The organism is Micromonospora sp. NPDC007271 (assembly GCF_040634005.1).
In the GTDB taxonomy this organism is placed as follows: domain Bacteria; phylum Actinomycetota; class Actinomycetes; order Mycobacteriales; family Micromonosporaceae; genus Micromonospora.
This window is the reverse complement of the sequence record NZ_JBEYER010000004.1, coordinates 1-114,673: the sequence shown is the minus strand read 5'-3', so window position 1 is coordinate 114,673 and position 114,673 is coordinate 1. Positions and strand designations below refer to the sequence as shown.

The following is a 114,673-nucleotide window of genomic DNA, read 5'->3' as shown; positions in this document are numbered from 1 at the left end:
TGGCCGCGCTCGGGGTGGACGCCGTCCTGCTGTCGCCGACCTGCGCGGACCCGCTCTACCGGCGCAGCGTACGGGTCAGCATGGGCGAGGTCTTCGCCGTCCCGTACGCGAAGCTGGAGCCCTGGCCGGACGCGCTCGCCCAGGTCCGGGCCGCCGGCTTCACGGTGCTGGCGATGACGCCCGCGCCGGACGCGGTGCCGATCCAGCGGCTGGACGCGACCCAGCGGGCCCGGGCGGCGCTGCTGATGGGCGCCGAGGGGGCCGGCCTGACCCGGGCGGCGATGGACGCCAGCGACGTGCGGGTGGTGATCCCGATGCGGCGCGGGGTGGACTCGCTCAACGTCGCCGCCGCCACCGCCGTGGCCTGCTGGGAGCTGGGCCGCGACGACCCCCGCTGAGCCCCCACCGGCCGCCCGGCGACCGACCGGGCCCCCGCGGGTAGTCGAGTTTCCAGATCACCGACGGTAACGTGTCGCCCGTGTTCCCTACCGTGCGTGAGGTGCTGGCCCTGGTGCCCGTACGCCACGGCGCCCCGCGCCTGGTGGCCGGCGACGCGGGCCTGGACCGGCCGGTCCGCTGGGTGCACGTCGCCGAGGTGCCGGACATCGCCACCCTGCTCGGTGGCGGTGAACTGGTGCTCACCACCGGCATCGGGCTGCCGGCCGATGACGCCGGGCTGCGCGCGTTCGTCGGCGACCTGGCCGACGTGGGGGTCTCCGGGCTGGTGGTGGAGCTGGGGCGCCGCTACGTCAGCGGGGTGCCGCGGGTGATGGCCGCCGCCGCCGAGCGACGCGGGCTGCCCCTGGTCGAGCTGCGCCGGACCACCCCGTTCGTGCGGATCACCGAGGCGGTGCACGCGCTGATCGTGGACGCCCAGCTCACCGAACTGCGGGCCACCGAGGAGATCCACCAGCGGTTCACCGAGCTCTCCGTGGAGGGCGCCGGCGCCGCCGAGGTGGTGCGGCAGGCCGCCGAGCTGTCCGGGTGCCCGGTGGTGCTGGAGAACCTCTCCCGGCAGGTGCTCGCGTACGACCCGGCGGGGGAGAGCGCCGAGCTGCTGCTGGACCGCTGGGAGCAGCACTCCCGGGGGATCCGCCCCGATGGACGCACCGCGTACGACCCGGACAGCGGGTGGCTGGTGACCATCGTCGGCGCGCGCGGCCAGGACTGGGGGCGGTTGCTGCTGCGCTGGCCCGCCCGCGGGGAACTGACCACCAGCCGGGCGTTGCCGGCCGACGACGGCGGCGCGGAGCCGCCGGATGCCCCGGCCGATCCCGTGCCGGCCGAACCGAGCGGTGGCGGGACGCCGCCGCGGGGACCGGGTGCCGACGTGGTGGCCGGCCCGCACGCCACCGCTCCGGGCACCCCGCCCACCCGGCTCACCATCCTGATCGAGCGGGCCGCCTCCACCCTCGCCCTGAACCGGCTGATCCGCCGCGACGCCGAGGGGCTGGAACGGCAGATCCACCGCACCCTGCTCACCGCCCTGCTCAACCACTCCCGTCCGGTGGACGAGGTGGCGCTGCGGGCCAAGGCGCTCGGCGTGCCGCTGGACCGCCGGCACCTGGTCGGCGTGGTGGTCCGCTACCGGGCCGACGACCCGGCCGGGGAGGGCGGGGCGCCGGGCGTCGACGCCGAGCCGGAGGCCGGCCCGGCCCGGCTGCGGGATCTCGCGGAGGCGGTCGGCCAGGCGCTGCGGGAGGCCCGGCTCACCGCCCTGACCAGCGCCGTCGACGACCATGCGGTGGGCGCGCTGCTCGCGCTGCCCGATCCGGCCGCCGAGGAGAAGGCGCTCGCCGCGTTCGCCACGGCACTGCGTCGGGTACGCCTCGACGCCGCTCCGGCCCGCCCGCCGGCCCCCCGCTCCGCCCCGCCCGTAGGGCCGGCCGACGGATCGGCCCGGGCCCCGCTGGCCTCGGCCCGGGCCGTCAACGGGGTGGTCCGGCCGGGCCAGGTCCCTGCCGGTGCGCTCCGGGTGGCCGGTCCCGCAGCCGTGATCGTCGCGGCCGGGTCCGGGGTGGGCAGCCTGCGGGAGGCGAGACGGTCGCTGGTCGAGGCGCGGCAGATCGCCGAGGCGGCCCGCCGGGACCGGCGGGATCTGCCGATCTTCCGGCTGCCGCACGTCGGGCTCGCCGGGCTGCTGCACCTGCTGCGGGACGAGCCGCGGTTGCAGACCTTCGTCGAGCGGGAACTCGGCGCGCTGCTGACCTACGACGCCCAGCACCCCCGCGAGCAGCTGCTCGACACCCTGCGGGCGTACCTGGAGCAGGGCCGGAACAAGTCGGCGGCGGCGGCAGCGGCGCACCTGTCCCGGCCGGCGTTCTACGAGCGGCTGGCCCGCATCGGCCGGATCCTCGACGTGGATCTCGACTCGGTCGAGGTCTGCCTCTCCCTGCACGTCGCCCTGGTCGCGCTGGACGCCGTGCGGGTGCCGTAGCCGTCGGTCAGCCGTGGCGGGCCGACCCGGACAGGAGGGCGCGGGCGACCGTCAGGCCAGCGCCGCCAGCGCCTTGGCGTACGCCGGGGGGACGAAGGTGGGGCCGGCGGGGGTGAAGACGTCGGAGGCGGCCGCCGCCGACCACGCCGTGTCCGGCAGCGCGTCCACCAGGGCGCGCACCACCGGGGCGTCGCGCCACTGCTCCTGCTGGGCGAGCAGGCTCAGCGCCACCACCGACTCCTCCACCTCGCCGACGCACTCGAACGGCTTGTGCCCGTCGATGCCGAGCAGCTCCCGGTAGCCGGGGATCTGGGTGGTGTCGGCGAGCAGGTCACCGCCGAAGATGCGGGTGATCCGCTCCCGGGTCATGAACGGCGCCATGGCCAGGAAGACGAACCGGCACTTGGGGCAGTCCCGGCACCATCGTTCGCTCGCGTCGCGCAGCTTGAACGCGGCGTTGCAGCTGGTCACCACCGGGTCGTACCGGTCGATCTCGGCGAAGAGCCGGGCGATGTGCAGCTCGGACAGCGACCGCAGCAGGGAGAAGTACGGTTCGGTGAGCCCGGCGTGCTCCGCCAGGGCCGCCCGCAGCAGCCCCTCCGCCTCGACGCCCTTGGACCACTGGTGGTTGATCTCGTGGCCGTGCCAGACCAGGTTCGGGTCGGACGCCGAGCGCTCGTTGGACATCACCACCGGGCCGAGCCCGTGCAGCACGGCGGTGGCGACCGCGATCAGCGAGTTGATCGCGGTGACCGGGATGTGCCCGTTGAGCGCGCCGGCCGCGTTGAGGTCGAACAGCACCGGGTCGATCCGGCGCCGGGCTGCGAGGGGCACCAGGTCGGACGCCTGGTTGACCGAGACGATGACGTGGTTGGGGTTGACCGAGAAGGGCACCGGGTCGAAGCCGGCCCGGCGCAGCGCCTCCAGGCTGACGATGGAGTCCTTGCCGCCGCCGACGGCGGAGAGCGGGCGGCGGTCCGAGCCGTCGTACACCCGGGGTGGGCTGACCTCGCCGGCCGGCACCTCCGGGCGCAGCTCCAGCACGTGCGGCAGCTGGTTGCGGTACGCGTACTCGGCGAGGCCCTTGGTGTAGACGGCGGTGACCAGCTCGACGGCGGCGGCGCCCAGCGGCGCCGGCAGCACCAGCCGGCGCGGCGCGGCGGCCTTGTAGTAGCTGACCCCGGCGACGACGTGCAGCAGTTCGAGGACCCGGGAGAGGCTGGCCGCGGTCTCGTCGGAGATCGGCTCGGCCGGCAGCGGGAGGGTGATCGCCTCGGTGAACCGCTGCTCGCCGTCCGGCCCCGTGAGGGCGTAGTCGAACAACGCCTCGCCGGTGGCGAAGTCGATCGAGTAGGACGGGAAGGTGAAGGCGTCCATCCGCCGGAGCTGCTCGTTGGGCACACGCCATACTAGGCCCTGGTTCGTCCGGCCGTGTCCGGCTGTGTCGGACCGCGCCCGCCGACCGCCCGTCGCAACCCCCGAGGAGAGCCTGTGCGCCTGTCTGATCTGCGCGGACGTCATGTCGCCGTCTGGGGTGCCGGTCGGGAGGGCCGGGCCGCGGTGACCGCGATCGCCGCGCACGGCCCGGCCGGCCTGGTCGCCGTCGACGACAGCACGAACTTCCTCAGCCTGCCCTGGGAGGGGCCGGTCGCCGCCGCCGCGCCGCTGGTGACCGGGGAGGAGGGTTTCGCCCGGCTGGCCGCCGCCGACGTGGTGGTCCGGTCGCCGGGGGTGCCGAGCGTCCATCCGTGGATGGTCGAGCTGCGCCGCCGGGCCGTCCCCGTCACCCAGGGCAGTGCGCTCTGGATGGCCGACCACGGGGACCGGACGGTGGGGGTCACCGGCAGCAAGGGCAAGAGCACCACGTCCAGCCTGATCAGCCACCTGCTCACCGCGATGGACCGGCCGAACGTCTTCGGCGGCAACATCGGCGTGCCGCTGCTGGACCTGCCCGAGGCGCCGCTGTACGTGCTGGAGCTGTCCAGCTACCAGTGCGCCGACCTGACCGAGTCGCCCCGGGTGGCGGTGGTCACCGCCCTGTTCCCCGAGCACCTCGACGCGCACGGCGGCGAGCGGGAGTACTACCGGGACAAGCTCAACCTGATCGCGCACGGCCCGCACACGGTGGTGGTCAACGGCGCCGATCCGCGGCTCGCCCTGGAGCTGGGCGACCGGGCCGCGGTGCGGGCCGGCCTGCCGAGCGCCACCCACGTCGCCTCCGGCCCGGACGGTGCCCCCTGGTTCCACCTGCGGGACACGCCGCTCTTTCCGCGCGGGGTGCTGCCCCTGGTCGGCCGGCACAACGAGAGCAACCTCTGCGTGGCCCTGGCCGTGCTGGACGCGCTCGGCGTCGACGTGGTGGGCCGCAAGGACAGCCTGGCCGTGGCGGTCGCCGGGTTCCAGGGGCTGGCCCACCGGCTCACCGAGATCCCCGACCCGTCGGGGGTCACCTTCGTCGACGACACCCTGGCCACCAGCCCGTACGCGGCGATGCACGCGATCGACGCGTACGAGGGCCGGCCGCTGACGGTGATCGTCGGTGGCACCGACCGGGGCCTGGACTACACCCCGCTGCGCGACCACCTGGCCGAGCGGGAGATCACCGTGATCGGCATTCCGGACAGCGGCCCGCGGATCGTCGAGGCGCTCGCCGGGCTGTCGGGGGTGCGGACCGAACTCGCCGAGGACCTGGTGGCGGCGGTGGGGCTGTCCCGCAAGCTCACCCCGGCCGGCGGCGTGGTGCTGCTCTCCCCGGCCGCGCCGAGCTACGGCCGGTTCCGCAACTTCGAGCACCGGTCGGAGGTGTTCGCGCAGGCGGTCGCCGACACCGTTCGCTGAGGCCCGGGGCGGAGCTGGTGCCCGGCGCGGGCCGGGCACCGAACCCTCGGTCAGCGCCGCGGTGCGAGGGCGGCGACCAGGTCGGCCGCGTCGAGCGGGGTGACCCGCGCGGCGTCCAGGTCGGCCCGGTGCAGCGCGTACGCCTGCGCCCCGGCGGGGAGCGGGAGGTCGCCCCGCACCAGCGCGGCGAAGCGCGGCTCCGCGTCGGGCGGCACCCCGTCGGCCGGCCCCAGTGCGGCCAGCCGCGCCGCGAAGGACGCCGCCGACTCGCCGGTGGCACGGCGGTAGCCGGTGAGCACGCCGTCGCGGCCCCGGACCAGCACGGTGTCGGCCCGTCCGGCGGCGTGCCAGCAGGCCAGCTCCCACAGGCTCACCCGGCGCCCGGCGGCGAAGTGCTGGTCGGCGGCCACGGTGAGCCGCGCGAGGGTGCGCGAGTAGCGGGCCACCGAATGCTGGCCACCGGTGCCGCTCATGGTGGCGTCGATCCAGCGCAGGGTCCGGGAGCGGAGGTCCACCAGGAGCGGGGTGGCGATCTTGACCCGGCCGGTGAGGTCGAACCGCTGCTCGACCGCCTTCGGCTCAAACGGCGCCCCGTTGCCCGGGTCGCCCATGAACCCGGCGAAGGCGTCGGTCATCTCCTCGAACGGCACGTCGTTGTAGCTGAACACCACCATCGCCACGTATCGGATCCCGCGCCGGGTCAGGGCGGGGATGTCGAGGTCGACGAACTCGCTCGCGCCCAGCGGGGCCGGCGCCGAGGTCAGGTCTCCGGAGTGGACCGCCGCCGTCTCGCCGAATCGCAGCCGGGTGTAGTCGCACCAGCCGACGAAACCACCGTCGTCGGCGATCATCGCGACCGAGAGGTCCAGGTCGACGCGGGTGCCGGCCGGTTCGGTCCAGTGCAGGAAGAGTCGCACCCGCCGGCCGTCCGGCAGCGGTCGCGCGCTGCCGCGGGGCAGCCGGACCAGTGCGTCCGAGGCGGTCCGCTCGGCGAAGGGCGCCACCAGGTCGGCCAGCGCCGCGTCCAGCAGCGCCACCTCGACGCGGGGCAGCCGGGCCGCCCGGGCCCGCAGCTCCGTGACCAGCAGCTCCTCCAGATTGCCCCCGACGGCGGCGGGCAGCCGCGGCCGGCGGTCCGGCTCGGCCCAGAGCCGCGCGCGGCCCCCACGCGGGAAGAAGAGCCGGGTGCCGGCGGGCCAGCTCGCGGCGCGTACCGCACCGAGGGCGGCGATCAGCACGCCGGGTGACACGGTACGGGCGGCCGCGGCCACCGCTGCGGGCAGCCGCTCCGGATCGCCCCCGCGGGCCGCCAGCGCGACCGTGCGGCGCAGCAGCTCACCGGGCCGGCGAGCGAGCAGTTCGACGGCGGTGCCGACGTCGCCGTCGGCGAGGGCTGCCTCGACCCGGGCGGCCGGGGAGGCGGCGACCAGCCGCCCCGCCGCCGGCCGGACCAGCGGAGCGTACGCGGCCACCACCTCGGCGACCACCCGCCCGAGCCGGCTGTCCGGCGTCACCGTGGTACGGCGCAGCACGGCGAAGGCGGTGGCCGCCTGCGGGTGCCGGGCCGGCTGCTCGAACGGGTGCAGGTTCTCGGCGGCGGCGAGCCAGCGGTCCCGGTGCCGGGGCAGGTCCGCCAGCAGGGCGGGCAGGCCCAGCGCGTCCAGCCGGGCCAGCAGCGCCCGGCGCAGCGGCCGGGGCAGCGAGCCGCGCCGCTTCGGCGGCTCCACCAGCCCCGGGTCGCCGCCGTCGCGGACGGCGAGCAGCCGGAGCACGTCGGTGGCGGTGTCCACGTGGCGGCCCAGCAGGGCCGCGGCCCGGGCCGGGTCGACGGGCCCGGTGAGCAGCCGGTCCAGCAGCAGCGCCCGGGTCTCCCGGACCGGCACCTCGTCGGGCAGCCAGGTCGGCTCCGCCGGGCCGGCGTGGTCGATCAGGGCCAGCAGATCGCGCCGGTCGGCGGGGGAGAGCGGGGTACGCCGGGCCAGCAGCGCGCCGAGCGCGTGGTGCACCGCGTGGTCGACATCGTCGGCGAGTTCCAGCACCTCGGCCCGGCGGGGCAGGGGCAGGGTACGACCGCCGCTCGGCGGCGCGACGACCGGCAGGAAGGGCCCGTCGGTGATCCGACGGTGGCAGATCGGGCAGGCCGAGTAGCCCTCGTCCCAGCAGGCGACGCAGGTCAGGTGGGCGCAGGGCGACACCGGGTGGACGGTGCGGACCCGGCCGCAGAGCACGCAGGGCTGGTCCGGCTGCTGGAGGAGCAGCGTGAACATGCGCCGGACGTACAGCTCCTGCGTGTCGGCGGGCACCCGGCGCGGGAAGTCCTTGAACAGCGGGACGTGTGGAGCGTGCGCGCCGACCGCCGTCTCGAGGGTGGCCAGCAGGCCGTGGCCGACCGCGGCGAGCCGCTCGGCGGGCAGCGCGGCCAGCGCGGCGCGCAGCCGGCGGCCGATCAGCCAGCCGAGCGCGAGGACGTCCGCCTCCAGCGCGGTCACCCCTTCGGCGGTGCCGGCCGGCCGACGGCCGGCACGGCGGATCTTGCGCCCGCCGTGCAGCAGGCCGGGGGCGACCAGGCCGGCGCGGCGGACCAACGCCACGGCGACCGGGTGTACGCCGGAGGTCTTGGTCGGAACCGTCAGTCGCATCTTCACCCCCGTAGCGGAAGCGGCGAGGACGGAGATCGGGCGCGCTAGGTCTCTGCCAAAGGATTCGAGAAGGAAGCGCGCTCGGAGCCGCCCTCGCCGTGCCGGAAGGCTACCGGGGCCGGGCCGCCGGACGCAGCCCGGTTTCCGAGCCGCCCGGGGCAGCGGCGGGCATCGTCATCGGCTTACATTGGATCGCCTCGCCCGACGATCGGAGTGAACGTGTCGAGCATCCCGATGTTGGCCCGCCTCACCGTGGTGCTCGTCCTCGGCGGGCTCGGCGCCGGGGCGACCGGGTGGCTGGCCGGGTGGTGGCCCGGGGACGATCCGCGCGCCACCGTGGACCACTGCTACGTCACCTACGACCGGCAGGAGCAGCGGCACAGCCGGTGCGTCGGCAACTGGACCCGCGGCTCGCACGGCTACGCGGGGCCGGTCCACGGCGTCGCGGTGGGCGAGTCCTGGCAGGTCCTCACCGCCGAACCGAACTCGGCGTACGAGTGGGAGGTGGCCGTCCCCGACGGGGCGCGCCGACTGCGGGTGCTCGCCGACACCAACCAGGCGTGGGCGTTCTCCCCGGCCGCGGTGCGGTCCGCCCTGGTCCCGATGGCCGCCGGCGCGCTGCTCGTCGCCCTGGCCTGGGCGGTCGTCTCGGTGGTCACCGCCCGCCCGCGGTCCCGGGCGGTGGAGCCGGTCCCGCTGGACGACGTCCCGGCCGGCTGAGGACCGGTCCGGCCGGTCCCGCCGCAGGGGCAGTGAGCCCTTCCCGGGCGATGCCGACCCACGGGTCGGCCAGCGGCGGCCCGTTCGGAACTCAGCCGGCCGGCAGGACGGCGTGCAGGGCGCGCATCGACCGGATCGCCGAGCGGATCTCCTGGAGGTAGCGGCCCGGGGTCAGCGTCGGTTCCGGCACCCCGGCCAGCGCGGCCAGCCCCGGGTCGACGCCGACCGTGTCGATCCCGCAGCCGTACGGCACGGCGAGGGTGCGCAGCGCGTCGCAGTGCTGGAACGGCACGTAGATCTGCGCGGTCACCATCAGCACCGGATCGCCGGCCCGCAGCCGGACGTGCTCGGCCCAGAACCGCTGGGTGTCGGCGGTGTGCGCCCGGCGCCGGTCCGGCTCGCTGGACGGGGCGGCGAGGACGCGGACCGGGGGCCGGCCGGCCGGGCGGTAGGTGCGTGAGGACCACGCCCGGTGCGGGTGGTCCGCCTCCTCGCCGGTCTCCTCGCTCGGCGCGCTCACCCCGAACGCGGCCCGCACGCCCGCGTCGAGGGCGTCCACCTCGGTCACGCAGCCGCGTGTCCCGGCGTCGGCGAGCAGCCGCGACTCGGCCGGGGAGAGCGTCCGGCAGCTGCCCAGCACCGCCACCTCGCCGGAGACCTCCGCGACCGTACGCACCAGATGCGCGGCGTACGCGGTGCGCCGCAGGCAGGCGTGCGCCAGCCCGCCGAGCACCAGCAGGTGGGCGTACCGGGGCAGGGCCGGCGGGACGGCCCGGACCAGACCCAGCGCCGCCGCCGCGTCGAGCACCAGCCGGACCGTGGCCGGGTCGAAGGCCGGCTCGCGGGCCTCGGGGCGTTCCCGCCCCTGGCGGAAGTCCCAGTGCCGGGCGGAGAAGTCGTCCAGCGCGGCCAGCACCGCCGACAGGTCGCCGGCCGGCCACTCGCCGCCGAACCATCCGACCAGGCCGCGCAGCGGTGCGGACTCGACCCAGGCCCGTACCCCCGCCGCGAGCTGCCCGTCGGTCGTTCCCGCCGCGCCGGCCGGCAGCGCCACCTCCCTCGTCCGCACCCGGCGGATGCTACCGCCCGTCGGTAGCCGGACACCGGCCGTTGTGGATCGTGGCCAGCCCGGTCCACCCAGGCCGCCGTCGCCGCTGCTGTCCGGCCGGTCCGGCGGCGGGCGCTGCGGATCGAGTGGCTGACCGATCCGGCGGCCAGCGGAAAGGCGGGCAGGTGGCACGTCCGGCTCCGGAAACCGCATCCGGCGGTTGACGTCATGTCAGGTGGCGACGGGCTGTGCGCTACACAGTGACAGTTGTTCCGGTGTTCCGGGCGATGAGAGCGTGCGAGGACCAACCGCCGCTGAAGGGTGCGACGATGACTGCCGACGACCTGCTGGCCCGGCACCGGGCCGTGCTCCCGTCCTGGATGCCGCTCTACTACGCCGAACCGATCGAGCTGGTCTCCGGCTCCGGCCGCCGGGTGACCGACGCGCAGGGCCGCAGCTACCTGGACTTCTTCGGTGGCGTGCTGACCAACATGATCGGTTACGACATCCCGGAGATCCGGGAGGCGGTCGAGCGGCAGCTGCGGACCGGCATCGTGCACAGCTCCACGCTCTACCTGATCCGGCAGCAGGTGGAGTTGGCCGAGAAGATCGCTCGGGTCTCCGGCATCCCCGACGCGCGGGTCTTCTTCACCAACTCCGGCACCGAGGCGAACGAGGCGGCGCTGCTGGTCGCCACCAACTACCGCCGTTCGCACCAGATCCTGGCGGTGCGCAACAGCTACCACGGCCGGTCGTACGCGGCGATGGGCGTCACCGGCAACCGGAGCTGGTCGGCCAGCGCCCTCAACCCGCTGCAGGTGGCCTGGCTGCACTCCGGCGAGCGGCTGCGCGGCCTGCTGGCCCGGCTCGACGAGTCCGACCGGATCGACGCCGCGGTGGAGGACCTGCGGGAGGTGCTCGCCACCCAGACCTCCGGCGACGTCGCCTGCCTGATCGCCGAGCCGATCCAGGGCGTCGGCGGGTTCGTACACGGCCCGGACGGGCTCTTCGCGGGCTGGAAGAAGGTGCTCGACGAGCACGGCATCCTGCTGATCAGCGACGAGGTGCAGACCGGCTGGGGACGGACGGGCGAGCACTTCTGGGGCTACCAGGCGCACGGCGTCACCCCGGACCTGCTCACCTTCGCCAAGGGCATCGGCAACGGCTTCGCGCTGGCCGGCGTCGTCGGCCGGGCCGAGGTGCTGGAGTCGGTGCCGGCGATCAGCTTCTCCACCTTCGGTGGCAACCCGATCTCCACCGCGGCCGGCAACGCCGTCCTCGACTATCTGCTGGAGCACGACCTGCAGGCCAATGCCGAGCGGGTCGGCGCGATCCTCGGCGACGGCCTGCGCGCCGCGGTGGCCGACCTGGACTGCGTCGCCGAGGTACGCGGCAAGGGCCTCATGCTCGGCATCGAGTTCGTCCGCCCGGGCACCACCGAACCCGACTCGGCGCTCACCACCCGGGTCTTCGAGGCGTGCCGGGCCGGTGGCCTGCTGGTCGGCAAGGGCGGCCTCTACGGCAACGTGGTGCGGATGGGCCCGCCGCTGACGCTGACCGAGGACGAGGCCCGGGAGGGCCTGGCCATCCTGGTCGACGCCATCCGCTCCGGCGCGGACTCGGCGGTGGCGGCGTGAGCACCGCGGACAGCGCGACGGTCGTCGGGCACTTCATCGACGGCAAGCGGGTCGGCGGCGACTCCGAGCGGCGTGGCGACGTCTTCGACCCGGCCACCGGCCGGCGTACCGCGCTGGTCGAGCTGGCCTCCGCCTCGGACGTGGCGGGTGCGGTGGAGTCCGCCGAGCGGGCCGCGCGGGCCTGGCGGGACGCGTCGCTGTCGAAGCGGACGGCCGTGCTGTTCGCCTTCCGGGAGCTGGTCAACGCGCGGCGGGACCGGCTCGCCGAGGCGATCACCGCCGAGCACGGCAAGGTGCTGGCGGACGCCGCCGGCGAGGTGCAGCGCGGCATGGAGGTCATCGAGTACGCCTGCGGCATCCCGTCGGCGCTGCGCGGCGGGTTCAGCGAGAACGTCTCCACCGAGGTCGACTCGTACAGCCTGCGGCAGCCGCTGGGCGTGGTGGCGGTGATCTCGCCGTTCAACTTTCCGGCGATGGTGCCGCTCTGGTTCGTGCCGGTCGCCGTGGCCTGCGGCAACGCCGTGGTGCTCAAGCCCAGCGAGAAGGACCCGAGCGCGGCGCTGCTGCTGGCCGAGTGGTTCGCCGAGGCGGGCCTGCCCGCCGGGGTGCTCAACGTGGTCAACGGCGACAAGGAGGCGGTCGACGCGCTGCTCGACCACCCGGGGGTGAAGGCGGTGTCCTTCGTCGGCTCCACCCCGGTCGCCCGGTACGTGCACCAGCGCGCCTCGATGGCGGGCAAGCGGGTGCAGGCGCTGGGTGGGGCGAAGAACCACATGGTGGTGCTCCCCGACGCCGACCTGGACCTGGCCGCCGACGCGGCGGTCAACGCCGGTTTCGGCTCGGCGGGGGAGCGGTGCATGGCGATCTCCGCGCTGGTGGCGGTGGAGCCGGTCGCCGACGCGCTGGTCGCGAAGATCGCCGAGCGGATGGCCCGGCTGCGTACCGGCGACGGGCGGCGCGGCTGCGACATGGGCCCGCTGGTCACCGCCGCGCACGCCGAACGGGTCCGCTCCTACGTCGAGTCGGGCGTCGCGGCCGGCGCGATCCCGGTGGTGGACGGGCGGCAGGTCACCCCGGACGGGGACGCCGACGGTTTCTGGCTCGGCCCGACCCTCTTCGACCACGTCACCCCGGAGATGTCGATCTACACCGACGAGATCTTCGGCCCGGTGCTGAGCGTGGTCCGGGTCGGCTCGTACGACGAGGCGGTCGAGCTGGTCAACGCCAACCCGTACGGCAACGGCACGGCGATCTTCACCAACGACGGCGGGGCGGCCCGGCGGTACCAGCACGAGGTGGAGGTCGGCATGGTCGGCGTCAACGTGCCGATCCCGGTGCCGATGGCGTACTACTCGTTCGGCGGCTGGAAGGCGTCGCTCTTCGGCGACCTGCACGCGCACGGCGCCGACGGGGTCGCCTTCTACACCCGGGGCAAGGTGGTCACCAGCCGCTGGCTCGACCCGCGTCACGGCGGGGTCAACCTCGGCTTCCCCACCCAGTCCTGAGCAGCCGCAGCACGCCCGCCCCGGCCAGGTACGCCACCAGCGCCGGGGCGGGCAGCCCCAGCGGTTCGGGCGTGGTCTTGCCGGTCATGCTGTTCACCAGCAGCCCGGTGGCCACGCCCGCGTACCCGATCGCCACCAGGGCGGTCCGGACCGGGCCACCGGCGCTCGCCCTGCCGTGCCGGCGGGTGCGGGCCTCGATCGGGCCGAACACGGCGACCAGACCGGCCAGCACCACCGCCAGGGCGAGCAGCCAGGGCACCCGCCACGCCCACCAGGCCGCCGAGCCGACCTGCGGGGTGGGCAGTACGCCCAGGGCGTTCAGCAGGCTGACCAGCAGGACGGCGGCGGTCAGGTGCCAGAGGAAGACGGTCAGCACCACGGCGTTCACCGCGATCACCGCCTGCCAGGGGCCGCTGCGGTGCAGCCACCGCCGGGCGGGGTTCTGCAGCAGCAGGATCAGCCCGAGCTGCGCGGTGGCCGCCGCGAGCAGCGCCACGCTCGGCGGGGCGGTGTTGTTCAGGCGCTCGCCCGGCACGTTCAGCATCGCCACCGGATACGGTCCGACGCGGGTCAACAGCACCAGCGCGACCAGCCCGGTCAGCAGCAGCGCCGCCCCGGCGCGCCGCGAGGTGGGCAGCCGCCGCCGGCGCAGGCCGGGACGGTCCGCGACGCGCTGATCCGGCTCCGCCGGGCTCCGACGCCGGGCGTCGTACCAGGCGAAGCCGAGCTGGTGGATGGCCAGCCAGCCGAAGAGGTAGTTCCCGGTGGCCAGGCCGGCCGGGCCGAGGATCCGGCCCACATCGCCGAGCGCGACCAGCCCGACCAGCACCAGTGGTGCGACCAGTCCGACGCGGCGGTGCAGCGCGTACATGGCCGGGGTCAGCGGGACCATCACCAGGTAGGCGACGAGGAACCAGAGCGGGATGGTGGCGAACCAGACCACCGTGCGGATCTCGGCGGGGTCGGCGCCGCTCAGCCAGGCGATCGCCCCGCCGAGCGCGAGGATCACCAGCAGCGCGGTGGTCGGTCGGATCAGCCGGCTGCTGCGGTCGATCAACCAGCCGGTGGCGTATCGGCCGCGGGACCGCCAGGCGGTCAGCGCGGCGGCGTTGGCGTATCCACCGACCAGGAAGAAGACCGGCATCACCTGGGCCACCCAGGTCACCGGCCAGGCCCAGGGGAGATCGCCCAGCGCGGAGTGCCCGGTGGGCCGGTCGGCGCGGTCGTACCCGATCACGGTGATGGCCCAGTGGCCGAGGACGACCATGGTGATGGCGAGGGCCCGCAGCAGATCGGCGTAGCGCTCCCGCCCGGCCGGCGTGCGCTCGGCGAGCTGCCGCAGGCGGCGCATGGGCTCAGGCTATGCCAGCCGTCGCGGGCGTGCGGTGATAACGGTTCGGTTGTCGGGTCTTGTGGTCCGCGCCCGGCTGTCGTAGAAATTCTTCAGCAAGATCTGAAAAAGTGAAGACAAGCAACACGCACACCCCCGTGCCTCGACGCCGCGGCCGCCGTACCCCCACCCTCGGCGGGCCGCCCCGTACCCGAACCGAGGAGATGCGATGAACAGGCGTGACATCCTGCGGCGTACCGCCGCCGCCGGCCTGCTGGCCACCCCCGCCGCCGGTCTGCTGGCCGGCTGCGCCACCTCCGGCGGCGACGACAAGAAGGACGCCGAGACCTACAAGGGCACCAAGAGCGAGCAGAACCCGCTCGGCGTCAAGGAGGACGCCCCGCTCGAGGTGGTGATCTTCAACGGCGGCTTCGGTGAGGAGTACGCCAAGGCCCACGAGGCCATGTACAAGGAGAAGTACCCCAAGGCCGAGATCAAGCACGCGGCCACTCAGGAGATCAACAAGACCCTGCAGCCGCGCTTCGTCGACGGCAACCCGCCGGACGTGGTGAACAACTCCGGCGCCGGGCAGATCGACTTCAACGGCCTGGTCAGCCAGAACGCCATCGCCGACCTGGGTGAGCTGCTCGACGCGCCGAGCCTCGACATCCCCGGCAAGACGGTGCGCGACACGCTGCTGCCCGGCACCGTCGAGGTCGGCTCGTACGACGGGAAGTTCCTCGTCCTCAACTACACGTACACCGCGTACGGCATCTGGTACTCGACCAAGCTCTTCACCGAGCGTAACTGGCAGTACGCGAAGACCTGGGACGAGCACATCGCGCTCTGCAAGCAGATCAAGGCCGCCGGCATCGCCCCGTGGACGTACGCGGGCAAGCACCCCCGTTACATGAGCTGGCCGGTGATCGCCACGGCGATCAAGTTCGGCGGGCCGTCGGTGGCGCTGGCGATCGACAACCTCGAGCCGAACGCGTGGAAGTCCGACGCGATGAAGGCGGCGGCCGACGCGTGGCACCAGATCGTCAAGGACAAGTACATCCTGGACGGCTCGCCGGGCCTGGACCACATCCAGTCGCAGACGGCCTGGTGCCAGGGCAAGGCCGCCTTCATCTCCTGCGGCTCCTGGCTGGAGAACGAGCAGGCGAAGGTCACCCCGGCCGGCTTCAACATGTCCATCGCGCCCACGCCCAGCCTGGGCAGCGGCGACAAGCTGCCGTTCGAGGCGATCCGGGGCACCGCGGGCGAGCCGTTCATGGTCCCGGCCAAGGCCAAGAACGTCGCCGGCGGCCTGGAGTACATGCGGGTGATGCTCTCCAAGAAGGGCGCCCAGGACTTCACCAAGAAGGTCTCCAGCCTGCCCGTTATCGCCGGCGCCACCGAGGGCGTCGAGCTGCCGTTCGGCCTGAGCACCGTGTCGAAGGCGCTGGACGCGTCCGGCTCCAACGGCTTCAACTGGGTCTACAACAACTACTACCGCAAGCTGGAACGCGAGCTCGTGGACGCCGCCTGTGGCGAGTTCTTCAGCGGGCGGATCGGCCCGGACGAGTTCCTCGACCAGTGCCAGAAGGGCGCCGACTCGATCGCCCAGGACAGCTCGATCAAGAAGTACAAGCGGGCCGCCTAGCCCTCTGGTGGGGGTGGGCGCCCCGCCCGCCCCCACCCCGGCCGGTTGAAGAAGGATCCCCTCGTGCGACATGGCAAGTACCCGCTGATCATCACGTTCCTGCTGCCGCCGCTGGCGCTCTACGTCCTGTTCGTGATCTCGCCGTACCTGCAGGCGTTCCAGATCTCGACGACGAACTGGCTGGGCTACTCGGCCAAGGCGGACCCGGTCGGCCTGGCCAACTTCCGGGCCATGCTGCACGACGATCGGGTGTGGAACGCGATCGGCAACAACGCCATCCTGCTCGCCGTGGTGCCGGTGCTGACCATCGGCCTCGGCCTGTTCTTCGCCACCATGCTGTCGATGGGCGGCCGTGGGGACCGGGCCGGGGTGACCGGGGCGCGCGGCAGCGCCTTCTACCGGCTGGTGTACTTCTTCCCGCAGGTGCTCTCGGTGGTGATCATCGCGCTGCTCTGGCGGGAGATCTACCACCCGAACAACGGCCTGCTCAACGGCGCGCTGAGCGCCGTCGGCCTGCCCACGCCGACCTGGCTCGGTGATCCGCGGACCGCCTTCTGGTGCGTGCTGGCGGTGATGGTGTGGAGCAACGTCGGCTTCTACGTGGTGCTCTTCGGCGCCGCGATGTCCGCCATCCCGCGGGACATCTACGAGGCGGTCCTGCTCGACGGCGCGTCCCGTTGGGTCACGCTGCGCCGGATCACCGTGCCGCTGCTCTGGGACACCGTGCAGGTCGCCTGGATCTACCTGGCCATCGCCGCGCTGGACGGCTTCATCCTCGTCCAGCAGATGACGAACGGCGGGCCGAACTTCTCCTCCGACGTCATCGGGCTGCGGATGTACGAGACCGCGTTCGGCAGCGAGAGCAAGTTCGGGTACGCCTCGGCGATCGGCGTGGTGATGTTCTTCCTGACCCTCACGGTGGCGGTGCTGGCGCTGCGGGCCGCCCGACGCGAGAGGATCGAGTTCTCATGACCACGCTGGACAGGCCCGCCGCGACGGGCGCCGAGCCGGGCCGGGCGCGCCGTGACCGCGGGCCGGCCCGCGAGTTGGGCGTGGTGAACGTCGCGTCGCACGCCTTCCTGCTGGTCTGGGGTGCGCTGACCGTGCTGCCGCTGCTGTGGATGTTCCTCAGTTCGTTCAAGAGCGACGGCGAGATCCTCTCCGACCCGTGGGGCCTGCCCGGCGCGCTGCGACTGGAGAACTGGGCCCGGGCGTGGACCGAGGCGCACATCGGCCAGTACTTCCTCAACAGCGCCATCGTGGTGGCCGGTTCGCTCACGCTGACGATGCTGCTCGGCGCGACCGCGGCGTACGTCTTCGCACGCTACGAGTTCCGCGGCCGTCAGCTGGCCTACTACCTGTTCGTCGGCGGCATGATGTTCCCGGTCTTCCTCGCCCTCGTGCCGCTCTTCTTCGTGGTCCGCAACTCCGGCCTGCTCGGCACCTGGACCGGCCTCATGCTGGTGTACGCGGCGTACTCGCTGCCGTTCACGGTCTTCTTCCTGACCGCGTTCTTCCGCACCCTGCCGACCGCGGTCGCGGAGGCGGCCCTGATCGACGGCTGCGGCCACTTCCGGCTCTTCTTCCGGGTGATGCTTCCGATGGCGCGTCCGGGACTGATCAGTGTGGCGATCTTCAACTTCCTCAGTCACTGGAACCAGTTCATCCTGCCGCAGGTGCTCATGCAGGGCGACGACTCGAAGTACGTCCTGGCCCAGGGCCTCACGGCGCTCGCGGTGAGCCAGGGCTACCAGGGCGACTTCAGCGGCCTGTTCGCCGGCCTGACCATCGCCACGCTGCCGGTGCTGGTGGTCTACGTGGCGTTCCAGCGGCAGATCCAGACCGGCCTCACCGCCGGCCAGCTCAAATGAGGTGGCGGTTGCCACAGGCAACGGGGCAGCGCGGCCGAACGCGGCTCCTCTATCGTGGGCCGGCACATCCATCGAATTGACAGGAATCACATGTTCTTTCTCATCTACGCGCTGCTGCTGCTGCTCGGCGGCATCGCGATGGTCGTCACCGGTCTGGCGATCAAAGAGCAGGGCACTCTCGCCCGAGTCCTGAACGTCGTCGTCGGCGTGGCCTTCTTCTGCTACGGCTTCTACCTGACGTTCCTCTTCGAGGGCGGCGAGTACCGGATCTTCATCTACGTCTTCGTGCTGCCGATCCTGCTGATCATCCGGGCGATCAAGGCGCGCAAGCAGGCCCGGGAGGAGGCGGCGGCGCAGCCGGTCGCCGGGCCGGCCCAGCCGGGCCAGTTCGGCTACGGCCAGCCGGCCCCGCAGGGCCAGCCCGGCTACGGCCAGCAGCCGGGCCAGCCGACCGCCTGACGGGGCGCACGCGGCAGGTGGGCCGGTCGACGGTGGTCGGCCGGCCCACCTTCGATTTGACTGGTAGGAAATCTCCTACCTATCGTGGTGGCATGACCGTGACCCACGTGCAACTCGTCTCCGTACCCGTCAGTGACCAGGACCGGGCCCGCGACTTCTACGTCGACCTGCTCGGCTTCGACCTGGTCTGGGACAACCCGATGGGCCCCGGCGGCCGCTGGGTCCAGGTCGCGCCGAAGGGCGCGGCGACCGCATTGACCCTGGTCACCTGGTTTCCGAGCATGCCGCCCGGGTCGCTGAAGGGGCTGGTGTTGGAGACCGACGACCTCGACGGTGACGTGGCCCGGCTGCGCGAACGGGGCGTGGTCTTCGCCGACGACGGCATCCAGACCGCCCCCTGGGGCCGGTACGTCACCTTCGACGACCCGGACGGCAACGGCATCGTGCTCCAGGCGACCCGTGTCTGAGGGGGACGTCTTCGCGGCGCTGGCCAACCCCACCCGGCGGGAGGTGCTCCGGCTCCTGCTGGAGCGGGGTGAGCAGCCGGTGCAGCAGCTCGCGGACCATTTCGACATGCGCCGACCCAGCCTCTCCGAGCACCTGCGGGTGCTCAAGGATGCCGGGCTGGTGACCGAGCAGCCGGTCGGCCGGCAGCGGTTCTACGCGCTGCGGCCCGAGCCGTTGCGCCAGGTGGCCGACTGGCTCGGCCCGTACGAGCGGTTCTGGCGGGCTCGCCTGGCCGACCTGCGGGAGGTGCTGGACGGGCTGCCCGATGAGTGAGCCGGCAGCCATCGCGGTGGACCAGTTCCTGGCCCACCCGCCGGCCAAGGTCTGGCGAGCGCTGACCGATTCTGATCTGCTTGCTCGCTGGCTGATGCCGAACGACTTCCGCCCCGTACCGGGGCACCGATTCACCTTCCGCACCACCCCGCGCCCAGGACAGGGCTTCGACGGCGTGGTCCACTGCGAGGTGCTGGAGCTGGACGAGCCGCGCCGGTTGCGGTGGGCCTGGCGGGGCGGCCAGCTGGACACCGTGGTCACCTGGACGCTGGTGCCCGAGGGGCGCGGCACCCGACTCTTCCTCGAGCACGCCGGCTTCGATCCGGAGGACCCGGTGCAGCGGCGCACCTTCACCCTGCTCGACGGCGGCTGGCGCAGCCACGTCTGGCGCCGCCTGGAGCAGGCGCTCACCCACCTGGCCTGACCCTGGCGCCGCCACCGCAAGCGATTCATCCGGTTCGCGGGGCGCGGGGCGCGGGGCGCGGGGGTCAGGCGGCCGGCGGGACCAGCACGGCGTGCAGGGCGGCCGGGTCGGTGACCTCGGGCAGGTGGCGGGCGGCGAGCCAGGCGGCCGCCGCGGCCCCGTCCCCGGCGCTGTGCAGCGCCGCGTCCGGCCAGCGGCGGGCCAGCTCGGCGCGGACCGCGTCGGCGAGCGGGGTGTCCCCGGTGAGCAGCCCGCCGCCGAGCACGACCGGATCGGCCACTCCGGCCGGGCGGATCCGGGTGACGCTCTCGGCGAGCAGCGCGGCGGCCTCCCGGATGAGCGCCAGGGCGGCCGGTTCGCCTTCCCGGGCCGCGGTCACCACCAGCGGCGCGAGCCGGGCCAGCTCGACCGGGGGGCGCCGGGTGACCACCTGCACCACCGCCTCGGCCGTCGCCCGCGGACGGGCCGCCACCTCCTCGGAGCCGGTCAGCTCGGCGAGCACCCGACGGGCCAGTTCGCCGGGCGGGTCGGCGCGGTCCAGGTCGGACAGCAGCCGGCGGACCGCCTCCCGGCCCAGCCAGAATCCGGAGCCGGCGTCGCCGAGCAGCCAGCCGTGCCCGTCGGCGGTACGGTCCAGGCGCAGGTCGCGGACCTGGGCGGCGATCGCGCCGGTGCCGGCGATGAGCACGGTGCCGTCCGGGGCCGCGGTGCCCGAGGCGTACGCGACCAGGGCGTCGCCGTGCACCGTGTACGGGCAGCGCAGGCCGGCGTCGGCCCAGGCGCGGTCGAAGGCGGCGCGGCCCTGCGGGTCGGCGAGCAGCCGGCCGGCTCCGGCGAGGCCGATGGTGCCGGCGCGTACCCGGGTCGGGTCGACGTCGGCGAGCGCGGCGCGCAGCGCGGCGAGCAGTTCGACGGCGGCCCGTTCGGCGCCGTGACTGGTCGGGTTGCCGCCACCGGCCCGGCCGACGCCGAGGCGTTCGCCGTCGAGGCTGAGGGCGGCGGCGCGGGTGGACGTACCCCCGACGTCGAGGCCGACCACGACGTTGTCGGACATCCGGTGGGCCTCTCTGTGCTCGGGCCTGGTGGCCCTTCATGCTGGCTGGCCCGGCGGGTCGAAGCAAGATCCACGGGCCGGCGGCCGGCTGTGCGCCAGGTAACAGTTTGAAAACTTCGCCCACGGTCTTGACACGGAGGGCCATTCAGTAAGAACTTTTACCACTAACAGTTAACACTCTTTTCCGAAAGGCCTCCCATGGTTGATCACGAGGTGGACACCTCCGCGGGGACCGCGGTGGTCGACGCCGAAGCGGTCGACCGGCGGGGTGCGGCGGTCTCCTCCGACGGCGTGCTGGCCAGGGTCCGGGCCGGGGCGGGGGAGCTGACGGGGGCGCTGCGCCGGGTCGCCGAGCACGTGCTCAGCGACCCGGAGGCGGCGGCCCGGGCCACCATCGTGGAGCTGGCCGAGCGCAGCGGCACCTCACCGGCGACCATCACCCGGTTCTGCCGGGCGATGGGCTTCGAGGGCTACGCCGACCTGCGGCTGGGGATCGCGGCGGAGACCGGCCGGGCCCGCTCCGCCGGCTGGACCGTCGACATCGGCCGGGAGATCCAGCCCAGCGATCCGCTGTCCCGGGTCCTCGACCAGATCATGGCCGCCGACACCCGGGCCATGCACGACACCGCCGCGCTGCTCGATCTCGCGGAGGTGGAGCGGGCCGCGGTGGCCATCGCCGGCGCGAGCCGGGTGAACATCTTCGGCGCCAGCGGCAGCGCTCTGGTCGGCGAGGAGATGCAGTTCAGCCTGCACCGCATCGGGGTGGCCGCCTGGGCCTGGAGCGACGTGCACGAAGGGCTGGCGAGCGCCGCGCTGCTCGGCACCGGCGACGTGGCGCTCGGCATCTCGCACACCGGGCAGACCCGGGAGACCATCGAGCTGCTCGCCGAGGCGGGCAGCCGGGGAGCCACCACCGTCGCGCTGACCGGTTTCCCCCGCTCGCCGCTGGCCGAGCTGGCCGACATCGTGCTGGTCACCGCCAGCCAGGCCACCACCTTCCGGCCCGACGCGCTCTCCGCCCGGCACCCGCAGCTCGTCGTGCTCGACCTGCTCTACATCGCGGTGGCGCAGCGTACCCACGACCGTGCCCACGCGGCCTTCCGGCGTACCGCCCAGGCCGTCGACGGGCACAAGGCCGCGAAGGGGGCCGCGCCATGATCAGTGCCCGACGGTACGCGGAGGCGGTCCGGCCGGTGCTCGACCGGGTGGTCGACACCCAGACCGACGCGGTCGACCGGGCGGCCGACCTGATCGCCGCCGGGCTGCGCGCCGGCGGGGTGCTCCAGGCCTTCGGCGCCGGCCACTCGGCGGCGTTCGCGGCCGAGCTGGTGGCTCGGGCCGGCGGCCTGGTCCCCACCAACCGACTCTCCCTGCACGATCTCGTGCTGCACGGCGACGCGCCCCGCGACGTGCTCGCCGACCCGAAGCTGGAACGCGACCCGGCGGTGGCGCAGCAGCTCTACGCCCTCGCGGCACCGCAGCCCGAGGACGTGTTCGTGGTCGCCTCCCAGTCCGGCATCAACGGCTCGGTGGTCGAGTTGGCGGCGCTGGTCCGGGAACACGGCCACCCGCTGATCGCGGTCACCTCGGTCGAGCACACCGCCCGGGTCGCCCCTCGGCACCCGTCCGGGCACCGGCTCGCCGACCTCGCCGACGTCGTGCTGGACAACGGCGCGCCGTACGGCGACGCACTGCTGCCGCTCGAGGGCGGCGGCGCGGTCTGTGCGGTTTCGTCGGTCACCGCGGCGCTGCTGGCGCAGCTGCTGACCGCCGAGGTCGTACGACGGTTCCACCAGGCCGGGGAGGTACCCCCTATCTACCTCTCCGCCAACGTCCCCGGTGGGGACGAGCACAACCTCGCCCTCGAGTCGCGGTACGCCGGGCGCCTCCGGCGCACCGCCTGACCCGACACCACAAGGAGAGACGAAGATGTCGGTTACTCCCGAGAACCTCGGCGATCTCAGCCGCCGGACCCTGCTGCGGCGGGCCGCCGCGGCCGGCCTGCTCGCCACCCCGGCGATGGGCCTGCTCAGCGCCTGCGCCGGCAGCGAGCCGGGCAAGTCCGACGACTCCGGCGGCGCGAAGAGCAAGGACAACCCGTTCGGTGTCAAGGACGGCAGCGCGGTCAAGGTGGTCATCTTCAACGGTGGCCTCGGTGACCAGTGGGCGAAGGAGGACAAGGTCGTCTTCAACGCCAAGCACCCGAACATCACGGTCAACATGAGCTCCACCCAGAAGATCAAGACCGAAGAGCAGCCGAAGATGGCGACGCAGCCGAGCGACCTGGTCATGAACTCGGGTGCGGACATGATGGACCGCAGCACGCTGATCAACGAGGGCGCCATCGAGCCGCTCGACGACCTGCTCACCGCCCCCGCCTGGGACGGCGAGGGCACGGTGGCCGACACGCTGCTGCCCGGCACGGTCAACGACGGCAGCCAGAACGGAAAGTTCTACGTCGTGAACGTGGCGTTCACGGTCTGGGGCAACTGGTACAACGCCGCGCTGTTCAAGAAGGAGGGTTGGCAGGCGCCGACGACCTGGGAGGAGTTCTTCGCGCTCGCCCCCAAGATCAAGGCGAAGGGCATGGCGCCGTACGTCCACGACGCGGTCCACGGCTACTACCCCCGCTGGGCGCTCATGGCGAGCATCTGGAAGACCGCGGGCAAGCAGGTCATCATCGACATCGACAACCTCAAGGACAACGCCTGGAAGGCCGACGGGGTGCTCAAGGCGCTGGAGCCGTGGGAGAAGCTGGTCAAGGACAAGCTGCTCCTGCCGGGCAAGCTCGACCACACCCAGTCGCAGCAGGCGTGGCTCGACGGCAAGGCGGCGTTCATCCAGGTCGGCACCTGGCTGAAGAACGAGATGGCGGCGACCATCCCGCCGGGGTTCGAGATGACCCTCTCCGACTACTGGTCCAACTCGGACGACAAGGCACCGAAGGACGTCTTCGCCGCCTCCGGCGAGGGCTTCGTCGTGCCGAGCAAGGCCCCCAACAAGGCGGCCGCCAAGGAGTTCCTGCGGGCGATCCTGTCGAAGGAGGGCTCGGCCAAGTTCGCCGAGCTGACAAAGTCGCTGGCCTCCACCAAGGGCTCCGGCGACAACGTGCAGGACTCGGCGCTCTCCAGCGCCAACGAGCTGATGAAGAACGGCGGCAGCGAGCTCATCTCGGTCAAGTTCCAGGACTTCTACGCCGACCTGGACAAGGAGAGCCAGAACCTGTCCGAGGAGCTGATGGCCGGCCGCCTCACCGCTCAGCAGTTCGTCGACAAGATGCAGGCGGCCGCCGACAAGGTCGCCAAGGACTCGTCGATCAAGAAGCAGACCCGCACCGCCTGATCCGATCGAGAGAGTGGTTCTCATGCGGCACGGAGTCGCACGTTTCGTCACGGGCTTCCTGGCCCTGCCCGTCGCGCTGTACCTGTTCTACGTGGTGTGGCCGTTCGCGCAGGCGGCGGGATACTCGCTGACCGACTGGGGTGGGTACTCGGATTCCCAGCGCTTCGTCGGGCTGGAGAACTACGTCCGGCTGTTCTCCGACGAGCTGATCAGGAAGGCGTTCTGGCACAACGTCTTCTTCCTGGTCACCGTGCCGCTGTTCACCATCGCGCTGGCCCTGTTCCTCGCGTTCCTGCTCAACGTGGGCGGACGCGAGGACAGGGCCGGCATCCGCGGGGTGTTCGGCTCCTCGGTGTACAAAATCATCTTCTTCTTCCCGCAGGTGCTGTCGCTGGTGGTCATCGCCGTGATGTGGCAGCAGATCTACCGGACCGACGGCCAGGGTCTGATCAACGGGATGCTGATCAAGATCGGGCTGGTCGACCCGGACAATCCGATTGCGTTCACCGCCGATCCGGAGCCCTTCCTCGGCGTACCGGCGGTGCTGTGGTGGCTGCTGCTCATCGCGGTGTGGAGCGGGGCCGGCTTCTACATGGTGCTCTTCTCCGCGGCGATGCAGTCGATCCCGAAGGACATCTACGAGGCGGCCATCCTCGACGGGGCGAGCAGGTTGCACACCTTCTTCCGGATCACCCTGCCGCTGCTGCGGGACACCATCTCGGTCGCCTGGGTCTACCTGGGCTTCATCGCGCTGGACATGTACGCCCTGGTCTTCGTCATGACGCCGAGCCAGGGCGGCCCGAACCACGCCAGCGAGATCTTCGCGTCGGTGCTCAACTTCACCGCGTTCCAGAAGGGCCAGTTCGGCTACGCCTGCGCGATGGGTGTCGCGCTGGCCGTCTTCACGATTCTGCTCGCCGCGCTGCAGCTGAGGATCACCCGTCGTGAACGTATCGAGTTCTGAAGGAGGCGCGACGATGAGCACGGCGACGCACGGCCTCAGCCAGGCCGACCAGGCCCGGCCGTCCCGCCCGGCACCCGTACGGCGGGGGGAGGCCCACCGCGCCGGGGTGGGCGCCAAGATCTTCAACGGCTTCTCCCACCTGTTCCTGGTGGTCTGGGCCCTGATGGTGATCTACCCGCTGCTGTGGGTGGTGATGTCGGCCCTCAAGGGCGACTCGGAGGTCATCCGCGAGCCGCTCTCCCTGATCCCGAGCGAGCTGCACTGGGACAACTTCGCCCGCGCGTGGACCGACGGGCACCTCGGGTCGTTCTTCCTCAACGCGGTGCTGGTGCTGGCCGGCAGCGTCACCCTGACCATGCTGCTCGGCTCGATGGCCGCCTACGCACTGGCCCGCTACGAGTTCCCCGGGAACCGGCTGATCTACTACATGTTCCTCTCCGGCCTCACCCTGCCGATCTACCTGGCCGCGGTGCCGCTGTTCAAGGGCGTCTACAACCTGGGGATCAGCTTCCCGCTGCTCGGCCCGAACAAGCACCTCATGCTGATCCTGGTCTACGTGGCCTGGTCGCTGGCCTTCACGGTCTTCTTCATGCACTCGTTCTTCCGGACGCTGCCCGACTCGATCGCCGAGGCGGCCATGGTCGACGGGGCCTCGCACACCCGGACCTTCTTCAGCGTGATGCTGCCGATGGCCAAGCCCGGCCTGATCAGCATCGGCATCTTCAACGTGCTCGGCCAGTGGAACCAGTGGTACCTGCCGACCCTGCTCATGCAGTCGCTCAGCGGCGAGCCGAAGAACCAGGTGATCTCCCAGGGGCTGATCGAGCTGTCGGTCAATCAGGGCTACAAGTCCGACTGGTCCGGTCTGTTCGCCGGCGTCACCATGGCCATGCTGCCGGTACTGATCGTGTACATCGTCTTCCAACGCCAGGTCCAGTCCGGCCTCACCGCCGGAGTCGGCAAGTAACCCCCGCCGCCGGCTCCGCGGTTAGGAAGGGCCCCTTCTTATGCATTAGGCGTTAACAAGGGGCCCCTCCTTCCGTCGGGAGTGTCGGAGGGGCGAGGCAGAATCGCGTTCGTGCTGGTGGCGGTGGTGTCGGACGAGCGGGGCGGGGGCGTGCTGCAAACCCTCGACCCGGCCGGCCGGCCCGCCGGCCCGCCCGAGCCGGTCGCCGACCTGGCCGCCGCGGTGGCCGCCCGGGAGGCCGCCGAGCACCCCCGCTGGGTCTGGGCCACCGGCGCTCCGCTCTACCCGGCGCTGCTGCGCGCCGGCGTACGGCTCGACCGCTGCCACGACGTCGAGCTCACCGAGGCGCTGCTACTGGGGTACGCGGGCCGCTGGGGCGAGCCCCGCTCGCTCGCCGCCGCCTGGGCCCGGCTGACCGGCGCGCCGGTGCCGCCGGACCCGGCACCCCGCCCGCCGGAGCCGCCCGGCCACGGCCAGGGCGCGCTCTTCGACGCGCCGTCCGGCCCGCCCGGTCCGGGCATCGAGGCGTTGACCCAGGTGTACGCGGACCAGCTCACCCGGATCGCGGTGACCGCCCACCCCGGCCGGTTCCGGCTGCTGGTCGCCGCCGAGTCGGCCGGCGCACTGATCGCCGCCGAGATGGGCGCGGCGGGCCTGCCGTGGCGGGCCGACGTGCACGACGAGATCCTCGCCGAGCTGCTCGGTGAGGCGTCCCCGCTCGGCGGGCCGCCGCGCCGGCTGGCCGAGTTGGCCGCCCGGATCGCCGAGGCGTTCGGCGTACGCCAGTTGCACGCCGACTCTCCGGCCGAGCTGCTGAAGGCGTTCGCCCGGGCCGGCGTGGAGTTGCCGAACACCCGGGCCTGGGCGCTGCGCGGGGTGGAGCATCCCGCGGTGCCGCTGGTCCTGGAATACAAGGAGCTCTACCGGATCTGGACGGCGCACGGCTGGGCCTGGCGGGACGCCTGGGTCTCCGGCGGCCGGTTCCATCCGGAGTACGTGCCGGGTGGGGTGGTCTCCGGCCGCTGGGCCACCCGCGGCGGCGGGGCGCTGCAGATCCCGAAGGTGATCCGGCGGGCGGTGGTGGCCGATCCCGGCTGGACGTTCGTGGTGGCCGACGCGGGGCAGCTCGAACCGCGGGTGCTCGCCGCGGTCTCCGGGGACGAGCGGCTGGCCGCCGCCGGCGGCAGCGGCGACCTGTACGCCGCGCTGGCGCGGGACGCCTTCGGTGGTGACCGGGCCCGCGCCAAGGTGGCCCTGCTCGGTGCGATGTACGGGCAGACCGGCGGCGCGGCGGTGCCCGCCCTCGCCGTGCTCAAGCGGAACTACCCGACGGCGTTCGGGTACGTGGAGGCGGCGGCCCGCACCGGTGAGGCGGGCGGGCTGGTGCGGTCGTGGCTGGGGCGGACCTGCCCGCCGGGGTCGGTGGGCCTCGGCGGTGGGGAGGAGGCGGATCCGGACGCCGGGGCGGATCCGCAGAGCCCACGGGTCCGGGCGGCCCGCTCCCGCGGCCGGTTCACCCGCAACTTCGTCATCCAGGCCACCGCCGCCGAGTGGGCCTCCACGCTGTTGGCCACGCTCCGGCCGGCTCTCGCGGGCACCGGGGCCGAGCTGGTCTTCTTCCAGCACGACGAGGTGATCGCGCACTGCCCGGCCGAGCGGGCCGAGGCCGTCGTGGCGGCGGTGACCGCCGCGGGCGCCCAGGCCACCCGGCTGCTCTTCGGCGACACCCCGGTCCGCTTCCCGCTCGACCTGTCCACCGTCGACTGCTACGCCGACGCGGCATAGTCCCACAAATTCCCGTTTTGCCCCGCTACCCGTTCGTGGGGGCGCTCGTTGGTCCGGTGTGCGTACGACGGGACGGACCGGATGCTGCAGCGCCGGCCCGTCCCCCTGGCCGAGGGGGCTCAGCTGAACCGGATCGCAGGAATGATCATCGCCGCTGGTGGGGGCCGCCGCATCGGCGGACCTGAGGCGTTGCTGCACCAGGGGGAGAAGCCTCTGATCAGCCGGATGATCGACACGATGGGCGAGGCGGGCTGCGAGCAGGTCGTGGTCGTGCTGGGCGCGGCGGCCGACCAGGTTCGGGAGACAACGAACCTGGCCGGGGCCACCGTGGTGGTCAACCGGGCGTGGGGGACCGGGGTGGGCTCGTCGATCCGGGCCGGTCTGGCCGCGTTGACCGACGAGGGGATCGAGGCGGTCGTCGTGGTGCCCGTCGACATGCCCGGGCTCACCGCCGCCGCGATCCGGCGGGTGGCCGCCCTGCCGTACCCGGACGTGCTGGTCTGCGCCACCTACGACGGGCTGCGCGGCTACCCGATGCTCTTCGGCCGCCGGCACTGGTCGGGTATCGCCACCCTGGCCAGCGCGGACGTCGGCGCCCGGCCGTACCTGCTGGCGCACAAGGACCAGATCGTCGACATCGCCTGCGACGCGGTTGCCGACGGCAGCCGGATCGACAGCCCCGAGCTGATGGCCCTCTACGGCCTCTCCATTCCGGAGCAGCGGGTCGGCGTCTGAGGCTGGGGACCTGAGTATCCGTACGGATGCGACGGACCGGGCAGCGGCAATACTCATTCCCATGCGTCGACTCGCCACCGCCCTGCTGTGCCTGGCCGCGCTCGTCGGCTGCGCCGTGCCGGGCACCGCGCCCAGTTCCAGCGAGGACACCGGCTGGGGGACCTTCCAGGCCGATGTCACCGCCGTACGGCTCAGCGACGATCCGCGCTCGCTCGTGCTGACCGTGGCGCTGCTCGGTGACGCCGAGGGTTGCTCCCGCGATCCGCGCGTCGAGTACTTCGTCGAGGAGAGCAACCGCATCTACGCCAACGTGGTGCAGGACTCGCGCCTGTCGGGGGTGGTCGGCGCCTGCCCCACCCACACGCCCGGCGAGGTGACACTGACCGCGCCCGGGCCGATCGACGGCCGGCTCGTCGTGCTCAACCAGGAGCCGTGGAAACGCGACGGCGCGGGCTACCGGCGCTGCGACCCGACGTTCGGCTGCGACCCGATGCCGGCGGACCACTGTGCCCGTGCCTGGATCGACGTCGCGGTGCGGGGCATGGACGTGTCCCGGCACTCCGTCGGCTCGCCGGAGGGCTGCGACGGCACCTGGCTGGTCATGACGGTGCCGTTCGATCCGATGCCGTGCGGCGTCGAGGCGCGGCCCGGCTGCACCCCGTCGGTCAACGTGCGCCGCTACTTCCTCCGGTGGTCCGGTGAGCAGGGGTGGGCCACGATCGCCGGCTCGACGGAGGCCGGCTGCGGGAAGGTCCTCACCGTGGAGCCGGCCTTCCCGAGGAAGCTCTGCGCCGACCTGCCCAGGCCGTGATGCCAGGCCGTGACCGCCGGCCCGCTCCGCGTTCTTCTCGCTGGGTTGTCTACGGTAGCGTCCCGTGCGCTCGAGGATCATCCGTCGATGTCGCCGGAGATCGCGTATCACCCCGAGAAGGGGCGGGCGGATGTCACGCCAGGTCCAGGAAGGATGACTTTCCACCCGGCAACTGGCATCCTGGAGTCCCGACGGCTGCTTCGAAAGGGGCGCGGTGGCCAGGGGTCGTACGATCAATGACTGGTACCTCGGTCGCGGCTCCTCCTCTCTGGATGACGGGACCGACGAGGACGTTCCCGATCGCGGGCCCGACGCGTGGCTGAATCGGGCCGTGGCCGGACCCGACCGTTCTGCGGTACCGCCGGTCATCAAATCCAAGCCTCCCGCACGGCGACGAGGCAAGGCGGAGGCGCCCCCGGCGTCGTCAGCCATTCGTCACGCACCGAAGCCATCGGTCCGTGAGCTCGAGAGCGAGATTGCCGCCATTCTGCATTCGCGGACGCAGGGATCCGTGCAGAAGATCCTTCACCGCAAGGGCGACGGCTGGGCTCGACTGACGCCAAAGGAGATTTCCCTCGCGGTACGCCGGGTGCAGTCCCAGCTCCGGCGCGTGCCGAAGCCCCGCAAGGAGGTAGTGGCTGCTGCGGCACCCAGACCTGTCGAGGTACGCCCTCCCATCGAGGAAATCCGCCGAGCGGTTCTTGATATTCATGTCCGTCGACCCTTGTGGGCCACCTGGGAGATCTCGCGTCACCTCCGTGACCTGGGCTGGTCGAACGTGTCGACCGACCTGGTGAGAAGCATTCTGCCGCCGCCCGGTATGCGCATACCAGGTACCGAGAGCCCGGCTGTCAAGCGGCGCCGGGCCAGGACCAAGAAAGAGTGGATCGGTCCGAAAACCCGGAGAGCACTACAGCAAGCGGCTTCGGACCGTAAGGCCAAAGCCGACGCGGCTCCGCCACCCGTGAAGCACCAAGCACCACCCGAGATCGCCGCACGAGCGGCGGAGTTCTGTCCCTCGTGCGGCGTGCGGATCTCGGTGCTCGGGTCGTGCCGCTGCTCGTGAATGTCGTTCTGCTGTGAACATCCCACCACCACCGCCGGCATCGCCCGTGCACCCCTCGAACGTTGGCAGCTGAGCAAGTCGACACGCCGGGGCGAGAACAGCTGAGCTGCCACGGATCACCGTCCCGTTGCCTGCAGGCCGAGGCGGGCGGCCAGGCCGTCCACCAGCGCCGCCAGGGCGGACGGCGCGGGTCGCCGGGTGACCAGGAAGAGGGTGAAGCGACCCGGTACCGGCGCTGCCGAGATCTGCTCGTCCGGGGCCGCGTAGGCGAGGGCGAGCCCGCGCGGCAGGACGACTGGGCAGCCGAGCAGCCGGCCCATCCGTAGCGCGGTCTCGCCCGTGGCCGCCGGCCTGCCTCCTCGCTCGTGCTGATCGCCGCGCTGGCCGCCCTCGGCGGGTTCGCCATGCCGCTCGGCATCGCCGCCCTCAACCGCCTGATCACCACCCGCACCGCAGGGGCGGAACGGCGTGCCGCCTTCGCCGCGGAGAGCCTCGTGCACGACGGGGCCGTCTCGGTCGGGCTGCTCGCCGGCGGGGCCGTCATCGGCCTGGCCGGCGCCGGTCCCACGCTCGTCGTCGCGGGTGCCGCCCAGGTCGCCGTCGGACTCCTCGCCGGTCCCTGGCTGCTTCCGGTCGCCTCCGGTCGACCAACCGGCCGCGCATCGAGACCGGAAGCGGCTGGGCCGTCGAAGATGGAGGCATGCGAGCCGCGTACATCGAGCACACCGGGTCCGCCGCCGACATCCGGTACGGCGGCCTGCCGGCACCTCGACCGGGTCCCACCGACGTCCTGGTCGACGTCATCGCCACCACCGTGAACCACGTCGACACGTTCGTGCGCTCCGGGGCGTTCCCCACGCCGCTGCCGTTCCCGTTCGTGGTCGGCCGCGATCTGGTCGGCCGGGTCGCCGAAGCGGGTCCCGGTGCCGCCGGCTTTCGCTCCGGCGACCTGGTGTGGTGCAACAGCCTGGGCTACGACGGCCGGCAGGGCGCCGCCGCCGAGCAGGCCGTCGTGCCGGTGGACCGGCTCTACCGGCTACCGGCCGAGGTCGAGCCGGAGACCGCGGTGACCGTGCTGCACCCGGCGGCGACGGCCTACCTGGCCCTGTTCGTCCACGGTCGGCTGCGGCTGGGAGAGACCGTGGTGGTGGCGGGCGGTGCCGGCAACGTCGGCGCGGCGCTCGTGGCGTTCGCCGCGGCGGCCGGCGCCCGCGTCGTGGCCACCGCGTCGGCCGGCGACGCCGAGTTCTGCCGGCGGACCGGGGCCGCCGAGGTGCTCGACCATCGGGACCCCGACCTGATCGACCGGCTGAGGTCGGCCTGCCCGGACGGCATCGCCGTGTACCTCGACACGGCGGGACGCAACGAGCTCGAGCCGGTCATCGATCTGCTGGCGCGTCGCGGGCGGATCGTGTTGCTCGCCGGCGCCGGTGCCCGGCCGGTGCTGCCGGTCGGGCCGCTCTACGTGAACGACCGCACTGTGACCGGCTTTGTCATCTCCCACGCCACCACCGCGGAACTGGCGGAGGCCGCCGGCGCGGTGAACCGGATGCTCGCCGCCGGACGCCTGGCCCCGCGCGAGGTCGTGCCGCTGGCGCTGGCACAGGTCGCCGAGGCGCACCGCATGATCGAGCAGGGCGAGCTTCGGGGACGGCGTGCCGTGATCACCCCATAGCGGCGGGATCAGCTGGCCACGGACGTTTACCCGGCCAGCGTGCCGGCGGTTGCCGGCGTGGCCGGGTTCGCCGTGCTCCCGCCGGTCGTCGGGTACACGCTCACCGCCCGGGGCGTCGGGTTCGCCGCCCGGCTGCTGGCCGGCCGAGCGGCCAAGACCATCCGTGTGGGTCGGTTGGGCCTGCCCATCGCTGACAAACCGTGACTCGCGTACGGCGAGTCAGCACTGTCTGTCAGATCCCCTCCACGATCCCGGGAGGCAGCAGGGATGACTTTGCTCTGCAGCCATCCACGCAGCGGTTACTCCGCGTCGACCGATGCGTCGGTGGCTGCAGAGCAAAGGGGGGTGGGGGAGAGGGGCGGCGGATCGGGCGGTGTGGGCAACATCGATGGTCAGCGAGCCGGTGATGTCGACGGCCCCTCGCGAGATGAGTCGAGCCGGGTCACGCGGAGTGAAGGTGCCCCAGTGGGCTGTCGGGCTGGATCGCTAGTTACCTACTGTGATGGTCGGTCGGGTGCCCGGCACCCGACGGGGCGGTTCAGGACAGGTGGAACAGCTTCGCCGCGTTGCCCCAGCACACGGCCCGCAGCCAGTCGTCGCCGAGGTCGAGCCGGGCCAGCCCGGTGAGCTGCTCCGCGTACGGGTGGGGGATGTTCGGGAAGTCGCTGCCGAGCAGCACCTTGCCGGCCAGTCCCAGCTCGCGCAACCGGGGCAGTTCGGCCGCCGGGAACGGGTCGAACCGGTCGAAGAACGAGGTGAAGGCCATGGTGGTGTCCAGCCGGACCCGCTCGTGGCGCTCGGCCAGCTCGAGGAACGCCGCATAGTCGGGGGCGCCCAGGTGCGCAACGATCGCGTTCAGCCGGGGGTGCCGGGCCAGCAGCGCGGCGAACGGCGCCGGCCCGGTGTGGACAGTGCCGGCCGGCGCGTGGCCGGCATGCACCACCACCGGCACACCCGCGTCGGCCAGCAGCCCCCAGACCTCGCCCAGCAGCGGATCGGTGGGTGGGAAGCCGCCCACCTGGATGTGCACCTTGAACACCCGCGCCCCGGCGTGCAGGGCCTCGCCGACGTACCGGACGGCCCCGGGCTCCGGGAAGAACGTCGCCGAGGGGAGACAGCCGGGGGTGCGCGCGGCGAAATCCAGCGTCCACTGGTTCAGCGACTCGGCCATCCCGGGCCGGTGCGGGTACGCCAACGCGCTGAACGCGCGGACCCCGAGCCGGCGCAGGTGGGCCACCCGCTGCGCGTCGTCCCACCGGTACCGGATCGGCCACTCTGTGCCGACCAGTGGGCCGGCCGCGTCGAAGTACGCCCACACCCGTCGCAGCAGCCGGGGCGGCAGGAAATGGGTGTGCACGTCGGCCAGCCCGGGCAGCCCCAGCCGCCGCCAGAAGCCGGGCACCGCCTCGTCCTCGGCCGGCGACAGTGCCCAACCGGCCGACGCATCGGATGGGGCCGTCACACCCCGTTGTTGAACCGCTGAAGCACCGACGGCGCGACCAGCCCCACCGCGGCGAGCACCGCGAGGACGGTCATCGCCGTGCGCAGCACGACCGTCTCGGCCTTGCTGCCGGTGCGCAGCGCGATGCTGTTGGGCACTCCGATCATCGTCCACATCCGCCGTTTGATCGGGATCGGCCAGAGGATCGGCACCCCCGCCCGGGTGATCATGTCGCCGAGGACGTGGACGATGCAGCCCACCCCGACGGCGGTGCCGATGAGCGGGTAGCCCCGGTCGCCGGGGAGGTTGGCGAAGGTGAACCAGGCGGCGGCCGCCGAGACGAGGGTGACCACCACCCAGCCGGCCCGCTCGGCCCACTTGTCGAAGAGCCCGCGCAGCGCCAGCCCGATCATGAAGAAGAGGATGCTGACCACGGCCCACTTGCCGTAGTGGGCGCAGAGGGCGGTGGTGCCCCAGCCGACCAGGGCCGCGAACGGGACGGTGTGGGTCAGCGTCCGGTGCCCGTTGTTGCGGCGCGGGTCCTTGCTCAGCTTGGTGGCGTAGTAGACGCCGAGTGAGACCTTCTCCATCACCTCGGCGAGGAAGAGGCTGACCACGCCGAAGGTGCGCGCGACGGTGGCGCCGCCCTGGTTGCGGGTCACCTTGCCGGAGAGGTCGAGGTCGGGGAAGAGCGCCCCGCCCGCGCAGACCGCGGTGCCCACCGCCAGCGCCAGCGGCGTCTGATGGTAGTCGGCGAACTGGTCCAACGCCCAGGAGCCGGTCAGCCACACCGCCGCGCCGGACAGCGCGTGGGACGGTCCCATCATCTCGACTCGCCCTCCCCAGAGATCTTGATCGACAAACTACGTCACTCTAGTCAGGCCGTCGGGTCGAGGGGATCACCCGGACGGTCCACTGGGGAGACAGCCGGAATCGGGCCGCCTGACCACCGGGCGGCCCCGGGCCTCAGCTCGCGGCGCCGGTGAGCAGGTTTCCGTCGGGGATGGTGATGGCGGCCCGGCCATCGGCCAGCTGGGCGGCGGCCCGGCGGGCCTGGAAGGCGCCGTGTTCCCGGCGGGCGCGGGCGTAGCTGCCGGCGGTGCGGGCGGCGACGGTGGCCCAGCCGTACCGCCGGGTGACCATGGTGCGGGCGCGGCGAGCGACCCGGCGGGCGAAGACCTCGTCGCCGAGGAGTTGGTCCACCGCGCCGGCCAGGGCGTCCGGGTCGCTGTGCGGAAAGGTCACCCCGGTGATCCCGGGCTCGACGATCTCGGCGAGCCCGCCGGTGTGTGCCACGGCGAGCGGCGCCCCGGCGGCCGCCGCCTCCAGGGCGATCATGCCGAACGGTTCGTAGAGGCTGGGGACGACGGTCGCGTCGGTCGCGGCGAGGACCGCCGGCAGTTGCGTGGCGTCCATGAAGCCGGCGAACCGGACGGTGTCGCCGAGGTGCAGCCGCCGGGCCTGGTCGACCAGTTCCTCCTGGTACGGCCCGTCCCCGGCGATCACCACGCGCAGTCCGGGGTGCCGGTCCCGCAGGTACGGCACGGCGTGCACCAGGTGCTGCACACCCTTCTCGTAGACCAGCCGACCCGCGTACCCGACGAGGGGGCCGTCCCCGGCGAAGCGGGCGCGGGCGGCGGCGACCGCGCGGGGGCGGGGCTGCCAGGCCCGGTCGTCCACCCCGTTGGGAACCACGTCGACGCGTGCGGTGGGCACGTCGAACAGCCGGGCCACCTGCTCGCGCATGTAGCCGGAGCAGGCGATCACCCGGGTGGAGGCGTTGCTGAGCCAGTGTTCGACGCCGTGGATGGTGCGGTTCATCTCCGCGGGCAGCCAGCCCTGGTGCCGGCCGGCCTCGGTGGCGTGGATGGTGGTGACCAGTGGCCGGGCGAGGTGCTCGGCCAGGGTGACCGCGGTGTGCGCGACCAGCCAGTCGTGGGCGTGGATCACGTCGTACCCGGCGGCCTCGGCGGCCCGCAGCGCGGCCCGGGTGAGGGTGTGGTTGAACGCCATCGTCCAGGCCAGCAGGGAGTCCGTGGTGAGGGGGAAGCGCACCGGGTCCTCGGCGGCCCGCAGGATCCGTACCCCGTCGGCGTACTCCTCCAGGGGCGCCCCCTCGGCGTGCCGGGTGACGACGGTGACCTCGTGGCCGGCGGCGGCCAGGGCGACGGAGAGGGCGTGCACGTGGCGGCCGAGGCCACCGACGAGCACGGGCGGGTATTCCCAGGAGAGCATCAGCACCCGCTGGTGCCGGGCGGGCTGGATGTCGATCACGTCGGCGTCGGCTGACATGCGGCCCCCTCTGAGTTGTGGCTCCCGTCCCCAGGCGGGGACCGGCACCGCGCCGGGTGCCGGTCGTCGCGCCGGGATCGCTGCCCATCCTGCCGAGTGGTCGATAACCAGCGGAGACGTGGTGATTGCCGGGGTGTAACAGCCGCCCGTCAGCGGGCCCGGCGTACGCGCAGCAGCTCGGCGACCGACCACGCCTGGAAGGGGCAGCCGGTGGCGGCGTGCGGGGCGAGGCCGTCGGCCGTCTCGCTCACCGAACCCAGGCCGAACTCCACCAGATGCGCCTCAAGCCCCACCAACAGGTCATCGGTGGGCAACCCGGCCCGGCGGTACGCGTCGACGAACGGCCCGATCAGCCACGGCCAGACGGTGCCCTGGTGGTAGGCGGCGTCCCGCTCGGCCGGCCCGCCCCGGTGCCGGCCCACGAAGCCGGGGCAGTCCGGGGCGAGGCTGCGCGGCCCGAGCGGGGTCAACAGGCCCTCGGCGACCCGGCGCAGCGCCACCTCGTCCGGTTCCAGCGGGGCGTACGGCAGCGACCAGGCGAGCAGCTGGTTGGGGCGGAGCAGGTCGTCGTCGTGCCGCGGGGTGCCACCGAGGGGGTACGCCGGGGCGGGCGCGTCCACCACGTCGTGCAGCCACCCCGCCGGCGCCGGGAACCGTTCCCGGAACGCGGTGGCCGCCCGGGTGTGCAGCCCCCACAGCGCGGTGGCGTCCCGGCCGACCAGCTCGGTCAGCTCAGCGAGCCCGGCCAGCCCGTTGACCCAGAGCGCGTTCACCTCCACCGGCTTGCCGGTACGCGGGGTCACCGGCACGCCGTGCACCCGGGCGTCCATCCAGGTGAGCGCGGTGCCCGGGGTGCCGCCCTGGGCGATCAGCCCGTCGGCCGGGTCGACCCGGATGCCGTACCGGGTCCCGGCCAGGTGCGCCTGCACCACGGCGTGCAGCGCGGGCAGCAGCTCGTCGGCGAGGTCGGTGTCGCCGGTGAGCGTGACGTGCCGGCTGACCGCGTGCAGGAACCACAGCGTCGCGTCGACGGTGTTGTACTCCACCCGCCCGGTGTCGGCGGTGTTGGCCAGCATCCCCTCCGACAGCGTCGCCGCGTACGCGCGCAGCAGCTCGCGCCCCTCGTCGGCGCGGTTGGTGCACAGGAACAGCCCCTCGTAGGAGGTCATGGTGTCCCGCGACCAGGCGCCGAACCACGGGTAGCCGGCCACCACGTCCGGTCCGGCGCCGGTGCGGACCACGAACGCGTCGGCGGCCAGGGCCAGGGTGGTCGCCACCGGGTCGGCCGGTCTCGCCGCGGCCACCACCGCCCGGTTGCGGCGCCGGGCCGCCTCGACCAGCACGGTCGCCGGCGGCGGCTCCTCGGCCAGGTCGCCGGCCCAGGCCAGCACCGACACCGTGGCGCCCGGCTCGTCGAGCGCGCCGGAGAACCCGCCCGCGTACCAGAGGTCCTCGTCCGGGTTGAGGCCGCGCGCCGCCTCCTCGCGGTGGTGCACGCCCAGCCACCACTGCCCCTCGGGCACCCAGTCCGGCCCGGCGAGCCGGAACGCGCCCTCGACGACCGCGCCGTCTGCCGTCGGCTCCAGGCGTGGGGCCGGCCCGTCCGCACGGCGCTCGCCGTGCGCGTCGCGCCAGGTGCAGGTCGCCGCCAGGTCCAGCCGGACCGGCCCGCCGGAGATCAGCCGGTGCACCACCGCGACGCAGGACCGGCCGTACGCCATGGCGATCTCCCGCTCGATCACCACCTCGCCGATCCGCCACCGCCAGCGCGGCACCCCGTCGGCCAGGTCGAAGCGCTCCAGCAGTTCGTAGCCGCGCGGGTCGACCACGCCCGAGGCCCACTCGTGGGCGCCGAGCCGGATCCGCGCGCCGGAGGGCAGGGTCAGCGCCGGGTCGAGGCTGACCAGTCCCACCCGGCGGGACGCGGCGGTCTCCCCGGCCACCACGAGCAGCCCGTGGTAGCGGCGGGTGCGCAGCCCACTGACCGTGCCCATGGCGTAGCCACCCAGGCCGTCGGTGACCAGCCACTCCCTGGTCGAGGAGGCGGACAGCTCCCCGCAGACCTGCGGGCCGAAACGAATGTCGATCAACTTTCCTCCACCGGCGGCGAGGTGTGACGCGCCACGACGACAATGGCCGCTGTGGAGATGTACCCCGGCGGCGTCGAAGATGTGCAGGTGATCGCTGACCGCCCGACCTCCGCGGCCCCTGACCCCGAGCGGCACCGGCTGGCCCAGGCCGACGCCGGGGCGCAGGACTGGCGCGCATGGGGTCCCTATCTGTCCGAACGGGCATGGGGGACGGTACGGGAGGATTACAGCGAACACGGTACGGCGTGGGACTACTTCCCCCACGATCACGCGCGGTCCCGAGCCTACCGGTGGAACGAGGACGGCATGGCCGGCGTCTGCGACGACCGGCAGACGTTCTGCTTCGCCCTGGCGCTGTGGAACGGGCGGGACCCGATCCTCAAGGAGCGGATGTTCGGCCTCGGCGGCGACGGCGGCAACCACGGGGAGGACGTCAAGGAGTACTGGTGGTACGAGGACTCCACCCCCACCCACTCGTACATGCGCTGGCGCTACCACTACCCGCAGGCCGCCTTCCCGTACGACGAGCTGGTCGCGGTGAACGCGCTGCGCGGCCGGGAGGACACCGAGTACGAGCTGGTCGACACCGGGATCTTCGACGACGACCGGTACTGGGCGGTGACCGTCGACTACGCCAAGGCGTCCCCGACCGACCTGTGCGTCCTGGTGACGGTCGCCAACCGGGGCGACCGGGACGAGACCCTGCACGTGCTGCCCACCCTGTGGTTCCGCAACACCTGGGCGTGGGGGCTGCCGGGCGGCGACCGGGTGCCGCGGCTGGTCGGCGAGGGTTCGCGGCTGGTCGGCGAGCACTGGGTGCTCGGGCAGCTGCTGCTGGAGGGCGACGGGGAGCCCACGCCACTGCTGTGCGACAACGACTCCAACGCCGAGCGGCTGTGGGGGCTGCCCGGGCGGTCGCCGTACCCGAAGGACGGGATCAACGACCATGTGGTGGCCGGCGCGGCCACGGTCAACCCGGACCGGGAGGGCACCAAGGGGGCGCTGCACTACGTGCTGGAGGTGCCGGCCGGCGGGCAGCGACAGATCCGGCTGCGGCTGACCCGGACCGCCCCGCCGCCGGCGAGCGCGCCGCCGCCCCCGGCCGACCTCGGCGACGACTTCGACAGCGTGCTCTGGGCGCGGCGCGCCGAGGCCAACCACTTCTTCGACGGGGTCATCCCGGCCGGTGCGAGCGCCGACGAGGCCCTGGTGGCCCGGCAGGCCATCGCCGGGCTGATGTGGGGCAAGCAGTTCTACCACTTCGACGTCAAGCGGTGGCTGGAGGGCGACCCGGGCTCCACGCCGCCCCCCGCCGGGCGCCGGCACGGGCGCAACAGCCACTGGTGGCACATGACCAGCTTCGACGTGATCTCCATGCCCGACCCCTGGGAGTATCCCTGGTACGCGGCCTGGGACCTGGCCTTCCACTGCGTGACCATCGCCCGGGTCGACCCCGGCTTCGCCAAGGAACAGCTGCTGCTCCTGCTGCGCGAGTGGTATCTGCACCCCAACGGGCAGATCCCGGCGTACGAGTGGGCGTTCGGGGACGTCAACCCGCCGGTGCACGCCTGGGCCGCGCTGAAGGTCTTCGAGATCGACGGCTCCCGGGACCACGAGTTCCTCGCCCGGGTGATGCACAAGCTGCTGCTCAACTTCACCTGGTGGGTCAACCGGAAGGACACCGGCGGCAACAACGTCTTCGAGGGCGGCTTCCTCGGGCTGGACAACGTCGGCCCGTTCGACCGCTCGGCCGCGCTGCCGGTCGCCGGGGTGCTCGAGCAGTCCGACGGCACCGGCTGGATGGCCATGTACGCGCTGAACCTGCTCGACATGGCGATCGTCCTCGCCGAGCACGACCGGGCGTACGTGGACGTCGCCACGAAGTTCTTCGAGCACTTCACGTACATCGCCGCCGCCGCGTACGACCAGGGGCTCTGGGACGACGAGGACGGCTTCTTCTACGACGTGCTGCGGCTGACCGACGGCACGAAGGTGCCGCTGAAGGTCCGCTCGGTGGTGGGGCTGCTGCCGCTCGCGGCGACCACCCGGCTCACCGCGCGTACCCTGCACCGGCTGCCCGAGCTGGGCGCCCGGCTGCGCTGGTTCCTCACCAACCGCCCCGAGTACGCCGACGTGATCGGTGCCCGCCGGATCGGCCCGGACGGCCGCCAGCAGCGGCTGCTGTCCATGGTCGGGCCCGAGGAGGTGGTCCGGCTGCTCGCCCGGATGCTCGACACCGACGAGTTCCTCTCCGAGTACGGCCTGCGTACGCTCTCCCGCGCCCACCTGGACAAGCCGTTCACCGTGACCCTCGGCGGGCAGGAGTTCAGCGTCGGCTACGAGCCGGCCGAGTCGACCAGCGGGCTGTTCGGCGGCAACTCCAACTGGCGCGGCCCAATCTGGCTGCCGACCAACTTCCTGCTGATCAGCGCGTTGCGCGACTACGCCGCCTTCTTCGGCGACGACCTGCAGGTGGAGTACCCGACCCGCGCCGGCCGGAAGCGGACCCTCGACGAGATCGCCGACGACCTGTCCGCGCGGCTGATCTCGCTGTTCACCCGGGACGGCTGGGGCCGGCGGCCCATCTACGGCGCCTGCCAGCTCTTCCAGACCCACCCCGACTGGCGGGACCTGATCGCCTTCCCCGAGTACTTCCACGGCGACAACGGCGCCGGGCTCGGGGCGTGGCACCAGACCGGGTGGACCGCGCTGGTCGCCGACCTGATCCTCACCCTGCGCCGCTGACCTCCCGCCCTTTCGGGTGGCCGCCGCGTTAACCTGAGCGCCCTCCCGGCGCGTTCACCAGTCGGGAGGTACACATTTCCATGCGACGACACCAGGAACCGGCACCGCCGGACGGCTTCGCCGAGTTCGTCGCGGCGCGCTCCGACGCGCTGCTGCGCTCCGCCTGGCTGCTCACCGGGGACGCCGGACGAGCCGAGGACCTGTTGCAGACGGTTCTCGCGGCCGCCTGGCGGCGCTGGGCCTCGATCACGACCGGCGGGCATCCCGAGGCGTACCTGCGCAGGGCGTTGTTCACGACGTACGTGTCCTGGTGGCGCCGGCGCTGGCGCGGCGAGGTCCCCGGCCCGTCGCCGGAGGAGCCCGAGTACGGCGACCTGGCCGGCGAGTCCGCCAACCGGGACGCGGTGCGCCGCGCCCTGGCCCGGCTCAGCCGGCAGCAGCGGGCCGTGGTGGTGCTCCGCTACGTCGAGGACCTGTCGGTGGAGCGGACGGCGGAACTGCTCGGCTGCTCGCCCAACACGGTCAAGGTGCAGGCCTCCCGCGCCCTACGGGCCCTGCGTACCGATCCGAACCTTGAGCTGTTCGCCGCCTGGAGGTCATGAGATGAGGCACGAGGACGAGGACATCAGGTCGCTGTTGACCGAGGCGGTTCCCCCGCTGTCGCCGCCGGCGGACCGGCTGGGCGCGGTGGCGCGGCGGGTCCGCCGGCACCGACGGCGCCTGGTCGGTGGCAGCGCGCTCGCCGTGGTCCTGGCCGTCGGGTTGGCCGTCGGGGGCGTCCAGGGGTTCACCGGCGGCAGGGCCGACCCGGCGCCGCCGGCGGCGACCCGACCCGCCGTCGAGGAACCGCGTTGTCCGACCCACCTTGGGCAGTTCCCGGACCTTCGGTCGGCCCCGTACGGCGGCAGCGAGCCGCTGGTGCCCGAGGGCGCCGTGGAGGTCACGGCGTGCGAGGTGCCCGCCACCGGGTCGGCGCGGGCCGGGCTGAGCGGTCCCCGGGTGCTCACCGTCGGGGTCAGCGACGTCGTCCGGGTCATCAACTCCCTACCGCCGTACCCGACCAGCCCAGGCTCCCCATCACCCCAGCGATCCGGCGACGACCAGGAACTCCGCTGCAGCTTCGTGCACCGCGACCACGAGCTCGCCTTCGTCCTGCGATACCCGGATCGGCAGCCGGTCACCGTCTACACCAGTGCCAACTGCGGGGTGGCCGTCAGCGGCGGGCGCGGACGGGGACTCGACTTCGCCCTGTTCACCACCTTCTTCGACCGGTACCGGGCGCAGCTCGTCGCCCGGACGCCACCCGAGACGATTCCCACCCCGACCTGCGCCCCGAGCATCCCGACCAGCCGGCTCCGCCTGACTCCGGACCGGAGCGGCCTGGACGACCGGATCTCCACCGACAACCCGGGCCGTTCCCCGCAACTGCCGACCAGGCTGGTCGCGGTGACGGCGTGCCGGTACGAGGTGGGCGACTCGCTGGCCCGGCTGACCGGGCAGCGAAGCGAGCGGCTGGACGCCGCCGACGCGCTGCGCCCAACCGTCAACGCCGCCTTCGACCGGGCCAGGACCACCACCTGCGGCGGCTATCCCGGCTATCCGCCGCCGACGGCGTTCGACTCCCTGCTCGTGGCGGACGCCACGGGCGCGACCGCCGAGTTCTGGCTGCGCCGGGCGCCCTGCCCGGCGCTGGTCAGCGGGAAGAGCAGCGGCGTCCGACCCAGTGCGGCCCTGGTGGCCGCGATCGACGGGCTGCTCGGGCCACCCGGGAGGTGACCGCGGGCGCGTCGGCGAAACCGGCGTGCCCGCGCTCCGGCGCAGGCAGTACCGTGTCCCGGGTTGCCTGGGAGGAATTCGATGGAGCAGGTTACGGGGCGGCGCCGCGACGCCGAGGTGCTCGTCTTCGACGCCGACGACACGCTCTGGGAGAACAACATTCTCTTCGAGCGGGTGATCGACGACTTCCTCGACTGGCTGGACCATCCGACGCTGGACCGGGTGGAGATCCGGTCGGTGCTCGACGACATCGAGCGGGCCAACGCCGTCGCGCACGGCTACGGCAGCAAGGTGTTCCTGCGTAGCCTGGGGGAGTGCCTGGCGAAGCTGCGGCAGCGCCCGGCGACCGAGCGGGAGCGCACGGAGATCGAGGACCTGGCGGCGGCGCTGGTCGGCCACCAGGTCGAGCTGATGCCCGGGGTCGCGGAGACGCTGGACGACCTCGCCACCCGGCACGAGTTGCTGCTGCTCACCAAGGGGGAGCGCGAGGAGCAGCAGCGCAAGCTCGACGCGTGCGGGCTGCTGCACCATTTCCGGGCCGCGCACATCGTGCCGGAGAAGGACGTCGACACCTACCGCTGGCTGGCCCGCGAGCACGGGTTCGACCCGGCCGGCGCGTGGATGATCGGCAACTCGCCGCGGTCGGACATCCTGCCCGCCCGGGCGGCCGGCATGAACGCGGTCTTCATCCCGAACGAGAACACCTGGGTGCTGGAGCACGACGAACTCGACCCGAGCGACGCCGGGGTGATTCGGCTGGCCGCGTTTCCCGACCTGCGTCAGCACTTCTGACCGGGCGGGTAAGGTCCGGTTCGTGCCGCTGACCTTCCCTTCGCACCTGGCGCCGGTGCTGCCGCTGAAGCTGTGGCGACCGCGCTGGTTCGACGGGGTGGCACTGGCCACCGGAGCGGTGGCGCCGGACGTCGGTTACCTGTTCACCGGCACCCGGCTCGACGTCGGCCTGCGCACCCACACCCTCGGCGGGCTGCTCTGGTGGTGCCTGCCGGTCGCGCTCGCGTACGCCTGGATCGTGCGCCGGGTGATCGCCGGCATCGCGGTGCACCTACCCGGCGAGCGGCTGTTCGCCTGGCGGGACCACGCCGCGCTGGCCGGCGTCCGGCACCCCTGGCAGGTCACGGTCTGCTCGGCGCTCATCGGCGCGTTCAGCCACGTCGCCTGGGACCGGGTCACCCACACCGAGCGGTGGCTGCGGCTGCTGGGAATCCAGGACTTCCACGCCGCGACCGGAATCCATTGGTGGCTGCTCTCGGACGTGCTCAGCACGCTGGCGGGGGCCGCCGTGGTGGTCGCCCTGGCGCTGCGGGCCGCCCGCCGGCGGGAGATCTTCGAAGGGGTACGGCCGCCCGCGCCGCCGGCCCGGCCCGCCGTCTTCTGGGCGGTCGCGCTGCCGGTCACCGCGGCCGGCGTACTGGTGCTGCCGGGCCTGCCCGCCGCCGACGTCCCGGCGCCGGCCGGGGTGCGGCTGCTCCACCTCTCGGCACTCGCGTTGGTCGCCGGTGCCGCCGCGGCCGGTGGTCTGACCCCGGCCCGGTCGAACGCCTGGCGTGGCGATCGCCTCGACGAGGAACAGCGTCCGGCCGGCTGACCCTGTTACACCGACATGCCGGATTTCTTCATTGACATCAATCACATTCCGTCGGCCCCGCCAGAGCTTGTTCGGCCTGCGACAACCTGCCTAACCTGAGCCCGCGTTCACGGCTTGTCGGGGTGAGCCGGGGGCGCGCCGAGTCCGGTAGTGGGGCACCGTGGAGCTGAGTGCAGGCGGGCCGGCTCGCCGTGTGCGGCCCGGGGTGGGCGACGTGCCACGCCCCCCGGCGCCTGAGACGGCGAAATCCGCTGCCACTCCGGACGGCCAGGGTCAGGACCGGGGAGTTGCGGACCCGGTCCTGACCCGCCCCGAGCGTCCGAGCCGCTGGTGCCACCGGTCGCGAGCGGCTGCGCTCGCCGGACACATGCGAGGATCTTCCGCGTGAACCCGACCGGCACCGTCCAGCTGACCACCCTGCCGCCGCAGACCCGGCAGGCCGTCGTCGTCACCGGGGACGGCTGCCGCACCACCCGCGCCACCCTCCAGGCGTACGCGAGGGTCGACCACCGCTGGAGCCCGGCCCTTCCACCGCTGCCGGCCCGGATCGGCGCCGACGGGTTCAGCGACCAGCACGTCGAGGGCGTGCCGACCACGCCGACCGGCGTCTACGCCATCGGCCCGACGATGTACGGCATCGCCGCGGACCCGGGCGTCCGCTACCCCTACCACCGGGTGGCCGCCGACGACTGGTGGAACGCGGACCCCGACTCCCCGCACTACAACAGCTTCCAGCGGTCGGCCACGAACCCCGGTGGACACAGCGAGGCGCTCTGGCGGGAGGACCCGGCCTACACGCACCTTGCCGTGATCACCTACAACATGCCGCCCACGGTGGAGACGCCGGTGCCCCACGCCGGCAGCGGCATCTTCCTGCACGAGTTCACCCGGGCCGAGGGGAACGCCACGGCCGGGTGCGTGAGCCTGGCCCACGACCACCTCGTCGCGGTGTTGACCTGGTTGGACCCGGCGGCGTCGCCGCGCGTCGTGCTGTGCCCGGCGCAGCACCTCGACCGGTACTGAGCAGCCCCCCGAGCACCCGAGGACCGCACACCCCATGGACCCGATCAGCACCGGCGAGCCGCCGCACGGCGACACCGCGACCACCTGCTACCGGCACCCCCGGCGGGAGACCCTGCTGCGCTGCACCCGCTGCGACCGGCACATCTGCCCGGACTGCATGCGCGAGGCGCCGGTCGGGCACCGCTGCCCCGACTGCGTACGCGACGACAACCGGACGGTCCGCCAGGCCCGTACCGTGTTCGGCGCCCGGCTGGTCGACCGGCCGCAGGTGACGTACCTGCTGATGGCGCTCAACGTGCTGGCCTACCTGGTCACGTTGGTGCACCCGGCGATCATGGGCCAGTTCGACGGCCTGGGCGCCGGGCTGGTCGACGCCAGCGGCCAGCGGTACGTCGACGACGGCGCCGTCCACCCCGGGCTCACGCCGATCGGGATCGCGCACGGCGAGTGGTACCGGCTGGTCACCTCCGCGTTCCTGCACTTGCTGCCGACCCAGGGCGCGCTCGGCATCCTGCACATCCTGTTCAACATGTACTGGCTCTGGCTGCTCGGCCGGGTGGTCGAGGAGCGGCTGGGTCACCTGCGCTTCCTCGCGGTCTATCTGCTCGCCGCGGTCGGCGGGTCGGTCCTGGCGTTCCTCGTCGCCCCGCACCAGGCGGTGGTCGGCGCCTCCGGCGCCGTGTACGGGCTGGCCGGCTGCTACGTCGTGCTCACCCGGCGCCTGCACCACCAGCCGATCGACCGCAACCGGGTGCTCATCCCGTTCCTGCTCTGGATGGTGCTCTCCGCCGGCTGGACGTCGTGGGAGGGGCACCTGGGCGGCCTGCTCACCGGCGCCGCAGCCGCGATCGGGATGGCGTACGCGCCGGCGAAGCGGAGAACCGCCGTGCAGGTGGCGGTCACCGCCGGGCTGGCGGTGCTGCTCGTCGCGCTGGTCGTGGCGTGGTCGCTCGACCTCGCCACCTGACCGCCAGGTCCGACCCGGGGCGCTCGGCCGGCTGACTCAGGCGACCTCGCCCCGGACGATCGCCACGGCCACCCGGCAGAACTCCTCCATGTCGGGCTGGAAGCCGGCGGCGATGTCGGGGTGCAGGCCCGACCGGGTCTCGTCGAGCAGCCGGCGGCAGACCTCCTCGACCGGCTCGCCCGCGTAGCTGGCACGGACCCGTTCGGTGGCCGCCTGCAGGGCCGAGGTCAGCTGCTCCTCCAGTGGGCCGCGCAGCTTCCGCTGCACCGGGTCCAGCCCGCTCGGGTCGAGCGTGACATGTGGCTCCGACACTGGCGCTCCCTTCGTCGGCGTCCGCGGTACCCCACCGCGATCGTCGGTCAAACCACCGCCGGCACGGCGGCCACCCGGACCTGGTACGAGAAGTTCTCCGCCGGCTCCTCGACGTACGACAGCCGGCGGATCTGCCGGTCGTCGCCGTAGAGGGCGACGTCGACCAGCACCCCGAGGTGGGCCAGGCCGATGTTCGCCACCCGCTTCTTGTCCTGGAGCACCGCGCAGATCCCGCCCAGCAGGGTGCTGGCGTCGGAGGTGCGGTGCCCGGGCGGGCAGCGCAGCGTCAGGTCCACCTCGACCGGACCGTCGAGCGGGGTCCAGCCGGTGCGCTGGGCCGCCGCGCAAGCGGCCTCCAGCAGGGCGCGGACCCTCGCCGCCTGCCGGTGCCCGGCGGCGAAGATGGACAGGGCCTCGGTCTTGACCGGGGGCAGGCCGCTCACCTCGAACGTCAGGGCGAGAGCGCGGGTGTCCTGCACGACGGAAACCTCCTCGTTGGGACGATCCTGCCCAACCCGTGGTACGGCGGAGGCGGGTTCACGCGAGAACCAACCGAACGGGCGGGCTGGGGTCGGCCGGAGGCGTATCGACTTCGACGGCGACGCGCTGGCTGCTTGAGCTACCCAAACGGTAGTCGACCGGGTCGCCGCCGCACAGCCTCGCCGCTCACCGGTCGGGACGCGGCGGGAAGGCGCAGAACTCGTTGCCCTCCGGGTCGGCCAGCACCCACCAGCCGGTCGTGTCGGTGGGCTCACGCAGCAGGGTGGCGCCGGCGGTGATCAGTGCGGTGACGTCGACGCCGGCCAGGGTGACGTCCCAGTGCCACCGGTTCTTCACCCGCTTACGCTCCGGCACCGGGTCGAAGACCCAGTGGTCCCAGGGGAAGCCGTCCGCGCCCACCACCGCAACGGCACCCTCCTCGGTGGTCTCCACCCGGCCGCCGACCACCCCGGCCCACCAGGAGGCCTGGGCCGCCGGGTCGGCGCTGTCGACGACCAGCTCGAAGACGCCGGGCAGCGCGCCTGCGCGGGGGCGGAACGCGCAGAACTGGTTGCCCTCCGGGTCGGCCAGCACCCACCAGCTGATCTCCGCGTCCGGCTCGCGGACCAGCCGCGCGCCGGCGGCCAGCAGCGCGGTCGGTGCCGGGTCGGCGAGGCGCAGGTCGAGGTGGACCCGGGTCTTGCCGGTGCGCGGCTCGGGCACGGTGTTGACCCAGATCGACTCGGCCGGGGAGTCGGCCGCGCGGGGATCGATCCTGGTGTCGCCGTCACCGGTGTCGACCAACCTCCCGTCGAGGATGCCGGCCCAGAAGGCGCCGAGCCGGTGGGCGTCAACGGCGTCCATGCAGAGGTCCTTGAAACGCGCGATCATGTGTCCCACTATGCCGGCCGCCCCCGATACGCGCGGTCCCGGTACCTGTCGACCGGCTGGGGTGACCCGTCTCACACTGCGGTCCTGTTGTGTTCGTCTCGTGACCGTCAGGTTTCGCAGCGTCCCAGGTCGGGCACTGTTGGGCCCACGAAACGCCCGGGGCGCCGGACGATTTTTCGCCATCCGCGTCCCGACCGTCTCGCCGTGCGCCGGGGCACGGGTGGTCCCCCGGCTCTCGCCGAAGAAAGAGGGGGAGGGCGATGAGGACAGACCCCGACGCGGCCAGGCGTCGACGGCGGCCGGCCAGACGTGCGGCGGCGACCGCCGCCGCGCTGGCGCTGGTGGCCCCGTTGGCCGCCTGCGGCTCCGGCGCTGACGGCGGCCCGCCGACGATCAACCTGTACTACCCGCCCGAGCAGAACCTGCAGAAGGTCGTCGACGACTGCAACGCCCAGGCCCAGGGCCGCTACCGGATCGTCAACCGGGTGCTGCCGAGGCAGGCCGACGACCAGCGGGTGCAGCTGGTTCGGCGGCTCGCGGCGCAGGACAGCGGGATGGACGTGCTCGGCCTCGACGTCACCTGGACCCAGGAGTTCGCCAGTGCGAAGTGGATCCGGGAATGGACCGGCCAGGACAAGGCCGAGGCGGAGCGGGGCACCCTCGCAGGCCCCCTGGACACCGCCCGCTACCAGGGCAAGCTGTACGCGGCGCCGAAGCACACCAACGTCCAGCTCCTGTGGTACCGCACCGATCTGGTGCCGCAGCCGCCGAAGACCTGGAGTGAGATGATCTCGGCGGCGCAGGGGCTGAAGCGGGCGGGCAAGCCGTACCAGGTGCTCACCATGGGCGCCCAGTACGAGGGCCTGGTCGTCCTCTACAACACCCTGACCGAGAGCGCCGGCGGAAAGATCCTCAGCGACGACGGCAGGACGGCGGCCATGGACGCCGGCGCCGTCCGGGCGCTCGACCAGCTCAAGAAGTTCGCCACGTCGGGCGTGACGTCGCCGTCGTTCAGCAACGCCACCGAGGACCCGGTCCGGCTGGAGTTCCAGTCCGGCGCCGGCGCCTTCCAGGTGAACTGGCCGTTCGTGTATCCGGCGATGCAGGAGGCCAACCCGGACCTGGCGAAGAAGGTGAAGTGGGCGCGGGTGCCGGGCATCGACGCGAGCACCCCGAGCCGGGTCACCATCGGCGGCATCAACCTGGCGGTCAGCGCGTACTCGAAGCACCCGGCCGAGTCCTTCGACGCGGCGAAGTGCCTCCGCAACGCCGAGAACCAGAAGTTCTCCGCGGTCAACGACGGCGTGCCGCCCACCATCGAGCAGGTCTACGCCGACCCGGAGATGGACAAGGCGTACCCGATGAAGGAGACCATCCTGGAGGAGCTGAAGGAACCGGCGGTGCGGCCGCTGACCCCGGCGTACCAGAGCATCTCCACGGTGATGTCGGCGATCCTGTCGCCGCCGTCGGGCATCCGGCCCGAGCAGACGGCGAACGAGCTCCGCAAGGCCATCGCCGACGCCCTCGAGTCGAAGGGGGTCCTGCCGTGAGCGAGCGCAGCGAGCGAACCATCCGGCTCAGTGCCGTGGTGCCTCATCGCGGCGCCGACCGCAGGGAGGTGACACGATGAGTGTCAACGCCACTCCGACCGGTGCTCAGGTCGCCGGCGAGGCGGAGCGCACCAGCGGGCGGCACGCCGCCGTGCCGGCGCAGCGGGCCCGGCGCGGCTCGAAGCCGCCGCTGAGCGAGAACAAACGGGCCGAGCGACGCCTCGGTTGGCTGCTCTGCGCGCCGGCCGCGCTGGTCATGCTGCTGGTCACCGCCTACCCGATCCTCTACTCGGTCTGGCTGTCCCTGCAGCGGTTCGACCTGCGCTTCCCCGACCAGCGGGAGTTCGTCGGGCTGGAGAACTACGCCACCGTGCTGACCAACCAGTTCTGGTGGACGGCGTTCGGGGTCACCGCGCTGATCACCGTGGTCACCGTCGCGGTGGAGCTGGTGCTCGGCATGGGCCTCGCGCTGATCATGCACCGGACGCTGGTCGGGCGGGGCATCGTCCGGACCGCGGCGCTGATCCCGTACGGCATCGTCACGGTCGTCGCCGCCTTCTCCTGGCGGTACGCCTGGACGCCCGGCACCGGCTACCTGGCGAACCTCTTCGACGGCAGCGCGCCGCTGACCGAGCGGGCCAGTTCGCTGGCGATCATCATGCTGGCGGAGATCTGGAAGACCACGCCGTTCATGGCGCTGCTGCTGATGGCCGGCCTGGCGCTGGTGCCGGAGGACCTGCTCAAGGCGGCCGCCACCGACGGCGCGACGGCCTGGCAGCGGTTCACCAGGGTGATGCTGCCGGTGATGAAGCCGGCGATCCTGGTCGCCCTGCTGTTCCGCACGCTGGACGCGTTCAGGGTCTTCGACAACATCTTCATCCTGACCGCGGGTGGCAACGAGACCTCGTCGGTGTCGATGCTCGCCTACAACAACCTGATCCGGGGTCTGAACCTCGGCATCGGCTCCACGATGTCGGTGCTGATCTTCCTCACCGTGGCGGTCATCGCGTTCGTCTTCGTGAAACTGTTCGGCACCGCTGCCCCGGGCAGCGACGACGGAGAGAGGCGCTGACATGGCCACCGAAACCACCACGCGGGCGAAGCTGCGCTGGGGGCTGCTGGACGTCATCGTCGTCGTCTTCGCGCTGATCCCGGTGCTCTGGATCGCCTCGCTGTCGGTCAAGACCCCGGCCACGCTCACCGACGGGAAGTTCATCCCCCGGGAGTGGACGCTGGACAACTACCGGACGATCTTCGCCACCGACCAGTTCGTCCGGGCCCTGGCCAACTCGATCGGCATCGCGCTGATCGCCACCCTGGTCGCGGTGGTGCTGGGCGCGATGGCCGCGTACGCGATCTCCCGGCTGGACTTCCCCGGCAAGCGGCTGCTGGTCGGGGTGTCCCTGCTGATCGCGATGTTCCCCCAGGTGTCGCTGGTGTCGCCGCTGTTCGAGATCGAACGGCAGCTCGGCCTCTTCGACACCTGGCCGGGGCTGATCCTGCCGTACATCACCTTCGCGCTGCCGCTGGCGATCTACACGCTGTCGGCGTTCTTCAAGCAGATCCCGTGGGACCTGGAGAAGGCCGCGAAGATGGACGGCGCCACCCAGGGCCAGGCGTTCCGGCGGGTCATCGCCCCCCTCGCCGCTCCGGGGCTGTTCACCACGGCCATCCTGGTCTTCATCTTCTGCTGGAACGACTTCCTGTTCGCGATCTCGCTGACCTCCACCGAGCGGTCCCGCACGGTGCCGGCCGCGCTGTCGTTCTTCACCGGCGCGTCGCAGTTCGAGGACCCCACCGGGGCGATCTGCGCCGCCGCCGTGGTGATCACCGTACCGATCATCCTCTTCGTGCTCTTCTTCCAGCGCCGCATCGTCTCCGGCCTGACCTCCGGCGCCGTCAAGGGATAGTTAGGTGATAGTCGTGGCTGACATCGTGCTCGACAAGGTGAGCAAGCGGTTCCCGGACGGGACCATGGCGGTGCGGGACGTCGACCTGGAGATCGCCGACGGCGAGTTCGTCATCCTGGTCGGCCCGTCCGGCTGCGGGAAGTCCACCACCCTGAACATGATCGCGGGGCTGGAGGACATCAGCTCCGGTGAGCTGCGCATCGCGGGGGAGCGGGTCAACGACAAGGCCCCGCGGGACCGGGACATCGCGATGGTGTTCCAGTCGTACGCGCTCTACCCGAACATGACGGTGCGGGAGAACATGGCGTTCCCGCTGCGGCTGGCGAAGCTGGACAAGGAGACGATCAACACCAAGGTCGAGGAGGCGGCGAAGGTCCTGGAGCTGACCCCGCTGCTGGACCGCAAACCGGCCAACCTCTCCGGTGGGCAGCGGCAGCGGGTGGCGATGGGCCGGGCGATCGTACGCCAGCCCAAGGCGTTCCTGATGGACGAGCCGCTGTCCAACCTGGACGCGAAGCTGCGGGTGCAGATGCGTACCGTGGTGTCCCGGCTGCAGAAGCAGCTCGGCACCACCACCGTCTACGTCACCCACGACCAGACCGAGGCGATGACCCTCGGCGACCGGGTGGTGATCATGCGAGGCGGTGCGGTGCAGCAGGTCGGCCCGCCGCAGGAGCTCTACGACCACCCGCGCAACCTCTTCGTCGCCGGTTTCATCGGCTCGCCGTCGATGAACTTCCTGCACGCGGCGGTCGAGGAGGGCAGGTTGCGGACCGCGCTCGGGGACCTGCCGATCGGGGAGCGGATCCGCCGGCAGCTGTCCGGGGCCGACGCGCCGCGCGAGCTGATCCTCGGCGTCCGGCCCGAGCACTTCGAGGACGCCGCGCTGATCGACGACGAGACCCGCCGCCGTGGCCTGGAGTTCGAGGCGCCGGTCGAGATCGTCGAGTCGATGGGCTCCGACAAGTACGTCTACCTCACCGTCGAGGGGGAACGGGCCAGCGCGGCCGAGCTGGAGGAGCTGGCCGCCGACGCGGGCGCCGCCGACTTCACCGGCGCCGGTGCCAGCCTGGTCACCCGGCTGTCGGCGGAGTCGCCGGTGCGGGAGGGGGAGAACCGGCGGGTCTGGTTCAACCTGGAGAAGATCCACCTGTTCGACCCGGCGACCGGGCGGAACCTGACCCTGCACGAGGGCCGGGCGGCCGGCGCGCTCGCGGACTGAACCGCGCGGGCCCGCTGAGGGGCCGGTGGCGCACCCGCCGACCCCTCAGCGTGCCGGCAGCCGCTCCAGCAGCTTGTCCAGCCGGACGGGCAGGTCGCGGATCCGGATGCCGGTCGCGTGGTGCACCGCGTTGGTGACGGCCGCGGCGCTGCCCACGATGCCGATCTCACCGATCCCCTTCACTCCGGCCGGGTTCAGGTCGGCGTCCTCCTCCGGCAGCCAGTACGCCTCGATCCGGTCGACATCGGCGCAGGTGCTGATGTGGTAGGTGGCGAGGTCGTGGTTGACCCAGTCGCCGTACCGCTCGTCGAGCAGGCCCTCCTCGTGCAGCGCCATCGACACGCCCATGGTCATGCCGCCGATGAACTGGCTGCGGGCGGTGGTCGGGTTCACGATCCGGCCGGCGGCGAAGACCCCGAGCATCCGGTCGAGGCGGATCTCGCCGGTGTCGACGTCGATCCGCACCTCGACGAAGTAGGCGCCGTAGGCGTACCGGGGCCGGGGCGGCTGTGCCCGGATCTCGTCGGCGGTGCTCACCTCGACGGTCAGCCCCTCGGCCGGCACCGTGCCGCCGGGCGAGTTCCGGATCCGGTCGCGCAGCCCCTCGCAGGCGCGGATGATCGCCCAGCTCCAGGAGGCGGTGCCCATCGAGCCGCCGGCCACGCCGGCCGGGGGCAGCGCGCTGTCGCCGATCCGGATCGTCACCCGGTCGCCGGGCACCGCCAGGGCGTCGGCGGCCACCTGCCAGAGGGCGGTGCGGGCGCCGGTGCCGATGTCGGTGGCGTTGATCCGTACCTCGAAGGTGCCGTCCGGGGCGGCGGTGGCCGTCGCGGCGGCGGCCCGGGCGCGGGCCGGGTAGTTGGACCCGGCGACCCCGGTGCCCACCAGCCACCGCCCGTCGCGCCGGACGCCGGGAGTCGGGTCGCGGTCGGCCCAGCCGAACCGGTGGGCCCCCTCGCGCAGGCAGGCGACCAGGTCCCGGCTGCTGAACGGCTGCCCCTGGTCGGGGTCGACGGCGGTGTCGTTGCGGATCCGCAGCTCGACCGGGTCGACGCCGCACGCGGTCGCCAGCTCGTCCATCGCGGATTCCAGCGCGTACGCGCCGGGGCACTCGCCGGGGGCGCGCATCCAGAACGGGGTCGGCACGTCCAGCCGCACCAGGCGGTGGGTGGTGCGCCGGTGCCGGCCCGCGTACATGCTGCGGGCGTAGACGGCGCTCTGTTCGGCGAACTCGTAGATCGTCGAGGTCTGGCTGATCGCGTCGTGGCAGACCGCGCTGATCCGCCCGTCGGGATCCGCACCGAGCCGGACCCGCTGGATGGTGGGGGTGCGGTAGCCGATCGGGCCGAAGAGCTGCTGCCGGGTGAGGGCGAGCCGGACCGGCCGGCCCACCTGCCGGGCGGCGAGCGCGGCGAGCACCACGGGCGCCTTGGCGTACCCCTTGCTGCCGAAACCGCCGCCGACGTGTTCGGTGACCACCCGGACCGCCTCCCGGGGCAGCCCGAACAGCTCCGCGAGGGCGGACTGCACCGGGGACGAGCCCTGGTTGGAGTCGTGCACCAGCAGCCGACCGTCCTGCCACCGGGCGGTGGTGGCGTGCGGCTCCATCGGGTTGTTGTGGTACGCCGGGGTGCGGTAGGTGGCGTCGACGCGGATCTGGGCGGCGGCGAACCCGGCGTCGAAGTCCCCGTCGGCGGTATCCGGCGGGTAGCCGGGGTTGACCTTGTCCGGCCGGTACAGGCCCGGGTGGTGTTCGGTCAGCACGGTGCTGTGCGGCTCGGTGTCGTAGTCGATGCGGACCAGCCGGGCGCCCTCCCGGGCCGCTTCCAGGGTCTCGGCCACCACGACGGCGATCAGTTCGCCCCGGTAGTGCACGGCTGGCTCCTGCAGCAGGAACAGGGTGGCGTCGACGCCGGGCACCAGCCGCGGTGCGTGGCCGTGGTGCAGCACGTCGAGCACCCCGGGCACGGCCAGCGCGGGAGCGGGGTCGATGCGGGTGATCCGGCCCCGGGTGACGCTTGCCGGCACCGCCCAGCCGTAGGTCACGTCGTCGGCCGGGAACTCGACGGCGTACCGGGCGGCTCCGGTCACCTTCTCCCGGCCCTCCAGCCGGGTGTGCGCCACACCCATCATGGTGCTCATGGCCGTCCCGCCAGTTCGGTCAGCGCCCGTACGGTGAGGTTGCGGATCAGCGGCACCTTGAAGGCGTTGTGTTCCAGCGGACGGGCGGCGGCGAGTTCGACGTCGGCGGCGTGGGCGGCCAGCTCGGGGGTGAACGGCCGGCCGCGCAGGGTCTCCTCCGCTCGGTGGGCCCGCCACGGGCGGTGCGCCACCGCCCCGTACGCCAGCCGGACGTCGCGGACCACGCCGCCGGCCAGGTCCAGGGCGGCGGCCACCGAGCCGAGGGCGAAGGCGAACGACGCCCGGTCGCGTGCCTTGTGGTACGCCGACCGGCGGGCGAGCGGCGACGGCGGCAGGCGTACGCCCGTGATCAGTGTGCCCCGGGGCAGGGTGGTCTCCTGCTCGGGTCGGTCGCCGGGCTCCCGGTGCAGTTGGGTGAGGGGGATCTCCCGGGGGCCGTCCGGCGCGTACGCTTCGACCACGGCGTCGAGCGCGACCAGGGCGACCGCCATGTCGGACGGGTGGGTGGCCACGCAGTGCTCGGACCAGCCGAGCACGGCCAGGTCGCGGTTCTGGCCGTGCCGGGCCGCGCAGCCGGTGCCGGGTTCCCGCTTGTTGCACGCCTTCGACGTGTCCTGGAAGTAGGCGCAGCGGGTGCGTTGCAGCAGGTTGCCACCGGTGGTGGCCATGTTGCGCAGTTGACCGGAGGCGGCGGCGAGCAGCGCCCGGGCGAGCACCGGGTAGTCCCGCCGGATGACCGGGTGGGCGGCGAGGTCGCTGTTACGTACGTTCGCGCCGATGCGTACTCCGCCGTCGGGCAGCGGCTCCACGGTGTCCAGCGGCAGCCGGGTCACGTCGATCAGCAGGTTCGGCCGTTGCACACCGAGCTTCATCAGGTCCACGAGGTTGGTGCCGCCGGCCAGGTACGCCGCGTCCGGCTCGGCGTCGAGCTGAGCGACGGCCTCGGCCACCTCGGTGGGCCGGTGGTAGCGGAAGGGCCTCACCGGGCTGCCTCGCGGACCGCGGCCACGATGTTCGGGTACGCCGCACAGCGGCACAGGTTGCCGCTCATTCGTTCCCGGATCTCCGGGTCGGTCAGCTGCGCGGGTGCGGTCAGGTCCTCGGTCACCGCGCTCGGCCAGTCGCGGGAAACCTCGTCGAGCATGCCCTGCGCGGAGCAGAGCTGCCCGGGGGTGCAGTAGCCGCACTGGTAGGCGTCGTGGGCGATGAAGGCGGCCTGGATGGGGGCGAGGCCCTCGGGGCCAGCGAGCCCCTCCACGGTGACCACCGTCCGGCCGTCCAGTGTCACGGCCAGGATCAGGCAGCTCTTGACCCGCCGGCCGTCCAGCAGTGTGGTGCACGAGCCGCACTGGCCGTGGTCGCAGCCCTTCTTGCTGCCGGTCAGGCCGAGCCGTTCCCGCAGGGCGTCCAGCAGGGTGGTCCGGTTGTCCAGCGTCAGGTCGTGCTCGACGCCGTTGACGGTGAGGGTGACGCGGGACGACCAGTCACCGTCCGCTGGTTTCCCCCTCTGCCTCCCGCTGCGCACCGGGCCAGACTACCGTTGACCACGACATCTACTGACAAATACGGGCATAAGCCTGAAACTGGTGATCGGTGGAGCGGCATGCGCGAGGTCCTGGTCGCGGCCCACGACTGGCGGCGGCGGAGGATTCCCTTCGGCCTGGCGACCGTGCTGACCAGCAGCGCGGGCAGCGCCACCGGCCCCGGTGACCTGCTCGCCGTGGACCCCACCGGCGACGTGCGCGGAGGCATCCCGGCCGGCTGCGTCGAGTCGGCCGTGCTCGACGCGGCGGCAGAGACCCTGCGCACCGGCCGGGCCCGGCTGGCCCGCTATTCCGTGGCCGACGACGGTCCCTGGCCGGCCCGGCCCGGCTGCGCCGGGACCGTGGAGGTGCTGCTGCGCCGGGTGACCCCCGACGGCCCCACCGCACGCTCCCTCGCCGCACTCGCCGGCCCCGACCCGGTCACCGTCGCGACCGTGGTGGGCGGCCGGGCGCCCTTCGCCGCCGAACTGGTGATCCAGCACGATCAGATCGAGGGCACGCTGGGCGCCGCGGACCTGGACGGCTGGGCTGCCGCCCAGGCGATCGGGTTGCCCGCCGGTGCCACCGTGCTGCGCTACGGCGAACGCCCTGGCGTGCGGATACTGTTCCAGGTGGCGCCGGCCGCGCCACGGATGCTGCTGTTCGGTGCCACCGCCGTCGCCGCGGCGCTCGCCCGGATCGGCGCGGACCTCGGCTACCGGGTCGTCGTCTGCGACCCCCGACCCGCGTTCGCCACCGTCGCCCGGGCACCCGACGCGCACGAGGTGCACCGGGCCTGGCCGCACCGCCTGCTGGCCGCCACCCCGGTCACCCCGGACACGGTGCTCTGTCTGCTCGGCCACGATCCCCGCTACGAGATCCCGCTGCTGCGCACGGCCCTGTCCACCCCGGCCGGCTACCTCGCCGTGCTCGGCAGCCGCCCCGCGCACCAGGCCCGCCTGGCCCGGCTGCGCGCCGACGGGGTGCCCGAGGCCCACCTGGCCCGGCTACGCGCGCCGGCCGGGCTCGACCTCCGTGGACGCAGCCCGGCCGAGACGGCGCTGGCGATCGCCGCGGAGGTGGTCGCGTGGCGCCACGGCGGCACCGGCCGGCCGCTGTTTGCGCTGGACGGCCCGATCCACGCCGCCCGCCCGGCCAGCCGGTCCCCGGCGGCGACCCGATGACGGTGGCCGGGCTGCTGCTCGCCGCCGGGGCCGGACGCCGGCTCGGCCGGCCGAAAGCGCTTCTCGAGTGGGACGGCGAGCCGCTGGTCCGGCGGGCCGTCCGGCTGCTGCGGTCCGGCGGTTGCGACCCGGTGCACGTCGTGGTCGGCGCGGGCGCCGACCGGCTTCCCGCGCTGCCCGGTGCGGTGCTGGTGGTCAACCCGCGCTGGCGCGACGGCCTCGGTGGCTCGCTGCTGCGGGGCCTGGACTCCCTCCCGGGCACCGCCGACGCGGCCGTCGTGGTGCTCGTCGACCAGCCCTGGCTGACCCCGGCCGCGGTGCGCCGGGTGCGCGCGGCGTACGCGGCCGGCGCCAGCGTGGCCGTCGCCACCTACGCCGGCCGGGCCGGCCACCCGGTGCTGCTCAGCCGCGCCGCCTGGCCGCTGCTCACGCCCTACGCGACGGGGGACCGGGGCGCCCGCGACTTCCTCCGGGCCCGGGCCGACCTGGTGGCCCGGGTGCCGTGCGACGGGTCACCCGCCGACGTGGACACCCCAACCGACCTGACCCGAGCCCAGCGTCACGAAGGGTAAGCAGTGGCGCACGGGCGGGCCGTCAAGATGCGAGGTGTTTCTCGAACCAGTGGTGGGCGTAGCGCTCGGTGTTGTATGGCTCGATCTCGTGGTAGCCGGCCGAGCGGTACATCGCGATCGCCTCGGTGAGGTTGCGATTGGTGTCCAGCCGGACGGCGGCCCAGCCCCGCTCGGCGGCGTATCGTTCCAGCTCGCTCAGCATCCGCCGCCCGATCCCGAGCCCGCGCACGGTGTCCGCCACCCAGACGCGTTTGATCTCGGCGGGTGCGTCGCGATGGAGCTTGACCGCCCCGCAGGCGACGGGCTCGGCGTTGAGGGTGGCGAGCAGGAACACACCGGCGGGCGGGACCAGTTCCTCGTCGTGGACCGGGTTGCTAAGTGCCGGGTCGAATCCGTCGTCGAACCGTCGCGTGATGTCGCGGGCGTAGGCCCGCACGCAGGCCCGGGCCCGCGGGTCGCTCGGTGGGCACGGCTCGATGACGACCATCGACGAGATGAGCAGCCGTTCGACCTCGGCCATCGCCGCGGCGAGCCGTTCGCGGCGTTGCTCGGTGAGCGGTTTGAGGATCGACCAGGCGAGGTCGTCGGAGCGCTTGTCGAGTTCGGACCACTCGGCCTCCCCGGCTGCGGTGAGCGAGGCGGCCCGTACCCGTCCGTCGCCGCCGATCTGATCGGCCGGGCCGACGGTGACGAGCCCGTCGCCTTCGAGGGTGCGTAGCAGTCGGCTCAGGTACCCCGAGTCCATCCCGAGCCGCGCCCGCAGCGCCGCGACCTCGGCGCCGCCGGGGCCGATCTCCCACAGCAGACGTGCCTGTGCGAGAGGCCGTCCGCGGGCCATGTACTCGTCGTCGAGCGCGCCCACCCGCTGGGTGACCGTCCGGTTGAACCGCCGCACTGCGGCGATGAGTTCCGAGTTCATACACCTGACTTTAGTCAGGTATTGAGAAGAGACAACAGTCTGGGCGTACCCTGTCGCATGACGCTCGGGCCGGCACCGGCCTCGATCAGCACCCGCCGGCAGCCGTCGGCCTCCGCGTAGACCAGCCCGGTGGGCAGGTGCAACACCGCGAAGCGGCTGCTCGGCGTGCTGCACACGGAGGCCGGAGCGGCGGTTGTCAGTTCGTGCTTGACCGCCGTCCACTGGCTGGCGGAGAGCTTGCCGCCCGACTCGAACTCACCAGCTGGCTTCCCGCTGCCCTGTTCGCTCGCGGGAACCCGATAGACGCAGACGCGGACCTCCGTGCCATCGGCGGCCAGGGAAGCCGGGATGTCGTGCTGGGCACCGCCGGACTGGCCCGCCACCCACACCATGTCCGCCCACCGCTGGCTGCATCCGCTGGCCACGGCCTTGTCCGACTCGATTTCGCGCAGCACACGCGTCGTGACCCGCCTGGTCGTCAACTGTCCGTACGCGGCGCGGAACTCCCGGCGTGGCTTGCGACAAGCGTCGGTGGGAATGCCCGGTCGTACCCATCGGCCCTGTGCATCCAGGAGTGCCAGCCAGGGGACGAACGGCATTTCCTCGGTGCAGGCCCCGTTCGTCGGCTTCTCGTCGGGCAGCCGTAGGGCCACCATCAGCGTGGCCACGTCATCCGCCCGCTCCTCCACCGCGACCAGGTCCGAGCCGCCGCTGGGTCGCTGCTGAGGCTCGACCCGGCATACGACCGCGGCCACCGGCTGGAACCCCTCATCGATCCGGGGCAGCGAGAGACCCGCCTGGCTGTCGTCGGGCTCGACGACGGTCATGGCCGTGGCAGCGTCGCACGACTCCCAGTGCGAGTGAACCGTGAGCGCCCCTGGGAGGCGCGGCGACCCCGCCGTACCATCGCCGGCCGGCGCCGTGCGGGCGCAGCCGGCCACCGCCAACGCAAGGCCGACCACACATGCCGCTGCTCGGACCGTCATGGCAACCCCCACGTCGTCAGGTGCGGTCAACGCGGGTGAGACGACGGCCCGCCCACGCAGGTTCCACACACAACTCCGCGATGAGATCCGCCAGCCGGAGCCGGGCCCGCAGCAGCCGCCGTCCCTGGTCAGCGGCGCAGCGGCAGGCCGAGGTAGCGGGCGTAGTCGGCGAGGGCCGAGTCGACGCGTGACCGCAGCGTGTCATCGAACGGGGTCAGCGGGTGCACGGTCACCGTGACGGCCGTCTTGCCGATGGTCCGCTTCCAGGTGCCGACCACCCGGCCGCCGCGGACCACGGTCGGCTGAAAGACGCCGTTGCCGCCGGGGACGACAGCCGCGGCGTGCGCCGGATCGAGCATCAGCGTGCGGTCCTTGAAGCCGAGCAGGTATTCGTCGAAGCCGGGCAGCGTGTGCACGTCGTCGACCGGCTCGCGCGGCGCGTCGAGCAGGGCGGCGTCGACCACGGCCTCGGTGCCGTCGACCTCCACGGTGGCGAGGGCGTCGCCGGCCGCCGCGAGGCCTCGTTTGGCGTCGGTGACGGTCAGGCCCGTCCAGCGAGCCAGGTCGTGCCGGGTGACCGGGCCGTGGCTGCGCACGTAGCGCAGGGCGAGCAGGCCGAGCGCCTCGTCCCGGTCCGGGCGGTGCGGGTCGGGCACCCACTCGTCGAGCAGGGCGAACGTCTGCTCGGTGCCGACGTGCGGGGCGATGCAGGTGACGCCGCGCTGGGCGGCGTACCAGAGCAGGTGGTAGCCGCGCTGCCCGGCCGTGTCGATGCCGGCGGCGTTGAGCGTGGCCAGGCACTGGGCGCGGGTGAGCCGGCCGCCGCCGGCCAACGCCGTACCGAGCACGTCGGCGGCGCGGTCGGCGTCGACCTCGGTGAGCCCGAGCTGGGCGCGGCGGGTGGCGGCGCCGGCCAGGGTGCGCACGCCGGTCACCGCCAGCATCCAGTGGGCGTCGCGGGACGGCACGAGGTGGACCGTGCCGCGCATCGGCCAGGTCCGCAGTGCCTCCCGCCGCTCCAGCGCCGCCTGCACGTCGGCCTGGGTGCGCCCGGGCAGGCGTACGCCGAGCGACCACAGGCCGCTGGCCACGTCCTGGGCCTGCATGGCGCCGAACCACTCGACGACGCCGGCCACGCTGTCGGGGCGGCCCTGCGGGTGTGGGCGCAGCAGCAGACTGGTCATCCGCAGTGCGAGCGCCTCAGCGCCGGTGAGCCGTACGGGCACGGCCGCCCTCCCGTCGTCGGTGGACGGCCAGCATAGGCGGGCCCACCGACATCCTTCCCGATCGCGATCGGGACCCGGTCGGGCAGACACCGCTGCCGGCGGAAGTGCCTACCACGGGACGACGGCGTAGTCCTTGAGCAGCACGCCGTGCAGCGGGGCGCCAGCCTCGCCGCGGATGATCGGATCGTAGATCCGCGCCGCCGCGTCGACCACGTCCAGCGGCGGTCGCCAGCCGGCAGCCGCCCGGCGCGCCTTGATGAGGGCCGGATTCTCGTCCGTGATCCACCCGGTGTCGACCGCACACATGTACACGTGGTGTCGGGCCAGCTCGGCCGCGGCCACCCGGGTCAGCATGTTCAGCGCCGCCTTGCTGACAGAGGTGTGCGGGTGCCGGTCGGGCCCCGCACCACCCCCACCGAACCAGCCCTCCCGCCCGGTCACGTTCACCACGTACCGGTGGCCGGGGCCAGGTGCGGTCAGCGCCGGACGGAGCCGGTCAACGAGCAGAAATGGCGCCACCACGTTCACCAGCTGCACTTCGAGCAGCTCCACCGGGTCGATGGCGCCGATCCGGGCGGTCCAGGAGTTTTCGACCCCGGGGACAACCAGTGCGCCGGTGGCGTCGGTGATGGACGCAAGCTGTCGCCGGGATGTGTCGTCGACGGCGGCGAGGGCCGCGGTCCACTCCGGCGGCGGGGCATCGGGCCGGTAACCGGCCACCGACTCGACAGCCACCTCCCGAGGAGCAGCGATCAGCTCTGCCGCCACCAACGGCTGGTACGCCCACATTGGCCGGCGCACCGTCTGAGCCGCGTTGTTGACCAGAATGTCCAGCCGGCGGCCGCCCTCGGCCAACCGCTCCGCCAGCTCCAGCACCTGACGCGGATCCCGCAGGTCTGCGCCGACCACCCGCAGCGACGCCAGCCACTTGCCGGCATCCGGTTCCCGGGCGTAGCGACGGGCGGCATCTGCCGGGAAGCGGGTCACCACCGTGACCGCAGCGCCGTCCCGCAGCAACTTCAACGCCACCTGATAGCCGATCTTGACTCGGCCGCCGGTCACCACCGCACGTCGACCGGACAGGTCGGTGCCGGCCTTCCGGCGCCGCTGGTGCAGCTTCGCGCAGGTGGGGCAGAGCGCGTGGTAGAAGACATCGACAGTACGGAACCGGCCGCGGCAGACGTAACACCGGCGCTCCCGGCGGGTCCGGCCAACCCCGTCCGCATCGGCCGGCACCTCGACCGGGTCGGGCACCGGCGTACCCTCGACTCGCTCCACGGCGCCGGTGGCCGCACCGGCGACGACAGCCCGGTCGGCGGCCGCGGTCTGCCGGCGGCGGTTGGCCCGCCGCTGCCGCTGAGCATCCTTGACCAACCCGTCAACCGCGCGCTGCACCCGCTGGCGAACCGGGTCGTCGACGGGTAGCGCCCGGACCTCGCCGAGCACCCGCAACGCCGCTTCGACCTCGTCGCCGTTCATCGCCCCTTACCCTCACCCGGCCGGAGGTGGACGGGCCGGATTCGAACCGGCGTCCTCCGCATGAGCAGTGCGGCGCGTCGACCTCTGCGCTACCGCCACCCGGCAGGGTGGGACCCGACCGGACTCGAACCGGCATCCTCCGCCGTGACAGGGCGGCGCGACTACCCCTGCGCTACAGGTCCCACCGGTCCGGGATCCTAGCGGTCCTGATCAACCACCCGTCCGCACGCCCCGGCAGATCGGGTTACCCCACGCCGGGCTCGCGTGGTGGAGAACCCAGCGCGTGCAACGTGACCTGAGCAGCATCGACTGGGCGTCGTTGACGCACGCGTACGGCAGCGCCGAGGACGTTCCCGGCCTCATCCGTGACCTGCGGTCACCGGACGGCGAGGTCCGCAGCGCGGCGATGTACGAGCTGTACGGCAACATCCTCCATCAGGGCAGCCACCGCCCACGCGGTCCCGTTCCTGCTGGAGCTGGTGGCCGACCCCACCACGCCGGCCCGGCACGAAGTCATTCACCTGCTCGCCAACCTTGCTGTCCACGGCCTGCCGACCACCTACGAGGCGCTGCGCGCCTACGCCGGCGCGGAAGGATAGGAACGTGTCAGTGGTGTACTGGTTCGAGATCGAGCGGCCGGGTCACGGCGACAACCCGGAGGACTTCTGGACGTTCACCGACGAGGAGGAGGCCTTCGTCTCTGTGATTCGGGAGCGGACCGAGCCCTGGGCGTCGGACGGCATCTCGAGCCTGGTCAGCCGGCCCGAGGACGAGAGTTCCCTGCTGGTCGCCGTATCGCTGGTGGACGCCGGCCGCATCCTCGTCGATGTCGGGGTGCATCTGACCGGCGATCGAGTGCAGGGCGATCGATTGCACAGTGAGCTCTACACCCTCCCGGATGTGCCGTCCGCATGGGCGCTCGACCTCACTGGCGCAGTGGAGCAGCTGGGCCAGGCAGCCGCGGACTGGTTCATCGCCGCGCTGCGCAGACCCGTACTGCTGTACGTGTGGCTGAACGACGACCGCAACGCCTACGCTGCCCGGTACGCGTTCGCGGACACCGACGAAACGCTCTGCCAGGCGTGGGACGACCGGCTTGCCCCGAGGGGTAGGAAGAGGGATCTCATCGCGGCTGGTCACGTCCGCGGTCGGGGCTGGGTTCAGGTCGAAGGGCTCCCCGCGCCCGAGCTGTACGTGCACGTGCGGGGTGACCTCGACACCGCCGTCATCCCGGACGGCGCCCAGCCAACGTCCACCCGCGGCGGCCTCCCCGGGCTCTGGTACGAGTAGACCCCCCGACTCGGCGCAGGTATCGCCAGCTCGCGGGGCTCAAGGGCGCGTCTGGCAGGTCTTCGAGGTGTCGGTCTGGGATAACGGTGTCGGTGGTGACGTCGCGGACGGACAGGAAGCCGTCAAGCGCCATGGCCAGGTAGCGGTCGCCTGCCGGGCTGAAACCGGCGAGGTCGCGCCCGGCGAACGGTCGCAGCACGATTCGCTCGGCGTCCAGGCCGACCAGCATGGCGGGTGACGGATCAGGATGCAGCAGGGCCAGGCCGGTCCAGGCATCCGCGGGTCGGTGCAGGAACCAGGCGGCCTCCGGACCGGGCAATGGCATGCGATCGATGGTCGGGAGGACTTCTTTCGCCGAGCAGGAGCCTTCCCTGGCGCGGACAAAGCGCGGCGATTCTGGATCGGCCTGTCACGATGGGCGCTTGACCGGACATGGGACAGACGTGAGCTCCGGGACTGAGCACGAGGACCGCTTCCGGCGCGTCTACGCGGGCAACTTCCAGCCGCTTCTGGCCTACGCCATGCGGCGGGTCGAGCAACCCGAGGATGCGGCCGACGTGGTCGCCGAGGTCTTCCTCGTCGCCTGGCGGCGCAGCCGTGAGCTGCCGCCCGAGGCCGAGGTCCGGCTGTGGCTGTTCGGCGTGGCCCGGCGGGTGCTGGCCAACCACCACCGCGGCGGAGCGCGCCGGGAACGGCTGGGCGAACGGTTGCGGCACCGGCTGAGGGCCGCCGTCGGCGTCGACCCGGGCAGCGAGGTGCCCGAACGGCTCACGGTCCAGGCCGCGCTGGCCCGGCTGGGCGAGTTGGACCGGGAGGTGTTGATGCTGACCTTCTGGGAGGGCCTGGAGCCGCGGGAGGTCGCCGCGGTACTTCAGGTGAGCTCGGCTGCGGTCCGTACCCGGCTGTCGCGTGCCCGGGCTCGGTTGCGAGATCTCGTTGGTGACGACCACGGCCCACCCGGACATGTACTCGACGTCATGGCCGTACCGACCCCAGAGGAGGGCAGATGACCGACGAGCACCTCGACCGGATGGTGCGAGACGCCGACCCCTACCGGCCGGATGTCATCCGGCGCCTCGACGGGGCCGCGCAGAACCTCCTGGAGGAGATCATGTCCGTGCCGATCCTCGATCGCGTCGCCGAGCCGCCAGGCAACCGCTTCCGGGCGCGCCGCGGCCTGATGAGCGTCCTCGCCGGCGCGAGCGTCGCGGCCGCCATTCTCGCCGGTGTCTTCACCGTCTCGATCCTGAATGCCGATCAGCCCGAAGGCCGCCAGACGTCCCCGGCGACCGGCATCACCTCTGACGCAGCGAGAACCTACTCGGCGATGGAGCTCAAAGCGGCCGAGCAGAACCCGCGGCTGCTGATCGACCAGCCCGGCTGGAAGGCAACCACCGTCTACGGGTTCGCCGAGAAGGCGGGCACCATCAGGTTCAGCAAGGGCGGGCGGGAGCTGGAGATGAACTGGTACCCGGCCGAAGGGTACGAAGACCGCTACAAGGACCGGCTCCAGGTCAGCAATCCGGAGCCGGTAGAGGTCGACGGCTGGCAAGGCGACCTTTTCCGGTACGCCGCGGACGACTTCGCGGTGATGCTCCGGCCCCGCGACGGTTCCTTCGTCGAACTGCGGACCGGGGGTGGTTGGACGCGTAGCGAGTTCGATCGGGTTCTTGGCCACGTGGTCCAGGTCGACGCCCGTACCTGGCTGGCCGCGCTCCCGGCGGAGATCGTCACTCCGGGACGCGTAGCGGAGGAGGCGGCCAAGGTGCTCGCGGACGTGCCGCTTCCTCCCGGCTTCGACACCGCCGCGCTGACCGACCTCGGCACCAACGACGCCTACCAGTTCGGCGCCGGGGTGACCAGCCGCGTTGGCTGCGGGTGGATTGCCGAATGGCTGCGTGCGAAGAAGGCCGGCGACGACGCCGCCCTCCAACGGGCCGCCGACGCGTTGCGCAGCAGCCACAACTGGAAGGTGCTGCACGAGATGAACGACGAGGGTGACTGGCCGGAGGTGTTCTGGGAGACCGCGGACAAGGTAGCCGCCGGCAACCCGCCGCCCACGTACGGGCAGGCCCTGGGCTGCTGAACGTGACGTGGGTGCAGCCGGTGCCACGGAGCGCCGGCTGACCGGGCGAGCGGCAAGGGCCCGCCCGCCCGGGGTGCCGCCGGTCAGCCGGTGGGGCGCGCCTGCTCCGGCACGTCCACTTCGACGATCTCCCGTTGGACCTGTCCGTGGACCGGTCGCTCCTCGGCGACCTCGTGGCTGGTCAGCCGGACCCGCTCGACCGGGACCCGTTCCTTGACCGCCACCGGGTGCTCGGCGTGCAGCACCAGCTCGCGCTGGTCCTCGCCGGCCCCGGGTCGGACGTCACCGCGATCCGCCGCGGTGATCGGTTCGCGGACCACGGTCACCTCGTCGTGCTGGACCGGCACGCTGGTGTGGACGTTCTCGGTCACCACCCGCTTGCGCAGCCGGGCCGTGCCGACCGGCTCGCGCCGGGTGCCGACCCGCAGCCGTTCCTCCGAGCGGATCATCTCCGGTGGGCCCGACGGCCGTCGTGGTGACGGTTCGGGCTGCAGGGCCGCACTCCGCGCCGGCAGCTGGTAGTGCCGGTAGAGCGGGGTGAGCTGGTCCACGCCCAGCGGCTCGTCGGTGCCGCTCTCCACCGCTGGGGCGGTGCGGACCGTGGTCCTGTCGTACGGCAGCTGCACCCGGCCCTGCTGCAAGCGGGCGGTGTGCAGCGGGGCCATCGATTCGTGGCGGCCCGGGACGTCGGTCCGCACGCTGACCCAGGTGGGCTCGCCGGCGGCGTCGGCCCAGACCTGGCCCACGTCGCCGATTCTCGCGCCCGAGCGGTCCTGGACGTCCTGCCCGTACAGCGAGCGGATCTGCTGTTCGGTCAGTCGCATCGTTCGTCCTTCCTCTCACGGGTCATGGAGAGGATCCCCGCCGGGGCGGACGGCATGCCGGTGGAGTCGGACGAATAGGAGGAGAAGGAGCGGAAAGGCCTGATCGCGCTACGCCAGCCACGCTGCCGGCGGAGCGCGATCCCCCGTTCAGGTCCCCGGTGTCAGGCGGTGGGCCTGCCTGGACCCGGTGCGACCAGGATCCCCGGTGTCTGGTGTGCGGTCAGCGGTTCGGCAAGGAAATTGCGCAAATTTTGAGCTGTTTTTGAGCTACGGCAAACCGTTCGAGGAGCGCGAGCGGTGGCGTTTGTGGAGGCGTGCAAAGGGTAGTCGCGGGCGCTCATCCGGCACCGAGGAGGAAACGTCTGATGGCTGGCCAGGTCAAGGCCGCGGTGATCTATTACAGCGCGACCGGCATTACCTACCAGATGGCGCAGGCGGCGTGCGAGGCGGCCGAGGAGGCCCGGGCCGAGGTACGCCTGCGCAAGGTGCGTGAACTGGCGCCGGACGAGGCGATCCGCTCGAATTCGGGTTGGGAGGCGCACCACCTGCAGACCCAGAACGTGCCGGAGGCCCAGCCCGACGACCTGACCTGGGCGGACGTGGTGATATTCGGTTCACCCACCCGCTACGGCATGATCGCGGCGCAGCTCAAGCAGTTCATCGACACCACCGGCCCGCTCTGGGCGCAGGGCGCGCTGGCCAACAAGGTCTACAGCGCGTTCACCTCGACGGCCACCCTGCACGGCGGGCAGGAGGCGACGTTGCTGTCGCTGTTCACGGTCGTCTACCACTGGGGCGGCGTGGTGGTGACCCCTGGCTACACCGACCCCAGCCAGTTCGTCGCCGGCAACCCGTACGGTGCCTCGCACACCAGCAACAACGGGGAGATCGCCCCGGATCACCTGGCCCTGGCGGCCACCGCGTTGACCGCCCGGCGGGCGGTGCAGATCGGCGCCGCGCTGAAGCGGGGCCTGGCCAGCTGAAACCGGACCGACGGTTGGCGACCGGTGGTCGGACGGGGGCTCTCGGACCCGCCCGCACCACCGGTCGCTTCCGCCCTACCCGTGATCGGCCGGTCCACGCCCGGCCAGCGCCGGATGGGCCAGCAGGTGCCCGAGCAGGTCCGCGAGCACGGCCATGCCGTCGGGGCTGAGTACCGACTCGGGGTGGAACTGCACGCCGGCGAAGCCGGACCCGCGCAGCGCGTGCACCGCCCCGTCGTCCGGATCCCGGGACAGCTCGACCGGCCCGTACGCGGTGGGCACCCGGTCCGCGTCGGCGTGGGCGGTGAAGCTGGAGTAGAAGCCGACCCGGCGGGGCACGCCGAACACCGGTACGGTCCGCTGCAGGCCCTGGTAGGGCGCGTCGCGGCGGCGCAGGGGCAGCCCGAGCAGTCCGGCGAGCAGCTGGTGGCCGAGGCAGACCGCCATGGTCGGCCGGCCGCCGGCCAGCAGCCCGGCCAGCAGGGCGCGCATCGCCGCCATCTTCGGCTCGGCCAGGTCGTTCGGGTCGCCCGGTCCGGGGCCGACCACCACCAGGTCGTACGGTCCGACGGGGCCGGGACGGCACCAGTCGCGGCGGGTCACGGCCAGGCCGAGGGCGCCGAGCTGATGGGCGAGCATCCCGGTGAAGGTGTCCTCGCCGTCCACGATCAGCGCCCGGCGGCCGGCGAGCCCGGGCAGTGCGGTGGCGCCCGGGGTGCGCTGGTCCAGCCAGAACCGGGCCAGCGGCGCGTTGCGGGCGGCGAGCGCGGCGCGTACGTGCGGGTCGTCGGCGAGCCGGACGGCGGGGCCGGGGCCCGGTTGCGGCGCGTCGGGGCCGAGACCGAGCGCGGCGAGCACCCCGGCCGCCTTGGCGTGCGTCTCGGCCACCTCGCTGCTGGCGGTGGAGTGCCGGACCAGGGTCGCCCCGACCGGCACCCGCAGCTCGCCGGCGGGGGAGAGTTCGGCGGTGCGGATCAGGATCGGCGCGTCCAGGGTCTGCCGGCCCTCGGCGTCGCGGCCGAGCAGGGCGAGCACGCCGGCGTAGTAGCGGCGCCCGGTGCGCTCATGGCGGGCGATCACCCGGCAGGCGTTCTCCATCGGGCTGCCGGTGACGGTGGGGGCGAACATGGTCTCCCGCAGCGCCTCCCGGACGTCCCGGGAACACTGTCCGGCGAGCAGGTACTCGGTGTGTGCCAGGTGCGCCATCTCTTTGAGGTACGGCCCGACGACCTGGCCACCGTGCTCGGCGACGGTGGCCATCATCTTCAGCTCCTCGTCGAGCACCATGTACAGCTCCTCGACCTCCTTCGGGTCGTGGAGGAAGCGCAGCAGGGCGGCGCGGTCGGCGGATGCGCCGGTGTGCCGGAAGGTGCCGCTGATCGGGTTCATCATGACCAGGCCGTCGTCGACGCTGACGTGTCGTTCCGGGCTGGCCCCGACCAGGATCCGGGTGCCGGTGTGCACGACGAACGTCCAGTACGCGCCCCGCTCGCGCAGCAGCAGCCGGCGCAGCGCGGCCAGGGCCGCGGCCAGGGGGTCGCCCTGCACGGTGGCCCGCAGGGAGCGGTGGATGACGAAGTTCGCCCCCTCGCCGCGGCCGATCTCCTCGGCGAGGACCCGGTCGACGGTCGCCGCGTACTCGGCGTCGGTGAGGTCGAACGCCGCGTCCCGGGTGACCACGGGTGCGTCGGGCAGCGCGGCCACCACCTCGGCGAGGGGGATGCGCCGGTGCCCCTCGACCAGCAGGCACTCCAGGGGGGCGCCGTCGTCGACGCAGGCGAACCCGCGTTCGGCTATCTGCCGGTAGGGCACCAGCGCCAGGGTGCGTGGTCCGGGGCCGCCCTCGGGCAGCGGGATGTCGGCCAGCTGTTCGGCGGTGCGTACCGTACCGGTGAGCAGGTCGAGGTGGTCGGCGTCCGCGCGGCGGATGAGCGCGAACGGGCCGGGGTCGGCGCCGGCGGTGAGTGCGGCGAGCGGGTCGTGCGGGCTGGTCATCGGTCTCCTCGGTGGGCCGGTGGCCGCCGGCGGGGCGACCCGGGATGCCGGGGAGAGACCGGCGGCCGCCTCGTGGGGCGGCCGCGTGGGGAAGCTACGCGCGGGGGTGGGCCGCCGGGTCGGCGGGCCACCAGGAGCACAGCTGCGCGAGCATGGTGATCACTGTACGGGATGGCGACGACGCGGGGAACCTGATCGCCGGGGACGGCTGCCCCGGCAGGCGCGGATCTTGGCTTGGACGCCCCGCCCGGCGGGTACGTTGGCGGCGATGAAGATTCTCGCGCTCGACCTGGGCACCTCCTCCGTGCGGGGAGTCGTGCTGGACGTGGACGCCGGTCCGCGTGGCGGCGCGTTGGCCCGGCGGAAGGTGCGGCTGGCCACCGGCGAGGACGGCACCGGCACGCTGGACGGGGCCGGCTACCTGGCGTGCCTGGTGGACTGCCTGGACGAGCTGGCCGCCGGCGGCCACCTGGGTGACATCGAGCTGGTCGCGACCTCGGCGCAGTGGCACTCGGTGCTGCCGCTGGGCGGCGACGGCGAGCCGCTCGGCCCGGTGCTGACCTGGCTGGACACCCGGCCGGAGCCGCTGACCGGGGCGCACGGGCCGGACGACGCGGCGGCGTTCCACCAGCGGACCGGCACCTGGTGGCACCGCTGCTACTGGACGGTCCGGCTGCCGTGGCTGCGGGAGCGGACCGGCGGACGGGTCGCCCGGTTCGTCGGGCTGGCCGAGTACGTGCTGGGTGCGTTGCTCGACGACGCGCCGATGTCGGTGTCCATGGCCTCGGGCGCCGGGCTGCTCGACCTGCGCCGGGCGGACTGGGACGTGGAGGCGTGCGACCTGGCCGGGGTCCGCGCCGGGGAGCTGCCGGCCCTGGCACCGCCCGGGTGGTGCGGCCGGCTGCGCCCCGGGTACGCCCGGCGCTGGCCGCAACTGGCCGGCGCCCGCTGGGCCGACCCGGTGGGCGACGGCGCGGCCTCCAACGTCGGCTCCGGCTGCGTCGACCCGTCCCGGGCGGCGGTGACCGTCGGCACCTCCGCCGCGGTACGTCTGCTCGAAACGGCGCCGGCTGGGGCGGAGCTGCCGCCACTGGCCGAGCAGCTGTGGCGGTACCGGGTCGACCACCAGCACGTGGTGACCGGGGCGGCGTACTCCAGCGGTGGGAACCTGTACGCCTGGGCCAACCGCGAGCTGCGCCTGCCCGCGGGCGCCGAACTGGAGGCGGCCCTGGCCCAGGCGGCCGGGGACCTGCGGATCCTGGCCAATCCCCGGTTCGGCGGCGACCGGCCGCCCGGCCTGGCGCCCGCCGGCTGCGGCGAGCTGCGCGGGCTGAGCTTCGGCACCACCGCGGTCGACCTGCTCGCCGGGTTGATGACCGGCCTGTGCCGCCTGGTCGCCGACGACCTGGCCGTGCTGGAGTCCGGGTTGGACCGTCCGACCGAGGTGGTGCTCGGCGGCGGGGCGATGGCCGCCTCTGCCTGGTGGCGTCGGGCGTTCGCCGCTGCCCTGGCCCCGCGTACGGTGCGTCACCAGCGCAATCCGGAGGTCGGGGCGACCGGTGCGGCGCTGGTGGCGTTGGGCCGGATCGCCGAGGCGGCGCATCTCGGGGGCATCAGCCGGACGGACGAGCCGGACGCGCCGGAAACGGCCGGCGACGCCGTGCCGCGCTGACCTTCCTGGTCGCGCGACCATTCGGCCCGTTGACACCGCCCACCGGCCTGGTTGGATGGACTGGGCCACCGGCGTCGCTGGTGCAGTCGAGGGGGACCGAGGAGGGAACAGCGTGGGGGCAGGTCCCGACCCAGCTCGTGGACCGGGCTCGCGTCCACACCGGTCGGGTGGTCGGGTGGTGCCGCATCGGCGGCATTCGGGCCTGTGGCTGCGGGACTGGCGGCTGCGCACCAAGCTCGTCACCGTACTGGTCATCCCGTCCCTGGCGTTCCTGGTGCTGGCCGGGGTGCAGACCCGGGGCCTGGTGGGGCAGACCACGGCGCTGAGCGACTTCGCCCGGCAGGTGGGCATCGGCCGGCAGATCACCGCGGTGGTGGACCGGTTGCAGCAGGAGCGGGACCGTTCGGCGGGAGAACTGGCCGCGTTGCGTCGCACGGGCGGCAGCGCCGACCGGGACGCGGCGGTGACCGCGTTGCAGCCGTTGCAGGCCGCCGCCGATCAGGCGTTCGCCGAGCTGCGTACGGCGGCGGAGCCGCTGGCCGACGCGGACGCCGGCTGGCGGGTCGCGTACTCGCAGGTCCTGGAGGCGTACGACCAGATCGGTTACATCCGTTCGGCGATCCCGCCGGCGGTGCTCAGCAGCGACACCATCCTCAGCAGCTACCACCGGGCCATCGCCGCCCTGCTCAACCTGCTGGCCGAGCCGTCGCCCGGCGACGACCAGCGGGCGCTCACCGACGCGGTGCTGCGTTACGTGCAGCTGGCCCGGGTCAAGGAGTTCTCCTCCCGGATCCGCGCCGAGCTCTACGCGGCGGCCCGCGCCGGCCGGTACGAGGTCGACGACCAGGCCACCCTGACCGACCTGCGGGCCCAGCAGTTGACCGCGTTGGGCGCGTTCCGGGTCGCGGCGACCGCGGAGCAGGTCGCCCGCTACGACCAGGCCTCGCGGGATCCGGCGTTCACGTCGGCCGCGGCGCTGGAGGAGGAGACGCTGCCCTCGGCCACGGGAGAACCGGCGGTGCTGCCCGCGCCGCAGTGGTGGGCGGCCAGCGAGCTGCGGCAGGGGCTGTTGCGGGAGGTGGAGATCGAGGTGCTCGGCGACGCGGTACGCCGGGCCGACGGGGCCAGCGCCCGGCAGCTGCGGACCACCCTGCTGGTGGTCGGCGGCATCGTCGCGGTGTTGCTGGTCGCGGTGCTGATCTCGCTGCTGGTGGGGCGTTCCCTCGCCCGTTCCGTGCGGTTGCTGCGCGGGCAGGCGTTGCGGATCGCGCAGGTCGAGCTGCCGCACACGCTGGACCGCCTGCGCACGGTGGACCGGGCGGTCGGCGCGATCGAGGTGCCGCCGGCGGTGGTCCGCTCGCGTGACGAGATCGGGGAGCTGGCGGAGGCGTTCGTGGCGGTGCACCGCAGTGCGGTGGACGTCGCGGTGGAGCAGGCGCTGATGCGGCGCAACGTCAATGCGATGTTCGTCAACCTGGCCCGGCGTAGTCAGGTGCTGGTCGAGCGGCAGCTGGAGCTGCTCGACGAGCTGGAACGGGAGGAGAGCGACCCGGAGCAGCTGGAGAACCTGTTCCGGCTCGACCATCTCGCCGCCCGGATGCGGCGTAACGATGAGAGCCTGCTGGTGCTGGCCGGCACGGAGTCCAGCCGGCGGTGGCACCAGCCGGTCGGCCTGGGCGCGGTGCTGCTCGCGGCCAGCGCGGAGATCGAGCAGTATCAGCGGATCCGCCATGACACCCGCGACGACCTGTACGTCGTCGGGCATGCCGTCGGCGATCTGGTGCACCTGTTCGCGGAGTTGTTGGAGAACGCCACCGCCTTCTCCCGGCCGGACACGGTCGTGCAGGTCCTGGCGCGGTCCGACGGGCCGGGCGCGCTGGTGGAGATCGTCGACCAGGGGCTCGGCATGAGCCCGACCGCTCTGGCGGAGGCGAACGCGCTGCTGGCCCAGCCGGCGGCGGCCGACGTGGCGGCTTCCGAGCGGATGGGTCTGTTCGTGGTCAGCCACCTGGGGGCCCGGAACGGGGTCGAGGTGCGGTTGCGGGGTGGCCGCGAGGGACTGGCGGCGTCGATCCGGCTGCCGGCCGCGCTGCTGGCGCCGGCGCCGGCGGTCGAACTGGATCCGCGGGTCTCGCCGCGGCTGCTGACTCCGCACGTCGCCGCGGGGTCCCGGCCGGCGCCCGGCGGCGGCCGGTCCGCCGTACCCGGGTTCGGGCTGGCCGCAACGGGCGGGCTGCCCGCGTCGCCGGGGACAGGGTTGCCGGCGGCGGGCCGTTCGCCGGTGCCGCCAGGGGTGGGGCTGCCGGTGGCGGGGCACCGTCCGGAGGCGCCGCCGGCGGCGGTGCGCCCTGGTGCGCCGGCCGGATCTGCGCCTGCCGGATCCGCGCCGACCGTGCCGCGGCCGGCCCGCCCGGTGCCGGTGCGGGCGGAGGACGTGCTGGCCCCGGCGGCCGGAGCGCCCGCCGCGGGTGGTTGGTTCAGCCGCCACGGCCCGTCGGCGGCGGCGCGGCCGGTGCCGTCGTCGCCCGCGGCACCGCCCAGCGCGAGAACCAACGAGCGGGGGCTTCCGGTGCGGGTGCCGATGGCCCAGCTCGCCGCGGTCACCCAGCCCGCCCGCCCGGACGTGCCGGCCCCGCGTCACGAGCCGGATCCGGAGGCGGCCGGCGGCATGCTGGCCCGCTTCTACCGTGGGGTGCGACAGGCCGAGGCCGAGGAGACCACCGAAGTGTTCATGCCGCCCGCGGGCGTGCCCAACGAAGGGGGACAAGAGTGACGACGACGTTGAGCCAGGAGGCACGTGACCTGAGCTGGCTGGTGAACGCGTTCGCGGAGCGGGTCCCGGGGGTGGCGCACGCCGTGGTGGTCTCCTCCGACGGGCTGCTGGTGGCGATCTCGGCGCACCTGCCCCGCGACCACGCGGACAAGCTGGCCGCGGTGACCTCGGGTCTGATGAGTATCACCGCGGGCGCGGCGCAGATGTTCGACGGGGACGTGGTGAAGCAGACCGTGGTGGAGATGGGCCGCGGCTACTTCCTGGTGATGCAGATCCGGGACGGTTCGATCCTGGCGACGCTGGCCGGCGCGGAGGCCGACATCGGGGTGGTCGGCTACGAGATGGCGCGGCTGGCCAAGCAGGCGGGGGAGATGCTCACCCCGGCGCTGCGGGCGGAGCTGCAGCAGGCGTTGCCCCGTTGAGCGGGGACGGCCCGGCCGGCGGCGGTGTGCCCCGGCCGGGCCACGGACAGCCTAGAGGCCGTTGTCCCGGATGACGGTGCGGTACCAGTGGGCGCTGCGCTTGAGCACCCGGCGTTGGGTCGGGTAGTCCACGTAGACCAGGCCCCAGCGCTGGTCGTAGCCTTCGGCCCACTCGAAGTTGTCCAGCAGCGACCAGACGTGGTAGCTCTCCAGCGGCACGCCGTCGCGGATCGCCCGGTGGGCGGCGGCGAAGTGGTCGCGGAGGAAGTCGATCCGGGTGGCGTCGTCGACGGTGCCGTCCGCGGCGAGGGTGTCCGGGCAGGGCAGCCCGTTCTCGGTGATGGTGAGCGGGATCGTGCCGTAGTCGCGGGTGACCCGGGTGAGGATGTCGTACATCCCCTCGGGGTAGAGCTGCTGCCAGCTCGCCTCCGAGGTGGGCCATCTGCGTACCGTGTCGCCCTGGTCGGTGACGTAGATGGGCGTGTAGTACTGCACGGCGAGCAGGTCGACCGGGCTGGAGATGATCTTCAGGTCGCCGTCGCGGATGCCGCGGGCCAGGCGGCTGTCCGGGCCGAGGTCGGCCAGCACATCCTCCGGGTAGGCGCCCTTGAGGATCGAGTCGAGGTAGAGCCGGTTCTCGTAGCCGTCGTACAGCCGGGTCGCCGTGGCCGCCTCGGCGGTGTCGTCGGCGGGGTAGCAGGGGTGCAGGTTGAGCGCGGGGCCGATCCGGGTCTTGGCGCCGGTGGCGCGCAGCGCGCGTACGGCGAGGCCGTGGGCGAGCTGGAGGTGGTGGGCGACGAGGTAGGCCGCGTCGGGGTCCTGCCGGCCGGGCGCGTGGTGGCCCCAGATGTAGCCGTTCTGCACCACGGTCTTCGGTTCGTTGATGGTCAGCCAGTCCGGCACCCGGTCGCCGAGGGCGCGGAAGACGATGTCGGCGTACTCGGCGAAGCGTTCGGCCGTGTCCCGGTTCTCCCAGCCGCCGGCGTCCTGCAGCGCCTGGGGAAGGTCCCAGTGGAACAGGGTGGCCATCGGGGAGATGTCCCGCTCGTGCAGCCCGTCGACGAGGCGGCGGTAGAAGTCGAGGCCGCGCTGGTTGGGCCGGCCGGACCCGTCGGCCTGGACACGTGACCAGGAGATGGAGAACCGGTAGCTGTGCAGGCCCAGGTCCCGCATGAGGTCGAGGTCCTCGGCGTAGCGGTGGTAGTGGTCGGCGGCGACGTCGCCGGTGTCGCCGTTGCGGGTGCGCCCGGGGGTGTGGCTGAAGGTGTCCCAGACGGACGCGCCGCGGCCGTCCTCTTTGGCCGCACCTTCGATCTGGTACGCGGAGGTGGCCGCGCCCCAGCGGAAGCCGGGCGGGAAGCGCAGCGGCCCGTGCGGGGCCGCGTCACCGTCGGGGTCGGGGGTGGCGTCGCAGCCGGCGACGAGGGCGGCGGTGGACGCGCCGGTCCCGGCCGCGCCGGCGCCGGCGAGCCCGGCACGGGCCGCGCCGGCAGCGGTCGCGGAGAGGGCGGCGCGGCGGAGCAGGCGCCGTCGGGTGAGTAGCGACATGGACGATCTCCTCGAAGTGACTGGCCACCCTGGCCGGGAGCGCTCCCAGCATAGGTCAGGCGTGGCCGGCCGCCTCCCGTGGGTGGATCACGGTCCAGCATGCGGACCGGGTGCGGGTGGCGGCCGGTGGTGAGTGGCGTGGGTGTCGCTCGGGGGCGCGGGGCGAGCGGGGAGGCGGGGCAGATAGCGAAAGGAGGCCGATCGGGCGGCGCTCGCGCCTGTCCCGTCGGCCTCTTTTCCCGTCGACAACCGGGGTCTAATGTGTGGGGACGGGGGAGGGCAACCCCCGTCCCCACGAGTGGTGCACACACGCACGAGCGGAATTGGCGTTCTTGTCGTGCGTGTCGCGCGGGAGCCGGGCCACGCGAGTGGCTCTGGTTCCACCTCCCTCCATGCCGGTGGGTGATGGCTGACGGCGGTGTCCGGGCTGGCCCGTCGTCAGCCTCCTGGCCTGACGAGTTGGGGACACGGTGGGTTCCCCAACGAACTCGGACTTACATACCGGTCGATGGAAGCGCTCCCATCGGCGTTGCTTGCGACTGTAACGCCCGTCACCGGTTTGTGAAAGCCCCTGAACGAGATCGAAACATGGACGTGGCTGATTGGCCGTGCGTTGTGGTGGGAGCGCTTCCATGTCACACTCTCCCCACCAGACACGGAGCCAGTTCGCGCGAGCGTGGGTCGCCGAGGGCACCCGGTAATCCCGGTGCGGCGCCTGCGATCCCCGGTACGACCGGGTCGACCACCTTCCCGGGCGCTTCCGTCCCCCCGCTCCGCCCGTCGGCGCGTGGAGGCGCCCCGCCGGGGCCGCACGGTCCCGGCCCGGTCCGAGGAGACACCGCGCACATGAGACTCATGGCCAGACGTCGCCGCATGGCGATGTTCGCCGCCACCGCCGTCGCCATCGGCGGGGTGGCCCTGCCGGCCGGCGCCGCGCAGGCCGCCCCGGCCTGCGACGTGACGTACGTGACGAACGACTGGAACGACGGCTTCACCGCCAACATCGACATCAGGAACCTGGGCGACCCGGTCAACGGCTGGACGCTGAAGTTCACCTTCCCGAACAGCGGCCAGCGCGTGACCCAGGGCTGGTCGGCCAGGTGGAGCCAGTCCGGCAACCAGGTGACCGCGACCAACGAGTCGTGGAACGGCAGCCTCGGCACCGGCGCCACGACCAACATCGGCTTCAACGGGGCCTACTCCGGCAGCAACCCGAAGCCCACCTCGTTCACCCTCAACGGGGTCACCTGCAACGGCGCCCCCGCCAACAAGCCGCCCACGGTCGCCCTCGAGGTGCCGGCCGGGCCGTTCGTCGCGCCGGCCAACGTGCCGCTGACGGCCACCGCCAGCGACCCGGACGGCACGATCAGCAAGGTCGAGTTCTACCGCAACGGCCTGCTGGTCAACACCGACACCACCGCCCCGTACGCCTACACCCTGGACAGCCTGCCCGCCGGCAGCTACACGGTGCAGGCCAAGGCGTACGACAACCTCGGCGCCAGCGCGGTGGCCGAGAGGTCCTTCACGGTCAACCCGGCCACCGGGCCGGCCCTGGTCGCCACCCCGTCGGCGTTGAGCGTGAACGAGGGCAGTAGCGCCACCTTCAACCTGAAGTTGAGCGCCGCGCCGAGCGGCAACGTCCCGGTGACCTTGACCCGCAGCGGCGACACCGACATCAGCGTCTCGCCCACCACGGTCACCCTGACGCCGACCAACTGGAACACCGGCGCCACGGTCACCGTCGCGGCGGCGGAGGACGCCGACACCGTCAGCGGCACCGCGACGGTCACCGCCTCCGCCGCCGGCCACACCCCCGCGACGATCACGGTCACTGAGATCGACAACGACGTGCCCGGCGGGGACAACGACTACCTCAAGAAGTTCCTCGACCAGTACAACAAGATCAAGAACTCGGGCTACTTCAGCCCGGAGGGCGTGCCGTACCACTCGATCGAGACGCTGATCGTCGAGGCCCCCGACCACGGCCACGAGACCACCTCGGAGGCGTTCAGCTTCTGGATCTGGCTCGAGGCGCAGTACGGCCGGGTCACCCAGAACTGGGCACCGTTCAACAACGCCTGGACGGTGATGGAGAAATACATAATTCCGAATCATTCCGACCAGCCGACGGCCGGCGCCCCCGGCACCCCCCAGTACGCGGCGGAGTACAACCAGCCCAGCCAGTACCCGTCCCAGCTGCAGCCCGACGTGCCCGTCGGCCAGGACCCGCTGCGCAACGAGCTGCAGTCCACCTACGGCACCGGCGACATCTACGGCATGCACTGGCTGCTCGACGTCGACAACAGGTACGGCTACGGCCGCTGCGGCGACGGCACCACCCGCCCGGCCTACATCAACACCTTCCAGCGAGGTCCGCAGGAGTCGGTGTGGGAGACCGTGCCGCAGCCGACCTGCGACACCTTCAAGCACGGCGGTCAGTACGGCTATCTCGACCTGTTCATCAAGGAAGCCAACGCCCCGGCCAAGCAGTGGAAGTACACCAACGCCCCGGACGCGGACGCCCGCGCCGTGCAGGCCGCCTACTGGGCGCTGACCTGGGCCAAGGCGCAGGGCAAGCAGGCCGACGTCGCCGCCACCGTGGCCAAGGCCGCCAAGATGGGCGACTACCTGCGCTACTCGCTGTTCGACAAGTACTTCAAGAAGATCGGCAACTGCGTCGGTCCCACCACCTGTCCGGCCGGCACCGGCCGCGACTCGGCGCACTACCTGCTCTCCTGGTACTACGCCTGGGGCGGCGCGTACGACACGTCGCAGAACTGGTCGTGGCGCATCGGCTCCAGCCACAACCACTTCGGTTACCAGAACCCGCTCGCGGCCTGGGCGCTGACCAACGTGCCCGAGCTCAAGCCCCAGTCGGCGACCGCGGTCGCCGACTGGCAGAAGAGCTTCGACCGGCAGCTGGAGTTCTACACCTGGCTGCAGTCCGCCGAGGGCGGCATCGCCGGCGGCGCCACCAACAGCTGGGACGGCAGCTACGCCCAGCCGCCGGCCGGCACCCCCACCTTCTACGGCATGTTCTACGACGTCGCCCCGGTCTACCGGGACCCGCCGTCCAACCAGTGGTTCGGCATGCAGGCCTGGTCGATGCACCGCATCGCCGAGCTGTACCTGCAGACCGGCAACACCAAGGCCAAGGCGCTGCTGGACAAGTGGGTGCCCTGGGCCATCGCCAACACCACGCTGGGCACCAACTGGTCGATCCCGTCCGACCTGCAGTGGACCGGCCAGCCCAACACCTGGAACCCGACCAACCCGCAGCCGAACACCAACCTGCACGTCACGGTGACCAAGGGCGGCCAGGACGTCGGCGTCGCCGCCGCGTACGCCCGGACCCTGATCGCGTACGCGGCCAGGTCCGGCAACACCGCCGCCAAGAACACCGCGAAGGGGCTGCTCGACGCGCTCTCCGCCGCCACCGACGCCAAGGGCGTCTCCCGGCCGGAGACGCGGGAGGACTACAACCGCTTCGACGACGTCTACAACTCCAGCACCGGCCAGGGCCTCTACGTCCCGTCGGGCTGGACCGGCAAGATGCCCAACGGCGACGCCATCGCCGCGGGCAAGAGCTTCCTGGACATCCGCTCCTTCTACAAGAACGACCCCGACTGGCCGAAGGTCGACGCGTACCTCAAGGGCGGGCCCGCGCCGACGTTCAACTACCACCGGTTCTGGGCCCAGGCGGACGTCGCCATGGCGTACGCCGACTACGGCACCTACTTCCCCGCCGGGTGAGGTGACCACTCCGCCACGGGTGGCCGGCCCACCCGTGGCGGAGGCCGACCGGGCCGAAGGGGGAACGCAGTGGGACCGGTCGGTGGACGGCCTGATTCCCACGGTCAGGCCGGGTGGGTCGGCCGTCCGGACGACGCAGCGGACGTGCCGGCCCACCCATGCGTCCGTAGACGAAGTTGCCGCGAAAACGCCTGCGAAAAACCGGCCTTTACGGGATCACATGAGGGCCGTGGAGGGAGTAACGTATTTCACCGGAGAGGCCGCTCCCCCCGTGGCGGCCTCTCTTTCAATTTCCCCGCCCGCCGTCCGCATCGGACGCCAAGGCCGGGTGCCGCAAGCCCGGATGCCCGGCCGGCAGCGACCGCCGGATCACCAGCCAACTCACCGCCAGCGCCGCCGCGACCAGCGGCCAGGTCAGCGCCACCCGGGCCACCACCAGGGCGACCACCTGACCGCCGAGCCACAGCGGCACGAACACCACCACCCGCAGCACATAGGTCGCCGCCCACACCCAGCTGCCCCGGCCGTACGCGCGCAGCAGCGCCGGATCTCGCCGCCACCGGCCGCGCTGGCCCAGCGCCGTGCCGACCACCACCCCCAGCAGCGGCCAGCGCACCACGATGCTCACCACCCAGGCCAGCGCGCTGGCCGCGTTGGACAGCAGCTGCACCAGAAAGAAGTCGCTGGCCCGACCGGTGCGCAGGGCGATCAGCGCGGCCACGCAGACGGCGAGCAGACCGACCAGCACCGAGCGTGGGCGGTCGCCGCGCCGCAGCCGCCAGCCGGCCACCGCCGCCCCGGCCAGCACCGCGGCGGCCACCCCACCCCACAGCCCGGCGGCCAGCCAACCCACCGCGAACGCCACCGGCGGCAGCGTCGCGTCCAGCGCGCCCCGCCGCCCGCCGAGCAGGTCCGCCAGGGACTCCGGCCGGTCCCGGGTCGGCCGTTGCCGCTCCGGCGTGCTGGTCACCCGCCCACCTCCTCCGCTCGCCTTCCCCAACCTATCCGCGCCACGGCGGCTCAACGCGCGCGGCAGCCCCTCGGCCGTTAAGTTGTGCGGGTGCGCGAGACGGCGAGGGGTTGGACGGCGGTCTGGTTGGTCGTGCTGGCCCTGGCCCAGGCCGTCGCGCTGCTCCTGCTCTGGCGGATCGCCGTGCACACCGCGCTCGGGCAGTGGATCGACACGGTCGCGCTGACCGGCAACCGGATCGGCCAGGATCGCATCGACGGGCCGGTCAACCGGATCCTCAACGCCATGTCGGTGGTGTCACTGCTGGCGGCGACCGCGGTGATCGGGTTCATCGCGCTGATCCGCAACCGCAAGACCCTCGCGGTCACCACGACCCTGCTGATCGCCGGCGCGAACCTCAGCACCCAGCTGCTCAAGTACCACCTGGCCCGCCCCGACCTCGGCATCGACCCGGAACGCGCGGCGGCCGGCAACAGCCTGCCCAGCGGGCACACCACGGTGGCCGCGTCGGTGGCGGTCGCGCTGATCCTGGTGCTGCCCCCGAAGGTACGGGCGCTGGGAGCGTTCCTCGGCGCCGGCTACGCGGCCGCCGCCGGCGTGGCCACCCTCTCCGCCGGGTGGCACCGGCCCAGCGACGCTGTCGCCGCGTACCTGCTGGTGGGGGGCTGGACGGCGGTCGCCGGGCTGCTGCTGCTGGTCTTCCAGCGCGAACGGGCGGCCAGCTCCTCGGCCGACGCGCACCGGGGCGCCGCCGCCGTGCTCGGCCTCGGCGGCGCGCTCGCGCTCGTCGCGTCCGGGCTCGCGCTGTCCTGGCTGGCCCGGCTCGCCGACATCCCCGCCGACGAGCTCACCCGCCGTCCGCTCTTCGTCGGGTACGCGGGCAGCGCGGCCGGGATCGCCGGAACGATCGCCGTGGTGGCCGCGCTGGTCCTGGCGGTCGTGCACCGCCTGGTGCCCCGCCACAAGGGCTGAGTCAGCGGTAGAAGGTGCCCACCATCGTGCCGCTGGCGATCTCCTTGTCGGTCAGTGCCCGGCGCACGTCGGGGACCTGCGGCGCGTCCGGCAGCTCCAGCGGGCGCTCGAGGGCGTAGAGGCGGAAGAAGTACCGGTGCGGGTCCTCGTGCTGCGGCGGGTGCGGGCCGCCCCACCCGGTGGTGCCGAAGCCGTTCGGCCACTCCCGGCCCCCCTCGGGCACGGCGCCCTCGCCGACCCCGCGGGACTGCGGCGAGATCCCGGTCACCAGCCAGTGCAGGAAAGGCGTCTTCCCGGCGTCCGGGTCCTCGACGAACAGGATCAGCTCCTCGGCCGAGTCGGGCACCTGGGACCACTCCAGCGGCGGCGAGACGTTCCCGCCCTCCCGGGCGAAACGCCCCGGAAGCAGGTCGTGGTCGTTGAAGGCGGTACTGCGGAGCATGATGCCGGCCATCGTGCGGCGCCTCCTCTCCTCGTCCCGCGGCGCGTACCCGGCCCGGCGGCGACGAAACGGCGGGATGGCAGGCTGGCCCGGCCGGCAACGAACGGGGGAGGCGGAAGTGGAAATGGTACGCATGGCCTTCCGGGACGAGTGCGCGCGGCTGGAGGAGGTGCTGCGTGGCCTCGACGAGGCGGACCTGGACCGGCCCACCCCCTGCCCGCCCTGGGCCGTGCGGGACCTGCTCGCGCACGTGCGTACCGGCGTGGGACGGCTGGTCGACATGCTCGCCGCGCCGGCCCCGCAGCGGGCCGAGGTGGACGCGGCCACCTACTTCGGGACGGCCAAGTTCACCCCGGAGGTGGACAGCGCCCGGATCGACAGCGCCCGCCGCGAGGCACGCGCGCTGCCCGGCGTACGCGAGGTGGCCGACGGCTTCGCGCGGGCCTGGCGAGCCACCGACGCGGCGGTCGCCGCGCAGCCGCCGGGACGGCTGGTGCGTACCCGGCACGGGGACCCGATGACGCTCACCGAGTTCCTGCGTACCCGGGTGGTGGAGGTCGGGGTGCACGGCCTGGACCTGGCCGACGCGCTGGCCCGGCAGCCGTGGCTGACCCCGACGGCGGCCGAGGTGGTGGCGGACCTGCTGTCGGACGGCCGGCCGGTGCCGGACGGGCTGGGCTGGGATCCGCTGACCCTGGTGCGCAAGGCCACCGGGCGGGCCGCGCTCACCGACCGGGAGCGGACACTGGTCGAGCGGGCCGACTTCCGCTGGCTGTCCTTCAGCGGCTGACCGTCGGCGGGTCAGCCGTCGGCGCGTTCGGCCGGGGCGGTGCGGCGCAGATGGTCCAGCACGATCGGGTCGATGCGGCCGGGAACCAGGCGCTCCTCCAGGTTCTCCACGCCGGCCCAGGAGGCCAGCGCGTCGTCCAGGCCGGCCGTCCCCACCGGGTGCCCGCCGGCGGCCAGCAGCGCGGCCACCTCGTCGGCGAGCGGGCCGGTGAGATCGCGCAGCGTGGCCGGGTCGGGCCGGCCGAAGAGCATCGTGTGGATGTCGAGCAGGCGACCCAGCTCGGCGACCGGGTCGGGATGGTCGTCGACCCGTAGGTCGACCAGTTCGTCGCCGCTGCCGGCGTAACCGCCACGGCGCTGCACCACCAGCAGACCGGCGCTCTGCCGGCCCCGCCGGTCACCGCCGGCCCGGTCGCCGGCGTGCAGCGCGGCCAGCAGCCGCTGCGGGAAGGGCAGCTCCGCGCCACCCAGCCAGGCGTCCCGGATCGCGTCGATGACGTGCGCGCCGGCCAGGATGTTGCCCTGCGTGGCCCAGCCGTCCCCGGCCTGGCCGCCGGCCCACGGGTGGCAGCGCGGCCCGGTCCAGGTGGCGCCGTCGCCGGTGGCCCCGACCACCCCGAGCTGCCGGTCGTCGCGGCCCGGGTCGGCGGCGGTCAGGCCGGCGACCACGTCCGCCGGGGCGACTCCGGTGCGTAGCAGCGCCAGCCCCTGCGCGCGGTAGGCCAGGTTGACGTGCGCCTGGGTGGCGACGGCGCCCACGTCGGCCTCCGCGGCCGGGACCAGCGCGCCGGCGGCGAGGAACTTGCTGGCCACGGCGACGCCGTGCAGGCGGCCGTCGGCGGAGCGGGCGACAATCGAGAAAGTCATTCGCGGATGTTAGCGCCGGGGTGGGCGCCGTCGTGTCCGCCGTGCGGCCGAGCAGAACGGCCGCGGGGGTGCCCGCCACACGGCCGGGGTCAGAACGGCGGCGCGGCGGCCTCCGGCGGCTTGCCCCACGCTCGGCGGGCGTCGGCCACGGCCACCGCGGAGGGCGCCGCCGCGGTCGTCCTCGCCGACCTGAACGCCGACGCGGCCCGCACGGTGGCCGAGGCCATCGGGCCCGTCGCCCACGGCGTGCGGGTGGACGTCGCCGACGAGACGCAGGTCCGTGCGCTGGTCGAGGAGACCGAGCGGCGGTACGGCCGGATCGACCTGTTCTGCGCCAACGCCGGGGTGGCCACCGGCGGGGGAGTGGACGCCCCCGATGCCGACTGGGAACGGTCCTGGCAGGTCAACGTCATGGCCCACGTGTACGCCGCCCGGTCGGTGCTGCCGGCGATGCTGCGCCGCGGCTCGGGGCACCTGCTCTTCACCTGCTCCGCGGCGGGGGTGCTGACCGCCGTCGGATACGCCCCCTACACGGCGACGAAACACGCGGCGGTCGGCTTCGCCGAGTGGCTGTCGATCACCTACCGGGACGCCGGCATCCGGGTCAGCGCGCTCTGCCCGCAGGGCGTGGACACCCCGATGCTCGCCGACGGACTCGCCGTGGGACACCTGGGCGCCCGGGTGATCGCCGCCTCCGGCGCGGTGCTCACCCCCGACCAGGTCGCCGGGGCCACCATCGTCGGGTTGGCCGAGGAACGGTTCCTGATCCTGCCGCACCCCGAGGTCGCCGGGTACGCGCGCCGCCGCGCGGAGGACCCGGACGGCTGGCAGGCCGGCCTGCGCAAGCTCGTCCGCAAGCTGCGCGCCGCCGATCGGTAGGAGCCGCTCCGAGTCGCCGGCAGGTCACGGTACCGTGCCGAGCCTGCTGCCGTCATCGCTGGCGGATCCGCCGAGCCACTTTCGCCAGACATCCGGGCACACGTCATTGCCCCACAGCACCGCCTGGTCGGCGCGGACCGCGATCGCGGCCACGGTCCGCACGAACGACAGGCTCAGGTCGTGCCATTCGCTTGCCGAGCGCGCGGCGCGCTTCGACCGATCGGCCATGGCAGCGAAGGTCGGCTCGTACCGGGGCAGGTCCAGCCGGTCGAGGCGGGCCGCCAGCTCGACGGTCTCCGCGACGGTCAACCAGCCGTGAATTCCCTCCGTGACGCCGAACTGGTAACCCAGCACCGCGCCGCGCGTGGCGAGCGCGGCGAGCAGGTGCCGCAGCGGGTCGCTGGCGGGCACGCTGTGACGCTCCAGCGCCGGCAGGTAGAAGTCGGGAGTGATGGTACGGCCCAGGAACTGGGCTGGCCCCAGGCAGCGCACCGCCACCAGCGCCTCGTGGAGCGCGGTCAACGCCTCGACGGCATGCCGGTCGGCATCCTGATGGAAACGGCATCGCACCCGCTCCGGGCACGTGAGTGACGGGCAGGCGAGCTGTTCGCCGGCGGCCCGGTCCACTCGGCGGCCCCCGACATAGCGCAGGTCGCGGCCGAGCCACGTGCAGTAGCGGGCGAGATCCGTGGGCCGTTCCCGTAGCCGCGCGGCCAACCGCGGCCACACGACGTCGTAGCCGTACTCGCCCATCGGGGTCGCGGACCGGAACACCTCGCCGAGCCACGGCACCGGCTCACCGGTGCGCAGCAGGTCCACCAGCGCCGGCACGACCTCGTCGCGGTAGCGCACGTAGTCGAACACGAAGATCTCGGCATCCGCGCCCACGATCACCACTGTAGACACAGCCGCTCCTGGGTCAGTGGCAGATCAGGGGGGCGGTCAGGGTCTCCCCCCATGGTGCCGGGACCAGCTCGAACCCAGGATCGAGGCATGACCCGATCGCGTGCTCAGCAGGGCGCCCTCTGGCTGGCCGTCCTGGCCGTCCTGCCGTACGTGTCCTTGAAGCTGCTCTGGCTGAGCGGGTCGACCGTCGGCATGCGGCGGGGAGCGAGCGCCGCGGAGATGGGCAGCGACCGCATGATTGCGGGGAACGTCATCACGGTGCTGCTGGTCGTGCTGGCCGGGGTGCTGGCGCTTGGGCTGACCCGTCCGTGGGGACGGCGAGCGCCGGCGTCGCTTGTCCTCGTTCTCGCCGTCGGTGCCGCCGGCCTGCTGGCTCCCATTTTGCTCGGGCTTCCGCTCGGCGTTGCCCTTCAGCTGGTGGTCCAGCATGACGTGACATCGGGTGGTGAAGGCGACCTTGAAGGGTGGGTCTTCGCTGTCGTGTACGGCGGTTTCGGCCTGCTGGCCGTCGCGCTGGCGATTCTTCTGCGGCGGTATGTCCTGGGTCGGTGGGGCCGGCTCTTCGCGGCGCCACCACGGCCGCCGGTCCGGTGGGCAGCAGTCGCGGGTGCGCTCGGGATGCTGCCCTTCGGCGCGGCGATGCTCTACTGGGGTCTGGTCGGCCCCGGGAGCGCTGGACCCCAGGGGATGGAATCACTCGCGCAACGTACCGTCCTGGCCGTCACCGGAGCTCTCGCCGTCGCGGCGTTCGTCGCTCCGTTCGCCTCGCACGTCTCGCCCTCGTGGCCACAGCTTGGCTGGCTGGTCACCTGGGTCGGGTGCGCCAGCACCGCACTTCAGGGGCCGGCGCAGCTGCTCCTGGCCCAGGAAGGCCACGTCCAACCGGCCGTCGCACTGGTCGCGCTCCTCGCCAGCCCGGGAAGCTGCGCGTACGGGCTGGCAGTCCTCGCTTCGCGACGTCACGAGGTCGCCGTGGCCGCAGACTGACCAGCCGCATCGAGTGCGGACGGTGGTGTGGTGCGCGGCTCTTTCGCCACCCGCCGCCCGACCGCCCCGGGGCGCGGCAAGCCGGCCAGTGGCCGAGCCATCCTGTTCGTGGTCGGCGGGCTCAGTCCAGGCGGGTACGCACCACCAGGTCGTGCAGGGCGTCCACGGCTGCCGGGTCCGCGTGGTCGGGCAGCCTCGACGTGTCCCGGGCCGCCTCCAGCTCCGCGCGCAGCCGCGGCACGTCGGTGGCGAGCCGCTCCGCGGCGCCCGCGGGGAGCGGCCCGTGCTCGGCCTCCCGCTTGGCGGCGATGAGGTCCGGCACGTACGCCAACCTCGCGCCGAGCACACCGAGGTCCGTCTCGACGCGGCCGGTCCGCATCAGGTGGATTCCGGTGAGCAGCACCCGCAGCGTGTACAGCGCGGGCTTGAGCCGCCCGGTCCTGGCGGACAGCTTCTCCTGGGTGGCCGCGAATCCGAGGTAGTGGTGCGCGTGGTGACGGGTGATCAGTCGCGGGGCCAGCGACGCGAGTTCGGCGTGCACCGCGGTGGTCACGACCACCAGCGGCGACAGCAGCTGCTCCAGGACGTACCCGTTGCGGCTGTTCAACAGCTTGGCGAACTTCAGCAGATCGTGGCTGACCACGTCCAGCTCGACACCGTCGCGTACGCCGGTGTGCTGCAGCGTCTGCGGCCCGGTGCGCAACCCGACCACCTCCTCCGCTGGCAGCAGGTGCGCGGCCCGCAGGTCCAGGTCGGAGTCGACGGACGCGAACCCGTACAGGTGTGCACCGCTGACGGTGGCGAACAGCAGCGGACGGGGCAGAGCGCGGGCGGCCTCGGCGGCCCACGGCGGCACCTCGACGGTCACCGCAGGTTCCTCTCCCGTACGGCGGTGAGCAGCCGGTCCACGGCAGCCCGGTCGGGCTGTTCCGGTAGCGCGGTGGTGGTGGCCGCGTCGGCGAGCTCGGCGAGCAAATCCGCCGCCCAGGCGGTGACCGCGTCCCAGGGCAGCTCGCCGCGCCGTACCGTGAGCAGCCGGTCGCGCAGGTGCCGCACGTCGACCAGGATCTCCCCGGTACGCAGCACGTGCGCCCCGGCGACCAGCAGCCGGATCATGTGCATGGCCTGCTTGTGATTCGTCTCGCCGGTGCGCTCGCGGCGGGCCGCCACCCGGTTGAGCTGATCCCGGGCGTAGCTGCCGTACGTCTCGGCCAGCCGGCGGGACAGGAACGCCCGCCGCGCCGCCAGCAACTGTTCCCCGTCCGCGGTGATCGTCTCGACCAGCGGGGACCAGAGCACCTCCAGAACCGTCGGGTTGCCCTGCAGGGCAAGCACGCAGAAGCGTTCGAACTCCCAGGAGAACTGCTCCGCCGCCGGCCCGTCGAGGTGGGTGGGCGGCTTGTCCAGGCGCCAGAAGGCGCGGGTCGGCGCCACGTACACGCCACGCCGGTCGTAGTCGGAGTCCGGGCCGTGCAGCCCGTACGCCCGTGACCCGACCACGACGGCGAGGGCGGTGTGCCGTTCGACGAGCTCGATCACGCCAGGCAACGCTACCCAAGCGCCGCGCGGCACGCATGATCTTTTCCCGGGCGTACACCCGGTGTGGCCCAGGTCCCGGTGCCAGGCAACCGATGACCGTGGTGGCGCGTCCAAACCTCAGTCCGGGCACCAGCACTGCGGGCGGCCGACCGAATGGGGGAGAGGATGAGCCGGATCAGATACCTCGTCGCGGTAACGGCCGTCGGGGCGTTGCTCACGGGCTGCGGCGAGCGGGTCGGGCAGGAGCCGGCCGGCGGGGGCCAGGCCGTCGAGACCGGACCCGCCGCGGCCGGAACGCCGCAGGTGGATCCGGTCGCGCTGATCGGCTCCTGGAAGCTGGCGGAGGTCGACGGCGGCGAGGACACCGTCCTGCGGCTCGCCGCCGACACGTCCAACGATCTGCTGTTGTTCGGCCCCTGCGCGGTGCTGATGGGATCGTGGCGGGCCGATGCCAACGGTCTGTTCCTCGCCGACGTGCCGGGCCGCACCGCCGCCCGGGACGGCCGGGGCTGCCGGTCCGACGCCCAGGTCGCCGATGCGTGGCTGCGTCGGGCCGTCGCCTTCCGAGTGGAGGGCGACAGCCCGGTCCTCCTCGACAGTCAGGGCATGCGCGTGGCCCGGCTGCTGCCCGGCGCCCGGCCGACCCCGGGGCCGAACCTGTTGCCCGCCCTGGCGGAGCCACCCGAGGTCACCGACGAGGTCCGGCGCGCGCTCGCCCCGGCCGCCGCCCTGCCCGGGAACTTGACACCAGCACCCCGGGAAACGCTGCTGGGCCGGTGGGTTCCGGCCGACGGCCGGAGGTGGCCGTGGCAGAAGGAGCCGTACGTCGAGCTGCGCGATGACGGCGAGTGGCGGGGCTCCGACGGGTGCAACGGCCAGGGTGGCCGGTGGGTCGCCGGACCGGAGGGCGCGTTCCTCGCCACGATGGGGCCGAGCACGCTGATCGGTTGTGACAACGTGTCGGTGGGCTCATGGCTTTTCGCGGCCCGGCGGGCGGGGCTGGACGGGAAGACGTTGGTACTTCTCGACGCCCAGGGCAAGGAGACGGGCCGGCTGCGGCGGGACTGACCGAGATGCTCCGCATCCCGCAAGCGGTCAGCGGCGCCAGCGCAGCGGACCCGGGTGGACGCTCCACAGCAGCCGCCGCCACCACGGGCGGGTGGCGCGCAGTGCGGTGGCGTAGCGGGTGGCCAGTTCCGCGGCCCGGTCCGCCTGGCCGGGGGTGGTGGTGTGCGGGGCGAAGGCGACCTGGTTGAGCAGCCCGGCCAACTCGCCGGGCGCCCCGTCGACCGCGCCGGCATCGGGTTCCCCGGGCCGCGCCACGAGGGCGTCGGCCAGGGTGCGGCGGGCCTGTTCGGCCACCTCGGCGGCGGCCAGGTCGTCGCCGACCGGGCGGCCGGCGAGCCGCAGCGCGTCGGTCAGTTCCCGCCAGGCGCCGGCGATGCGCCAGCCGGGGTCGCCGCGTTCGAGGCGGGCACGGGTCAGGTTGCGGCGCAGCGCGGCCAGGGCCAGCAGGGCCAGGCCGGCGAGCAGCAGCAGGGTGCCGGTGCCGCCGCCGACCAGCACCGGGGTGCTCAGCCCGCGCCGGTCGGCCGACGGGCGGGATGCGGCGTCGGCCGGTGCGGTGGGGGCGGGTTCCACCGTCGGCTCGGGCACCTGGGACGGAGGTGGGTTGTCGGGGGTCGGGCGGAAGTCCTCCTCCACCGGGCGGGGTTCCTGGTCCGGGCGGGGCATCGGGTCGAACGGCACCCAGCCGACGCCGTCGAACAACACCTCCGGCCAGGCGAACGCGTCCGCGGCGCGGACCGGGCCGTCGCCCTTCGGGGCGAAGCCCACCACCACCCGGGTGGGCAGGCCGGCCAGCCGGCCCAGCACCGCGAACGCGGCGGCGAACTGCTCCGAGGTGCCCCGCTGGCCGCCGCCGTTACGCGGGCCGAACAGGAAGAACGACAGGTTGGGATAGGCGTGGCCGCTGGGCGCGTCCGCGGTGACCCGGTAGTGCTCGGCGAGGAAGTCCTGGATGGCCACGGCGCGGGCGTACGGGGCGCCGTTCTCCTCGGCGAGTTGGGTCGCCAGGCGGCGCAGCTGCTCCGGGGTGCCGTCGGGCACCCGCAGCACCCGGGCGACCGGTTCGCCGGCCGGCACGTTCGCCGTGGCGAGCAGGTTTCCGTCGAGGCGTTCCCGCGCGGAGGTGACGGTGTAGCGCAGGCCCGGGGTCAACCCCTCCGGGCGGATCAGCGTCCCCGTCGCCGGGTCGTACGCGACGCGCGCGCCGGTGACCTCGCGCGGGGTCGGTACGGCGGGCAGCAGCCGTCCGGTGAGGTCGGCGACGGTGATCTGCTGCCGGACGGTGTCGGTGGTGACGCCCGGGGCGGGTTCGGCGGCGGGCAGGATCCGTCCGGCGTTGCGGTAGGTGGCGCCGACCCGCCAGGTCACCCCGTCGTAGTCGCTGAGCACCGCGAGCCGGATGCGGGCCTGCGTGGCCGCGCCGACCTCGGTGCGTACCTCGAGCAGCTTCTGGTCGGGGTTCAGCGCCCAGCCGGAGATGCGGATCAGCGGGTTCTCGTCGAGTGACTCCAGCTGTGGCGGTTCGACGTAGCGGCGCGGGTCGACGGGGCGGTCGTCGACCTGGGCGGCCATCAGCGGGGCGAGCAGGGCGGCCAGCGCGACCACCACCGCCACGCCGGCGGCGCTCGCGGCGAGCAGGCGCAGCCGCACCGCGGCGCGTACGGCCGGGGCCAGCCCGGCGGCCGGGTCGGCGGTGGCCGCGCCGTCGCGGTGGGACGGCAGCGCCAGGCCGGCGGCGGCGACCGCGGCGAACGCGACGGTCGGCGTGATGGCGGGGTCCGCGTTGGGACCGACCACGTAGATCGCGCCGGCGTAGAGCAGCACCGGGGGCAGGTAGCCGAGCAGCACCCGGCCGGTGCGCAGCGCGACCTCGGCGGCGGCGAGCCCGGTCAGCCAGGCGGCGACCACCGGCAGCAGCACGGTGTCCGGTGCCGGCTCGACCGGGATCATCGCGGTCAGCAGCCGGGGGATCGCGTTGCGGGCGGCGTCGGCGGTCACCTCGGCGAGGCTGCCGGGCAGGGCGGCGTGGCGGGCGGCCAGGCGCAGCGAGAGGAGCGTCCACCCGGCCAGGCCGGCCACCGACACCGGGGCGACCAGCCAGGACGGCAGCCGTCGGGTGGCGACGCTCACCAGCACGGAGCCGATCGCCGCGCCGAGGATCAGCCGGGCCAGCAGCGGGTCGGCGTACACCCGGCCCAGCGCCACGCCGGCCAGCGCGATCATGGTGATCAGCGCCAGTGGCACCGGTACGGCCCGTAGCAGACGGCTCACCCGCCGGCTGGCCCGACCGGTCGTCGGCTCGGGGGGGGTGCCCGGGTCCGTCGGGGCTCGCGTCGCGGTCACCATCGGCGGATCCCGTCCCACTCGGCGGCGAACTCGGCGGCGTCGGCGGCGTCCACCACCAGCAGGCCGGCCGCGCCGGGCGGCGTCGGCTCCGCCGCGCCGAACACCCCGATGACCAGCGACGGGTACGCCCCGCGCAGCGCGCCGACGTGCCCGAGGTCGGTGCGGGCGCCCGGCCCGGTGAGGAAGACCAGGGTGTCCCCGAGCCGTTCCTGTCGCAGCCGGGTCATCGCGGTACGCAGGCTGTCCTCGCCGCCGCCGGTCAGCTCGACGGCGGCGAGCCGGTCCAGTGGCCCGGCGGCGCCGGCCGGCTCGTCGGCGGGCGCGACCAGCAGCAGGCTCACCGGCAGGTCCTCCCGGACGGCCGCGGCCAGCACCGAGGCGGCGGCCTCACAGGCCGACTCGAACGACTCGGCGACCCCGGCCACCCGCCGCGGGTGGGCGGACGCCCGGTTGTCCAGCACCACCACGATCCGTGGCAGGCTGGTGTCCACGTTCTCCCGCACCATCAGTTCGCCGACCCGGGCGCTGGTGCGCCAGTGCACCCGGCGCAGTTCGTCGCCGACCACGTACTCGCGCAACGAGTCGAAGGTGATCGAACCGTGCGGCACGCTGTCGGTGCGCCCGTCGAGGCTGCGCCCGGCGCCGGTCGGCACCGCCGCCAGCGGATGGATGCGCGGGTGCACCCAGACCGGCACCGTGTCCCCGTAGGAACGGGCCAGCGCGACCAGGCCGAGGGGGTCGCGGCGGGTCACCCGCAGCGGCCCGACCGGCACCACGCCGCGGCGGCGGGTCGGCACGTCGTAGCGCACCTCGGTGTCGTGGCCGGGACGCAGCCGCAGCAGCGGCACCGGCACCAGGGACCCGCCGCAGCGGTCCTCGGCGACCAGGTTCGCCGCGCGCAGTCGCCCGGTGTTGCGCACGGTCAACGTCACGGCGGCCGGTTCACCGCGGGCCACCCGGTCCGGGTCGGCGACCCGTTCGACTGTCAACCGGGGCCGCCAGGCGGCGCTGGCCAGGGCGTACCCGACGGCCACGGCGGCGGCCGCGCCGAGCACGGTCAACTCCGGGTACGCGTAGCGGAAGCCGACGCCGAGCAGCACGACGGCGGCGACGAGCAGCCCGACGCCCCGGGCGGTGATCCCCATGGTCGTCTCAGCCGTGCACCGGGGTGGGCTGGCCGGACGGCAGTGGCACCGGCACCGAGGCGACCGCCTGGCGCAGCACCTCGGCGGCGGTCACCCCGCGCACCTGCGCATCCGCGGTGAGCAGCAGCCGGTGCGCGAAGACCGGCTCGGCCAGGGTCTTCAGATCCTCCGGCATGATCCAGCCGCGCCCGTCGATCAGCGCGTACGCGCACGCCGCCCGGGTCAGCGCGATCACGCCGCGGGGACTCACCCCGACCCGGACCTGCGGGTGGTTTCGGGTGGCCGCGGCCAGCCGCACCGCGTACGCGTAGAGCGGCTCGGCGATGTGCACCCGCCGGGCCATCCGGACCATCTCGCCGACGGTGGCGGTGTCGGTGATCGCACTGAGCGAGTCCGGTGAGCGGACCGTCGCCCCGCGCAGCACCTCCACCTCGACCGCCTCGTCGGGGTAGCCGACGGACAGTTTCACCAGGAAGCGGTCGAGCTGGGCCTCGGGCAGCCGGTAGGTGCCGTCCATCTCCACCGGGTTCTGGGTGGCCACCACCAGGAACGGCTGCGGCACCGGGTGGCGTACGCCGTCGACGGTGACCGTCCGCTCCTCCATCACCTCCAGCAGCGCCGACTGGGTCTTCGGCGACGCCCGGTTGATCTCGTCGGCGATGACGATGTTGGCGAACACCGGCCCCGGGTGGAACTCGAACGCCCGGGTGGCCTGGTTGAAGATGGTCACCCCGGAGACGTCCGAGGGGAGCAGGTCCGGGGTGAACTGGATCCGACGCCACTGGCCCTTCACCGTCGCCGCGATCGCCCGGGCCAGGGTGGTCTTGCCGACCCCGGGCACGTCCTCGAGCAGGACGTGCCCCTGGGCGAACAGCGCGGTCAGTGCCAGCCGGACCACCTGCGGCTTGCCCAGCACGACCGCGTTGACGTTCTCCGCCAGTCGGGCGGCGAGGGCGGCGAAGCCCTGCACCTCCGCCTGGGTGAGCGGTTCGGGGGTGTTCACGTGCGCGGTGCTCCTCGGGACGGCACAGTCAGCAGTTGGGCAGGGGACCGGTCGAGTTGATGTCGTAGCCCTCCAGGTTGAACCAGGCGAAGGAGATGTAGCCGGTGTTGTTGCCGAACTCGATCCGGATCCAGTCGTACGTCCGGTCGTTCGGGCTGGTCCCCATCTTGCCCGGGTTGTAGACGTAGTCGTTGATGCCCTCACCCCTGGCCTTGCACAGCGCCTTGTAGCGCCCGTTGTACTTGGCCCGGCCGACCTGGGTGGTGCTCATCGAGGTGCCGCTGTACACGCCCATCGCGTTGTCCGGGTTGTCGCACCAGGTGTGCTGCTCGGGATCGCTGCTGGAGGTGTTGTTCACGCAGATCGCCCGCCCGTACACCGCGGCGGTCGACTGGTTGCGGGTCGCGCTGTTCTTGCCGGCGGCGTTGGTCGCGGTCACCGTCACCGTGTACGCGGTGCCCGGCATCAGGCCGGTCACCCGCAGGCTGGAGCAGCTGCCGCTGGCGGTCTTCCCGCCGGTGGCCGCCGAGCAGGTGACGTTGCCGCCGCCCGCGTCCACGGTGAACGACACCGTCACCGAGGTGGCGTCCGCCGACGAGCCGGTCACGGTGATCCGCGGCGGGGCCACCGTACGAGCGGTGGTGGCGGCCTCCGCGCCCGGGCCGGCCTCGTTGACCGCCTTCACCTTCACCGTCACGTTCTGCCCGTTGCCGAGGCCGCCGACCGTGGTCCGGGTGTCGGTCACCTCGCTGGTCTTCCCGCCGACGTCCACCAGGTACCTGGTGACCGGGCGGCCGTTGTCCACCGCCGGGGCCCACCGCACCGAGATGGTGCCCGGCTGGTCAGCCACCGTGGACGCCTGCAGCTCCGTCGGCGCGTCCGGGGCGGCGAACGGCACCACGCTGTTGCTCACCGGGGACGCCTTCGAACCGGCGCCCTTGTCGGTGACCGAGACGACGGTGAAGGCGTACTGGGTGCCGTACTCCAGATGGCCGGCCGGGACCACCAGCTCGGTCTTCGTGGAGTCGCCGGCCGGGGCGCTGGCGCCGGCCGAGGTGGCCGTCACCGCGTACCGGGCGATCTTGTTGCCCTGCCCGTTGGCGTCGGGCCACTTGACCAGCACGGTGCCGTCGGGCCGCGCCTCGGCGGTGACGCTGGCCGGCGGGTCCGGCACCTCGGCGGTCGGGATGACCGGGTTGCTCCGCTTCGCCGGCCCGTCGCCCTTGGCGTTCACCGCGTGCACCTGGAACGTGTACGTCTCGCCGTTGGTCAGCCCGGTGATCTCCAGCGAACGCTGGTTCGCGCCCACCTCGTGGCGCTGCCCGGCGCCCGCCACCACGTACTTCGTGATCTCGGCGCCGTTGGCCGCGGCCGCCTGCCAGCTGACCCGCGCCGACGCGTCACCGGCAGCGGCGGTCACGGCACGCGGTGCGCCCGGCTTGCCCACCTTCGGCTTCTTCGGCGGGGGCGGCGGCGGGGGCGCCGGCGGCGGGTCGCCGCCCAGCACGTCGTTGGCGTACTTGTTGACCTCGCGGACCTGGTTCCGGTCGTCCACCACCCGGGCGGTGGACGAGTTCGGCGGGTTGATGAACAGGTGGTTCTCGCGAACCTCCAGCTCCATCGGGCCGGGCCGGCCCGAGCCCTTGATGGTGTCCACGAGCTGCCCGTTGGCGTCGAACGCGTACACCGTGCCGGTGTCCTCGTCGGCGCAGTAGAACCGGTCGGCCCAGGCCACCGCCGGGGTGAGCCGGTCACCGGCGCCGGGGACGTTGAACTGCCGCACCTCGCCGCCGTCGCGGACCACGTGCACCTTCCGCTGGCCGGCCACGGTCACCGGCACCTGCGGGCCGCTGGTGCGCGGCGGCAGGCTGCCCGGCGCGGTCATGTTCAGCGCGGCCCGCTGCGTCCGGCCGCCCTGCACGGTGACCAGGGACGCCGAGGTGCGGTCCAGCACCGCCACCCCGTCGTCCAGGGTGGACACCACCAGTTCGTGGTGCTGATCCGCCACCTCGTACGTCTCGACCTGCTTCGGGCTCAGGCCCGCCGCCGGCGCCGCCCCGGGCGTGGCCGGCAGCTCGGCGGCGGTGACCGCCGAGACCGTGCCCTCGCTCGGAACCGCGACCCACAGCCGGCCGGCACCGTCGAACGCCCCACCGGTGATGCCCGGCGGGTAGTGCACCGGCTCGCCGATCGGGGTCAGCGAACGCGGGTCGAGCTGGCGGACGATGCCCTGCACCGCGTCGATGACGAACGCGTCGTTCTCGTGCAGCGCCACGTTCACGCCGAGGCCCGGGGTGGTCGGGGTGGTCGCGGTGATCTGAAGGGTGGCCAGGTCCAGCGAGCTGACCTGACCGGTGTTCAGGTCACGCAGGATCAGCAGCCGGTCGGTCTGGGTGACCTGCATCTGGTGCTGGCGCGCGCCGGGCACCTCCATCCGGGTGTCGACGCGCGCGGTGATCCCGTTGACCCGGGCCATCTCGCTGCGGGTGGCGCTCCACAGCCACGACGAGGCGTCGTAGTTCGCCACCGCGTTGTCGGCGGCGCCGAGTCCGAGCACGGTCAACCCCATCGCGGCCAACAGCGCGGCCACGGTACCTACGGTGACCAGCCCGCCCCGCAGCTTCCGGGAACGGGGCCGGGACGGTTGTGCCCCGGCGCTCGTGACGTCCTCGATGGTGGTCACTGCCGACCGCCTCCCCGTGTCGGTGGGGGAGAGGCCACGCGTGATCGCCCTCCCCAGAGCCGGGAGCCATCATAGGGGTCGGCCGACACCGGTGGAACCCGCACCGTCCCCCTGTGGACACCCAGCGTGTCGCTACCGGAGCCACGGGTCAGCCGGCCGGCTTACCGCCCTCCCGGTCCGTGCAGACCTGACCCGAGGTGGCGTACGTGTCCGTGGAATAGACCGCCAGCACCGTGAAACAGTAGTCCAGCTTGGGGCTCAGCCCGTTGACCGTGTAGCGGGTCTCGCCGGCGTCCACCGTGGCCATCACCCCCAGCTTCTGCCCCGCCCGGCCGCCGGCCACCACGAACGGCACACCCCCCTCGGTCGGGTCGGTCCAGGTGACCGTGATCGTGGTGCTGTTGTCCTGCAGCCGCAGGTTACCCGGCGGAGGACCACTCACCTTCGGCTTCGCCGTGCTCGGGCCAGGCGCGGGCGGCGGGGCCGCCTCGCGGTTGAGCACCACCGCGCCCACACCGACGACCGCCGCCACCACGACCACCGCGGCACCGGCCACCACGGCCACCACCGCCCGGTTCCGGCCGCGCGGCTCCGGCTCCTCCGGCACCGGGTACGCGGGCGGCTGGTGGAACGGCGCCGGCACCGCAGGCCAGGCCCCCTGCTCCGGGTACGCGGCAGGGGTGGGCGGCGGTTCCTGGCGGGCCGGCTCGGGGAACTCCAGCAACTCGTCGTAGACCGGCAACGGGCGCGGCGTACCGTCGTCCGCCTCCGGCTCCGCCGGATCCGCGGGATCCGGGTCGGTCTTGTCGCCGTCCTCCGCCACCGGCTCCGGATGCGCGTCGGCCGGCCGGTCGAGCGGCTGTGACGGCGCCCCGCTGCTCCACGGCGGGGCGGTCATCCCCCACGGCGGCACCGGCGACGCACTGACCGGCGCGACAGCCGGCGGGCCACTCATCGGCGGGCTGCTCACGGGCGGGCCGCTCACGGGCAGCGCGGCCGGCGGGCTGCTCACTGGTGGGGGCGCCACCGGCGGGCCGCTCAGTCGCGGCGCGACCGGTGGGCTGCTCGCCGGCGGCGGCGCGGCCGGCGGGTACGCCGGGTAGGCGGGCGTCGGCGGCCCGCTCACGGGCGGCATCGACGAGGTTGGACCGGGCAGCGGGCCGCCGGGCGGCCCGCTCGCGGGCGCAGTGCTGACAGGCGGCGTACTGAACGGTGTGGCGGCCGGGCCACCGACCCGTGGCGCGCTGAAGGGTGGACTGCTCACCGGCGGGGCACTGACGGGCGGCCCGCTCACCGGTGGCCCGCTCACCGGTGGGCCGCTGACGGGTGGCGCACTCATCGGTGCGGTACTGACCGGGGCCGCGCTGGTCGGGGCAGCGCCAGCCGGTGGGCTGCTCACCGGCGGCGTGCTGACCGGCGGGGTGGTCGGGGCGGCGGCCGTGGCCGAGCCCGCAGCGGCTCGTTCCGCCTCCTCCCGCAGCAGCGGCCCGATCTGCTGCACCTGGACGGTCGGCTTGTCCCAGCCGGGCGCGGGCGGCGTCGGCGCTGCGGACCCGCCGCCACCCGAGCTGGATCCGGGCCTCTCCTGGACGGGGGCGGCGGGCTGGGCGGCCGTCCGCTGCGGCCCCAGGGCCGGATTCGCCGGGGGCCCGGGCGGCGCCAAGGTGGGTGCGGTGACCGGCGGTCCGGAGACCGGCGCGATCTCGGGACCAGTCGGTGCAGGAGACGCGGCGACCGACGGTGGCGGAGGCAGCGGACCGGATGCCGGGGGAGCGGAGGCGGGCGACGGAATCCGTGGCGGCGGCACCGGCGTAGGAGCCGGTGGGGTCGGTGCGGATGCCGCGCCGGGCGCTGATTGTGCCGAGGCCGGCCGGTTGGGCGCCGGAATGACCGGGGCCGGCGGCAGGTGAGGCGGCGCGACAGCACGACCGGGGTTGCTCCACGGGCCGGATACCGGCGAGGCGGAAACGGGGGCCGGGATGACCGGAGGCGGTGACACCGGCGGAGCCGGGACAGCCGCACCGGAAGGTGGCGGGACGGGAAGGCCCGGCGGTGGGGGCAGCGGGGTACCCGCACCGGTGGGAGACGGTGCCCAGGGAGACGGCCGCGCTGGGGCCGGGACCGGCCCACCCTGCGGCGCCCAGTGCCCGCCAGACGACCCAGGCTGCGGAGGCGGCGCGACAGGGGCAGGTGGTGCCACCCTGGGCGCCGGTGGGGCGGCCGGCGGCTGCTGCACACCCGGCACGGCCGGTAGCGACATGGTCGGCCCGGACAGTGCCGCCGGGTCGGGCTGCGAACCGGCGGCGGGCCCGCCGACCTGCGCGCCGGGCATGCCGGGAGCGGCGGCGCCGAGGTACTGGCGGGCCGTGCGTACCGCCGGATGGTCCGGACCGAGCACCGCGGGCCCGGCGGTGGCCACCCGGGTGTAGTTGCGGCGGGCCTCGTGCCGGTTGCCGAGTTCCTCCGCCACTTGCGCCAGATCGAAGCTGAGCGCAAGCATCAGCGGGTCCGCGTCGCCGCGGCGGCGCTCCCCGGCCGCGTACGCCTCCTCCAGCACCCGCCGGGCGGCAGCCGGGTCGTCGGCCTCGCGATGCAGCCGGGCGAGGAGGTGGCCGGTCGCCAGCACGTCGGGGTGGTCCTCCCCGTATGCCGGTCGGGCCGCTGTGATCGCGTCGGCGAGCAGGCGGCGGGCGGCGGCCAGATCACCTGCGGTGCGCAGCGCGAGGGCCTGGTGTTGCGCGGCGGTCAGGGGGGAGGGGTGGGACACGTGAGCAATGCTGCCCGGAATCGGCGGTCGGACGCTACCCGGCACGCCCGATCCGGGAGCCGGCCGCGTTGCGACCGGGCACCCCGCTGTGCTGACCTGCGGAAACATGGCCCTTGATCGGCGATGTGCATGATCCACCCGGGCCGTGTACAGTAATGCCCCGTGCGGCCCACTGGGGCGGTCGAACCGGTGAGAAGATCACCTCGGCTGACAGGGTAGGCTGGACGAGCAGGTCCGGGTGGCGGAATGGCAGACGCGCTAGCTTGAGGTGCTAGTGCCCGTATAGGGCGTGGGGGTTCAAGTCCCCCCTCGGACACGTTATTTCCACACGAAGCGTGATGGTTCTTCGTGTTTTGCGTGGTCCCCGTCCCGTTGGGCGGGGATTTTGCCGTGGTGGCGAGGCCGCTTCCCTGCGGGTTGAGCGGGTAGACCACGGTCTCGGCTTCGATGATCCAGGCGCGGTGGTCACACACAATGATCATGTTGTTGGTGCGCAGGCAGGCGGCAACCTTATCCGGGTCGGGGCTGGGCAGCGGGGGATGGTGGCGGTGCAGTCCGCGGTCGTGTCGGATGCGGTCCAGCAGGTGGTCTTCCCGGATGTAGAGGATCTTCGGCTGGGGTGAGGTCTTGGTGCGGGTGCTTGTGTGGCCGTGGCGGCATCGGTATCCGGGGCGGCCATGGACCCAGTGGGAGTCCATGACGCGGCCGCAGACGCCGCAGCACACGAGGCCGGCCAGGAGGTAGCGGCGAGGAGCGCCATCCGCGGGGGTGGGCGCGGTGTGGATCGCCTGGGCCGCGACGAACTGCTCCTCGGTGACCAGTGGCGGGTGGGCGATCTGGCGGGAGATAACCCACTGCGAGGCGATGTTCCAGCGCTGGACCTCGCGGTGCCGTGCGGCGGTCCCGTCGGGCGTGAGGTCGTCGTGGTCGGTGCGTTGCCGGTTCCAGACCTGGTGGCCGGTGTAGCGGGGGTTGGCCAGGATCGTCGCGACGGTGGTCAGCATCCAGCGTTGGCCGCTGCGGTGCCGGTTGCGTGCCGGGTCGGCGCCGGACGGGCACGGCACACCGTTGTCGTTGAGGCTGCGGGCGATGCTGGCCACGCTGTAGCCGGTGAGCCGTTGTTCGAAGATCCACCTCACCCAGGGGGCGGTGGTCGGGTCGGGTTCCAGGCGGTGCAGGCGCCGTCCCCAGGCGGCGTGGGCGCGGTTCGGATGAGGACCGGCGTCCACGAGCCGGTAGCCGTAGGGTGGCCGGCCGCCGAGATGCCGACCCTGCAGTTCGGCTTGGGCGCTCATGGCGGCGGTGGTGCGGTGCCGCGCTCGCGATACCTCCCGCTGGGAGTGCACGCCCAGCAGGTCCAGCAGCGCCAACTGTCGGGGGTGGTCGAAGTCCACCGGCCCGTAGGTTTCCGGCAGCCACAGCTGCACACCATGCCTGAGCAGGGTGGGGGTCAGCTGTTCGAGTTGCTGGCCGTGGAAGGCACGTTCGTACTCGCCCACGACGATCGCGTCGAACCCGCGTCCCGAGTCCGCCACTGCGGCGAGCAGCAGGGCCGCCTGCGGCCGGTCCGGCCAAGCGATCCGGCGGGAGACACCCTCGTCGAAGAACTCGGCCACGATCCGACCATGACCGGCGATCAGGTCCTCGGCGTAGTTGCGCTGCCACCGACACGACGACGCCCGATCCTGAAAGTCGACGGTGGACATCCGACCATAGAACGCGAACCGGATGCCCGGTGGAGGTGATGTTGTCGGGCGCCGCGCCCGATGGCGGCTTCGCCGGCTCGACTGCCGTATCCACCAATCGAGCAGGTCGGGGCCGTCGACTTCCAGCGCGTATTGCATCAGGGCCCTCCCTACAGACGACGTTGCAGCCGTCCGCCTCGATATGGATGAACAACGATGTTCTGGTTCGTGGGACTCGGCCACTCGCAACATCTGTTGACTCAACCGTCCGGGGTGGGCCCGGCTGGTCACCCCTGGTCTGCAGCTGCGCGGTGACCGTTCGGCGCGCCGCCAGCAGTGTCTGATGGCGCAATCATCTGCCGCCGGTCGGGCGCTACGGGCCGTGACTGGCTACCGGGTGCTGCGACGCTCGGTCGTGCTTGACTCCGATGAGCGGATGCCGGGCGGTGTTCGTTGCCTTGGAGATCGGCCAGCGAGCTCGTCGTCGGGTGATATTGGATCTCGTGGTCGAGGCTAGGCGGGCAGAATGTGCGCCGTGCTCGCAACCACCCGAGAACTGCTGACGTCGTTGGATTCGTTGCCCTATCGGCAGCGGCTACGACACGTAGCCGCATGGGCGCGTGTGTCCGCCGATCGCGTCGAGGTATGCACCGACCTGAGGGGCCTGGGTGCGTACGAACGTCACCTGGCCCTGGTCGCGTCGATGGTGGTGGGGGACGCCGACGGTGTTGAGGTCGCGTTGCGGGATCCGCAGCCACCGATCAAGGTCGCCGCGCTCGGCGCGGCCGCGCGTGCTGGCCTGCTCGGCGGACTGGATCTGGACCTGTCGGTGATGGAGCGGCGGCGCATCTATCGCCTGCTGCGCCGGATGAAGGCACCAGCGACCGCGGACGCCCTGATCACCAGAGTCCGCGCCGAATACGGCGACGACGAGGCGGCGGCCGTGCTGCCCGCGTGCGGCGCGCCGGTGGTGCGGTCGCTGCTACCCGAGTTGGAGCACGCGGCCGATATCGGGGCGCTCATGCGCCGGCACCCCGGCCTGGTTCTGGAGCGGGCGGAGGCGCGACTGGCCGCGGCCACGCCCGAAGTCCGAGACCGGATCTGGGACGAGGTGGGTCATGCGGTGCTCGACGGCGACCCCGCCACGGTCCTCGACCTCTTGGAGCGGCATGCGCCGCCGACTCGCCTGCCTGGCGGCCTGACCGCGTACGGTCTCCTCGCCGCGTATGCCCCCGGCCGCGTCGCCGCACTGCTCACCGCGCCGGACCGTGCCGCCTGGGTCGGGCGTGCCGCGCTGCCGCCGGCGCTGCTGCGTCGCCTGGCTGTACTACCCACTGACCGGCTCGTCCCGCTGGCCCGCCGGGTCCGGGACAACGCCACGGTGTTCGCGGCGCTGCTCGACGAGGTCCCGCCGGCGCGGCGCGGCGCGCTGTACGACGGCGCGTTGGCCGAGGTGAACGCTGCCACGCGAGTACCGCCGACGGAGGTCATGGAGGCGCTGCCGGCGGCGGTCCGGATCCGGGAGGCGACCCGGGTGCTGGGGCTGCCGAATATCCGTGAGCGGGAAGACTCGGTGCGCTATTGGAGTTCGTTCCTGGCCTGGCCGGATGCGTCGGCCGCTCTGGCGGACGCGTTGCGCTCAGGCGACGCCAGCGAGCGGGCTCAGGCGTATGGACTGCTGGTGGACGCCGCCCGCCGTTCGCGCGACCCGCAGGTCGTCGCCGAGCTGGTGGACCAGCTCGGCCGGCTCCGCAACGAGCAGGACCCGGTCCGCTCTGCCGCGCTGACCGCGCTCTCCTCGGTCGCCCGGCTGCTGACCGCCGCCGCGGCGGCCGGGCTGACCCGGCTGACCACTGACGCCGTGGAGGCGCGGGACGGGTCGGCCGTGACGACATCCGCGCTGAGCGCTCTTGCCGCGGACACCCTGCAACACCACGTCGACGTGCCCGAGCTGCGCGAGTGGGCGCTGCTGACCATCGACCTGGTCGGCTCCACCGCGCGGGCGCCCGTGCTGCGCCGGTTCGACGTGGTGCTGCGTCGTGGGCAGGAGGTCATGGTCGCCGACCGGTTGTCCGGCTGGGTCAGATCCGCCATGGAGCGTGGCCGCTACGGACCGCTGTTCGCGCTCACCGTAGCGCTCGGCAAGCGCGCCTGGCGGGTGCCCGCGCTGCAGGAGCTGCTGCACCGGGCGACCGGCCAGCAGAGCCCGGAGTCGGTGGCCGTCCGAGCCGTCGAGCTGTGGCTGGACGACCCGCGAGGGCGCGGCGACCGCCTCGAGCAGGTCCTCACCGCCGACCCGACCACGGTGACGATCCCGGTCGTGTGGCGGGCGATCTGCACTTCTCGTACCGACCTGCTCGACCGGGTGCTCGACCATCCGCCGCGGGGCCGGTTCGTCTCCGGTCACCTACGCTGGGTGCCGGGCTGGCCGGTGCACCCCGAGCGGTGGCTGCCCCGCCAGCACGCTGCGTACATGCGATTGCAGGAGCGCGTCGTGGCCGACACCGCGGCCGGCGTACGGCAGCAGGCCGCGGCGATCAGGGCCGCCGCCCCGATTCCCGCGCTCGGGTGGGAGCTGGCGTTGCGCTACGTCGACTCGCCCACCGTGGTGCTCGCCGAGACGGCGCTCGGCGCCCTGGTATGGACCGACCGGCCCGCCGAGGCGCTGCCGCTGCTGCTCGACCGCTCCGGCGACGACCGGGCCCGGGTAGCGCTCTACGCGGCCGGACGCGCCGTGCGGTTCGTGGCACCGTCGCGGCTGCCCGCCGCGCTGCATCCGGTCCTACTCGCCCCCGGCACCAAGGTGACCAGCCGGAAGGAAGCCGCGCGCCTGCTGGTCCGATACGGCCCGCCACAGATGATGAGGGCACTGCTCGACACATATACGAACCCGCAGACGCACCGCGACATCCGCGCTGCCATCGTCTCCGCCGCCCGTCAGCGGCTCGACACCGAGGCAAGCTGGACGATCCTCAAGACGGCGCTGCGCGGAAGCAGGGAAGAATGCCGCGCCGTGCTGGCGGCCTCCGTGAGCGAGGTCGCCGACCGGTACCGGGCACACTATGCGGCACTCATCACCGAGGCGTGCCACTCCGCGGACCGGGAAGTCCGCCGAGCCGCGTTCCAGCAGCTAACTTACTGGTCCCACTGGGCCGGCGACATCACCGAGCTGGTCGTGGAACGGCTCACCGACCTCGACGAACACCCCGCCACGATCGAACTCGCCCAGCTGCTGCGCGCGTTGCGTGGTGCCGGCCTCGACGTCGCCTTCGAACGCCTCGCGCAGCGCGACGCCGCGGACTCCCAGCCGGCCGGGCCCGGCGCCGACCGGCCGGCCCGCAGGCGCATCGAAGCCCTGGCGCAAGGAGCGGTGATCTGGGCGCGCAGCACACCGCTGGATACCAGCCGGTCGCCGGTGGTCACAGCGGCCCAACAGCTCGCCGCACAACCCGCCTTCACCGCAACGTCGACGGCGATGCTGGTCGGTCTGGGGCGCCTCGACAACCTCGACGAGATCGCGGATCTGTGCGCCGGACGACCCGCGCTGGCCGTCCGCACGGCCGCACGGATAGCTGCCCGCCTGCGGGAACTTCCGAACTCCATCGACGCCACCGTCCTCCGGCCGACCATCCTGCGGCTAGCCCACCGAGGCGACCTCAGCGGCGGACTGTTCGCCATCGAGCTCACCCGGCCCGGCGCTACCTTCGGATGGTCCGCACCCTGGCGGGACCTCCTGCTCCACCTACGCCACCACCCCGATCCCGACGTGCGCGACGAGGCGTACACCGTCGACATGACGTAGACCTGCTCCTCGGCACGGCTCGGAGGGGCCGAGATCAAGGGCGCTGACCTGCCGCAGCAAGCTCGCCGCCATGCGTAAGCGGGGAGGCTCGATCGGCGGCGGCGAAGCCGGCGCAACGGAGGGGGTGCCGAGAGGTTTGGCCTGAGCGGGGAAGGGAGGAGTTCTGGCTCCACCCTGGCTGCGGTAGCTGTACCGCCACCAGGACACGCGCCCTGCACGTTTCAGGCGAACGCTACGGCAGGTTGGCGGTGAGTTCTTCGCGCCACTGCGCGAAGCGTTTGCGCATCTCATTGATGTGGGCGGGGTGGGCGCCGTAGGCGGCGAAACGTCGGTCCGGGTACCGCTCCAGCATGCCGAACAGGTCCGCCAGGATGCGCCGGTCGAATCCCGCGTCGGATTGTTCGGCCAGCTCGCACAGCCGTGTCCGGGTGTAGCGGCCGGTCATGAGGGCCGCGTCGATGTCCAGGAAGTCTCGGGGCTCGGCGCGCGTGTACAGGGCGGACATCTTGCCCGCGACGACGTCGTCGGCGTGCAGCACCGGCCCGACGTCCATCAACACCGGCGGCAACGCGCGCCAGTTGGCCGCCAGTTCGACCTTGTACGGATGGGCAGGTTGAGCGGGATCGGTGACCGCGAGCCGGGCGAAGGTGTCGAACTGCTGCGTCACCTCGACGGAATACCCGCCGTCGCGGTAGCCGTCGACCACCGCGTCCACTGCTGCGGCGAACTCCCCACGCCGCTCCCACGCCGTGAACAGGTCGACGTCCTCGCTCGGCCGGTCCAGGATGCCGTGGGCCTGAACGGCGTAGCCGCCGGCCAATGCGAACCCGTAGCGGGCAGCGACCCGCAATCCGATCTCCGCCAAGCGGAGGTGAACCTGATCCACTTCTACCCGGCCAGCGTCTGCGGCGGCGTGCTCAGCTCGGGAAAACGTGCCTGCCACAATGCCCGCAGCCGGGCCGGGAGCCACAAGGTGGGCCACAAGCGGCGCAGCGTGGGACCGTGCAGCCACCGGTGCAAGTCGTCGACCGAATTGGCCTGGTTGAGCACCGTCTGGTACATCAGCTGCAGGTCACCGGCGTCGTCCAAGTCGTAGGTGCTGTCGCCGGACCAGTCCAGCCACCGATCGAGTGTCACCACACCGTGAACCGGACCGCGCAGGTCGGACAGGGTGGCGGCGACCACGAAGTGCCGCTGGTCCACATACCGTGACCCAGGCGGTGCGCCATTGCCGCTGGCCATGTCTCTACCTCCTGCCCCGATCGTACGTGTGAGCGGCGTCGCCGGCTGGCACGACATCGACCTCACGGCCATCTGACCTCCCGGGCTCGGCCTGCGGCCTGACGGTCATCGTCAAGGACGAACTGTCCGTCTGCCGATCACCACACGGGCGGCTGGGCGCCTGTCAGGTGACCGCCTTACCCGGTGGCCGGACTGCCGGCCGTCCGCGCGGGTTCGACTTCTCGCGCTGGCCCGTCGGCAGCCTCCGGCCGACCCGGCCCGCTGGTGCCCGAGCCGACGGGGCGCACGGACCGGGTGGCGCTGGGCACTGACCACCTTGCGGAAGGACATTCTCGCGGAAAGGTGGGCGGCCCCGCTGCGCTGCTCGCCCAGCGTCAGCCGGCCCACCTTCGCGGCCGGGCTGTCGACGCCGACGTCCGGGGCGTCGCCCGACGGTGATCGCGTGGGGCACCGCAGGTCAGTCGTGGCGGTGACGCACGATGTAGTCGATGTAGCGGATCGTGTCCTCGCGGTCGTCCTCGCTGATCGAGTCCCACAGGTCTGCCAGCCAGTAGAGCGAGCCCGACAGCATCCAGGCCCACCCGCGCACCCAGGTCGCCTCGTCGAACCCGAGCGCCTCCCGGTAGGCGGCCCGGGCGCGGGTATCGAACAGGCTCCAGCCCGGCCGCACCTCGACAGCCGGATCGCCGCGGCCGAGACCGCCGAAGTCGATCACCCCGGTGAGCCTGCCCCGGTCGACCAGCAGGTTGCCTTCCAGGAGATCACCGTGCAGCCATACCGGCGGTCCGGGCCACTCGTCCGCCGCCATCGCCTCGTCCCACGCCGCGGTCACCGCCCGTCCGTCGATCCGGTTGCCCAGCGCCGCGATTGAGCGGCGGGTCAGCTCGTCCCGCTGCGCCAGAGGTACGCCGCGCTGAATCCCCTCCTTGACCGGCCCGCCCATCGGGTCGATCGCGATCATCGCGCGCACGAAGGCGGCGAGGTCGACGGCGAGGTCGACGAGGTCCTGCCCGGCTTCCGGATTGCGCCCGTCCAGCCACGGGACGACCGTCCACGGCCACGGATAGTCCCCGCCCGGCCGGCCGACCGCGATCGGCACCGGCACCGGCACCGGAAGATGCGGCGCCAGCCGCGGCAGCCAGTTCGCGTCGGTCGCCACCTGGTCGACCGCCCACTGGGCCCGCGGCAGCCGTGCCGTCAGGGAATCACCCAGCCGGAACAGCGCGTTGTCGGTGCCGTTCAACGGCTGCGGAACGATCGGCAGGTCCGACCATGCGGGGAACTGCTCGTCGATCAGGGCGCGTACCTGCTCGACAGCGACGACGATCTCTCCAGGGCGCATCGCGCGACCGTAGAACCCGCTCGATCATCCTGCCAATCGAATTCGGACCACGCCGAACCATGCGCGGATCGACCGCTTGTACCGCGGCCTCGGCCGCGGCCTCGGCGGCGAACCCGCCGGGTCTGCCGTCGGTGTGCATCCGGCCGGCGAAACCCTCGGCTGCCTCGCCGTCGTACCGACGCAATGGAGCGGTGCCGAACAAAGGACGGTCGGGATGCCGGTGGGCGCGAACCATGGCCCCGTGAGTTACCGCCGAGAGTGGTTATTCCGTGGCCAAACGGCAGCGCACTAAAATCTCGAGGAGGCCGCGCGCTCTCACCTCGAGGGCCATGTGACGGCTCCGGCCTCGACGTCGAGGGCATGAAGCAGGGGTTCGAGCACCTTCCCGAAGGACACGGCGACTTCGAGCTGAACGCCCTGTGGATGTTCCAGTTCACCGACTCCGAATGGGACAAGCTCGCTGAGTTCGAGACGACATACGAGCAGTACTCCCTGAACCGCATATTTGACGCGCTCCCGGAAGCTGCGGAATGGCCGCGGGAACGCGGACGGCAGGTGAGGCAGGTCTGGATGGTCGTGCCGCTGGGTTGGTCCGCAGCCGAGGCCGCCCCAGCGGGCTGGCGCCGCTGCCCGCGACGGCGTCGAGGTAGGTGGCCGGTCGAGGCCGGAACATGTACCGTCACGCGGCTACGTAGCTGTGCTGCGCAAGCGGATGCTCTGTCTCGCAACGAGTAATCGACATTCGCGCGGCTGATCGACAAGCGCCGTGGGTAGCGGCTACCGCTCCACAGTCCTCGCCGGCTGCTGCTATAGGATCGCGGCATGAGCACCCATGCTGAGCATGGGTGCCGCAAATTCGTGTACGATCCCCCCTCGGACACCAGTCTTCGTGCGGGATCACGGGAGCTCACCACCCCGGTGGCTCCCGATGAGCGCACTCCGTAGCACTCGTGCACACATCGAAGATCAGAGCTCTCGGCGCCACGCGCTGAGGCCGCGCGAACGCCTGCGGCGGTCACCATGACGGCCGCCCGGCAACCGCCCCGCCGACGCCTCGACGAGCAGCTCATCGGCGCGGTCATCCCCGCCCCGCTTCCTCGCCCGGCACCGCCACCGGCTCCGATGCCGGCACTGCCCGCAGCCCTTCCAGCTGCGCGGGAACCGGTCGACGACATCGTCTTCGACGTAGCCCGCCCGGACGCCGACGGCCGGGTGGCCGCCCGGGCGTTGCTGCGGGCGCTGGGCTGGCCGTTCGGTCACCGTCTCCATGTCGACGTCACCGACGGCCTCCTGCTCATCGCCGCCGTACCCGATGGGACGCACGCCGTTGGCGCCCGCGGCGCACTCCCGCTGCCCGCCGCGGCCCGGCAGATGTGCGGCATCACCCCGCACCAGGTGGTGCTGCTGGCGGCGATCCCGGCGTGCGATCTGCTCATCGTGCACCCCTCGAACACCATCACGCGGCTCCTCGCGGACCTGCACACCGCCGTCCTCGGAGGGGCTTCTCATGCCGGCTGATCCGTCACGCATCGTCACCGCCCGGCAGATGCTCGCGCACCTTGGACTCACCCCGGCCGACCTCGCTGCCCAGCCCGAGCCGGCGCGTCGGATGCCGACGCTCGCCGAATACCTCCCGCGCGTCGCGGCCGCGGCCAGTCCGGGCACCCGGCGCACCTACGGCACCTACTGGAACCGCATGTCCGCCGATCTCGGCCATCTGCGGCTGGACGAGGTGACGGCCAGCGACATCGAAGCCCTCATGCGTCAGGTCACCGCCACCGCCCGCACCCGACGCACCAGCCGGCACGGCCGCCACGCCGGGGAGCACGTCATCGCGGCCGCCCGCGCCGTCTACCGCCGCGCCATCGCCGACGGCTACCTCACCGCCCCGGACAGCCCCATGGAGCGGCTCAGGGCCGCCTCCCGGCGGCTCGGCAGCCGCACGCTCGGCTGGCACGACTGTGACTTCTGCGGAGCCTTCAAGAGTAACGGCGAGTATCGCTACTACCTGCCTGACGGGGAGATCTACGCCGCGCCGATGATGATCCTGCATTACGTTGAAAAACACGGATACCGGCCACCCGGGGAACTGCGCGACGGCTTGCGGGCGGCCGGGCAACCGCGGTGGGACTGGCGCGCCGAGCGCTTGCACGCGGTTTTGCTGGACCAGTCGGAGGACCCGGATTTCCGGTGCCAGGCCGCGGTCGACCTCGCGAACTGGAACGACCCGCGCGCGTTGGACGCCTTGCGGCGCGCCGCACACGATGAGGACCTGGCCGACGTGGCGGGAGACGAGATCGGCCGCTCGTTAGCAGCGTTCGTGGATCGTGGCCTCGCGAGGGATCTACTCACCGAGGAATTGCACGTCATGGTGCGGTATGGCCTCGAGGAAGCATCGGGCCGGTGACGTTCAGGGGCATCCGCATCTGCCGCGAAGCGCTCGTCGCTGAAGGTGCCGTCGGCGCCGGTTGCTGGCGTCCGGACGTGCCGATGTGCGCGGGTGAGCCGCAGGCCTCAGGTGGTCGCAGGAGACGCCGGCTTCAGACGCTTTCGCTCGACAACGCTTGTTGCCGTCACCACACTGAGCGGCGGCACGTCCTTCGCGACAACGGCGCCCGCGCCGACGACCGAGCCGCGACCGATTGTCACTCCAGGGGTGATCGTGGCTGCGGCGCCGATCCACACATCATCCTCGATGACGATGGGCGCGTGCGTGATGAAGTCGTACCGTTCGTCGAGCTCGACGGGGTGTCCGGCCGTGCTCAGAGTCACTCGGGGACCGATCAGGACGCGGTCACAGATGGTGATGCCCCCGTAGTCGAGGAAGAAGCATCCCTGATTGATGAACACGCGTTCTCCGAACGACGCTCCAAGCCCGTAGTCGCAATAGAACGGGGGCAGGATGGACAGAGAGTCAGGGATCGGTTTACCGAAGATCTCGGTGAGCACCGCCCTGCGCGCGTCGAGGTCGTCAAACGGCAGCACGTTGAGGCGCGAGGTCAGGTTCATGACGAGCTGTACGCGCTCCGCGAACGCTCGGGATTCGGGCGTCCGTGTTCGTAGGCGTTGCTCGTTGCGCACGGAGGCGATGCTGGCACAGCGAGTCCGAGACCCGGTGACGACCCACCGGCAGGGAGCAACGCATCACTCCGTGATAGCGAAGTCCTCATCGAACGTCCGGATCTGGGCCAACCGTGCGCGCCGTGTCTCAGCGCACCGGCCACGCTGAGTAAACGTCAACCTCGGTACCGTTCCTTGGATTGCCGTAAGCCGATGCCGTTACAGCGGTTGGGGGGCACCGGATGTGGACGTGGCAAGCCTCGACGACGCAGACTGAGCCGTGACCTCCCGGGACATTCCGCTGCCGCTAGGCGAGGTCGGTTGGCTGTTCCCCGCCCTGGCAGATCGAACGGAACACGACCTCGTTCGTCAGCTTCTGCAGGCCGCCGACGAGACCCTCTTCCAGCTGGCGCAGCGGCTGGGTGCACGACCCGACGCTCAGCTCTGGGGCGTCCCGCTGAACCGCTTCCGCTACCAACGGCTCGGGCCTGAACCGGAGTTCCCGGTCACGGTCCTGGCCGGCGAGGGTGGATCGGATCAGATCTGGGTGGACGTCCTGTGCGCCCCGGCGGGCAGCGGACCGTATCACCGCCCCGGACCGCCATGGCAGGTGCACACCACGATCTCCCTCAGTTGTGACTCCGACCCCACCGGCTGCGGCGGCCACCAGGTCGACGCCCAGACCAGTCCGCCGGTCGAGACCCCGCTCAGAGCCGCCACAGAGGTGCAGGCCGCAACTGCATGGCTGCTACAACGACTCGCCGACGAGACCGAGGACTCTCTCCGAAAGCACGACTCGAACCGCAGGCACCCGCCGGCACCTCGGCGCCGCGACTGACATAGACCGCGCATCACCCCGCCGGGCTGTCGAATGTGGCCGAGCGAGGGCGGCGGCCCCATAGCGGCAGAACCGGTGCTCATCGGGCGCGATGCCACTCACGCCGCCTTCCGGATCTGCCGCCGACCGCGCGGCCACCAGCCGCTACCGCCCGACTCTGGCCGCTGTCAGCTCGCTCCGCAAGTCCCTCTTTCGCCAGCCGAGCTCTTCGCAGCGCTCCGCCGAAGCGCAGACTTACAGATTGATCCGCTTGTCGATCGACCGGTGTTCCGGCCCGGTGTACTCGGTCAGGGCGAACCGGCCATCTTCCTCGAGGGTGTGCACGGTTACGGGGACCAGGCTTTCGTCTTCGAATCTCAGCATGAAGACGGGATCGAGGTCGCAGAGGAACGCGAACGCGTCGCCCCGCCTGCTCACAGGAAGCGGCGCCGGCCCGGTGGTTGGCCAACTCGGTGGGGAGCCGGCGTTACCGGTCGACGTCGCCTGGCCGTGGTGGGAGGGCAAGGGCCCGCTGGCGTTCATTGCGTCGGTTGACTGTTCGGCGTTGCCGGACCTTGACGGTGACAGTCTGCTGCCGCGTGCCGGGAGCCTGCTGTTCTTCTACTTCGACGGCCAGGTCGACGATGGCGAGAACGTCATCGGCTACTGGGATCCAGACAGCGCCCGCGGTGCGCGGGTGGTCTTCGTTCCGCCCGGCGCGCCCGTCAGATCTCGGGCGGCGCCGGCTCCGATCGAGGCCTACCCGCTGGTGCCGCTGCACGCCGAGCCGGTAGCCACGGCTCCGTCTGTAGATCACCCAGTCCTCTACGGCGCGTTCGGTGCTCTCTTTGATGAGGAGACCGGTCGTGTCCACCCGGTCGTCAACAGCGACTTCCGCCGCGCTTTGTTCGACCTGTGCGGTGCAGGTCATCAACTCGGCGGGTATGCCTATCCGATCCAGGGCGAGGTCGAGTACGAAGTGGCGCAGGCCGTGCTCGGCGGCAACGTCAAGTGGGAAGACCCGGCGCTGCGCGACGAGGCCGTCAAGTGGGTGCTGCTGGCCCAGTTCGACAGCGATGATGCGGCGAACATGATGTGGGGCGACTGCGGGATGCTCTACTGGCTCATCCGGCCGGAGGATCTCGCGGCCCGCCGTTTCGATCGGGCAACGTTCACCTGGCAATGCTGTTAGGACGTGCCCGTGAAGTGCCCTGATGTCGATGCTGCGGAGATCGAAGGGTAGGAGCCAACGCACACCGGATCTTGCTGATCTCCGAGCTGATGTGCGGTGGCGGATGGGGGAGTGGCTGATGACCGGCATGGTTGACACGGTCGGGTTGTCGAGGTTGTGGGATGAGCGGTGGCCGGGGTGCTCGAAGCTGCCGTACGAGCTTCGGGGTGTGCAGGACCGGTGGGTGCGGTTCCACACACTGCCGGGTTCCAAGCGCATCCGGACGGCAGGTACTGGACGAGCGTCTGCATGGACGATGACCCGAGCTTCGAGAGCTATATGCACTTGTACGTCAGCCAGACGGCCTGGTCTGTCGGCTGCTTGGATCCGCTGCTGCGTCAGGTTGCTGACGATGTGATCGGCAACGTGCTCGTGGCGGATGTCGGGCTGCGGTGGCTGTATCACCCCTATGACGGGGGCATGGACGTGATCCTGCCCTCAACGGACGAGCGCGATGCCTTGCAGCACCGGCATCGCCACTGGCTGTCCGCGCACCCGACGGGCCTATAGCTGGTGCGGCGCGAACGCTTGGGCGAGGGCGGTGTGGGCCGATGAGGTCACGTTCGTGGAGGTGGCCAGTCGCCGGAGTATCCAGAGAAGTGGATGTTGTCGGGCTGACCGTCACGGTAGCTGATCACATATGTACCGAACCGGCGCTCCCGCAAACCCCCACCGGCCTTCATCCACTCTCGACCGAAGCGATAGAAGCGTGAGAACTCCTATCCTTCCAGCTCAGAGGGCACTTTCTATCTCCGGGGTCCGGCCGACCCGACATCTCGGTGGATCGAGGCTGAGATCAGCTCAGGTCAGGGTGTGCAGTCGGACGACGTGGCCGTCCGGGTCGGGGATGTCGGCGGCCTCGCCGCGGTGGCCGGCGACGGGCGCGGTGTGGGCGATGCCGAGCGCGTTGAGGCGCTGCAGTACGCGGTCGAGGTCGGCGCGAGTGCCGACGGCGAAACAGACGGTGTCGAAGCCGGCGAGCGCCCGGGCGCGGGCCGGGTCCTCGCGCAGTGCCAGGCCCAGGCGGCTGGCCGGGTGGTGCAGGCCGACGCCGCGCAGGACGCCGTCTTCGGTGAACTCGACGGCGGTCTGGAAGCCGAAGGCCCGCGCGTACCACGTCCGGCTGGTGACCACGTCGGTGACCGGCAGTTTGAGGTGGTGCAGCCCGGTGATTTCGCCCTGCGCCCAGTCGACCTGCACGACGGTCCTGGCCGTGACGGCCTTGCTGGCGTGGTCGGCGATGAAGCGCTTGTGCAGCGGGGAGTCGACGTAGCGGCGGGCCGCGGCGTAGTCGGGGAAGTCGATGATGGTGACCGCGTCGTGGTTGTCGTCGATCGTGGTGGTGTCCTCACCCAGCCACAGGGCTGCCACGTCGGGGACCTCGCGCAGCGCCTCGAACGCCGCGGCGAATTCGGCCCGGTCGTCGGCGGTGGTCCCCGGCGCCCAGCGGTGGGCGATCACTTGCCGGAACACGGCCGTCGCTCAGACGACGAGCGCGTGTAGCGGGTAGATGACGGGTGGCGCCGGCGGCGGGGCCACCCCGAGGCGAGCCATCACCGGCCGCAGCGTGTCGGTCATGAAGCGCTTCGCGGCCTCCTCGGACTCCCACACGGTCACGACTCGCCATCCGTCCGGCCCGGGGCCCGCGATGTGTGCGCTGCAGCCGGGCGGCAGCGCGCCGCCGAAGCCCTGCTCGCGGATCGACTGCTCGTAGAGTCCGGCATCCAGGCCGGGGGTGGTGACGCTGACGACGATGGCCATGACACTCTCCTTTACCGATCATCTAACGAATATTGATACGGTACGGTGGTGGCGTGGCTGAAGTCAAGGGATCCGGGCGTGGCTACCGTTCGCCGCTGCGTGCACAGCAGGCGGCCGCCACGCGGCTGGCGGTGATCAGCGCGGCGACCGAGTTGTTCGTGGCCAAGGGCTACGGGGCGACCACCGTCGACGACGTCGCCCGCCGGGCCGGGGTCAGCAAGCCGACAGTGTTCACCGCGGTGGGTAACAAGGCGGCCCTGCTGTCGGCCGTCCGCGATGTCGCCATGGCCGGCGACGACCTGCCCGTCGCCGTGTCCGACCGGCCGCCGGCGCAGCAGGTCGTGGAGGAGCCGGATCCGGCGCGCGCCGTCGAGCTGCTCGCGGGGGTCATTGCTGGCATCAACCTGCGGTACGCCGCGATCAACGAGGCCATCCGGGGTGCCGCTGCGGCCGGTGAGCCGGCCGCCCGCGAGCTGTGGGAGACCAGCGAGGCCCAGCGGCTCGCCGGCGCCCGGCACTGGACCCGGACCCTAGCCGCCAAGGCGCCGCTGCGCACCGACGAGGCGACAACGGTGGACCTCGTGTGGCTGCTCATGGCCCCCGACAACTGCCATCGGCTGGTCCACTCCCGGGGATGGACAACCGAGCGTTACCGGGAATGGATCGCCGACGGCCTGACCGCCCTGCTCGCGACCGCCTCGTAGCGGTGAGGCGGCCACGAGCGGTTCAAGATCATGATGTAAGTCCGAGGATGGTGAAGGGTCTGGTTATGTTCCGGCTGGCCCATCGGGTGGCTTCGGTGATGTCGGAGCGGCCGGCCAGGCGTAGTGCGTTGATGGCCAGGTTGCGTAGCGAGGCCAGGACGTGAGGTCCGGACCGGGTGCGGACGAGGCGTTGCGTGCGGAAGATGTCAACCAGTTCGGGGCGGATTGTTCAGGGATTCGTTGACTGAGCTG

General features: G+C 72.8%; 97 protein-coding genes, 3 tRNA genes and 5 pseudogenes (1 of these 105 cut by a window edge). 61 read left to right on the top strand and 44 right to left on the bottom strand.

Annotated features, from left to right (window positions below):
* The 3 genes and pseudogenes from ABZ570_RS03105 to ABZ570_RS03095 form a co-directional block, all read left to right on the top strand.
* Positions 1-398: the 3' end of an RNA methyltransferase gene (locus ABZ570_RS03105; RefSeq protein ID WP_358056214.1), read on the top strand. 430 nt of this gene lie to the left of the window's left edge; 398 of the gene's 828 nt are visible here — the last part of the coding sequence; its start codon lies beyond the left edge, outside the window; the stop codon is at positions 396-398.
* Positions 399-469: 71 nt separating this feature from the next.
* Positions 470-1,192 (top strand): annotated as a pseudogene (locus ABZ570_RS03100) (PucR family transcriptional regulator ligand-binding domain-containing protein); the annotation flags it as partial.
* 171 nt (positions 1,193-1,363) lie between these two features.
* Positions 1,364-2,437, top strand: a pseudogene (locus ABZ570_RS03095) (helix-turn-helix domain-containing protein); the annotation flags it as partial.
* A gap of 51 nt (positions 2,438-2,488) precedes the next feature.
* Here the strand turns inward: ABZ570_RS03095 and ABZ570_RS03090 are convergent.
* Complete coding sequence (locus ABZ570_RS03090; RefSeq protein ID WP_358056159.1) at positions 2,489-3,838, bottom strand: hypothetical protein; 1,350 nt, start codon at positions 3,836-3,838, stop codon at positions 2,489-2,491.
* A 90-nt stretch (positions 3,839-3,928) separates the two neighbouring features.
* Between ABZ570_RS03090 and murD the strand changes: the two genes are divergently transcribed.
* Positions 3,929-5,275 (top strand): UDP-N-acetylmuramoyl-L-alanine--D-glutamate ligase, encoded by a 1,347-nt coding sequence (gene murD / locus ABZ570_RS03085; protein ID WP_358056157.1) that lies wholly within the window; start codon positions 3,929-3,931, stop codon positions 5,273-5,275.
* Between the two features lie 50 nt (positions 5,276-5,325).
* Here the strand turns inward: murD and ABZ570_RS03080 are convergent, their stop codons facing one another.
* On the bottom strand, positions 5,326-7,914 hold the full coding sequence (locus tag ABZ570_RS03080) for an MXAN_6230/SCO0854 family RING domain-containing protein (protein WP_358056155.1): 2,589 nt from the start codon (positions 7,912-7,914) through the stop codon (positions 5,326-5,328).
* Positions 7,915-8,133: 219 nt separating this feature from the next.
* Between ABZ570_RS03080 and ABZ570_RS03075 the strand changes: the two genes are divergently transcribed.
* On the top strand, positions 8,134-8,634 hold the full coding sequence (locus tag ABZ570_RS03075) for a hypothetical protein (RefSeq protein WP_358056153.1): 501 nt from the start codon (positions 8,134-8,136) through the stop codon (positions 8,632-8,634).
* A gap of 91 nt (positions 8,635-8,725) precedes the next feature.
* On the opposite strand, the gene ABZ570_RS03070 is transcribed toward ABZ570_RS03075, so the two are convergent.
* Entirely contained in the window at positions 8,726-9,703 is a 978-nt protein-coding gene (locus tag ABZ570_RS03070) for a hypothetical protein (protein ID WP_358056151.1), read from the bottom strand.
* 308 nt (positions 9,704-10,011) lie between these two features.
* Between ABZ570_RS03070 and ABZ570_RS03065 the strand changes: the two genes are divergently transcribed.
* A complete protein-coding gene (locus ABZ570_RS03065) occupies positions 10,012-11,319 on the top strand; it encodes an aspartate aminotransferase family protein (RefSeq protein ID WP_358056149.1) in 1,308 nt (435 codons plus the stop codon).
* On the top strand, positions 11,316-12,824 hold the full coding sequence (locus tag ABZ570_RS03060) for a CoA-acylating methylmalonate-semialdehyde dehydrogenase (RefSeq protein WP_358056147.1): 1,509 nt from the start codon (positions 11,316-11,318) through the stop codon (positions 12,822-12,824). Before ABZ570_RS03065 ends, ABZ570_RS03060 begins: the two co-directional genes overlap by 4 nt.
* Here the strand turns inward: ABZ570_RS03060 and ABZ570_RS03055 are convergent.
* On the bottom strand, positions 12,796-14,175 hold the full coding sequence (locus ABZ570_RS03055) for an acyltransferase (RefSeq protein WP_358056145.1): 1,380 nt from the start codon (positions 14,173-14,175) through the stop codon (positions 12,796-12,798). The two genes, ABZ570_RS03060 and ABZ570_RS03055, sit on opposite strands and share 29 nt — an antisense overlap.
* Positions 14,176-14,383: 208 nt before the next feature.
* On the opposite strand from ABZ570_RS03055, the gene ngcE (ABZ570_RS03050) reads away from it, so the two are divergent.
* From ngcE (ABZ570_RS03050) to ABZ570_RS03020, 7 genes are all read left to right on the top strand, one after another.
* On the top strand, positions 14,384-15,799 hold the full coding sequence (gene ngcE / locus ABZ570_RS03050) for an N-acetylglucosamine/diacetylchitobiose ABC transporter substrate-binding protein (protein WP_358056143.1): 1,416 nt from the start codon (positions 14,384-14,386) through the stop codon (positions 15,797-15,799).
* A gap of 63 nt (positions 15,800-15,862) precedes the next feature.
* Complete coding sequence (locus ABZ570_RS03045) at positions 15,863-16,771, top strand: sugar ABC transporter permease (RefSeq protein ID WP_358056141.1); 909 nt, start codon at positions 15,863-15,865, stop codon at positions 16,769-16,771.
* Positions 16,768-17,670, top strand: a complete 903-nt coding sequence (locus tag ABZ570_RS03040) for a carbohydrate ABC transporter permease (RefSeq protein ID WP_358056139.1) — start codon at positions 16,768-16,770, stop codon at positions 17,668-17,670. Before ABZ570_RS03045 ends, ABZ570_RS03040 begins: the two co-directional genes overlap by 4 nt.
* A 90-nt stretch (positions 17,671-17,760) precedes the next feature.
* Complete coding sequence (locus ABZ570_RS03035; RefSeq protein ID WP_358056137.1) at positions 17,761-18,129, top strand: hypothetical protein; 369 nt, start codon at positions 17,761-17,763, stop codon at positions 18,127-18,129.
* 92 nt (positions 18,130-18,221) lie between these two features.
* The gene (locus ABZ570_RS03030; protein WP_358056135.1) at positions 18,222-18,596 is read left to right on the top strand and encodes a glyoxalase superfamily protein; all 375 of its coding nucleotides are present in this window, start codon (positions 18,222-18,224) and stop codon (positions 18,594-18,596) included.
* On the top strand, positions 18,589-18,909 hold the full coding sequence (locus ABZ570_RS03025) for a metalloregulator ArsR/SmtB family transcription factor (RefSeq protein ID WP_358056133.1): 321 nt from the start codon (positions 18,589-18,591) through the stop codon (positions 18,907-18,909). Before ABZ570_RS03030 ends, ABZ570_RS03025 begins: the two co-directional genes overlap by 8 nt.
* On the top strand, positions 18,902-19,333 hold the full coding sequence (locus ABZ570_RS03020) for an SRPBCC domain-containing protein (protein ID WP_358056131.1): 432 nt from the start codon (positions 18,902-18,904) through the stop codon (positions 19,331-19,333). Before ABZ570_RS03025 ends, ABZ570_RS03020 begins: the two co-directional genes overlap by 8 nt.
* Before the next feature lie 64 nt (positions 19,334-19,397).
* Here ABZ570_RS03020 and ABZ570_RS03015 read toward each other — a convergent pair whose 3' ends face one another.
* The gene (locus ABZ570_RS03015; RefSeq protein ID WP_358056129.1) at positions 19,398-20,387 is read right to left on the bottom strand and encodes a BadF/BadG/BcrA/BcrD ATPase family protein; all 990 of its coding nucleotides are present in this window, start codon (positions 20,385-20,387) and stop codon (positions 19,398-19,400) included.
* 198 nt (positions 20,388-20,585) lie between these two features.
* On the opposite strand from ABZ570_RS03015, the gene ABZ570_RS03010 reads away from it, so the two are divergent.
* The 11 genes and pseudogenes from ABZ570_RS03010 (at position 20,586) to ABZ570_RS02960 (ending at position 31,936) form a co-directional block, all read left to right on the top strand.
* Positions 20,586-21,545, top strand: a complete 960-nt coding sequence (locus tag ABZ570_RS03010) for a MurR/RpiR family transcriptional regulator (RefSeq protein ID WP_358056127.1) — start codon at positions 20,586-20,588, stop codon at positions 21,543-21,545.
* Complete coding sequence (locus tag ABZ570_RS03005; RefSeq protein ID WP_358056125.1) at positions 21,542-22,291, top strand: SIS domain-containing protein; 750 nt, start codon at positions 21,542-21,544, stop codon at positions 22,289-22,291. Before ABZ570_RS03010 ends, ABZ570_RS03005 begins: the two co-directional genes overlap by 4 nt.
* Before the next feature lie 25 nt (positions 22,292-22,316).
* The gene (gene ngcE, locus ABZ570_RS03000; protein WP_358056123.1) at positions 22,317-23,729 is read left to right on the top strand and encodes an N-acetylglucosamine/diacetylchitobiose ABC transporter substrate-binding protein; all 1,413 of its coding nucleotides are present in this window, start codon (positions 22,317-22,319) and stop codon (positions 23,727-23,729) included.
* A 22-nt stretch (positions 23,730-23,751) separates the two neighbouring features.
* Positions 23,752-24,693: a sugar ABC transporter permease gene (locus tag ABZ570_RS02995; protein ID WP_358056121.1), complete on the top strand. Its 942-nt coding sequence runs from the start codon at positions 23,752-23,754 to the stop codon at positions 24,691-24,693.
* 163 nt (positions 24,694-24,856) lie between these two features.
* Positions 24,857-25,660: a carbohydrate ABC transporter permease gene (locus ABZ570_RS02990; RefSeq protein ID WP_358056212.1), complete on the top strand. Its 804-nt coding sequence runs from the start codon at positions 24,857-24,859 to the stop codon at positions 25,658-25,660.
* Positions 25,661-25,741: 81 nt separating this feature from the next.
* Entirely contained in the window at positions 25,742-27,445 is a 1,704-nt protein-coding gene (locus ABZ570_RS02985; RefSeq protein WP_358056119.1) for a bifunctional 3'-5' exonuclease/DNA polymerase, read from the top strand.
* A gap of 141 nt (positions 27,446-27,586) precedes the next feature.
* Positions 27,587-28,180, top strand: a complete 594-nt coding sequence (locus ABZ570_RS02980; RefSeq protein WP_358056210.1) for a nucleotidyltransferase family protein — start codon at positions 27,587-27,589, stop codon at positions 28,178-28,180.
* A gap of 61 nt (positions 28,181-28,241) precedes the next feature.
* Entirely contained in the window at positions 28,242-28,991 is a 750-nt protein-coding gene (locus ABZ570_RS02975; RefSeq protein ID WP_358056117.1) for a hypothetical protein, read from the top strand.
* A 1,425-nt stretch (positions 28,992-30,416) separates the two neighbouring features.
* Positions 30,417-30,617, top strand: a pseudogene (locus tag ABZ570_RS02970) (MFS transporter); the annotation flags it as partial.
* Positions 30,618-30,757: 140 nt separating this feature from the next.
* Positions 30,758-31,732 carry a zinc-binding dehydrogenase gene (locus ABZ570_RS02965; RefSeq protein WP_358056115.1) on the top strand — a complete coding sequence of 325 codons (975 nt, stop codon included), beginning with the start codon at positions 30,758-30,760 and terminating at the stop codon, positions 31,730-31,732.
* Positions 31,733-31,771: 39 nt separating this feature from the next.
* Positions 31,772-31,936, top strand: coding sequence for a hypothetical protein (locus tag ABZ570_RS02960; protein WP_358056113.1), 165 nt, complete (start codon positions 31,772-31,774; stop codon positions 31,934-31,936).
* A 334-nt stretch (positions 31,937-32,270) separates the two neighbouring features.
* Here the strand turns inward: ABZ570_RS02960 and ABZ570_RS02955 are convergent, their stop codons facing one another.
* The 4 genes from ABZ570_RS02955 to ABZ570_RS02940 form a co-directional block, all read right to left on the bottom strand.
* Positions 32,271-33,158: an amidohydrolase family protein gene (locus ABZ570_RS02955; protein WP_358056208.1), complete on the bottom strand. Its 888-nt coding sequence runs from the start codon at positions 33,156-33,158 to the stop codon at positions 32,271-32,273.
* A gap of 32 nt (positions 33,159-33,190) precedes the next feature.
* Positions 33,191-34,000, bottom strand: coding sequence for a metal-dependent hydrolase (locus ABZ570_RS02950; RefSeq protein ID WP_358056111.1), 810 nt, complete (start codon positions 33,998-34,000; stop codon positions 33,191-33,193).
* A 139-nt stretch (positions 34,001-34,139) separates the two neighbouring features.
* On the bottom strand, positions 34,140-35,465 hold the full coding sequence (locus tag ABZ570_RS02945; protein WP_358056109.1) for a glycosyltransferase family 4 protein: 1,326 nt from the start codon (positions 35,463-35,465) through the stop codon (positions 34,140-34,142).
* Between the two features lie 149 nt (positions 35,466-35,614).
* The gene (locus tag ABZ570_RS02940; RefSeq protein WP_358056107.1) at positions 35,615-37,555 is read right to left on the bottom strand and encodes an amylo-alpha-1,6-glucosidase; all 1,941 of its coding nucleotides are present in this window, start codon (positions 37,553-37,555) and stop codon (positions 35,615-35,617) included.
* 42 nt (positions 37,556-37,597) lie between these two features.
* Between ABZ570_RS02940 and ABZ570_RS02935 the strand changes: the two genes are divergently transcribed.
* The 7 genes from ABZ570_RS02935 to ABZ570_RS02905 all read left to right on the top strand — a co-directional run bounded on the left by ABZ570_RS02935 (position 37,598) and on the right by ABZ570_RS02905 (position 45,672).
* Positions 37,598-40,300 carry a glucosidase gene (locus ABZ570_RS02935; protein WP_358056105.1) on the top strand — a complete coding sequence of 901 codons (2,703 nt, stop codon included), beginning with the start codon at positions 37,598-37,600 and terminating at the stop codon, positions 40,298-40,300.
* An 80-nt stretch (positions 40,301-40,380) separates the two neighbouring features.
* Complete coding sequence (locus ABZ570_RS02930) at positions 40,381-40,902, top strand: SigE family RNA polymerase sigma factor (RefSeq protein WP_358056103.1); 522 nt, start codon at positions 40,381-40,383, stop codon at positions 40,900-40,902.
* 1 nt (position 40,903) lies between these two features.
* Positions 40,904-42,076 carry a hypothetical protein gene (locus ABZ570_RS02925; protein WP_358056101.1) on the top strand — a complete coding sequence of 391 codons (1,173 nt, stop codon included), beginning with the start codon at positions 40,904-40,906 and terminating at the stop codon, positions 42,074-42,076.
* A gap of 81 nt (positions 42,077-42,157) precedes the next feature.
* Positions 42,158-42,868, top strand: coding sequence for an HAD family hydrolase (locus ABZ570_RS02920; protein ID WP_358056099.1), 711 nt, complete (start codon positions 42,158-42,160; stop codon positions 42,866-42,868).
* 22 nt (positions 42,869-42,890) lie between these two features.
* Positions 42,891-43,682 (top strand): DUF4184 family protein, encoded by a 792-nt coding sequence (locus tag ABZ570_RS02915; protein WP_358056097.1) that lies wholly within the window; start codon positions 42,891-42,893, stop codon positions 43,680-43,682.
* Between the two features lie 384 nt (positions 43,683-44,066).
* The gene (locus tag ABZ570_RS02910) at positions 44,067-44,705 is read left to right on the top strand and encodes a L,D-transpeptidase family protein (RefSeq protein ID WP_358056095.1); all 639 of its coding nucleotides are present in this window, start codon (positions 44,067-44,069) and stop codon (positions 44,703-44,705) included.
* Positions 44,706-44,739: 34 nt separating this feature from the next.
* Positions 44,740-45,672 carry a rhomboid family intramembrane serine protease gene (locus tag ABZ570_RS02905; protein WP_358056093.1) on the top strand — a complete coding sequence of 311 codons (933 nt, stop codon included), beginning with the start codon at positions 44,740-44,742 and terminating at the stop codon, positions 45,670-45,672.
* 36 nt (positions 45,673-45,708) lie between these two features.
* Here ABZ570_RS02905 and ABZ570_RS02900 read toward each other — a convergent pair whose 3' ends face one another.
* From ABZ570_RS02900 to ABZ570_RS02890, 3 genes are all read right to left on the bottom strand, one after another.
* A complete protein-coding gene (locus ABZ570_RS02900; RefSeq protein ID WP_358056091.1) occupies positions 45,709-45,984 on the bottom strand; it encodes a hypothetical protein in 276 nt (91 codons plus the stop codon).
* Between the two features lie 47 nt (positions 45,985-46,031).
* The gene (locus ABZ570_RS02895) at positions 46,032-46,463 is read right to left on the bottom strand and encodes a hypothetical protein (RefSeq protein ID WP_358056089.1); all 432 of its coding nucleotides are present in this window, start codon (positions 46,461-46,463) and stop codon (positions 46,032-46,034) included.
* 187 nt (positions 46,464-46,650) lie between these two features.
* Positions 46,651-47,355 (bottom strand): VOC family protein, encoded by a 705-nt coding sequence (locus tag ABZ570_RS02890; protein ID WP_358056087.1) that lies wholly within the window; start codon positions 47,353-47,355, stop codon positions 46,651-46,653.
* A gap of 260 nt (positions 47,356-47,615) precedes the next feature.
* On the opposite strand from ABZ570_RS02890, the gene ABZ570_RS02885 reads away from it, so the two are divergent.
* The 4 genes from ABZ570_RS02885 (at position 47,616) to ugpC (ending at position 52,037) form a co-directional block, all read left to right on the top strand.
* Entirely contained in the window at positions 47,616-48,905 is a 1,290-nt protein-coding gene (locus tag ABZ570_RS02885; RefSeq protein WP_358056085.1) for an ABC transporter substrate-binding protein, read from the top strand.
* 76 nt (positions 48,906-48,981) lie between these two features.
* Positions 48,982-49,977: a sugar ABC transporter permease gene (locus tag ABZ570_RS02880; protein ID WP_358056083.1), complete on the top strand. Its 996-nt coding sequence runs from the start codon at positions 48,982-48,984 to the stop codon at positions 49,975-49,977.
* Between the two features lies 1 nt (position 49,978).
* Entirely contained in the window at positions 49,979-50,815 is an 837-nt protein-coding gene (locus tag ABZ570_RS02875; protein WP_358056081.1) for a carbohydrate ABC transporter permease, read from the top strand.
* A 13-nt stretch (positions 50,816-50,828) separates the two neighbouring features.
* Positions 50,829-52,037, top strand: coding sequence for a sn-glycerol-3-phosphate ABC transporter ATP-binding protein UgpC (gene ugpC, locus ABZ570_RS02870; RefSeq protein ID WP_358056079.1), 1,209 nt, complete (start codon positions 50,829-50,831; stop codon positions 52,035-52,037).
* Between the two features lie 45 nt (positions 52,038-52,082).
* On the opposite strand, the gene ABZ570_RS02865 is transcribed toward ugpC, so the two are convergent.
* The 3 genes from ABZ570_RS02865 to ABZ570_RS02855 are packed head-to-tail and all read right to left on the bottom strand — an operon-like array spanning position 52,083 to position 55,704.
* Entirely contained in the window at positions 52,083-54,179 is a 2,097-nt protein-coding gene (locus ABZ570_RS02865; RefSeq protein WP_358056077.1) for a xanthine dehydrogenase family protein molybdopterin-binding subunit, read from the bottom strand.
* On the bottom strand, positions 54,176-55,162 hold the full coding sequence (locus ABZ570_RS02860) for a xanthine dehydrogenase family protein subunit M (RefSeq protein ID WP_358056075.1): 987 nt from the start codon (positions 55,160-55,162) through the stop codon (positions 54,176-54,178). Before ABZ570_RS02860 ends, ABZ570_RS02865 begins: the two co-directional genes overlap by 4 nt.
* Positions 55,159-55,704, bottom strand: a complete 546-nt coding sequence (locus tag ABZ570_RS02855; RefSeq protein ID WP_358056073.1) for a 2Fe-2S iron-sulfur cluster-binding protein — start codon at positions 55,702-55,704, stop codon at positions 55,159-55,161. Before ABZ570_RS02855 ends, ABZ570_RS02860 begins: the two co-directional genes overlap by 4 nt.
* A 78-nt stretch (positions 55,705-55,782) precedes the next feature.
* On the opposite strand from ABZ570_RS02855, the gene ABZ570_RS02850 reads away from it, so the two are divergent.
* Positions 55,783-56,886, top strand: a complete 1,104-nt coding sequence (locus ABZ570_RS02850) for an XdhC family protein (RefSeq protein WP_358056071.1) — start codon at positions 55,783-55,785, stop codon at positions 56,884-56,886.
* On the top strand, positions 56,883-57,458 hold the full coding sequence (locus ABZ570_RS02845) for an NTP transferase domain-containing protein (RefSeq protein WP_358056069.1): 576 nt from the start codon (positions 56,883-56,885) through the stop codon (positions 57,456-57,458). The genes ABZ570_RS02850 and ABZ570_RS02845 overlap by 4 nt, the downstream gene beginning before the upstream one ends.
* Before the next feature lie 22 nt (positions 57,459-57,480).
* Here the strand turns inward: ABZ570_RS02845 and ABZ570_RS02840 are convergent, their stop codons facing one another.
* The 6 genes from ABZ570_RS02840 to ABZ570_RS02815 form a co-directional block, all read right to left on the bottom strand.
* Entirely contained in the window at positions 57,481-58,377 is an 897-nt protein-coding gene (locus ABZ570_RS02840; protein WP_358056067.1) for a helix-turn-helix domain-containing GNAT family N-acetyltransferase, read from the bottom strand.
* Positions 58,378-58,391: 14 nt separating this feature from the next.
* Positions 58,392-59,432: a hypothetical protein gene (locus ABZ570_RS02835; RefSeq protein WP_358056065.1), complete on the bottom strand. Its 1,041-nt coding sequence runs from the start codon at positions 59,430-59,432 to the stop codon at positions 58,392-58,394.
* A 59-nt stretch (positions 59,433-59,491) separates the two neighbouring features.
* Entirely contained in the window at positions 59,492-60,589 is a 1,098-nt protein-coding gene (locus tag ABZ570_RS02830) for a winged helix DNA-binding domain-containing protein (RefSeq protein WP_358056063.1), read from the bottom strand.
* 108 nt (positions 60,590-60,697) lie between these two features.
* Positions 60,698-62,068, bottom strand: coding sequence for an SDR family NAD(P)-dependent oxidoreductase (locus ABZ570_RS02825; RefSeq protein ID WP_358056061.1), 1,371 nt, complete (start codon positions 62,066-62,068; stop codon positions 60,698-60,700).
* A gap of 25 nt (positions 62,069-62,093) precedes the next feature.
* A tRNA-Ser gene (locus ABZ570_RS02820) sits at positions 62,094-62,167 on the bottom strand.
* Between the two features lie 10 nt (positions 62,168-62,177).
* Positions 62,178-62,250: transfer RNA gene (locus ABZ570_RS02815), tRNA-Asp, on the bottom strand.
* A gap of 421 nt (positions 62,251-62,671) precedes the next feature.
* On the opposite strand from ABZ570_RS02815, the gene ABZ570_RS02810 reads away from it, so the two are divergent.
* The 4 genes from ABZ570_RS02810 to ABZ570_RS02795 all read left to right on the top strand — a co-directional run bounded on the left by ABZ570_RS02810 (position 62,672) and on the right by ABZ570_RS02795 (position 65,444).
* Positions 62,672-63,358, top strand: coding sequence for a hypothetical protein (locus ABZ570_RS02810; protein WP_358056059.1), 687 nt, complete (start codon positions 62,672-62,674; stop codon positions 63,356-63,358).
* Positions 63,359-63,425: 67 nt separating this feature from the next.
* Complete coding sequence (locus ABZ570_RS02805) at positions 63,426-63,596, top strand: hypothetical protein (RefSeq protein ID WP_358056057.1); 171 nt, start codon at positions 63,426-63,428, stop codon at positions 63,594-63,596.
* A 205-nt stretch (positions 63,597-63,801) separates the two neighbouring features.
* A complete protein-coding gene (locus tag ABZ570_RS02800; protein ID WP_358056055.1) occupies positions 63,802-64,368 on the top strand; it encodes an RNA polymerase sigma factor in 567 nt (188 codons plus the stop codon).
* Positions 64,365-65,444, top strand: a complete 1,080-nt coding sequence (locus tag ABZ570_RS02795; RefSeq protein WP_358056053.1) for a hypothetical protein — start codon at positions 64,365-64,367, stop codon at positions 65,442-65,444. Before ABZ570_RS02800 ends, ABZ570_RS02795 begins: the two co-directional genes overlap by 4 nt.
* A gap of 83 nt (positions 65,445-65,527) precedes the next feature.
* Here ABZ570_RS02795 and ABZ570_RS02790 read toward each other — a convergent pair whose 3' ends face one another.
* On the bottom strand, positions 65,528-66,268 hold the full coding sequence (locus ABZ570_RS02790) for a YsnF/AvaK domain-containing protein (RefSeq protein WP_358056050.1): 741 nt from the start codon (positions 66,266-66,268) through the stop codon (positions 65,528-65,530).
* 365 nt (positions 66,269-66,633) lie between these two features.
* Here ABZ570_RS02790 and wrbA point away from each other — a divergent pair, with 365 nt between their 5' ends.
* Positions 66,634-67,251, top strand: coding sequence for an NAD(P)H:quinone oxidoreductase (gene wrbA, locus ABZ570_RS02785; RefSeq protein ID WP_358056048.1), 618 nt, complete (start codon positions 66,634-66,636; stop codon positions 67,249-67,251).
* Positions 67,252-67,326: 75 nt separating this feature from the next.
* On the opposite strand, the gene ABZ570_RS02780 is transcribed toward wrbA, so the two are convergent.
* Positions 67,327-69,246 (bottom strand): chorismate-binding protein, encoded by a 1,920-nt coding sequence (locus ABZ570_RS02780; RefSeq protein WP_358056046.1) that lies wholly within the window; start codon positions 69,244-69,246, stop codon positions 67,327-67,329.
* Positions 69,247-69,514: 268 nt separating this feature from the next.
* On the opposite strand from ABZ570_RS02780, the gene ABZ570_RS02775 reads away from it, so the two are divergent.
* From ABZ570_RS02775 to ABZ570_RS02765, 3 genes are all read left to right on the top strand, one after another.
* Positions 69,515-70,918, top strand: coding sequence for an FGGY family carbohydrate kinase (locus ABZ570_RS02775; protein ID WP_358056044.1), 1,404 nt, complete (start codon positions 69,515-69,517; stop codon positions 70,916-70,918).
* A gap of 175 nt (positions 70,919-71,093) precedes the next feature.
* The gene (locus ABZ570_RS02770; RefSeq protein WP_358056042.1) at positions 71,094-73,691 is read left to right on the top strand and encodes a nitrate- and nitrite sensing domain-containing protein; all 2,598 of its coding nucleotides are present in this window, start codon (positions 71,094-71,096) and stop codon (positions 73,689-73,691) included.
* Positions 73,692-73,699: 8 nt separating this feature from the next.
* Positions 73,700-74,113, top strand: coding sequence for a roadblock/LC7 domain-containing protein (locus ABZ570_RS02765; protein WP_207916605.1), 414 nt, complete (start codon positions 73,700-73,702; stop codon positions 74,111-74,113).
* Positions 74,114-74,164: 51 nt separating this feature from the next.
* Here the strand turns inward: ABZ570_RS02765 and ABZ570_RS02760 are convergent, their stop codons facing one another.
* The gene (locus ABZ570_RS02760) at positions 74,165-75,661 is read right to left on the bottom strand and encodes a GH1 family beta-glucosidase (protein WP_358056040.1); all 1,497 of its coding nucleotides are present in this window, start codon (positions 75,659-75,661) and stop codon (positions 74,165-74,167) included.
* 855 nt (positions 75,662-76,516) lie between these two features.
* Here ABZ570_RS02760 and ABZ570_RS02755 point away from each other — a divergent pair.
* Positions 76,517-79,414: a glycoside hydrolase family 48 protein gene (locus ABZ570_RS02755; protein ID WP_358056205.1), complete on the top strand. Its 2,898-nt coding sequence runs from the start codon at positions 76,517-76,519 to the stop codon at positions 79,412-79,414.
* Between the two features lie 286 nt (positions 79,415-79,700).
* On the opposite strand, the gene ABZ570_RS02750 is transcribed toward ABZ570_RS02755, so the two are convergent.
* Positions 79,701-80,384: a DUF3159 domain-containing protein gene (locus ABZ570_RS02750; RefSeq protein WP_358056038.1), complete on the bottom strand. Its 684-nt coding sequence runs from the start codon at positions 80,382-80,384 to the stop codon at positions 79,701-79,703.
* An 84-nt stretch (positions 80,385-80,468) separates the two neighbouring features.
* Here ABZ570_RS02750 and ABZ570_RS02745 point away from each other — a divergent pair, with 84 nt between their 5' ends.
* Positions 80,469-81,356, top strand: coding sequence for a phosphatase PAP2 family protein (locus ABZ570_RS02745; RefSeq protein WP_358056036.1), 888 nt, complete (start codon positions 80,469-80,471; stop codon positions 81,354-81,356).
* Between the two features lies 1 nt (position 81,357).
* On the opposite strand, the gene ABZ570_RS02740 is transcribed toward ABZ570_RS02745, so the two are convergent.
* The gene (locus ABZ570_RS02740; protein WP_358056034.1) at positions 81,358-81,810 is read right to left on the bottom strand and encodes a YbhB/YbcL family Raf kinase inhibitor-like protein; all 453 of its coding nucleotides are present in this window, start codon (positions 81,808-81,810) and stop codon (positions 81,358-81,360) included.
* Positions 81,811-81,874: 64 nt separating this feature from the next.
* Between ABZ570_RS02740 and ABZ570_RS02735 the strand changes: the two genes are divergently transcribed.
* Positions 81,875-82,588 carry a maleylpyruvate isomerase N-terminal domain-containing protein gene (locus ABZ570_RS02735; RefSeq protein WP_358056203.1) on the top strand — a complete coding sequence of 238 codons (714 nt, stop codon included), beginning with the start codon at positions 81,875-81,877 and terminating at the stop codon, positions 82,586-82,588.
* A gap of 11 nt (positions 82,589-82,599) precedes the next feature.
* Here ABZ570_RS02735 and ABZ570_RS02730 read toward each other — a convergent pair whose 3' ends face one another.
* Complete coding sequence (locus ABZ570_RS02730) at positions 82,600-83,454, bottom strand: DUF1028 domain-containing protein (protein WP_358056032.1); 855 nt, start codon at positions 83,452-83,454, stop codon at positions 82,600-82,602.
* Positions 83,455-83,574: 120 nt separating this feature from the next.
* On the opposite strand from ABZ570_RS02730, the gene ABZ570_RS02725 reads away from it, so the two are divergent.
* Positions 83,575-84,333, top strand: coding sequence for an SDR family oxidoreductase (locus ABZ570_RS02725; RefSeq protein ID WP_358056030.1), 759 nt, complete (start codon positions 83,575-83,577; stop codon positions 84,331-84,333).
* A gap of 24 nt (positions 84,334-84,357) precedes the next feature.
* Here the strand turns inward: ABZ570_RS02725 and ABZ570_RS02720 are convergent, their stop codons facing one another.
* Entirely contained in the window at positions 84,358-85,221 is an 864-nt protein-coding gene (locus ABZ570_RS02720) for a hypothetical protein (RefSeq protein ID WP_358056028.1), read from the bottom strand.
* A 174-nt stretch (positions 85,222-85,395) separates the two neighbouring features.
* Between ABZ570_RS02720 and ABZ570_RS02715 the strand changes: the two genes are divergently transcribed.
* Positions 85,396-86,226: a hypothetical protein gene (locus ABZ570_RS02715; protein ID WP_358056026.1), complete on the top strand. Its 831-nt coding sequence runs from the start codon at positions 85,396-85,398 to the stop codon at positions 86,224-86,226.
* Positions 86,227-86,347: 121 nt separating this feature from the next.
* On the opposite strand, the gene ABZ570_RS02710 is transcribed toward ABZ570_RS02715, so the two are convergent.
* The gene (locus ABZ570_RS02710) at positions 86,348-87,094 is read right to left on the bottom strand and encodes a nucleotidyltransferase domain-containing protein (RefSeq protein WP_358056024.1); all 747 of its coding nucleotides are present in this window, start codon (positions 87,092-87,094) and stop codon (positions 86,348-86,350) included.
* A complete protein-coding gene (locus ABZ570_RS02705; RefSeq protein ID WP_358056022.1) occupies positions 87,091-87,765 on the bottom strand; it encodes a nucleotidyltransferase domain-containing protein in 675 nt (224 codons plus the stop codon). The genes ABZ570_RS02710 and ABZ570_RS02705 overlap by 4 nt, the downstream gene beginning before the upstream one ends.
* 165 nt (positions 87,766-87,930) lie before the next feature.
* Here ABZ570_RS02705 and ABZ570_RS02700 point away from each other — a divergent pair, with 165 nt between their 5' ends.
* Positions 87,931-88,833, top strand: a complete 903-nt coding sequence (locus ABZ570_RS02700; RefSeq protein ID WP_358056020.1) for a hypothetical protein — start codon at positions 87,931-87,933, stop codon at positions 88,831-88,833.
* Positions 88,834-88,860: 27 nt separating this feature from the next.
* On the opposite strand, the gene ABZ570_RS02695 is transcribed toward ABZ570_RS02700, so the two are convergent.
* The 5 genes from ABZ570_RS02695 to ABZ570_RS02675 all read right to left on the bottom strand — a co-directional run bounded on the left by ABZ570_RS02695 (position 88,861) and on the right by ABZ570_RS02675 (position 96,965).
* Positions 88,861-91,056: a DUF3488 and transglutaminase-like domain-containing protein gene (locus ABZ570_RS02695; protein ID WP_358056201.1), complete on the bottom strand. Its 2,196-nt coding sequence runs from the start codon at positions 91,054-91,056 to the stop codon at positions 88,861-88,863.
* A gap of 116 nt (positions 91,057-91,172) precedes the next feature.
* On the bottom strand, positions 91,173-92,324 hold the full coding sequence (locus ABZ570_RS02690) for a DUF58 domain-containing protein (RefSeq protein ID WP_358056018.1): 1,152 nt from the start codon (positions 92,322-92,324) through the stop codon (positions 91,173-91,175).
* 7 nt (positions 92,325-92,331) lie between these two features.
* Positions 92,332-93,327, bottom strand: coding sequence for a MoxR family ATPase (locus tag ABZ570_RS02685; protein ID WP_358056016.1), 996 nt, complete (start codon positions 93,325-93,327; stop codon positions 92,332-92,334).
* A gap of 28 nt (positions 93,328-93,355) precedes the next feature.
* Positions 93,356-96,010 (bottom strand): fibronectin type III domain-containing protein, encoded by a 2,655-nt coding sequence (locus tag ABZ570_RS02680; protein WP_358056014.1) that lies wholly within the window; start codon positions 96,008-96,010, stop codon positions 93,356-93,358.
* A gap of 148 nt (positions 96,011-96,158) precedes the next feature.
* Complete coding sequence (locus tag ABZ570_RS02675) at positions 96,159-96,965, bottom strand: fibronectin type III domain-containing protein (protein ID WP_358056199.1); 807 nt, start codon at positions 96,963-96,965, stop codon at positions 96,159-96,161.
* A 259-nt stretch (positions 96,966-97,224) separates the two neighbouring features.
* Between ABZ570_RS02675 and ABZ570_RS02670 the strand changes: the two genes are divergently transcribed.
* On the top strand, positions 97,225-97,920 hold the full coding sequence (locus ABZ570_RS02670; RefSeq protein ID WP_358056216.1) for a hypothetical protein: 696 nt from the start codon (positions 97,225-97,227) through the stop codon (positions 97,918-97,920).
* Between the two features lie 635 nt (positions 97,921-98,555).
* Here the strand turns inward: ABZ570_RS02670 and ABZ570_RS02665 are convergent.
* Positions 98,556-98,885, bottom strand: a pseudogene (locus ABZ570_RS02665) (tetratricopeptide repeat protein); the annotation flags it as partial.
* A gap of 124 nt (positions 98,886-99,009) precedes the next feature.
* Between ABZ570_RS02665 and ABZ570_RS02660 the strand changes: the two are divergent.
* Positions 99,010-99,093, top strand: a tRNA-Leu gene (locus tag ABZ570_RS02660).
* A 271-nt stretch (positions 99,094-99,364) separates the two neighbouring features.
* On the opposite strand, the pseudogene ABZ570_RS02655 reads toward ABZ570_RS02660, so the two are convergent.
* Positions 99,365-100,483: pseudogene (locus ABZ570_RS02655) on the bottom strand (recombinase family protein); the annotation flags it as partial.
* A 601-nt stretch (positions 100,484-101,084) separates the two neighbouring features.
* Here ABZ570_RS02655 and ABZ570_RS02650 point away from each other — a divergent pair.
* A complete protein-coding gene (locus ABZ570_RS02650; protein ID WP_358056012.1) occupies positions 101,085-104,264 on the top strand; it encodes a hypothetical protein in 3,180 nt (1,059 codons plus the stop codon).
* 232 nt (positions 104,265-104,496) lie between these two features.
* On the opposite strand, the gene ABZ570_RS02645 is transcribed toward ABZ570_RS02650, so the two are convergent.
* The 3 genes from ABZ570_RS02645 to ABZ570_RS02635 all read right to left on the bottom strand — a co-directional run bounded on the left by ABZ570_RS02645 (position 104,497) and on the right by ABZ570_RS02635 (position 106,848).
* Positions 104,497-105,150 (bottom strand): nucleotidyl transferase AbiEii/AbiGii toxin family protein, encoded by a 654-nt coding sequence (locus tag ABZ570_RS02645; RefSeq protein WP_358056197.1) that lies wholly within the window; start codon positions 105,148-105,150, stop codon positions 104,497-104,499.
* Positions 105,151-105,152: 2 nt separating this feature from the next.
* Positions 105,153-105,506, bottom strand: coding sequence for a hypothetical protein (locus ABZ570_RS02640; RefSeq protein ID WP_358056010.1), 354 nt, complete (start codon positions 105,504-105,506; stop codon positions 105,153-105,155).
* 457 nt (positions 105,507-105,963) lie between these two features.
* Positions 105,964-106,848 carry an aminoglycoside phosphotransferase family protein gene (locus ABZ570_RS02635; protein WP_358056008.1) on the bottom strand — a complete coding sequence of 295 codons (885 nt, stop codon included), beginning with the start codon at positions 106,846-106,848 and terminating at the stop codon, positions 105,964-105,966.
* 1,020 nt (positions 106,849-107,868) lie between these two features.
* On the opposite strand from ABZ570_RS02635, the gene ABZ570_RS02630 reads away from it, so the two are divergent.
* Positions 107,869-108,366: a hypothetical protein gene (locus ABZ570_RS02630; protein WP_358056006.1), complete on the top strand. Its 498-nt coding sequence runs from the start codon at positions 107,869-107,871 to the stop codon at positions 108,364-108,366.
* Positions 108,356-109,255 carry a HEAT repeat domain-containing protein gene (locus tag ABZ570_RS02625; RefSeq protein WP_358056004.1) on the top strand — a complete coding sequence of 300 codons (900 nt, stop codon included), beginning with the start codon at positions 108,356-108,358 and terminating at the stop codon, positions 109,253-109,255. The genes ABZ570_RS02630 and ABZ570_RS02625 overlap by 11 nt, the downstream gene beginning before the upstream one ends.
* Before the next feature lie 107 nt (positions 109,256-109,362).
* On the opposite strand, the gene ABZ570_RS02620 is transcribed toward ABZ570_RS02625, so the two are convergent.
* A complete protein-coding gene (locus tag ABZ570_RS02620; protein ID WP_358056002.1) occupies positions 109,363-109,929 on the bottom strand; it encodes a sugar O-acetyltransferase in 567 nt (188 codons plus the stop codon).
* Between the two features lie 259 nt (positions 109,930-110,188).
* On the opposite strand from ABZ570_RS02620, the gene ABZ570_RS02615 reads away from it, so the two are divergent.
* Complete coding sequence (locus tag ABZ570_RS02615; RefSeq protein ID WP_358056000.1) at positions 110,189-110,746, top strand: hypothetical protein; 558 nt, start codon at positions 110,189-110,191, stop codon at positions 110,744-110,746.
* A 234-nt stretch (positions 110,747-110,980) separates the two neighbouring features.
* On the opposite strand, the gene ABZ570_RS02610 is transcribed toward ABZ570_RS02615, so the two are convergent.
* Complete coding sequence (locus ABZ570_RS02610; RefSeq protein WP_358055998.1) at positions 110,981-111,109, bottom strand: hypothetical protein; 129 nt, start codon at positions 111,107-111,109, stop codon at positions 110,981-110,983.
* Between ABZ570_RS02610 and ABZ570_RS02605 the strand changes: the two genes are divergently transcribed.
* Together ABZ570_RS02605 and ABZ570_RS02600 are read left to right on the top strand one after the other, a co-directional pair.
* Positions 111,108-111,917: a YwqG family protein gene (locus tag ABZ570_RS02605; protein WP_358055996.1), complete on the top strand. Its 810-nt coding sequence runs from the start codon at positions 111,108-111,110 to the stop codon at positions 111,915-111,917. The genes ABZ570_RS02610 and ABZ570_RS02605 overlap by 2 nt on opposite strands.
* Before the next feature lie 288 nt (positions 111,918-112,205).
* Positions 112,206-112,466, top strand: a complete 261-nt coding sequence (locus ABZ570_RS02600) for a hypothetical protein (RefSeq protein WP_358055994.1) — start codon at positions 112,206-112,208, stop codon at positions 112,464-112,466.
* A gap of 291 nt (positions 112,467-112,757) precedes the next feature.
* Here the strand turns inward: ABZ570_RS02600 and ABZ570_RS02595 are convergent, their stop codons facing one another.
* Both ABZ570_RS02595 and ABZ570_RS02590 read right to left on the bottom strand, forming a co-directional pair.
* The gene (locus tag ABZ570_RS02595) at positions 112,758-113,429 is read right to left on the bottom strand and encodes a VOC family protein (RefSeq protein WP_358055992.1); all 672 of its coding nucleotides are present in this window, start codon (positions 113,427-113,429) and stop codon (positions 112,758-112,760) included.
* A 9-nt stretch (positions 113,430-113,438) separates the two neighbouring features.
* A complete protein-coding gene (locus ABZ570_RS02590; RefSeq protein ID WP_358055990.1) occupies positions 113,439-113,717 on the bottom strand; it encodes a hypothetical protein in 279 nt (92 codons plus the stop codon).
* Positions 113,718-113,770: 53 nt separating this feature from the next.
* On the opposite strand from ABZ570_RS02590, the gene ABZ570_RS02585 reads away from it, so the two are divergent.
* Complete coding sequence (locus ABZ570_RS02585) at positions 113,771-114,421, top strand: helix-turn-helix domain-containing protein (protein ID WP_358055988.1); 651 nt, start codon at positions 113,771-113,773, stop codon at positions 114,419-114,421.
* Positions 114,422-114,673 lie beyond the last annotated feature (252 nt).

Excerpts from the sequence above, each read along its gene's own strand:
- ABZ570_RS03080 (WP_358056155.1), bottom strand. The coding sequence starts at position 7,914 with ATGCGACTGACGGTTCCGACCAAGACCTCCGGCGTACACCCGGTCGCC.
- ABZ570_RS03065 (WP_358056149.1), top strand. The coding sequence starts at position 10,012 with ATGACTGCCGACGACCTGCTGGCCCGGCACCGGGCCGTGCTCCCGTCC.
- ABZ570_RS03055 (WP_358056145.1), bottom strand. The coding sequence starts at position 14,175 with ATGCGCCGCCTGCGGCAGCTCGCCGAGCGCACGCCGGCCGGGCGGGAG.
- ngcE (WP_358056143.1), top strand. The coding sequence starts at position 14,384 with ATGAACAGGCGTGACATCCTGCGGCGTACCGCCGCCGCCGGCCTGCTG.
- ABZ570_RS03040 (WP_358056139.1), top strand. The coding sequence starts at position 16,768 with ATGACCACGCTGGACAGGCCCGCCGCGACGGGCGCCGAGCCGGGCCGG.
- ABZ570_RS03035 (WP_358056137.1), top strand. The coding sequence starts at position 17,761 with ATGTTCTTTCTCATCTACGCGCTGCTGCTGCTGCTCGGCGGCATCGCG.
- ABZ570_RS03030 (WP_358056135.1), top strand. The coding sequence starts at position 18,222 with ATGACCGTGACCCACGTGCAACTCGTCTCCGTACCCGTCAGTGACCAG.
- ABZ570_RS03020 (WP_358056131.1), top strand. The coding sequence starts at position 18,902 with ATGAGTGAGCCGGCAGCCATCGCGGTGGACCAGTTCCTGGCCCACCCG.
- ABZ570_RS03015 (WP_358056129.1), bottom strand. The coding sequence starts at position 20,387 with ATGTCCGACAACGTCGTGGTCGGCCTCGACGTCGGGGGTACGTCCACC.
- ABZ570_RS03010 (WP_358056127.1), top strand. The coding sequence starts at position 20,586 with ATGGTTGATCACGAGGTGGACACCTCCGCGGGGACCGCGGTGGTCGAC.
- ABZ570_RS03005 (WP_358056125.1), top strand. The coding sequence starts at position 21,542 with ATGATCAGTGCCCGACGGTACGCGGAGGCGGTCCGGCCGGTGCTCGAC.
- ngcE (WP_358056123.1), top strand. The coding sequence starts at position 22,317 with ATGTCGGTTACTCCCGAGAACCTCGGCGATCTCAGCCGCCGGACCCTG.
- ABZ570_RS02995 (WP_358056121.1), top strand. The coding sequence starts at position 23,752 with ATGCGGCACGGAGTCGCACGTTTCGTCACGGGCTTCCTGGCCCTGCCC.
- ABZ570_RS02990 (WP_358056212.1), top strand. The coding sequence starts at position 24,857 with ATGGTGATCTACCCGCTGCTGTGGGTGGTGATGTCGGCCCTCAAGGGC.
- ABZ570_RS02980 (WP_358056210.1), top strand. The coding sequence starts at position 27,587 with ATGATCATCGCCGCTGGTGGGGGCCGCCGCATCGGCGGACCTGAGGCG.
- ABZ570_RS02975 (WP_358056117.1), top strand. The coding sequence starts at position 28,242 with ATGCGTCGACTCGCCACCGCCCTGCTGTGCCTGGCCGCGCTCGTCGGC.
- ABZ570_RS02965 (WP_358056115.1), top strand. The coding sequence starts at position 30,758 with ATGCGAGCCGCGTACATCGAGCACACCGGGTCCGCCGCCGACATCCGG.
- ABZ570_RS02950 (WP_358056111.1), bottom strand. The coding sequence starts at position 34,000 with ATGATGGGACCGTCCCACGCGCTGTCCGGCGCGGCGGTGTGGCTGACC.
- ABZ570_RS02945 (WP_358056109.1), bottom strand. The coding sequence starts at position 35,465 with ATGTCAGCCGACGCCGACGTGATCGACATCCAGCCCGCCCGGCACCAG.
- ABZ570_RS02935 (WP_358056105.1), top strand. The coding sequence starts at position 37,598 with ATGGCCGCTGTGGAGATGTACCCCGGCGGCGTCGAAGATGTGCAGGTG.
- ABZ570_RS02930 (WP_358056103.1), top strand. The coding sequence starts at position 40,381 with ATGCGACGACACCAGGAACCGGCACCGCCGGACGGCTTCGCCGAGTTC.
- ABZ570_RS02925 (WP_358056101.1), top strand. The coding sequence starts at position 40,904 with ATGAGGCACGAGGACGAGGACATCAGGTCGCTGTTGACCGAGGCGGTT.
- ABZ570_RS02920 (WP_358056099.1), top strand. The coding sequence starts at position 42,158 with ATGGAGCAGGTTACGGGGCGGCGCCGCGACGCCGAGGTGCTCGTCTTC.
- ABZ570_RS02905 (WP_358056093.1), top strand. The coding sequence starts at position 44,740 with ATGGACCCGATCAGCACCGGCGAGCCGCCGCACGGCGACACCGCGACC.
- ABZ570_RS02890 (WP_358056087.1), bottom strand. The coding sequence starts at position 47,355 with ATGATCGCGCGTTTCAAGGACCTCTGCATGGACGCCGTTGACGCCCAC.
- ABZ570_RS02885 (WP_358056085.1), top strand. The coding sequence starts at position 47,616 with ATGAGGACAGACCCCGACGCGGCCAGGCGTCGACGGCGGCCGGCCAGA.
- ABZ570_RS02880 (WP_358056083.1), top strand. The coding sequence starts at position 48,982 with ATGAGTGTCAACGCCACTCCGACCGGTGCTCAGGTCGCCGGCGAGGCG.
- ABZ570_RS02875 (WP_358056081.1), top strand. The coding sequence starts at position 49,979 with ATGGCCACCGAAACCACCACGCGGGCGAAGCTGCGCTGGGGGCTGCTG.
- ABZ570_RS02865 (WP_358056077.1), bottom strand. The coding sequence starts at position 54,179 with ATGAGCACCATGATGGGTGTGGCGCACACCCGGCTGGAGGGCCGGGAG.
- ABZ570_RS02850 (WP_358056071.1), top strand. The coding sequence starts at position 55,783 with ATGCGCGAGGTCCTGGTCGCGGCCCACGACTGGCGGCGGCGGAGGATT.
- ABZ570_RS02845 (WP_358056069.1), top strand. The coding sequence starts at position 56,883 with ATGACGGTGGCCGGGCTGCTGCTCGCCGCCGGGGCCGGACGCCGGCTC.
- ABZ570_RS02840 (WP_358056067.1), bottom strand. The coding sequence starts at position 58,377 with ATGAACTCGGAACTCATCGCCGCAGTGCGGCGGTTCAACCGGACGGTC.
- ABZ570_RS02825 (WP_358056061.1), bottom strand. The coding sequence starts at position 62,068 with ATGAACGGCGACGAGGTCGAAGCGGCGTTGCGGGTGCTCGGCGAGGTC.
- ABZ570_RS02795 (WP_358056053.1), top strand. The coding sequence starts at position 64,365 with ATGACCGACGAGCACCTCGACCGGATGGTGCGAGACGCCGACCCCTAC.
- ABZ570_RS02790 (WP_358056050.1), bottom strand. The coding sequence starts at position 66,268 with ATGCGACTGACCGAACAGCAGATCCGCTCGCTGTACGGGCAGGACGTC.
- wrbA (WP_358056048.1), top strand. The coding sequence starts at position 66,634 with ATGGCTGGCCAGGTCAAGGCCGCGGTGATCTATTACAGCGCGACCGGC.
- ABZ570_RS02780 (WP_358056046.1), bottom strand. The coding sequence starts at position 69,246 with ATGACCAGCCCGCACGACCCGCTCGCCGCACTCACCGCCGGCGCCGAC.
- ABZ570_RS02775 (WP_358056044.1), top strand. The coding sequence starts at position 69,515 with ATGAAGATTCTCGCGCTCGACCTGGGCACCTCCTCCGTGCGGGGAGTC.
- ABZ570_RS02760 (WP_358056040.1), bottom strand. The coding sequence starts at position 75,661 with ATGTCGCTACTCACCCGACGGCGCCTGCTCCGCCGCGCCGCCCTCTCC.
- ABZ570_RS02755 (WP_358056205.1), top strand. The coding sequence starts at position 76,517 with ATGGCCAGACGTCGCCGCATGGCGATGTTCGCCGCCACCGCCGTCGCC.
- ABZ570_RS02740 (WP_358056034.1), bottom strand. The coding sequence starts at position 81,810 with ATGGCCGGCATCATGCTCCGCAGTACCGCCTTCAACGACCACGACCTG.
- ABZ570_RS02735 (WP_358056203.1), top strand. The coding sequence starts at position 81,875 with ATGGCAGGCTGGCCCGGCCGGCAACGAACGGGGGAGGCGGAAGTGGAA.
- ABZ570_RS02730 (WP_358056032.1), bottom strand. The coding sequence starts at position 83,454 with ATGACTTTCTCGATTGTCGCCCGCTCCGCCGACGGCCGCCTGCACGGC.
- ABZ570_RS02700 (WP_358056020.1), top strand. The coding sequence starts at position 87,931 with ATGAGCCGGATCAGATACCTCGTCGCGGTAACGGCCGTCGGGGCGTTG.
- ABZ570_RS02695 (WP_358056201.1), bottom strand. The coding sequence starts at position 91,056 with ATGATCGCGCTGGCCGGCGTGGCGCTGGGCCGGGTGTACGCCGACCCG.
- ABZ570_RS02690 (WP_358056018.1), bottom strand. The coding sequence starts at position 92,324 with ATGGGGATCACCGCCCGGGGCGTCGGGCTGCTCGTCGCCGCCGTCGTG.
- ABZ570_RS02675 (WP_358056199.1), bottom strand. The coding sequence starts at position 96,965 with ATGAGTGGCCCGCCGGCTGTCGCGCCGGTCAGTGCGTCGCCGGTGCCG.
- ABZ570_RS02640 (WP_358056010.1), bottom strand. The coding sequence starts at position 105,506 with ATGGCCAGCGGCAATGGCGCACCGCCTGGGTCACGGTATGTGGACCAG.
- ABZ570_RS02635 (WP_358056008.1), bottom strand. The coding sequence starts at position 106,848 with ATGCGCCCTGGAGAGATCGTCGTCGCTGTCGAGCAGGTACGCGCCCTG.
- ABZ570_RS02630 (WP_358056006.1), top strand. The coding sequence starts at position 107,869 with ATGACGGCCGCCCGGCAACCGCCCCGCCGACGCCTCGACGAGCAGCTC.
- ABZ570_RS02625 (WP_358056004.1), top strand. The coding sequence starts at position 108,356 with ATGCCGGCTGATCCGTCACGCATCGTCACCGCCCGGCAGATGCTCGCG.
- ABZ570_RS02605 (WP_358055996.1), top strand. The coding sequence starts at position 111,108 with ATGAAGACGGGATCGAGGTCGCAGAGGAACGCGAACGCGTCGCCCCGC.
- ABZ570_RS02610 (WP_358055998.1), bottom strand. The coding sequence starts at position 111,109 with ATGCTGAGATTCGAAGACGAAAGCCTGGTCCCCGTAACCGTGCACACC.
- ABZ570_RS02600 (WP_358055994.1), top strand. The coding sequence starts at position 112,206 with ATGGACGATGACCCGAGCTTCGAGAGCTATATGCACTTGTACGTCAGC.
- ABZ570_RS02590 (WP_358055990.1), bottom strand. The coding sequence starts at position 113,717 with ATGGCCATCGTCGTCAGCGTCACCACCCCCGGCCTGGATGCCGGACTC.